Consider the following 83,153-nt stretch of genomic DNA (forward strand, 5'->3'; position numbering starts at 1 on the left):
CCACCGCCGAACAGCGAGCCAGCTTCGAGGTGCACAACATCGGCAACGCGGATGGTCTGACGGGCACCAGTATGGATGGCCTGGGTGCAGACTTCATCGAAGGCCCGAATAACATGGGGCGGGATAATGTCAATGACCGCCACGCCGAGTGCACCGATTGCCATAACCCGCACCGGGTGGTGAAGCGTCGATCCTTCACCCAGACCAATGCCAGCGGCGGAATGGATGTCGAAGGTACGCATGATCACACTCAGCCGCACACCAATATCGCCTCCGGGGTGTTGCGCGGCATCTGGGGTGTGGAGCCGGTATATGCCAGCGAGAGTTTCCACGTCGACCCATCGGGCTTCACCATCAAGCGCGGTGAACCCACCAGCACCAGCACCACGGTCGGTAGCGCCTGGGTGACCCGCGAATACCAGGTGTGCCTCAAGTGTCATTCCAATTTCGCCTTCCCCAATGGCTACGACGGCCCGCCAGCGCTGGGTGGCAGCTCTACCACGCCGTCGGGTACCAACGGCATGACGCGCTACACCAACATCGCGCGGGAATACAATTCGCCGTCTGCGCATGCGGGCGAACCCCGCAGTGTAGGGACTGCTGGCGGCGCCAGCTCCAATGCCAACAACCACCGTTCCTGGCATCCGGTGATGCAGCCCACCCAGCGCACTCCCGCCTCACGCGGTATGGCCAGCGCCAATATCTGGCTGGCGCCGTTCCGCGCCGTCGGTACCCAGACGATGTATTGCAGTGACTGCCATGGCAGCAACACTGCCAACGGTACGGCGGTGCCCAGTGGCTCACAACCCAATGGCCCGGTGTGGGGACCGCATGGCTCAAACAATAACTTCCTCCTCAAGGGGCCGTGGAGCGGTGATCGCACTACCGGTACCGGTGTTGGTCAAACCAGTCACCTGTGTTTCAAGTGCCACGACTTCGCCCAGTATGCCGACCCCAATAACACGGCGCCTCTGGACAGCGGTTTTCAGCTGGGTGCCGATGGTGGCGGTGGTGGCGGTATGGGAGGTATGGGCGGTGGCGACATGTGCATGGGCGGTGGCGGCATGTGCGGCGGCATGGGCGGCATGGATGGCGGCGGTGGGGTGATGAACAACCTGCACATTTTCCACGCCAATCAGGTGACCAATTTCCGCTGCAACCTGTGCCACGTGGCGGTGCCCCATGGCTGGAAGAACAAGAACTTCCTGGTCAACCTCAATGATGTGGGCCCCGAGGGTGGGCTCAGTATTGGCACCCAACGGCGTAACGGCACTACCGCCGGTTATGTGAATCAACCTTACTACAACCGCGCCGCGCTAAAAGTGGCCTCTTTTGCGGCCAGCGGAAACTGGCAGCCCGCGAACTGTGGATCGGTCGGGGCGCCGGGCAACGGGCAAACGGGTGTGGCCTGGATGGCCGGCAGTACTGAGGCCTGCATGAATGTGCCTTAGCCCCCAATAGCACTCAACATGCGTGGTGCGTGATGTGGCCGACGGAGTCCGTTGGCCACAGTTATTTCCGGGGTGCGGTTTTCAGCTCCCTGTATCGGGAAAGGCCAGAGTGTGTTGGGTATGTGAGTAGCAACAAACTATGCAGCAACCATGTGTAGTAACCCATGTACCGAAAAACGATGACGGAGTGGCGGCGATGAGGTCTTTGGACTGTAGGGTCAGGTTGGCCCAGCTGGTAGTAATGACGCTGTTGGTGGTGGCAAGTTTTTCGGTCGCCGCCACGCCCCGTTTTGCCTATAGCGCCAATTATTTTGGCAGCAGCATCTCGATCTTTCAGGTGGATGCGGCGAGCGGCATGTTGCGACATCTGTCGCATGTGCCCACCGTCAAGAGCCCCTCAACCGTGTTGCTGCATCCCTCGGGCAGTTTTTTATACGCCGTCTCCCAGGTGACGGATGAGATTGCTATCTATCGGGTGGATGCCGGTAGCGGCGCCCTGCGCGAGATTGCCGATTCCCCCATCGCCACGGGGGTGCGCTCGTCGTTTCAGCTGGCGGTATCGCCCGACGGGCGCCTGCTGTATGTGCCGGGGCGATTTTCCCAGAACCTCATGGTGTTTCGCATCGATCAGCAGAGCGGCGCCCTGTCGGCCCTGCAAGACAACAATTTCCCCACCCATGGGGATCGGGCGCGGTTTATCAATGCGACGCCCGACGGCCGCAGCGTCTATATCGGCAATACCTTTGCCAACACGATTGCCGCCTATCGGGTGGACAGTGAGCAGGCAGCGCTCACGCCGGTGGAGGGCATGCCCTTCAAGACGGGGGACGCCCCCCAGGCAATCATGGTGCATCCCTCGGGGAGGTATCTGTATGTGGCCAATTGGCGCGATGGCACCGTCTCCGCGATGCAAATCGACCCGGCCAGTGGCGCGCTCCGCCCGGTTCCCGGCAAGCCGGTAGAGGCGGGTATCTGGCCCTTTGCCGGTCAGGTGCATCCCTCCGGCCGCTACCTGTATGTGGCCAATTACGGCAGCTCCGATATCTCCGGGTTTCGGATCGACCCGGATACGGGTGCCCTCTCCGCTTTGCCGGGCATGCCGGCGGCAACCGGCGGCGAAGCGCCATTCACGGTGCAGCTGGATGCCGCCGGCCGGCATGCCTATGCACCTAACTACAACAGTATGGACGTGACGGTATTTGATGTGCAGCAGGCTTCAGGGCAGTTGGTGAATCCGCGCCTGCTCTATGGTCGTCCGGGGGTGCGAAAGATAGAGATCCTTGAGGGGGCGGCACCGGTTGCGCGCTCGGCCCGGTGGTTGCTACTGGCCGATGCCGAGCGGCGCAGCATCAGCAGTTTTTCGATGCACCCCGACAGCGGCGAGCTGCAGCTGCGCCACCAGTTGCCGTTGCAGGCGGCGCCCGGAGAGCTGGCCCTACACCCCAGCGGTGAGTGGGCCTTTGTGGGCAACCCGGAGGCGCGGCGTATCGAGGTGCTGCGCATCGCCGCCGATGGCCGTCTGAGTCAGGAAAAAATCTCCATTGCACTGGAAGGCAGCCTGCGCGATCTGCGCGTGGACGCCCGCGGTCGCCATCTCTACGCCATCACCCAGGCGCCGAATCAGTACCTGGTGTTCCGGCTGGATATGGAAAAGGCTGACATACGCGAGGTGGAGAAGCTGACCCTGCCGGCGGACAGCCGGCCGCAGCGTCTGGCCGCGACGCCCGAAGAACGCCTGAGTTTTGTGCTGGATGGCAGCGCTGACCGCGTGTTTGCCTATCGCTATCTCGACACGGATGGGCCATTGAGCTACGAGCTGACACGCCACGGTTCACCCTTTCCGATGGCGCGGGGGCCGGTCGACCTGGCGGTCGACCCCACCGGCCGTTATGGTCTGGCGGTCAGCGCCGAGGCCGCGAGCGTCACCAGCTATGCCATGCCGGGGCGCTGGGGGCCACTGAAGGCGGTGCAGGGCGGCACGGTCCAGGTTGGTGAGCGCCCGCTGGCGCTGAGCATCAGCCCCAATGGCCGCGATGTGTACGTGCTGGACGCCGGCACCCCCCGGATCCACCTGCTGCAACTGGATGCCCGGGACGGCAGCCTGCGGCCGGGCGCACCGGCAGTGGCCCTGGTGGATCCGCCGGCCGCGCTGCTCGTTGACCCCTCTGGTCGATTTGTGTACATTCGCTACGCCTCTCGCAGCGGATTGACTCGCTTCGAGGTCGATGTCGCCCAAGGACGACTGATCCATCCCACGGAAGTATTGAGCGAAATGGTGCCCTCGGCACTGGCCTTCAGCGCCACCATCCAATAATCGCCCAGTAAATTACTGCGCCATTCCGATGGGCTATCAATGTAAATTGATGGCCTTAAGGTGTTGATTATTCAATTTTTATTGCCCCCGTTTTCGCCCCTTTTTGTTTAAGGTCTGGACGGAACGGACGATAAACCTGGCAGTCGTAATGATATGTTTCCGAGGCGCTATTGCCTCGGGTGTCGCCAGCACGTTTCGGGTCAGTTTCGAGTGACTTTCAAGAAGGCTCTCGGGGAATTTGAGGTAGCAGAATGCAGCAGTACCGGTCAGCCGTATTTGCCAATCTGGTGTTTATTGTTTTCGTGGTCGGATTGGGGAGTGTGTACGCTGCCAGCCTGCCTTCGGGTCGCATCTCCGACGTCCGCAATACCAAACACAACCTGGGCGCCCTCTCCAGCAGCGGGCCCGCCCGTACCGTGCAGAGCGGTAGTGACGAAGACGAGATCTGCGTGTTTTGCCACACCCCGCACGGCGCCAACCTGGCTGCCCCGGGGCCGTTATGGAATCGCTCCCTCTCTACGGCAACCTACAACACCTATAACAGTGGCTCGCTGGATGCGACCCTGGAGGGTGTTGCCCTCGATCAACCCAACGGTATTTCCAAACTGTGTCTGTCCTGCCATGACGGCACCATCGCCATCGGTGCCGTAAACGTGCTGAATGGCAGTCTGGCGGCAGGTCCCATAACCATGAGTGGTGTGCAGGGAGATGGCACCATGCCGGCCGGTGACTCGGGTGTGAACAGCGGTTTTACCCGGCGTCTGGGCACCGATCTCAGCAACGACCATCCTATCTCGTTCACCTATGACACGGCCCTGGCACTCAAGGATGGTGAGCTGCGCGATCCGGCCAGCGAACCCGAGATCGGCAATCGTGCCCCGGGCGTACCGCGGCACATCCCGCTGGATAATGGCCAGGTGCAGTGTAATAGCTGCCACGACCCGCATATCCGTGACGAGGCCGACCCGACCAAAAACATCAAATTCCTGCGTCTGAATCGCTTTCAGAAGGTCTCGCCCATCAGCACGACCTTTAACGAGGCCAACGACATCATCTGCATGGCCTGTCACGACAAGGACGGCTGGGTGGGCTCGGCCCATGCGACGGACACCGTCGCCAACGAAACCTATACCGATGCCGCGGCGGATCTGCGTGAGTTCCCCCGCGGCACCGCGGTGTGGGAGAGTGCCTGCCTGACCTGTCATGACACCCACACCGTGCAGGGTTCACGGCGGCTGTTGCGCGAGGGTGTGGATGGCCCCACCGGCGTCAGCGGCGAAAAGCTGGGTGGCAGCGCGGCGATTGAGGAGACCTGTTTTGCCTGTCATTCGAGTGATGGCGGCACCCTCACCTCGCAGGGGCTGAACACCGAAGTGCCGGATATCAAGACCGACTTTAACCTTACCGGCACCTATGCCACCCACATGCCGTTGACCAATGACGAGCAGGTGGCCGGTGTGGAAAAGCATGACATCGGTACCGTGCACATGGACTCTCAGGAGACCGGACAGCGCGGCAAGGATTTCATCGAGTCCCAGGCCTCGCTGGGCAAGGTCAGTATGGGCGGCTCACTCAACAACCGGCATGCCGAATGCACCGACTGCCACAACCCGCATCGGGTCACCCGCCGGCGGCTGTTCAACGGCGATCACCTGTCCGGTGGGCTGGACTCGGCGGGCACCCATGCCCACGACATCAGCGACCTTAACGCTGAGACTCCGTATTCCACCCACAACAACATCGCCTCCGGCGTGCTGCGCGGTACCTTTGGCGTGGAGCCGGTGTACAGCTCCAACAATTTTAATATTGAGCCGAGCAGCTTCACCATCAAGCGCGGCGATCCCGGCACCCCCGGTTTTGGCGGTGGCACCACCAATGTCACCGAGCCCTATGTGACGCGGGAGTACCAGATCTGCCTCAAGTGTCACTCCAACTATGCCTATGACACCCCGCCCGCCCTGGGCTTGAGTTCGGCCACCACCCCGTCGGGCATCAACAATATGACCCAGTACACCAACCAGGCGCGGGAATATAACTCACCCTCCAGCCACAAGGGGCGGGTGAGCCAGGGTGCCGATGGCGGCGCGGATTCCAGCTGGAACACCAATAACCACCGCAGCTGGCATCCGGTGCGGGACAACACCGGGCGGACGGCGGCCCTGCGTAATGCCGATGCCAACAACTGGCTGACGCCCTTTAACGCGGCGGTGGGCACCCAGACCATGTACTGCTCCGATTGCCACGGCTCCAACACCCCGACGGGCACCGCCGATCCCGATGGCCCGGGTTATGAAAACGGTAATGTCTGGGGTCCGCACGGCTCCACCAACCCCTTCCTGCTGAAGGGGGACTGGAGCGGCAATGTGCCGGGCTCCAACCGCAATGACTACACCAATCGCCCCGGTACCGGGGAAAACACCGATTCGCGAGATCACCTGTGCTTCAAGTGCCACGACTATGACGAATACGCCTCCACCGCCGGCTCCGGGGCCAGCGGTTTCGGCGGTGACGGGATGTGCGGCATGGGCTGCATGGGTGGCATGGGCGGGTCAACCAACCTGCACCGCTTTCATATCAGCCGGATTACCAATTTCCGCTGTAACCTCTGCCATGTGGCGGTGCCCCATGGCTGGAAGAACAAGGCCTTCCTGGTGAACCTGAACGATGTGGGTCCCGAGGGTGGTTTTGGCTCCACGGGTAATCAGTTGCGTAATGGCACGACCAGCGGCTATGTCAACGGGCCGTACTACAATCGCGCCGCGCTCAAGGTGCGCAGCTTTGCGGTGAGTGGGAACTGGCAGCCCACCAACTGCGGCTCTTCCGGTTCCCCCGGTAATGGGGCCTCTGGGGTCACCTGGATGGCCAATAGCAGCGAGGCCTGTGCCAACATGCCATAAGCTGTCCCGGCAGCACCGGCGGGAGGTGGTTTTGTGCGGTATGTCTTTTTCCTGGTCGGGACGTCCATTCATCCGTAAGACAGGCGGGCCGTTGAATCGAGGGCGTCGTGAGGGCGCGTGTCATGTATGAAATATCCGGGCCAGGCGTCGGTCGCCGCCCGAAAGGCGATACGGGAGAAAATGGCATGCAGTGGTTAGGGCGCCTTTTTGCGCCATGGGTTGCGCCACGGGTTGCGCCGCTGGTTGGGGCGTTGCTACTGGGCCTGGGGATGAGCGCCGTTGCCGATGCGGCGGGCTTTGCCTTTGGCGTGAACGCGGAAGACTTTAGCCTCTCCAGCTATCGTGTGGACGGCGAGGGGCGTCTGCGGCATCTCGGCCATCGGCCCATCGACAAGGCCCCTTCCGCGGTGGTGATCGACCCGTCCGGCCGGTTTGTGGTGGCGGTCTCCAGCACCACCGATCGGCTCATGGTATTTCGCCTGGATGCCGACAGCGGCGCCCTGCAGCCGGTGCCGGGCTCGCCCTTTGCCTCCGCTACCCGTTCCCCCTTTAGTCTGCGTTTTCACCCCTCGGGCCGTTTTGCCTACGTGGGTTCACGCTTCAGCGGGGTGGGGGCCTACTCGTTTGATCCTGACAGCGGTGCGCTCAGGCCCCTGCCGGGTTCCCCCTTTCCCGCCCAGCGCCGTACCCGGGAACTGGTCATCCATCCGACGGGTAAATTTTTATATGCGGTCAACGGCTACTCCAACAGCGTCTCGGCCTATCAGATAGATGAACGGACCGGTGGCCTGCGTGAGCTGTCCGGCTCGCCCTATTCGGTGGGCGACTTCGCCGCTATCGACTACCTCGGCAAAGGCATGCTGGACGTGCCACCGGAGGCGGGCGGTCTGCCGCACGCGATCGATATGGATCCGCAGGGGCGCTATATCATCACCCCCAACAAGGCGGCGGGCAGTGTCAGCGTGTTCCGTCTTGATGAGGCCAGCGGCGTGCCCGGCCTGGTCGAGGGCAGTCCCTTTTTTGTGGGGTTCAATCCTTACCGCGCACGCTTCCATCCCTCCGGACGCTTTGTGCTGACCACCCTGTGGGCCGAGGGCGCGGTGGCCGTGCACGCCGTGGACCGTGCCAGCGGGCGTCTGACGCCGGTGCCGGGCTCGCCGTTTTCCACCCAGTTGCAGACCCCGGTGGATCTGGCCTTCAATGCCGACGGCAGCCAGGTCTATGTGTCGAACTACGACAGCAACGAGATCAGCCTGTTTGACCTGGACGCGGACAGTGGCGCGCTCCGTCACCGGGAGGGCCTGCAGACGCGGCTGTCCCCCTGGTCGCTGGTGGTGGCCCCGCCGACCACAACCCAGGCCCCGCCGCCAGCGGCGCTGATTGCCGCAGGGGAAGCGATGACGCTGGCGCGCCTCGAAGGGGCAGAGCTTGCGCCGGGGACGGTCGTCGCCGGCCGTGCGGATGCCCTGGCCGTCGCGCCTGCTGGGCGTTTCGCCTATGCGCTGAACAGCGCCGAGAACAGTCTCATCACCCTGGCGGTGGATGCCCGGAGTGGGGTGATCAGCGCGGTGCCGGATGGCCGGGTGCGGACCGGGTCCGGTGCGACGGATCTGGCCATCGATGTCAACGGCTGGTATCTCTACGTAACTAATTCCAGTGATGCAACGATGTCGGTCTATTTTCTTGACCCGCAAACGGGCATCCCCGAGGCGGTCCAGGGCTCACCGATCCTCACCGGCAGGGGTCCCGTGGCCGTGAGTCTGGACCCGGCCGCGCGCTTCGCCTTTGTGGCGAATGCGCAGGCGGACAGCGTGTCGGTCTATCGCTACCTGAACAATGCGGCGCCGCTGATTTTCGAAGGCAGGAAATACGGCTCCCCCTTCGCCAGTGGCGGCAGGGAACCGCTGGCCCTGGCGGTGGAGCCGACCGGGCATTATGTCTATGTGGCCAATGCCGGCTCGAACGATATCGCGGTGTTCCGCATCCATAGCAAGACCGGCGCCCTGGCGGCCATACCGGGTTCGCCCTTTACAACCGGCCAGCGGCCGATGGCCCTGCTGGTGCATCCTGAAGGGCGCTGGCTGTATGCCGCCCACCAGGGCGATGCGAGTTTGAGCCTACACGGTATCGAGGCCGGGTTTGGTGCCCTGGCGGAAGAGCGACGCACGGTGGCCCTGCCGCTGGTGCCGGTGGCAATCTGGTTTGACGAGGCGGAGGGTTCGCTGCTGGTGCTGGGCAAGGATCGACAGCGGCTGCTGAGCTACGCGGTGGACCCCCAGTCCGGCGGGCTTCACCTGCGCTCTGACCGGCGCCTCGCCCAGCCGGTCAATGATTTTGCCTGGCTGAAGGTTAAGTGATAAGTGCTGACCCGGTAGGGCGCAATAACCGAAGGGCATTGCGCCGAATATCTCGTCGGAGGCCGCTATGAATAACTGTTACGGTGAATTTTCAGAGCTATCAATGCATTCTTGACCTGGGGAAATCTTTCATGCGGCGCAATGCCCTACGGTTATTGCGCCCTACGCAGGTTGCCAGAGGATGTGCACAGGAAAATCGCCTGGGGCAATGTTAAACCGATACTGTCCAGGCAGGATTAGGTAGAGTGCTGAGTAACTGCCACTGACCCGGTAGGGCGCAATAATCGAAGGGCATTGCGCCGAATATCTCGTCGGGGGCCGCTATGAATGATCGTTACGGTGAGTTTTCAGAGCCATCAACGCATTCCTGGCCTGGGGGGATCTTTCATGCGGCGCAATGCCCTTCGGTTATTGCGCCCTACGCACTAAGTGCTGGGGTGTGGTTTTTACTTAGTCCTCAGCACTCAGCACTATCTTTTACTCAGCACCCTGGTCCGGCGCGGCCGGTGCGTGTTGTAGCACATACACGATCGGCTCAAGCTCCTGCACGGGGGCATAGGCCATGTCCATACGCATAATCTTCAGTCCGTTTTCCTCAATCAGCTGTTTGGTCCGTGACAGGTTGTCCAGCGAGCCGGTCAGAAAATAGATCCTGCCCGTGGGGTTCAGGTGTTTGCCCGCAGCCTGAAAAAAACGTTCCTGCAATTTCCAGTTACCCTGGGTCTGTTCATTCCAGGCATAGGGTATGCTTGAGATGATGACATCAAATTTCTCGGCAGCCCGAAGGGCGTCAAACAGATTGCTCCCCCGCACCGATATCTTGTCGGCTACCCCGTGTTTGCGGGCATTTTTCAGGGTGTTATCCAGCGCGATCTCATTGATGTCCATGGCCAGTACGTGACTCGCCTTTTCGGCCGCATAAATGGCCTGTATGCCTGAGCCGGTGCCCATGTCCAGTACCGACTCACCCTCATGTATCTCGGTGTGTTGCAGCAGGTACACACTGAAAGAGGTCGGGCCCAGGACGGTGGGGTGGGAATAAAAAACTCTGTCATGGGCGCGGGTGAGGCGAAACACGATCGGGCCTTCTTGTTGGTGGCCCATCTCAATCAGCTCATAGTCACCGGGGTGGTTCACCTTGATCCAGTTTTTATTCTGGCTGCAGCCACTGATGGCGAGCAGCGCAGCCAGTAGCGCCAGCAGATAGAGTGCGTTTTTGCGCGTGGCAATAGTGTCCATATAAAATCCAGAAGAATGTGGGGCTGAATCTCAGCAGTGCTTCGATGTTACGATGATCCCTGTTTCATCGCCATATTTGGCCCACAAGGCTCGCAGATTTTTCTGTGGCTAAGGGTTTTGTGTTGAACGATTGCCCGGGATTTGGGTCTTTCATTAGCGGTTGCCTCGCTGCGAGTACCGGGTAGGGTATACTTTTTGCGCGCTGTTCAGGCCGGTGGTCTGAATCACCCCGTTGGAGTCTTGTTGTTATCATGCTGTCCGGATTGCGCCTGTTGGCGTCGCTGAAATTCACCCTGCTGGGAATGGTGTTGTTGGGCCTGGGGGCCGCTGCCAGCTATGGCAATCCTGTGGATGTTTCGGTGTGGGTGCTGATTGTGCCTCTGGCCTTGCTGGCGCTGAACCTGAGCGCGGCCATCATTACCAATCCGCGCATCAATCGGCAGCCGGGCCTGCTGATATTTCATGTCTGCCTGCTGGCCACGGTGTTGCTGGCCGGGGTGGGGCGCCTGACCCATCTCGATGCCCATCTCGAACTCGCCCAGAACGACAGCTTTCATAAAGATGCGCTCATGGAGGTGAACAAGGGCCCCTGGCATATCGGTAATCTGGATGCCGTCAGCTTTATTCAGGGGCCTTATACGGTGGATTATGCCGCCGGCCTGCAGCGCGGCCTGACCCACAGCACGGTGTATCTGCCGGGGCCGGATGGGGGCGTGGTGACCCGGGACGTGGGCGACGACCGGCCGCTGGTGCTGGAGCGCTATCGTTTTTACACCACCCACAATAAGGGTTTTGCGCCGATTCTCACCTGGCTGCCGATTCAGGGCGCGCCCATCACTGGCCACATCAATATGCCCTCGTATCCGCTGTTTGAGTACAAGCAGGATAATCAGTGGACGCCGCCCGGCAGTGAGGAAACGATCAAATTCTGGCTGCAGCTGCAGACCGGCATGACCCTGGAACAGCCCTGGGTGCTGGACGGCCGGAACTCGACCGGTACCCTGGTGGTCACAATCGGCGACCGGCGGGAGGAGCTGCAGGTGGGTGAGGAGGTGCAGCTGGAGCAGGGGCGTCTGCGTTACGAGGCGCTGACGACCTGGATGGGTTATCGCGTATTTTATGATCCCACCATACAATGGCTGTTCTGGGTCACGATTATTGGAGTACTTGGCTTGACGCATTTTTTCTGGATCAAACTGAATCTGAAACCCTGGATGGATGAGGTCGATGCCGCGCCGCTTGCCAATGGCGATGAGGGGCGGGCATGAATGGCATGGCGGCCGAACAGCCCTGGCTGTGGGCCGGTCTCGCCGCCTACCTGCTGGCCACCCTGGTGGCGATGTGGGGCGTGTCGCCGCGCTCGGTGAATAGCCCGCTGGTGACCAGCCGGGGGCACGAAAAGCTGGTGCTGGGCTTTATCCTGCTGGGGGTGGTGCTGCTGACGGTGGCCATCATTGCCCGCTGGGATCGCATCGGCCACGGCCCGTGGATCAGCCTGTTTGAATTATTGATGAGCCAGATGTGGAGTCTGGGTCTGATCTTTGCCTTCCTATACTGGCGCCTGCCGGGCCTGCGCCCCAGCGCGGTGATCGTGCTGCCGGTGATGTGGATCCTGGGTAGCTGGGTGCTGACCCTGGAACCGGATGTCAGTCACTTTCCCGCCACCTATTACAATGTCTGGAAGTGGGCCCATGTGGGCGTCGGCAAGGTGTTTCTGGCGCTGCTGCTGGCCGGCGTCGGTCTCGGCGGGGTGATGATCCTGCGCACCACCGAGCGGGGTAGGATCTGGTTCCGCGCCATGCCGGTCGATGCGATCATCGACAAGCTGGCCTGGCGCCTGATGATGCTGGCCCTGGTCTTCGACAGCCTGATGCTGATCGCCGGGGCGGTGTGGGCGCAGGACGCCTGGGGGCGTTACTGGGCCTGGGACTCGCTGGAGACCTCGGCCTTCCTGACCTGGATCTTTCTGGCCATCGGTCTGCATGTGCGCCTCAGTTACCGGATCAAGCCCTGGGTCAGCGGGGCGATCATCATCGGCGTTTTCATCATGGCGTTCAGCACCTATTTCGGTACCCCCTATCTGAGTCCGTCTGCCCACAAGGGGGTGGTGTGATGCCGCAACCAATGTCACAACAGGTAATCCGGCACGACTTTGAGGCGCTGACGGCAATTGTCTCGCTGGCGGCGGTGGTGGCCATCGTCGGCCTGCTGATGACCCTGCCTGCCTGGCAGGGGCAGTCGACCGCGAGCCGGGTGCAGGGCTATTCCAAACCGGCCCATCTGGCCGGGCGGCCGCCGGCCGGCGGCCCTTTGAGCCCTGATTTGAGCCCTGAACAGGCGGCCCGGCAGGCCTTTCGCGGAGCCCTGAATGAGCCCCAGTCCGCCGCCGAACAGCAGGTGATGGAGCGCTTTCAGCAGGCGGTTTCGTTGTTGCATGCCAAGCGCTACGACTATGCCATCACCGCGCTGGATTCCGTGCTCAGCATCGCCCCGGACATGCCGGAGGCCTATGTCAACATGGGCTACGCCTTTTTGGGGCTGGAGGAATTCGGCCCGGCGCGCGGGGCGTTTGAAAAGGCCCTGGAGCTAAAGCTGGATCAGGTGAATGCCTACTACGGCCTGGCGATTGCCTTTGAGGGGCAGGGCGAGTTCGAGGCAGCCCTCGGGGCCATGCGCAGTTATATCCACCTTTCTCCGCCCGATGACCCCCATCTCGCCAAGGCCCGTTCGGCCCTGTGGGAATGGGAGGCGCAGCTGGGCCGTGTCGAGGGCGTGACCGTGGCCGGCGAGGATGAACCGAGGCCGCCGAAGCCATCGTGGTCGCAGCAACACTAACGCCCTGGCGGCGGTGGTTCCCGGCGGTGCGGTGGCTGATCGCGGTCATACTGTTGGCGGCGCTCAGCGCCTGTGAAGAGCCCCTCCCCCCCCTGAAAATCCGTATCGGTGAGAGCGTGCCGCCCCTGTCGGTGCGGGATCTGCGCCAGCAGCCTGCCACCCTCAAACCGAGCCCCGACAGACTGCTGATGATCAACGTCTGGGCCACCTGGTGTGGGCCCTGCCGTCACGAAATGCCCAGTCTGCAACGCCTGGCCCAACGGCTGGGGGAGGAGCGCCTGGAGCTGGTCGGCCTGTCGGTGGATGGGGATGAGCACGTGGTGCGTGAATATCTCATCGAAAACGGCATCACCTTCCCCAGCCTGCTGGACAGCGACCTGAGCGAGGTGTTCGGGGTGCTGGGCGTGCGGGTCTATCCCTCCACCTTTTTTGTGCGACCCGACGGTACCCTGGTGAAGGTGGTCGAGGGCTGGCGGGAGTGGGATGCGCCGGCGCTGGTCGAATCCATTGAGGCCCTGCTGCCACCGCCGTTGTCCGCGCCGACGGTGGTGCAGGGCGCCGGCCAGGACTGATTCTCCACCCCGGAATCCCTGTGGATTCCATGGTCAAAATCGTTGAATTCAGCGGTCTTGTGAGTGGAGCTTGATGTCTCTTAAATGCTACACTGCGCGGCTTTTACGGGCTTGCTGTCCGCTTTCGTCGGCACAACACAACGCATAATGACGAAATACCGTACGGACTTGAGAGGGGTGTATTGGTTCGATGTTGGAAGTCCGCGATCTCGAATGCGTGCGAGGCGATCACTGCCTGTTCACCGGTTTGAATTTCCAGTTGCAGGGCGGGGAACTCCTGCGCCTGCGGGGGTCAAACGGTAGCGGCAAGACCAGTCTGTTGCGCACCCTGTGCGGATTGCTGGAGCCGGCGGCGGGCGAGGTGCTCTGGCAGGGCCACAATATTCGTACCCAACGGGATGAGTTTCATGCCGAGCTGCTGTATCTGGGGCATCACAACGGCATCAAGTCCGAACTGACCGGGTTTGAAAACCTGTCCATCAGCAATGCCCTGCGGGGTGAGAGCCTGTCAGAAGAACAGATTTATGCAGCCCTGGGGCAGATCGGGCTGGCGGGTCGGGAGGATCTGCCGACCCAGGTGCTGTCGCAGGGACAGAAACGCCGCGTGGCCCTGGCCCGGTTGTTGTTGAGTGATGCCGCGCTGTGGGTGCTGGATGAGCCCTTTACCGCGCTGGATGCGGCGGCGGTGACACAGTTGGCCGGCCTGATCGAGGCGCATCTGCAGAAGGGGCGCATGGTGGTGTACACCACGCATCAGGAGGTGGCGATGCGTGCCGGCGCCTGCCGCGAAGTCGATCTTGACCGGGTGAAGACGGCGGTATGAAACAGACCAGCCTGTTTGATGCCTGGCGTGCGATGGTTGCGCGTGACCTGACCCTGGCGATGCGTCGGCGGGCGGATGTCCTCACCACCCTGTTCTTTTTCATTATCGTGGTGAGCCTGTTTCCGCTGGGGGTGAGCCCGGAGCTGGCGGTGTTGCGTGAAATCGCCCCGGGGGTGATCTGGGTGGCGGCGCTGCTGGCCTCGATGCTGTCGCTGGGCCGCCTGTTCGCGGACGATTATCAGGACGGCAGCCTGGAGCAGATGCTGTTACTGCCGCAGCCGCTGTCGGTGCTGGTGCTGGGCAAGGTGTTGGCCCACTGGCTGGTGTCGGGTGTGCCGCTGGTGCTGCTGTCGCCACTGCTGGGTATGCAGCTGGGGCTGGATGGTGATGCCATCGTGTTATTGATGCTGACGCTGTTGCTGGGTACGCCGGTGTTGAGCCTGATCGGCTCCGTCGGCGCCGCACTAACCCTGGGGGTAAGGGGCGGCGGGGTGCTGGTTTCCCTGTTGGTGTTACCGTTGTATATTCCGGTGCTCATCTTTGGCACCGGCGCGGTGGATGCCGCGATTTCGGGGATGGCGTTTGATGGGCAGCTGTCCCTGTTAGGCGCCTTTCTGGTGCTGGCGATACTGTTGACGCCACTGGCCACCTCGGCCGCGCTGCGCATCAGCGCGGAGTAGCGTCGGGCCAATGGGCGGGTAGCAGAAGTGTATGGAGCGGGTGTCGAGCGGACATCATGAATTTTATAATGATAAATGAGCGTAAGTTGAATGGGTGTTAACTATGGCTTTTAACGATGGTTTTTAACAATGCTTTTTAAGAACAGCATCGCGTGGTACTACTTCTCCTCGCCGAAAAATTTCTATCCGCTGGCCGGTCGCCTGATCCCCTGGTTTTGGGCGGTGTCGATTGTCCTGATGGTGGTCGGGCTGTACATGAGCTTCTTCGTCGCGCCCACGGATTACAAGCAGGGCGAGAGCTATCGCATCATCTTTATCCATGTGCCGGCCGCCTGGATGTCGATGCTGATCTATCTGGTGATGGCCGGTTACGCCATCATCGGCATGGCCTGGAAGGTGCGCCTGGCAGAGATGATGGCCAGCGCCCTGGCCCCTACCGGGGCCATGTTTACCTTTATCGCGCTATGGACCGGGGCCTTCTGGGGCAAGCCCACCTGGGGTACCTACTGGGTGTGGGACGCGCGCCTGACCTCGGAGCTGATCCTGTTATTCCTGTACATCGGTTACATCTCGCTGCAGTCGGCGATCGATGACCCGCGCCGCGCATCGCGAGCCAGCGCCCTGTTGGCGATTGTGGGGGTGATCAACCTGCCAGTGATCTATTTCTCGGTGAAGTGGTGGAACACCCTGCACCAGGGCGCCTCGGTCAGTCCTACCATGGCGCCGAAGATGGCGACGATTATGCTCACGGCGATGCTGATCATGACCATCGCCTTCTGGATGTATACCATCGCGGTGGTGTTGATGCGGGTGCGGCGTACCATCCTGGAGCGTGAGCGGCAGACGGTCTGGGTGAAAGAGCTGGTCACTGACCTCGCGGGAGAAAGACAATGAGCGAATTTTTTGCCATGGGTGGACGTGGCTACTATATCTGGATGTCCTACGGCGTCACCGCCCTGTTTATGGTCGTTGAGGTGATCGCGCTGATGCGCAGCAAAAAGGCCACCCTGAAACAGCTGGCGCGTATGGTGCGGGCTGAGGCGCGGGGCAATTCGCAATAGCGATGGTGGTGTTGAGATATTATTGAGTCATCATGCTGCTGACGGTCTTGATTGAAGGGTATCCTTTCCATGCGCCTTGTTAGTAGATACAGATCGCAGGTTGATACACAGTTGATACGCATCCAGTGGTAACGGATGCATGGGAGTAGTGATGAAAACACGGCATAAACGCATGGCATTTATTCTGGTGGGGCTGGCAGGCCTGGCCGTGGCGGCGGGCCTGGTGCTCAACGCCCTGAATAGCAATCTGGCGCTGTATATCAGCCCCACCGATGTACTGGCCGGCAATATACCCAATGAAAAGGCCTTTCGGCTGGGTGGCATGGTGGTCGAAGGTAGTCTGAAACGACAGGACGATGGTCTGACCGTCCATTTTGATGTGACCGACAATGTCAAAACCGTGGCGGTGGCGTTTACCGGCATCCTGCCTGACCTGTTCAAGGAAGGCACCGGTGTGGTGGCCCAGGGCAGGATGGAGGACGGTATGTTCAAGGCCAGTGAAGTGTTGGCCAAGCATGATGAGAATTACATGTCGCCGGAAGTGGCGGCGATGCTGGAGAAGGGTGAAAAGGCCAACCAGGCCACCGGTACGATAACCCCCTAAGCCTCCCAGGGGCATAGGGTGAGTGCTAAATCAGGGACGGTGTTACGCGGTACCCAGTACACGCCCATCAGCTGAAGCTTAAACGAGGATTGAAAATATGATTCCAGAAATCGGACATTTCGCGCTCATCATGGCGCTTTGCGTCGCGCTGGTGCAGGGGGTGGTTTCCATCGCGGGCGCACAAACGGGTATGCGCTCCTGGATGGAGATTGCGCGACCGGCGGCCCAGATACAGTTCATTTTTGTGGTAGTGGCGTTTGGCTGTCTGATGTACGCCTTCATCAATAACGATTTTTCGGTGAAGTATGTCGCCACCGTTTCCAATTCCATGTTGCCGGTGCAGTATCGTATCGCCGCCATCTGGGGCGGGCATGAGGGATCGTTACTGCTGTGGGCCCTGTTGCTGGCAATCTGGACCCTCGCAGTATCGCGCTTTTCGCGTAACCTGCCGCTGGATATGGTGTCACGCGTGATTGGCGTGATGGGGTTGATCTCCGTCGGCTTCATCATGTTCATGCTGTTTACCTCGAATCCCTTTGACCGCCTGTTGCCTGCGGCGCTCGATGGTCGAGACCTCAATCCGCTGTTGCAGGATCCGGGTCTGATTATTCACCCGCCCATGCTGTACACCGGCTATGTGGGTTTCTCGGTGGCCTTCGCCTTCGCCATCGCCGCCTTGTTGGGTGGAAATATGGACGCCACCTGGGCGCGCTGGTCGCGGCCCTGGACCACGGTGGCCTGGATATTCATGACCCTGGGTATCTCGCTGGGCAGCTGGTGGGCCTACTACGAGTTAGGCTGGGGTGGCTGGTGGTTCTGGGATCCGGTCGAAAACGCCTCGTTCATGCCCTGGCTGGTGGGCACGGCGCTGGTGCATTCGCTGGCGGTGACCGAAAAACGCGGCTGCTTCAAAAACTGGACGGTGTTGCTGGCGATCTTTGCCTTTTCGCTGAGCCTGCTGGGAACCTTCCTGGTGCGTTCCGGCGTACTGACCTCGGTGCATGCCTTTGCGACTGATCCCGAGCGCGGCATCTTCATTCTGGCCTTCCTGGTGATTGTGATTGGCGGTTCGCTGACCCTGTTTGCCTGGCGTGCGCCGAAGGTTGGTCTGGGCGGAAAGTTCGGCCTGGTCTCGCGCGAAAGCTTTTTGCTGGCCAATAACGTGATGCTGGTGGTGGCGGCGGGCGCAGTGCTGCTGGGCACCCTGTATCCCCTGTTGCTGGACGCCCTGGACATGGGCAAGATCTCGGTGGGCCCGCCCTATTTTGATACCGTGTTTCTCCCGTTGATGGCGCCGATGATTTTCCTCATGGGACTGGGTCCCATCGCCCGCTGGAAACAGGCCAGTCTCCCCGATATGGCCAGCCGTATGAAATGGGCGGCGGCGGTGAGTCTGGTGATGGCATTGATTACGCCGTTGCTGATGGGTGAATGGTTTGCGCTCACCAGTCTGGGTTTTGCCCTGTCCTTCTGGATTTTCAGCAGCATCGTGGTCAGCGTGAATGAACGCCTTGGAAAAACGGCGGTAAATTCCAGCGCAGGTTTGCTGTCACGCATCGCCGGATTACCAAAATCCTATATCGGCATGAATGTCGCGCATGTCGGTGTCGGCGTCTTCATTATGGGCGTCACCATGGTGAACAGTTATGAAGTCGAGAAAGACATGCGCATGGAGGTGGGTGATACCGTCGTCATGAGTAATTACACCTTCCGTTTTGACGGTGTAACCGAGGTAGAGGGGCCAAACTATACGGCCAATCGCGGCCAGATCCTGGTCACCGTGGACGGTAAAACCGAGACCGTATTGTTCCCGGAAAAGCGGGTCTATCGCGTACAGACCATGCCGATGACGGAGGCAGGTATTGATTCCGGTCTGTTCCGTGATCTGTATGTGTCGCTGGGCGAACCGGTGGGCGGTGGTGCCTGGAGTGTGCGTGTTTATTACAAGCCGTTTGTGAACTGGATCTGGGGCGGCACCGTGTTGATGGGTATCGGCGGAATGTTTGCCGTCAGTGATCGTCGTTATCGGCTCGCTTCACGCAGGCGCAAGGTGCAGGAAAAGACCACCGATCAACAGGTCGCCACTGCCCGGCTGGCGAAAGAGGAACAGTAAAGATGTTGCGTTATATCGTGCCCCTGGTGGTGTTCTTGGTTGTTTCGGTATTTTTGTTAAAGGGGCTGGATCTTAATCCGCGGGAGGTGCCATCCCCTTTTATCAATAAACCGGCACCGACTTTCAGTCTGCAAAAGCTGCACGCGCCGGAAACGCATTTTTCCACCCAGGATATGCTTGGTGAGGTGTGGCTGCTGAATGTGTGGGCCTCATGGTGTGTGGCCTGCCGTTCCGAGCATCCATTGCTGGTGCAGCTGTCGCGCGCCAACATAGTGCCTATTTATGGTTTGAACTATAAGGATCTGCCAAGTGAGGGCAAGCAGTGGCTGCAACAGCTGGGCAATCCTTATGTCGCCAGCATGATTGATTATGAAGGCAAGGTCGGTATTGATTATGGCGTTTATGGTGTGCCGGAAACCTTTGTGATCGACAAGCAGGGCATTATCCGCCACAAGGTCATTGGCCCGGTGACACCCGACGCACTCGATGACTGCGTGTTGCCGCTGGTAAGGAAACTTCAGCAGGCCTCGGCGCAGCAGGTGGTTACCCGTGACACGGTGGAGGGTTGCGTATGAGCCCGTTGAAAAACATTATTAGACTGTCCCTGTTTGTGTCGTTGGTGATGCTTGCACCGCTGAGTGTCGCCAAAGAGGCCGCGCCTATGGCGATGGACCCGGAGATGGAGAAGACCGTCAACGAGATCTCGGCGGAGTTGCGTTGCCTGGTCTGCCAGAATCAAACGATTGCGGACTCACATGCCGAGCTGGCCGTTGACCTGAAAAATCAGGTTCGCGAGATGGTGAAGCGTGGCCAGACACAGGAAGAAATTGTCGATTACATGGTGCAGCGTTACGGCGATTTTGTGCGCTATCGTCCACCCATGAAGCCGAGCACGGTGCTGTTGTGGGCCGGGCCTTTTCTGTTGTTGCTGATCGGTCTGACGGTGTTGGTGATTAATTTGCGCAAGCGCACAACACTGGTGACTGCTGACGGAGACCTGTCTGCGGAAGAAAGCGAACGACTCAAGGCATTGCTGGCATCCGAGCCGGAGCAACAAGCTGCCGCACAAAAAGATAAGGAAGATAAGTCATGATGGTGTTTTGGTTAGTTGCCGCATTGTTGATTGCCGCGGCCTTGTTGTTTTTGTTGCCGCCGCTGATTCAGCGCGGACAGCGTAGTGAAGATACGTTTGATCGCGACGAACTGAATCTCACCATCTTCAAGGACCAGGTGATGGAGCTTGAGCGCGACCTGTCAGTGGGGGTGTTGACGCAAGAGCAGTTTGATATGGCGAAACACGATCTGGAACGCGGTTTCCTGCAGGATAACAATGCAGCACCGGAAGCGCCGCTGACGCCGATGGATCGCGTTATCGGACGCTCTGCCGCAGTGGTGATTACAATAGTGATCCCGATTTTGGCGGTGACGATTTACAATATGCTGGGCTCGGGCGAGGCGGGCCTGCATCCCGAAGATGCGCGCCCACAGGTGCAGGCAGAGGGGCATGAAGGCACTCTGGAGGAGCAGGTGCGCAAGCTGCAGGATCATCTGCAGCAGAACCCGGATGATGCGGAAGGCTGGACCATGCTGGGACGTTCCTACTATTTCCTTAAGCAGTACGGCGCTGCCGCAGAAACCTTTGCGCGGGCCTCTGCCTTGCAGCAGGATTCCAATGCGGAGCTGTTGGCGGATTATGCCGATGCGCTGGCTATGGCCAATGGCCGCAACATGGCGGGCAAGCCGTATGAGCTGGTGAAAAAGGCTCTGGCGATTCAGCCAAAATTCCAGAAGGCATTGTGGTTGGCCGGTACCGCGACCTACCAGTCGGGAAATTTTGAGGCCACCCTGGGATACTGGCAGCGGTTGCTGGAGATCTTCCCCAAGGGCTCGGAAAACTACCAGCAGATGCAGAAAAATATCGGTGAGATTCAGCAGAAGCTGGGCTTGCCGGTGGATGGGGTGGAGCAGGTTGCAAGTGTGGCTGGCCCGAGTATCTCCGGCGTCGTGCATCTGGATGAGTCTTTGATGTTGCAGGCCGCTGTGGGGGATACCCTGTTTGTCTATGCGCGCGCAGCGACCGGTCCACGCATGCCGTTGGCGATTGTGCGTAAAACAGTGAAGGACCTGCCGCTGGAGTTTACCCTGGATGATTCCATGGCAATGAATCCCTCAATGAAACTGTCGAGCTTTCAGCAGGTGGTGGTAGGCGCACGTATCTCCAAGAGCGGTAATGCCATGCCTCAGCCGGGCGACCTGCAGGCGGTGTCGCAGCCCATGGATGTTAATGCCGGGCAAAGAGTTGAACTGGTGATTAACGAGGTCGTTAACTAGTGGTCTATGCGGAAAGTTCGGTAACCGATTGGTCGAGAATGTTATGTTCATGTGGAAGGAGAAAATAATGAATCATTCAATCATTGTTGGTCGTTCACTGGTTTTCATGTTGTTGTTACTGTCTGCCTGCGCGGCGATGGCGGGCGATCCCATAAAGGGTCGTGCCTTGTATGAGGTTCGATGTTCCGGTTGCCATGGCCCTGAAGGAATTCCCCAGGTCGGATCGATTCCCAATTTCAAGATGGGCGAAAAACTGATGCAGCCTGATCAGCAGTTGCTCAGTTTTGTGAAAAAGGGCAAGGGGGTGATGCCTGGCTTTAACGGCATACTTACCGATGTGGAAATTATGGATATCATCGCCCACATCAGGACCTTCTTTTGATGCAAGTAACGGTAATGAAACCTCGTTTGTCGGCTCAGTCGGCGCGGTGGACGAGGCTCGGTGTAACAGCCGGTCTGCTGTTGTTTGTGGCGGCCTGTTCGAATGATGAGCCTGCCACAACGACGCCGGTGCCGGCATCGATGGCGCCGCCGGTAAGCTCTGTCCCGGTGTCGAAAAACACCAGTGGCTACCGGGTGGCTGACACCTTTAATGTGGGGGAGCGCGTCTATGTGCGTTCCATGGAAGTGGATGAAAAGCAAAATACCCTGTGGGTGGGCACCAGTGTGGGGGCGATGGAGGTTGATATCGCCACACGTAACCTGGTGGCTACCTATACGCGCGAGCAAGGCCTGGCAAATGAATACGTGTTTGGCATGCATATCGACAGCAAGGGCGATCGCTGGTTTGGTACCAATGGCGGGGGGATTTCTCGCCTGTCGGTGGCGCGGGAATGGAAAACCTTTTTCCCCATGCATGGTCTGGCGGATTACTGGGTCTATTCATTCACCGAGCAGGCTGATGGCACCTTGTGGATCGGTACCTGGGCGGGTCTGAACCGATTTGACCCAAAAACCGAAACCTTTCACACCTACCTTGATGAGCTGGTGAATGAGTGGGTGTATGGTCTGGATGTGGATTCACAGCAGCGTCTCTGGGTGGGCACCGAAGGCGGCATCAACATGTTTGATGGCACCAGCTGGAAAACCTGGACGCATGACGATGGTCTGGGTGCCGACAATGAACAGAACCTACCCCTCAGTACCAATACGGGTTTGGGTACGCGATCGCGGCATGACCTGAGCATCCTGTCGATGGATCAGCAAACCTATAATCCCAACTATGTCTTTGCCCTGCTGGTCGCCAGCGACGATAGCGTGTGGGCGGGCACCTGGGGCGGCGGTGTGAGCCGTTTCGACGGTAAAAGCTGGACCAATTACACCACCAGGGATGGCCTGGCCGGAAACATTGTTTATAGTGTTGCCCAGGATGAAAAGGGTGGCATGTGGGTGGGCACCAATGCCGGGCTGTCGTATTTCGATGGCAAAGACTGGCATCTGTTCACCACCACCGATGGCCTGCTGGACGATAATATCTATGCGGTGGCGCCCTCGGCCAACGGCCAGGTGTGGGTTGGCAGTCGTTCGGGTGTGACCCTGTTGGTTTCAGAGTAGGGTTTCCGGGTAGGCTTGTCCGATTCTCCTTCGCGACGTTACAGTTCCGGGAATGAGAGCGAGGAAAAGTAGTTTTATTCACCGAGTGCCATTGATGGGTCAGTGTTAATGGTTACCTGTCTTGCGGAATATGACGTGCGAAATATAACGTGCGCAACATGAATTGGAGGTTGTTGTGAATATTAGTTCAAAGGGTTTGGCGGTAGCCGTACTGGCCGTCGGTGGCTTGGTGATTGCGGCCTACAATTTTGGTAACAAGCAGGCAGATACAACAACCACTACAACGACTACGGCCGGTCCGATTACCCAGGGGCAGATGCCGCCGAATCATCCGAGCATGGAGGGTGCGCCCGCGGTCGATCTGCTGCCGGGGCAGCAGGAAAATACCGCCAAATTCGCGCATTTCCGTGTGGGGCAGCGAAATGTCAAGGGTATGCTGGCGGATGGCAACGAAGTCTGGGTGGGCACCTCCGGCGGCGTGATTCGCTATGATCTGCAGACCAATGACTACAAGTTGTATGACGTGAAAAACAGCAGCCTGATTTCAAACGGCGTGTTTCATGTGAGCAAGATTCGCGGAAAGATTATGGTAGGTACCTACGGTGGCGGTTTGTCCGTCTACACGCCGGAAACAGATCAGTGGCAGAATTATAATATTCCGGATGGCCTGGCTGACCAGTTTGTCTATGACATTGCCGAGGCAGAAAACGGCGATTACTGGATCGCAACCTGGTCGGGTGTCAATCGTGTACCGAACGGTAATTTCGCGGATACCGCTAAATGGGAGACCTTTACGGTTGAGAATACCCAGGGTGGTCTGCCGAATGACTGGGTCTATGGTGTAGAAGTAGGTAAGAATGGTGATATCTGGTTTGCCACCGAAGGCGGCCTGGCGCTCTACCGGGATAACAAATGGACTAACTGGAAACATGCGGATGGCCTGGGCGCACCTTATGAAAAGGTGAAAGATGATATCGCCTTTAGTAACGATCCGGCCAAGTCATCCAAACATCATGCGCAGCAAAAGGCGGAGCAGGGTCTGGGTGATATCAAGGTCGGTTACAACCCGAATTATATTGTCTCCATGGTGGTCGATGAGGATGGGGCTGTCTGGTGTGGTACCTGGGGCGCGGGTCTGTCGCGTTTTGATGGTAACAGCTGGAAGACCTACACCGTGAAAGAGGGGTTGCCGGGCAATCATGTATTCATGCTGAGCAAGAAGGCCGGTGGGGATATGTGGATTGGCACTGATAAGGGTCTGGCGCGCCCCACAGCCAACGGTTTTGCGGTGATGACCAAGGCAGATGGCCTGTTTGCGGACAATGTGTTTTCACTGGCCGAGGCCACCGACGGAAGTCTGTGGGTCGGTAGCTTTGGTGGTGTGGCGAGAATTGTTGATTACAATTAAGGGTGGCATGCGGGTCGGGTGAATTCCGATTATCATGGTCTGATTTGTATTTTTGATCGTTGCGTTGTAATCCTTGTTAAGACAATAAGCCCTGCCTGGCGTGAATCCGGCAGGGCTTTTTTGTAAAGGCTGATTGAATTATCTGGGGTGGATGAGATGAAGGGCTTTACTGGCAAAACAATACAGATCGCGACATTTATCGTCAGCGTTGTGTTTCTGATGGCGTGCTCACCATCGGATGAAAATGCACCTGCACAGAACGTCGCAGCAACCCCGGCGCAGATATGGATTGCCGGCTGGAAAGAAACCAGTGCACTGAACGTGGCACGTGCCGGTGCGGCAATGGTGGTGAATAATGATTTCATTTATATGATTGGCGGTGTGGATGGCCGGCAATTCTTGCGTAGCAGTGAATACGCACCGATCCTGCCCGATGGCCGCATTGGCGAATGGCAGACGGGGCCGCGTCTGGTGGAGGAGCGCGGTTTTACCGAAGCGGTGGTGAATAATGGTTATGTCTACGTGGTTGGCGGCGGCAACGGGCCTAATGGTAAAAATCTGTTAACCACCGTCGAGCGCGCCAGGATTAATCCCGACGGCAGTCTTGGCCCGTGGCGGCAGGAAGGCCAGCGAACGGTGTTACCGCGCCGTTGCACCAAGCTGAGTCTGGTGGGTGACTATGTATATTCCTTTGGTGGTTTCGGCGGCACCCTGCTCGACAGTGTAGAGTTCGCCAAAATTGCAGAGGATGGCAGTCTTGGTGCCTGGACGATGGCCAGTGATGCGATGACCCTGCCGCGTTACGTAAACAGTGTGAAATCGACCGATGGCATGACGTTCGTGATCGGTGGCCACGATCAGGACAAGGGTGTTGGAATTGCGGATGTTGAATGGGCCAGGCCTCAGCAAAATGGCGATATCCGTGGCTGGGAGAAAACGCAGCCGCTGAATACGGGCCGCTATGGATTGGCCTCGGCCAAACAGGGGCAGACCATTTATGCCCTGGGTGGATTAACGGGGCTGGAATATCTGCGCAGTATCGAAAAAACACAAGTGTTGCCGGACGGTGGTCTGGCGCCGTGGCAGGAAACGACGCTAATGAGTGTGCCCCGTGCGACCTTTAGCGCGCTGACGCATAAGGGGTATTTTTACGTGCTGGGCGGGACGAATCGCGATGGCTATTTACGCAGCGTGGAATACGCCGCCATCAATGAACAGGGCGATCTGGGTTTTATGGGCACGCAACAGGAGTCCGAGCAGTATCAGGCGCAACTTGAGGCAAAGCAGAAAAATGCGCCGGCACTTCCCAATCAGGGTGTGGTAAAGCAGTTGCTACACACCGAAATGTATAGCTATCTGGAAGTCTTGAGTCAGGGCGAGCGGGTGTGGATTGCCGGCCCAAAGACCGACTTGCCGGTGGGTACAGCCATTCGCTACAGCAAGGGTGTGTACATGACCAACTTTTACAGCAAAGAGCTTCAGCGGCCTTTTCCTGCGGTGACCTTTGTGAGTCGCATCGAACCGGTGCAGTAGCGCCGGCGTTTGGGCCGATGTCATGCCGGAGATTGCGGGTTTTAGCTCGCAGGCGGGTCGCTTGTTGTGCATCAGCGCGGCCTGTCATCAGTCATTCGGCGATGGCCGGGCGGGGATATGCGGGCGAGATTGTAGGCGATAAAAAAGGCCTCGCGGTTGACTACCGGAGGCCTTTTTTATGTTCGCCCTTTGGAGGCAAGAATCGTTCAGTAAGTCTCGTGCCTGTCTACTACTTGGCGTGACAGGTCAGACACAGCGCACTGGGCCCTGCGCTGACGATGCCGCTAGTACCCTCATGGGTTCCCGCGATACCGTTATTCACCCGCAGAAAGCTGGGATTGAAGCGGGTGCCGGCACCATTGGATGGGATGCCGTGCGGGTCATGACAGGAGGCGCATTCAACCTCTGGGCCATCACCGGTGTCGTAGAGCCGCACCTCATTTTTGTCGGCGTGGTTATTACCGTTGCCGTCAAAGAATGACATCCTGCCAGGGATAACCACATTTGGCTCGTTGAAGTCGGTATCCGTTCCGAAACTGACGGGGTACTGCACACCGATCGGATGGTCGTTGCGCAGGTCGGTGCCCAGCATAAAGGCACTGTAATCCGGGGCGCCGAAGGGGTTGCCTGCGGTGTGGCAAAAGGCACAGCCTGAATTGGTGCTGCCGAGTTCGGGGCCAAGGGCGAAGTGATCACCGCTGGGTCCGGTGCCGGCGCCGGATGCCGCCCAGGTGTTCAGGAAGTCCATGTTCGATGTGCCGACCTGGTTGTTAGCGCCGCCACCAATAGGGCTCAGGCCGGAGCCGGGCATGTTGAGCACGGAGTCGATGGCGATAGTCCCGTCATGGCATGACAGGCAGGTCAATGAATTTGGGCCGGGCAGACCGATGGGACGCATCAGGGTCGTCGGCTTGTCGTAGATGGTGTAATTGCCCGGATTTATGGTGCGGTTCCACAGCGGGGCCTGGATCTGTTTGTTGCCACCGTGTGGTGTATGGCAGTAGACGCAGATCGCACCGTAGTTGTTGCGGGCCAGATCCATGACCGAGCCGAGCGTGCTGTATGACACAGTAAGATTGTGGCGCGTATTGGCGATGCTGCCGATAGCGGATGCCTGTGAGGTGGGATCCCAGCCATCCGCCAGTGCCACTGTCCCTATGCTGAAAAGGCTCATGCCAAGGGCGAGTCTTGTAGTTGTTTTCATAGTCAAACCCAGCATCCTTTCAAAATGTGTAAGTAATCACCGTCGATCAATCCAGGCATTATTTTAGTCGTTTATCGGCACTGAAATCGGGTCTGTTCCACACTTTGTGTGATCAGTGTATGTCAGTACCGCATAAGCTGTCTTTATAGCATGAGCCCACCGTGGCATGCAATCAGGGATGTTGCTAGCTCTTGGGCTTACGCAGATGTTCGCCACCCAGATAGCCACCATCCTTTTCAATCCCTGCGGGCCTGAAAACGTCCACCTTGCGATGGAATTGATCCACCATGTAGACACGTCCATCTTCATCCACGTCGATGCCCGCCGGCAACATGTACAGGCCAGGGTAGGGCTGCTGGCCGCGTTGGCCGATGAACATGAGCAATTCGGCCTTGTCATTGAAAATCTGGAAGTTGCCAAAGGCGGAGTCGACGACATAGATATTCCCTTCGGCATCGGTCGCTATACCCTTGGGACGTGCAAAATTCCCCACCTTGCGGCCGACGGTGCCAAAGCTGAATTTGTGGTCACCATCGGGGGTAAAGGCCTGCACACGGAAGTTGCCGCTGTCGGTAACATAAACGGTGCCGTCATCGGCGGTTGTGACCTGTAATGCGAGGTTGAACTCTCCATCTTCACGGCCGCGGGTGCCCACAGTCTTTTCCAGTTCGCCGGTTTTTGCATTGAAAATATAGAGGTGGTGTTCCTGGGTCGTAACGCCGCCCGTATCGATGACATAGGCACGCAGGCCATCCGGGCTTACGGCCACACCGGAGGGACGGCTCAAAATGCTGCGATCGCCAAAGGCGCGCAGGAATTCCCCATCCGCATTGAATACCACAATCCGCTTGGCCGAGTTGTCAGCAACGAAGATCTCGCCTTCTTTACTGACCTCGATGCCGATAGGCTTGGCAAGCGCGCCAGGGCCTTCGGTGCCGAATATCTTGAAATCTTTGCCGGGCACATCAAACATCAGCACGCCACGTTTAACCGTGTCAGTAACATAGATGCGGCCCTTATAAACGGCGACGCCATAAGGTTTGCCGAGACCGGTAGCGGTACCCACTGAGCCGGTGGCGAAAAGCTTCAGTTTGTCTGAGCCGGTTATCTCTTTCACATCGAAGCTGCTGCGGATCGTGCGCTCAAAAATGAAACGGGCGGGCTCGGGCGGTGGTGGGTAGACTAGGATATTTTCCTCGTGTCGGACCTCTTCACCGCCACAACCGACGAGTAGAAGGGTCGTGGCCAGTCCAAGCCAGATGAGTTTGCTAGTTGTTGTTTTTATTTTGCGTGGCAGGTGAAACATAAGACCTCAGCGTTAGCGCGTAGCAGCAGTTCCCGTGAAGGGTCATGCACGTTGTGGCAAGTCATGCATTCTACTTGGCCATTATATAATTTGACACCATTATCAAAGCCGTTCGGATTGTCAACGGGATGGAAGTCGTCATCTTCAAAGCCGAGTCCGGCATAGCGCATCGAGATGGGATGATCATTTTGCAGGTCGGTGCCCAGCATTTTTACGGTGATGTCATGGGCCACATCGCCATTATGACATTTGCCGCAGCTCTCGATATTGTCTTCCGGATTGATGCGCATGTGCATGGCATCATCAGCGGCGGGGTCAAAGGTGGCGGGTTTGAAGACCACCATGTCCACGGCCATGGTGCCATCGTGACAGGAGAGGCACAGCATGCTGATCGGGTTCGGGCCGCTGGTCTTGTTGTCCAGGGTGACGCTGTCGTAGAGATTATAATTGCTTAGTGCAGGCACGTAACGGTTCCAGCCATCGATGCCGCCAAAGTCTGCAGGCTCGGAACCGCCGGCTTCCGGGGGGATGTGACAATAGACGCAGGAATAACCGTAATCGGAAAAGGCAACGCCGGCCATGGCGACCACGCCGGCACGATCATTGAGCCCGGTAAAATCGTGTTTCGATCCCAGAATCGGATCGTCTGCACCGAGTACCGGGTCGCCGACAATGGCCTCCGCCGCAGCATAGGTGGCCCAGGCCAGCCCCAGCAACAGCAGGGTGAGGGCCATATAGTAGGTATGTGATCGACCTTTCGGCGAGGGAGGAGTATTTCGTTGCGACATCATTGCGCCTTTTACCGTCTGTGGCAGTATGTTCAAGCCAATCTTCTGTAACATCTTTTGTAACAATAGCGGACACAAATCCGTTTTTTGAATGCCCAAAAAGAGTTGATAAATCCGGGCATTAACGTCGCTATTAGCTGACTATACGTGAGGTTTAGAGTAGCGCAAAAGCCCTGTTTACGCCACAATCGGCGCGCTTTATCATGGATAGGCATATAATTACTATTTTGTGCCGGGCCGTTATGGCGGGTTGTCGCAGGATTCGGGTCAAATTGATCGGATGTACAGGTTTAAGGATGTTCAAAGTGATGAAAAATCGTGTTGTTTTAGGCCTCGGCGGGCTGTTATTGGCGGGTTTTCTGGGCGGGGCCGGCACCGTGGCGGCGGCAGAGGCCGAAATGGATAAAAAGACCCTGGCGGCGATCTATCTGAAAAACTGCTCCATTTGCCATGGGGACAACGGGGATGCCAACACCCGGGCCCGTTCGGGCATGTTCCCTAAACCGCGTGATTTCACCACGGCCGAGGCAGCGATCGAGTTGACCCGTGAACGCATGATTAAATCGGTGACCGAGGGGCGTCCCGGTACGGCCATGGTGGGGCACAAGGGTCGTCTGTCACCCGAGCAGATCGAGGGTCTGGTGGACTATATCCGCGCCAACTTTATGCAGGTGGCCACGGCCGCAGTGGATCAGCCACCCGCGGCCGTGAGCGTGGGAGAAAAGGTGTACACCCAGAATTGTGCGGTCTGTCATGGCGACAAGGGCAATACCGCCTTCTGGGCCCAAAACGGACTGAACCCGCCGCCCCGGGACTTTACCGCGCCCGAATCACTGAGCGTATTAACGCGCAGTCGCATGCTGGACTCGGTCACGAATGGCCGTCCCGGCACCGGCATGATGCCCTTCAAGTCGCGCCTGACGGGCGATGAAATCAGCGCGGTGGTGGGTTATATCCGCTTCAAGTTTATGGGCGTGGATCCGGGGGAGGATTCCGGTGCCGCACCCTTGGCCCTGGTGAAGTCGGTCGACAAGCCTGTCGCCGAGCCGGTTGAGTCGACGTCGCCTATGGCCGGTATCCCTGGCGTGGATGCCCCGCTGTCATCGGCGCGGCCGGCCACCTCCGATGCCAATGCACAGGCGCCGGTTGGCGGCCTGCCTGGCGCGCCGAGTGGGCATAGCATGGAGGCGGACATGTCCCTGCCGGTACCCAACGGCCTGAAGGGTGATCTGGCCTGGGCGCGCACATTTTATATGAGCAACTGTTTCGTCTGTCACGGGGTCACCGGCCAGGGTGATGGCCCGCGGGCCTATTTTAATATTCCACGACCGCGCAATTTCACCAGCGAGGCCGCCCGACAGGTGCTCAATCGGCCGCGCATTTTTGACAGCATCACCAAGGGGCGTGTCGCTACCGTAATGCCGGCCTGGGGCAAGGTGCTGACGGAACAGCAGATCGCCGGGCTCACCGAGTTTGTGTTTCAGACCTTCATCCGGCCCAGTGAGGCGGCGACGGCCCCCAGCCCAGCGGACAAAAAAAAAGCGCCGTAATCACTGAGCCCTTATCGTCCTCGAATGTCCGGCATGAAAAAGACCGGCACGAAAAAGGACGGGGCATCTACAACTTCCGTTGTTATTTCTGCCACGGTTATTCGGGAGATGCCAAAACCCTGGCGGCGACCTATCTGACCCCCCGTCCGCGGAGCTTTATCGCCACCGGGATTGCTGACCTGAGTCGCGAGGCGATGATAACGGCGGTCACCGAGGGGCGTGCCGGTACGGCCATGCAGGGCTTTGCCAACACGATTACGGCAGAGGATATTGAGCTGGTGGTGGATTTCGTGCGCGAGGAGTTCATGCGCAACAAGGCCGCAAACACCGCCTACCACACCCCCGAAAACGGCTGGCCCAATCATCGGCAATACGCCCCCGCCTTTCCCTTTGCCCTGGGCGAACTGGCCATCGATCAGCCCGCCGCTCAACTCACGCCGGAGCAGCTGCTGGGGCGGCGTATCTTCATGCAGAGTTGTGTGACCTGCCATGATCGTGGTCGCGTCGAAGACGAAGGGGCGATCTGGGATCCGCGCCCGGTATCCTATCCGCGTAATCAATACTCGCATCGCCAGGATGAAACGCCCACGGCAGGTGAGAATGGGGGCCTGAGTCCAGGCCGTGGGGATGATGCGAAAACCGATACTGTCAGCAGTGCCAGCCCCTACGCGCGTCACGAAACACCTCCCGTGCTACAGAATCCAACCGCAGCGGAAACCGAGGGTGAGGCCCTGTTCCAGAAAAATTGCGCCTTTTGCCATGCCCCGGATGGCACCGGCAAAAACTGGATTGGCAGTTTTCTCGAACCCCATCCGCGCAATCTTACCGACCCTGAAAATATGCGTGACATGAGCGCCGAACGGCTGCGCGAGGTGATCCGCAATGGCCTGCCTAACACTACCATGTCGGCCTGGAAATCGGTGCTCAACGAGGCGCAAATCGACAGCCTCGTTGCCTACATCCATAAGGCCTTTCACCCCCTTAAGGGAATCGATGTTCAGAGGCTTGACAGCGGAACGGCCAAGTAAGATAGTCAGTCTGTCGGTTTTTCGACAGTGATGGACATATAACAATATAAGTCGTTCATTATATTCACTTAACTTTTTTTGTTAAGTCGTTTTGACAGTCATTAGGAGGAAGGTAATGTTTAAATTCGCAGCCAAAGGGTCAGCGTTGCTCATCGCGCTTGCACTGACCATGGGCGGTATGCAAGGTGCCGTCGCGGCAGACAAACCGTTTGCCGAAAAGAAAGTCGTGTTACAGATCTCCGATCCCAATCCCTTCAAGCAGACTCTGGTACTGAATGTCGCCAGTAATGTGCTGAAGGAATATGGACCGGATAAGGTCGAGGTCGAGATCGTGGCCTTCGGTCCCGGTGTTCGTCTGTTGTTTGCCGACAATGACAATGCCGGCCGGCTCAAGAGCCTGGTGGAAGGTTCGGGTGTGAGATTACACGCCTGCAGCAATACCATTGCAAACATGACGAAGCAGCTGGGTTACAAACCGGAAATCAATCCCCTGGCCACTTCACCCGGCCCTGGCGTGATCCGCATTGTCGACCTGGTGAGTCAGGGCTACATCCTGGTCAAACCCTGATCTCATAACCGTAATTAGCGATCGATACTAAAAAAAGCATTTTTAGGGAGGAGTACAGATGAAACAGGCACTTAAAAAGGCTGCCCTGGCAGTCGCGTGCGCCGGCGGTATGGCCGCCACCATGCAGGTAGAGGCAGCCAATTGGCTGATGTTACAGGGTACGGAGCCGTCTTCAGCGGCTGGCCGCGCCAAGGTTTGGGGGTTCTTGCAGCCGACTTATACTTCCATGAAGGGTACTGAAGTGGCAGCCGGACCATGGACCGGTAGCGAGGCCCAGTTCAATCAACAGACCCCGCACGTGACGACGAATAAAGGTTTTGATATCCGCCGAGCCCGGGTCGGTGTGCGCGGCCAGGGCTTCCCGCTGGACCCGAAGGTCAACTATTTTTTCCTCGCCGAGTTTGGCAGTAACGGTATTACCTGGCCAGGGGGTGGCGGTGGTTCGGCCATGATCGACCACGCCAGTGTGACCCTGAACCACATCCCCGGTGCGCGTATCCGTGCCGGTCTGTTCAAGGTGCCGATGTCGGAAGAAATGTTGCAGGCCATCCACGTGTTTGACTACATCAACTTCACCACCTTTGGTTTCCAGCAACTGCTGGAGCGTTTTATGGACGCCGATGGCGCCCAGGTTGGAACGACTCCTCCTACTAACTTCGGTGGCCTGAATGCACCAAACGGACCTGTGGGTGCCGTGCGTGACCAGGGTATCCAGGTGTTTGATGCTTTCAAGACCGGCGGCTGGGAGACCAGTTATGCGCTAATGGTCGGCAACGGCAATGGCATCAACCGTGCCGACAATAACGATACGCTGGACAAGTATTTCTACCTGTCGACGGAGAAGGTATATGGCGGTAAAGGCCCAAGGGTAGAGAGCCTGAAACTCTATGCCTGGTCGCTGAGTGGTGAGCGTCAAATTACTCTCAATACCGATGCAACTAAAAATGCGAGTAGTGGTGTGACAGAAACCTTTGACCGTAAACGAAGCGGTATTGGTATGACATTCCGCAAGGGACCCTATCGGGCGGCGGCTGAGATCCTGCGTGCGGACGGCATGATTTTTAATGGTACCGATGGTGGCGCCGTGGCTGGTTCTGTCGCTACAGTGGGGCCTGCGCCTGTTGTTGGCAATATCGCGGGTTTCAATATGCTGCCGGATGACAAGGCCGATGCCTATTATGTGCACCTCGGTTATGCCGTCAACCGCAACCTGGAGCTGGATGTCCGTTATGACACCATGAATCGTGGTACCGAGACGGATGCCGGCGAACGCAAATTCACTACTACCACCCTGGGTGCACAGTGGTTCTTCAACCTGAAAAACCGTCTGACGATCAACTATGAGATCCGCAAGGCCGAGGCACCCAACCTGCCTTCGACTAACAATGCAAACCTGATCCTGGACGAGATGGACAACCGCCTGTCTCTGCAGATCACCAGCATTTTCTAGGCTGTATCTGTCTTAGTGTGTAGGGTGCACCCGCAGGGCATAAAGGCATTGCCCACCAAATGCGAGTAGTGAACGCCAATGGTGGGCGGTGCCCACCCTACAAGGCTTAGTCGGTACGAATAAAATAATAAGGCCAATGGATGGCCACGCAACTGAGCCTCGGCAGTGCCGGGGCTTTTTTTTGCCCGCTTTTTATACCGACAATTGGTGTGTGCTTTTGTGGCGATAGACGCCATCACCCGTGGTATGCCGAGCAGTACATTGCCGATTAACACTATCGCTTTGCGGCGCTAGCCCTTACCATTAACGGCTCAAATTGAAGGGGGTGGTCAGGGTATGGTGAAGGTCGGTATTGTCGGCGGCACGGGGTACACGGGGGTGGAATTGCTGCGCCTGCTGGCGACCCATCCCGAGGTGGAGCTGGCGCTGATTACCTCTCGTTCCGAGGCCGGGATGCCGGTGGCGGAGATGTTTCCCAACCTGCGGGGGCATGTCGATCTCCGCTTTACGGCCCCCGATCCGGCCGCGCTGGCGGCCTGCGATGTGGTGTTTTTTGCCACCCCCAACGGGGTGGCCATGCAGTCGGTGCCCGCGCTGCTGGAGGCCGGGGTAAAGGTGATCGATCTGGCGGCCGACTTCCGGCTCAAGGACGCCGATCAGTGGGCGCAGTGGTATGACCAGCCCCATGCCTGCCCGCAGTTGCTCGACGAAGCGGTGTACGGCCTGCCCGAGGTGAACCGTGCGGCCATTGCCAGGGCACGCCTGATCGCCAATCCGGGCTGTTATCCTACTGCCGTACAGCTCGGCCTGTTGCCGCTGCTGGAAAAGGGGCTGGTGGATACCGGTCGTCTGATCGCCGATTGCAAATCCGGGGTCAGCGGCGCGGGCCGCAAGGCGAGTGTGGGCGCACTGCTGTGCGAGGCCGGTGAAAGCCTCAAGGCCTATGGGGTGCCGGGGCATCGGCACTGGCCGGAGATCCGTCAGGGCCTGAAGGCGGCGATTGAGGGGGAGGTCGGCCTGACCTTTGTGCCGCATCTTACCCCGATGCTGCGCGGCATCCATGCGACCCTGTACGCCACGCTGATCGACAGCGCCAACCCGGCCGCCACCGAGGCCGCTCTGCAAGCCTTATTCGAGGCGCGTTATGCCAGCGAGCCGTTTGTGGATGTGTTGCCCGCCGGTAGTCATCCAGAGACCCGTAGCGTGAGGGGCGCCAATACCTGTCGTATTGCGGTGCATCGTCCGCAGGGGGGGGATACCGTGGTGGTGTTGTCGGTGATCGATAACCTGGTGAAAGGCGCCGCCGGGCAGGCCGTGCAGAATATGAATATCATCTGCGGTCTGGCGGAGACGACCGGACTCACCGGTATCGCACTGATACCGTAAATGGAAGGCTGGCGTGGCGGTCTCACTTTTCTCAAAGACCGGGCGGGACCCGAGTGGAATCCAGATGAAACCCAGACGGGCCGCCGTATTCGCCGAGAGTTTGTTTGTAAAGCATTGAGTAGTGACCTATGTCGTCGAAACTGATCATCAAATCACACCACCCGCGGCGTTACCGTGCCAAACTCGGTGCGCTGTTGCTGCTGCTGGCCGTGATTGCCTGGGCCGTTTTCGAGTACGGTTTTTCGCGGGCCGGCTATGATAATAGCTATCTGCTGGAGGAGCGGGCGCGTCTGACCGAGCTGCTGGAGCAGGAACAAAAGCGGACTCAGGAACTGCGCGCCCAGCTTGCGGTGCTGGAGCGGGCCGCACAGGTCGACAGGCAGGCCTATGGCTCGGTTGAGGTGTCGCAGAAACAGGTCCAGGATGAGATGCTGGAGCTGAAAGAAGAGGTCGCCTTTTATCGGGGTATCGTAGCGCCGACCGAAACGGCCAGTGGGCTGGATATCCCCAGTTTCCGGGTGACAGAAATCGGCGAGCCGGGGGTGTATCGATTTAAGGTGGTGTTTACCCAGATGAAGTCGAACCAGCGTCTGGTGAGCGGTTACGCGAAGGTGGTGTTTGAGGGCGTGAAGGATGGCGCACAGATGCAGCTAAGCCTGAAGGAGGCATCCGGAGGCGCCCTGGACAGACTCAAATTGCGCTTTAAATATTTTCAGAACAACGAAGGCGAGATTGTGCTACCCAAGGGTTTTTTGCCCTCCCGGGTGCTGGTGGAGCTGGTGCCCGGCGACAAGGGTGAGGCCGCAGTCAAGAAAACCTTCGACTGGTCGGATATCATAAAGTGAAGTGTTTACTGACACCGAGGAGTTGATACACATGTTTTTTGGGAAAAACAAGAACCGCCGCAATGCCCAGATTGATACCCTGATCGGCAGCAGTACGGAATTGAAGGGCGATGTGTACTTCAAGGATGGCCTGCATATTGATGGGGTGGTGAAGGGGAATGTGGTGGCCAAGGGGGAGCACTCCATGCTGACCATGAGCGAGCAGGGTCGCATCGAGGGCGAGGTGCGGGTAAAGAATATTGTGCTCAATGGTGAGGTGGTGGGTGACGTGTACGCCTCTGAATACATTGAACTTGCGCCGGCGGCACGCGTCACAGGCAATGTGTATTACAACCTGATCGAGATGGCGATGGGGGCCGAGGTGAACGGTAACCTGGTGCACCGGGTGGACGTGCCGACAGAAGAGCCGGAGCCCCGCGTGCCGGCGAGTGATAACGGGCTGGCGGCAGACGGCGGCTAATACTTGATTAAATTGGTCGGAAATGATCTACTGTCGAACAAGTTTAGCGATGGCTTATATTAGGCCCTTACAGTATTAAGGCCTACGGGCCTAACAAGACAGAATGGTGGAATTGGAAATGAGTGCAGAAAATGACGAACTGTTGGTCGTGACCCAAAACGCGGCTGAAAAGGTGAAGACCCTGATTGCCGAGGAAGGTAACGATGCGCTGAAGTTGCGCGTGTATGTGACCGGCGGCGGCTGTTCCGGCTTCCAGTATGGTTTCTCGTTTGATGAAAATATTAATGATGGCGACACCGCGATCGAAAAAGACGGCGTCACCTTTCTGGTGGATCCGATGAGTTATCAATATCTGATGGGCGCCGAGCTGGATTATCAGGAAGGCCTGCAGGGTGCGCAGTTCCTGATCAAGAACCCCAATGCCAGCGCGACCTGCGGCTGTGGGTCATCATTCTCGATTTAGCTAACACATAAAGTCAGGCCGGTATCGGCTGATCGAATCGAAAAGGGAGGCATACGCCTCCCTTTTTTGTTTGCTATGCTATGGCCCACTATCAATAGCGCACACTATTTGCGGAGACACTATATGAGCGAATACCTGCCCGGCCTTGCCGGTGTACCGGCTACCAAATCGAATATTTCTGATATCGACGGCGAGGCAGGCGTGTTGTTTTATCGTGGCTACCCTATCGAACAACTTGCCGAATACAGCAGCTTTGAAGAAACCACCTTGCTGTTGCTGGATGGCGAGCTACCCACCGCGGCCGAACTGGCGGAGTTTGATCAGGACCTGCGCGATAATCGTCGCCTCAAATATCACATCGGCGAACTGATGAAGTCCTTGCCGGCGACGGGACACCCCATGGATATGTTGCAGACGGCGGTGGCCAGCCTGTCGATGTTTTATCCGGGCAACGAGTGTCTTACCGGTGCGGATGTCTGCGAAGACCTGAATTACATTCACAATATGACCGTGAAACTGATCTCGCGCATGAGCACCATCGTTGCCATGTGGGAGCACCTGCGCAATGGTTATGAGCCACCGGCACCTCGGCAAGACCTCACCTATGCCGAAAATTTCCTGTACATGCTGAATGGCAAGGAGGTGGATCCGCTGTTGTCGCGGATCATGGATGTCTGCCTTATTTTGCATGCGGAGCACACCATCAATGCCTCCACCTTCTCTACCCTGGTGACGGGGTCGACCCTGGCCAGCCCCTACAGCGTGGTGGCCGCCGCGATCGGTACGCTGTCCGGCCCGCTGCACGGCGGCGCCAATCAGCGCGTGCTGGAGATGCTCACCGAGATTGGTTCACCCTCCCGCGCCGCGGCCTATGTCGATCAAAAACTGAAGAACAAGGAGGTGATCTGGGGGATGGGGCATCGCGAATACAAAACCAAGGACCCCCGCGCCACTATCCTGCAAGGCCTGGTCGCAAAACTGAAGGACTCCAGGGGGGGAGAGATGAATCCGTTAATGGAGATCGCACTGGAAGTGGAGCGGGTGGTGGAGGATCGTCTGGCCCACAAGGGTGTATACCCGAATGTGGATTTCTATTCGGGGATTTTATATCAGGAGATGGGGATTCCCGCCGATCAGTTCACGGCGATATTTGCGATCTCGCGCTCTGCGGGTTGGCTGGCGCACTGGCGTGAGCAGTTGGCGGATAATCGAATCTTTCGTCCTACCCAGGTCTACACCGGCCATCCACGGCGCGATTATCGGCCGATCACACAGCGCTAGTCGCGCCTCCTGCCTTCGTCGAGTGTCAGTCGCACTGGTCGCGGACTAATTCGCCGGGTAAATGCCGCCCAGCACCACCGGTCGTCGGGCACCCGTAACGGCCGGTAGATTGCCGGGGCGGTGGGCGATAGTTTCGCGTGCCAGCCAGGCGAAGGCGACCGCCTCCACCCACTCCGCGGGCAGACCGTACGCGTCGCTGCTACTGACCGTCGCGGCCTGAAATTGCCGTGCAAGGCGTCGCATCAGGTCGCTGTTGCGCGCGCCACCACCACACACCACAACCTCCTGCGGCGCATACCCAGATACCGCCGCCTGAATGCTATGGGCGGTGAGTTCACTCAGGGTGGCCTGCACATCGGCGGGATCGACGACCTGCCCGAAATGCTCCAGTTGCTGCTCAAGCCACGCCAGATTGAAGTGTTCGCGGCCGGTGGAGCGGGGCCCCTGGCGGGAAAAAAAATCATCCTGTAAGAAACTGTCCAGCAGTTGCGGATGCACGCTGCCGGCGGCGGCCCACTGGCCGTCGTTGTCGTAGGCCTGTTGCCGATGGCGCTGAATCCAGGCGTCCAGCAACACATTACCCGGCCCCGTGTCGAAGCCGGTGACCGGGCTTTCGGTCGGCTGCGGTGCGGGTGTCTGGGCCGGTAACAGGGTGACATTGGCCATGCCGCCGATGTTGATGATCAGGCGTGACTGCGAAGCGGAGCTGAACATCGCCGCATGGAAGGCCGGCGCCAGTGGCGCTCCCTGTCCGCCGGCGGCCATGTCACGGCGACGAAAATCGGCCACCGTGGTGATGCCGGTGAGTTCGGCCAGGGTGTTGGGGTCACCAATTTGTAACGTGAAGTGGTTATCCGGGCGGTGGCGGATGGTCTGGCCATGGCTGCCGATGGCGTGAACCTGGGCAGGGCTGATGGCGGACTTTTCCAGCAACTGTTTGACGGCAGCCGCGAAGCTTGTGGCCAGTTGAATATCGAGGCGGCCGAGCTGTTCTATTTCGTTGTCGCCCGGTGTGCACAGGGTCTGAATGGCCCCCCGTAGCGCGGCGGACAGGGGGTAGTTTATTGCGCAAACCAGGTGGGGTGTGGGGGTGCTGAAATCGACCAGTGCCGCATCAAGGGCGTCGAGACTGGTGCCGGACATGAGCCCGATATAGTACTCAGCCATGCCGGTGGTTACGGATTTTCTGCCTGATCATTCAATGCCACGGTGGTGCGTTGCAGCACGTCCAGCAATGCAACCAGGCCGCGCGACTTGTTGAGAAAGTCGGATTTATATTTGGCGGTGATGGGCGCGGCATCCGGCAGCTGCACGGTCAGCGGATTGCGGTGCACGCCGTTGACGCGGAATTCGTAGTGCAGATGCGGGCCGGTGGAGCGGCCGGTGCTACCGACATAACCGATGACCTCTCCCTGACGTACCTGTTTGCCGCGGCGGCTGCCGGGTTTAATCCGCGACATATGGGCGTACAGGGTGCTGTATTTCCCGCCATGCTGGATGATCACCGTTTTACCGTAACCGCCCTTGCGTCCAACGAATAGCAGCTTGCCGTCACCGGCCGCCTTGATCGGCGTGCCGCTGGGGGCGGCGTAGTCCACGCCGTGATGGTTTTTGGTGGTGTTCAGGGTGGGGTGGTGACGCTTGCCAAAGCGCGAGCTGATACGGGTGAAGTCCACTGGTGTGCGCAGGAAGGCCTTGCGCATGCTGCGGCCATCGGGCGAGTAATAATCGGCGCGATTCGCCGCATCCACATAACGCAATGCGCGATAGCTTTTGCCGCGATTCACAAACTCCGCCGCGAGAATATTGCCATCGGCCTGTTTTTTTCCATCCAGGTACAGCTCTTCGTAGACCAGGGTGAAATGGTCGCCGCTGCGAATGTCTAACGCGAAATCGACGTCCCAGCCGAATATCCCCGCCAGCTCCATGATGAGGTTGTCCGACATGCCCGCTGCCTGGCCGGCCAGAAATAGAGAGGAATCTATGACCGCGGTGGTGTTGGTGACACGGACTTCCATCTCCCGCGCGTCAGTGGCAACAATAAACTCATCGTGTTCGTTGCGGGTGACGTTTAGGGTATTGAGCGGGTCGCTGATATAAACCAGTTGTTGCAGCTCGCCATCCTCGATCCTGAATTTGAATTGCTGGCCCGGCATCAGGCGCTTGAGTGAGGCGGTCGCCTTGTCGGCACGCATCACGCGGTCCAGTTGCTGCGGGCTCAGTCCCTGGCGCGCAAAGATCAGCGCCAGACTGTCGCCACTCTTGACGGTGGCGTGGTGCCAGTTGTGAGCGGATTCTGTGTCGGTATCCGTGCCGTGGTCGAGCAGCGGGCTGCCTGTTTCGGTGCCGGTTGCGGTAAAAGCACCCTCAGGCAGGGCCAGCGGCAGGCTGATGCGGGCCAGGGGAATATTGACGGGCGTGTCAGCGGCGTTTGTCGTTACGGGGGCCGCTGACGGGTCGCTTATGGCTGGGCCGGCATCGAGGGCCAGGGTTTCGTTGCGCGTCGCCTTGGCATTGTCGGTGCTGAAAAAGAAGATGCCGCCCAGAATCGCCACGCTGGCGGCCAGCCCCAGCCAGTGAGCCTTTCCCACCACCCGCCCTGATGAGGCGTCGGTCCGCGAAACCTTATTCATCAGCGTGGACTTATAGTCCCGGCCCATGACGGACGTGCGTTGTGGGTTGTGAGAAGAATTGTTCATAAATCAAACAGGTGTTGTGTGCCGTTGTGATCGGTAGGGTGGCCAGGATTGTTGCATATGTGCGTTAACCTATTGGTGCCAACCCTGAATGTTTCGATGAGTGCGGTAAAAGCGCACCCAAAAAACCGATGGGCCGATTGATCGGATGGTTTTGTTATATATCGGTCGCCGATGACAGTCAATGAACATAAAAATGTGAAATGCTCGCGGTTTAACCGATTCTTTTCACTAATTTTATACATTGTAGCAATAAGCGCTTCAATCATAAGCCAGAAAGGCTGTGGCTGGCTAGGAGCCTGTCGGGCCCGGGTGGTCAGCCCCCATCCTTGTCGACATCGGGATGGTAGCGGGTGGTGCAGTTACGGCCGTTTTCCTTGGATTTGTAGAGCCCGAGATCGGCCTCGGCGATGAGTTGTGGATAGGCCGCCGTGGTGTCGCGCAATTCGGTGACGCCGAGGCTGATGGTGATGGACAACATCTCACCTTCCGCCTCAATGGGCGCGCTGGCGATGGCCTTGCGCAGGCGTTCGGCGACCACTACGGCCCCCTCGATATCGGTTTCCGGTAAGGCGATGATGAATTCCTCGCCGCCATAACGTCCCAGGACATCGGTGTCACGCAGGGCCTCGCTAAGACGCCCGGAGACGACCCGCAGCACCGCATCACCGGCGAGGTGGCCGTAGGTGTCGTTGACCTTCTTGAAGAAGTCGATGTCGGTGAGAATTACGGAAAATGGGTTGCCATAGCGGCGCGCACGATCATATTCATGGGAGATGGTTTCTTCGATATAGCGCCGATTGAAGAGTTTGGTCAGGCCATCCTTGTTGCTGAGTTCGCGCAGTTTTTCCGTGGTTTCCTGTAGTTTCGATTGATAGATGCTGGTGTCAGTGACATCGAGTAGTGTGAAGCAGATAAACTGCACTTCGCCTGCATCGTCCTTGACCGGCATCAGGGTGCAGTCCTGACGCATGCAGTCGACGCCGCCGGTCACGGGACGGTTGTGGGCAAACCTGAACAGATAGGGGCGTTGTTCCCAGGAGCTGAAGGAAAAGTTCTTGAGGATGAAGACATTCTCGATCTTTCGATCCAGCCATTTCTGCGGTAATTCGGGGAAGGCCTCAAACAGATTGCGGCCGATCACCGTGTCTGCCTTGTGCTCGCTGTTGATCTCCATGAACTGATTCCACAGCACGATCTCGCGTTCACGGTTGATGACAAAAATGCCGACGTTGGCACGCTCGACAATAAAATTCAGCAGCGTGGATAGGTTATCGGGGATGTTGTCTGCAGGCTCTGACATGAAAGGATGATGGCTGGCGTAACGCCTAAATGGCATCCATGAAATCGTCGAGAATACTCCGCAGGGTGTCGATGGCCTCTTCGGTCATAAACATCAATATGTGGCACTTGAAGTCGCGACCCTCGACGGTGAAGTTGACCTCCATCAGCAGGGCGTGCGACCAGGAGAGTTGTTCGGGTATCAGCACCTGATCCAGCGGTTTGCGTTCCGCCATCAGCGAGGGAGCCGAGAAGCTGAGATCGGTCTCCAGGGTTTCGGCGATGCCGGTAATGATTGCGCCGACCAGGAGATTGCTGACCTCCAGCAATAGTTCCTGTTCAGCGGACTGATCCAGGTCGGTGTCGTAGCCCATGAGGTCGGCCAGATCGTCCGCCCCGGACTGGGCAAACACCACAATCGCCTCGCCCCGCAGAGAATTGGAAAAGGCCTGCCGCACCGCCGAGATTTCGGCATTGGTATCCACCATCTCGGTAACGGTGCTGATCACATCCTTCACCGTCACCAGGCGGATGCGAGGCACCGATAGCTCCACAAAGTTGCCGAGGATGCGGGCCAGCGAGTCGCCGGCCTGACCCATGGCGATATTCACCACCTCTTGCAGGGCGTCGTTCTGGTCTTCCGTATAGGCTTGCATGGTCATGGTGGTGTCAGATGATTCCGTATTCGCGCAGTACATTTTCGATGTCCGTGGTTTTTACCGGCTTTTTGATGAAGGCCATCGCGCCGAGTTTTTTCACCCGTTGCTGGGCCTCGGGCTGAATGTCGGCGGAAATGACAATCACGAAGGTGTTGAGTTGTTCTTTTTGCAGGTGCTCCAGGGTCTCGTAGCCGTCCATCACCGGCATGGTGAGGTCGAGGAACATGATCTCTGCCTTGCCCTCACGATAGGCGGCCAGGGCCTCCACCCCGTTTTCCGCCTGGGTAATGTCCACCTTCCAGCTGGGCGGCAGGGCGCGAATGACCATCTTGCGGGAAATTTTCGAGTCATCGACGACGGTAATGGGGACAGCCATAGTGTGTTCAGATCTCTTTGTTGGTTTTCTTTGTTATTGGGTGCCGTCAACAGGCCGTTCAAGCGCATTTATTGCATGACCTTGACTATCGGCAGGCAGTGGGGAGGCTTTAGCAGGATTTTGGCTGCCCCGCCGGTCGATGAGGATTTGCGCGGTATCGCAGGGAACGCCCGGCAAAAATCGCCCGGGTGCGGTGAATATTCGCTATAATCCGCAGCCGCTTTCCCCCTGAAAACCATTCGAGAGACGATTATGTCAGCAGTCAACCAGGCCCTGGAGCAGATCAAACGCGGCGCGGAAGAGTTACTCCTTGAGGCAGAGCTGAAGACCAAGCTGGAGCGGGGCAAACCGCTGCGCATCAAGGCCGGCTTTGATCCGACCGCGCCGGATCTGCATCTGGGGCATACCGTGCTCATCAACAAGCTGCGCCAGTTCCAGGATCTGGGCCATGAGGTACTGTTCCTGATCGGCGACTTTACCGGCATGATCGGTGACCCTACTGGCAAGAATGCCACCCGCCCGCCGCTGACCCGCGATGAGGTGATCGAGAATGCGCGCACCTACGAGCAGCAGATCTTCAAGATCCTCGATCCGGAAAAGACCCTGGTGATGTTCAATTCCAGCTGGATGAATGCGATGAACACCGCCGAGCTGATCCAGCTGGCGGCCAAGCATACCGTGGCGCGCATGCTGGAGCGCGATGATTTCAGCAAGCGTTATAAAACCGGCCAGCCCATCGCGATCCACGAATTCCTGTATCCGCTGATCCAGGGATACGACTCGGTGGCGATGAAGGCGGATGTGGAGCTGGGCGGTACTGACCAGAAATTCAACCTGCTGGTGGGGCGTGAGTTGCAGAAGGCCTTTGGCCAGGAGCCACAGGTGGTGCTCACCATGCCCTTGCTGGAGGGGCTGGACGGGGTGCAGAAGATGTCCAAGTCACTGGGCAACTACATCGGTATCGATGAGCCGGCTGACGAGATGTTTGGCAAGCTGATGTCGATCTCTGACCCGCTGATGTGGCGCTATTTTGAACTGCTGAGTTTCCGGCCGATGAGCGAGATCGAGGGATTCAAACAGCAGGTGGCGGAAGGCACCAATCCCCGCGACATAAAGTTCCTGTTATGTGAAGAGATTATTACGCGGTTTCACGATCAGGCGGCGGCCGATAGCGCCAGGGAAGCCTTTATCGCCCGCTTTCAGAAGGGTGCCATGCCGGACGAAATGCCGGAGATCGAATTGCAGTCCAGCGAGGGCCATCTGGTGATTGGCAACCTGTTGAAGCAGGCCGATCTGGTGGGCAGCACCTCGGACGCCATGCGCATGATCAAGCAGGGTGCGGTGCGTATCGACGGTGAGCGCGTCGACGATGAGCGGCTTAGCATCGCCGCCGGCAGCCAGCATGTCTATCAGGTCGGTAAACGCCGTTTTGCGCGGGTGACCGTGAAATAGCCTTCCGGTCGGCGGGCGTATTACACCCCGCCAATGCTTCAGTGCTCAGCAGGTCAGACCGCGTTCAGCTGATATCCATCTCGTCCATTAGCGCGGCCAGCCGTTCCAGTCGTTGTAACGGATCATCTAACTGTAAGAAGTATTGTTTCTGTTCGAGTCGGATCGGCAACAGTTCAGCCAGCCGGCTGCTGACCCAGCTGGCGTCGTCGTATCTTTTTTCCATTTTGATGAAGGGATAATCCAGCTGCTCCAGCAGTTTGCGCAGGGTGTCTGCGATGCGCACGTACGGCTTGGGCAGGGGGCCGGAATTTTCATTTTCCAGCAGGATCACCTCGGCCGTGGTCAGCTGGTTGGCCTGCACCTGTTGCGAAATGATCTTGAAACGCTGCCGACCCTGGGCGGTGATGCCGAGCAGGCCATCGGACTGCTGGTTGAAATAACTGATCTCGCTGAGGGTGCCGACCTCGTAGGTGTCGGCGGCCTTGCCCACCTCGGATCCCTCGCGGATCAGACACACACCAAAACCTTTCTGGTTTTTCATGCAGTCGCTCACCATGTCGAGATAGCGCGGTTCGAAGATGCGCAATGGCAGCGTGCCGCCGGGGAACAGCACGGCGTGCAGGGGAAACAGGGGGATGATGAGTTTGCTCATGGTTTTTCGGGTAACGGTCTGGCCTATTCCGTTTCTGCCCCCCAGCGCGGTATCAGCTCATGCTCCAGCCTGAGGTGGTCCATGATGCGGGCGACGACAAAGTCTATCAGGTCTGCAATGCCGGTGGGGTGGTGATAAAAGCCGGGACTGGCCGGCATGATCGTCACCCCCAGCTGCGCGAGCTTGAGCATGTTTTCCAGGTGTATGGCGGACACCGGCATTTCGCGGTGCAGCAGTATCAGCTGGCGGCGCTCCTTGAGCATCACATCAGCGGCGCGCTCGATCAGGTCCTTGCTGGCCCCCACGGCGATGGCGGACAGGGTCGCGGAGCTGCAGGGGCAAACCACCATGGCCCGGGCGGTGTTGGAGCCGCTGGCCAGCGAGGCGGTCCACTGTTCCCGGGAGAAGACCGTCAGCTGTCCCTGCGCCGCGCCGTAACGGGCGGCCAGAAAGGCCTGCTGTTCGGCGGCCCGGCCGGGCAGGGCGAGATCGGTTTCGGTGGCGATCACCACCTGCGCGGCGGCCGAGATCAGCAGCTTGACCCGCACCCCGGCGGCGAGCAGGCAGTCCAGCAACCGCAGCCCGTATTGCACGCCCGAGGCGCCGGTAATGGCGAGGGTGATGGTGTCGGCGGTGGTGGTTGGGGTGACGGCGGCTGGCGACATTAGGCTGGCTTACACACGGTTGGTTTTCAAATAGCCTAGCAGTTTCTCATGCAGTCCACCAAAGGCGCCGTTGCTCATGATCAGGATGTGGTCGCCGCGGCGGGCGCTGGCGGCAAGCTGGCGGGCGAGGGCGTCGACATCGGCAAAGGTTTGGGCCCGCGCGCCCAGATGCCGAGTGACGGCGGAGGCATCCCAGTCCATGTCCGCCGGGGTGTACAGCAGCACTTCGTCGGCCGCCTCCAGCGAAGGGCCCAGCGTGTCCTTGTGCACCCCCAGGCGCATGGTGTTGGAACGGGGTTCCAGTACCGCGATGATGCGGCCGGCGGACCCGACCCTGGCGCGCAGGCCGCCGAGGGTGGTCTTGATGGCCGTGGGATGGTGGGCGAAATCGTCGTACACGGTGATGCCGTCGATCACGCCGCGGATCTCCATGCGCCGTTTCGGGCTCTGAAAACTGCACAGCGCCTCGATGGCGTGGTGGGTCGGCACCCCGGCGTGACGGGCGGCGGCAATGGCGGCGATGGCATTGTTGACGTTGTGCTGGCCCAGTGAGTCCCAGCGCACGGTGCCCTGGGACCGAGCGCCGAAAAAGACCTCGAACTCGCTGCCATCGGCCTGCCGGAGTCGGGCGTACCAGCCCTCCCCCGGTTGATCGCTGATCGCCTCGACGGGCGTCCAGCAGCCCATCGCCAGTACCCGCTGGATGTGCGGTTCGGACTGCGGGGCGATGATCAGGCCGTTGCCGGGCACGGTGCGCACCAGGTGGTGGAACTGGCGTTCGATGGCCTCGATGTCGGGGAAAATGTCGGCGTGGTCGTATTCCAGGTTGTTCAGCACCACCGTGCGGGGTCGGTAGTGCACGAATTTGGAACGCTTGTCGAAAAAGGCGGTGTCGTATTCGTCGGCCTCCACCACAAAAAACGGCGCCCGCCCGGCACGGGCGGAGAGCCCGAAGTTGCGCGGCACACCGCCGATCAAAAATCCCGGTGCCAGCCCGGCATCCTCCAGGATCCAGGCCAGCATGGAGGCCGTGGTGGTCTTGCCGTGGGTGCCGGCGACCGCCAGAACCCAGCGGTCTTTGAGCAGGTAGTCGGCCAGAAAGGCCGGCCCGGAGGTATAGGGCAGGCCGCGCGCCAGCACGCATTCCACCGCGGGATTGCCACGGGAGAGGGCGTTGCCGATGACCACCAGGTCCGGTGCGGGATCCAGCTGGGAGGGATCGAAGCCCTCAGTGAGGGTGATGCCGGCGTCGGCCAGCTGGGTGCTCATGGGCGGATAGACATTCTGGTCCGCACCGCTGACCTCGAAGCCCAGCTCACGCGCCAGCAGCGCGATGCCGCCCATGAAGGTGCCACAGATGCCCAGAATATGGATGTGCATCGTCCGTCTCCTAGCCAACGGCCGTGCCGGCGATCTGCAGCGCCACCATGACGCGGATCGAGGTGTAGATATAGAGCAGGGCGATGCCGGAACCGATCCACATGGGCACCTCGACCGCGTGGCGCAGGATGTGGCCCAGCACCACGATGTTCCAGATGATCAGCACCAGCAGCAACAGGGAAAGGCTGCTGGGGTCGTCGGCATTGACCTGTTGCAGGTAGGCCACCAGTGGCCAGCCGATGAGTTCAAACACGGTGCCGGTGGCGGCAAAGGCGGTCACGGTCTGTGTGCCGCGGCCCTGATAACCACGAATCCACAGCGGCAGGTAGGCGAGTCCGATCAACAGCACGGTGTCGACCCCGGCCGACAGCAGGGCCAGCCCCGCGCTTTGGTCCAGCATGGCAATCACCAGACCCATCAGCAGGTAGCTGCCGATGGAAAGCAGCATCAGAAATCGTGAGCAGGGCAGATCCTGCGGTGCGGCGCGCAGACGCATGAGGTTAAGGATCAGTAGAAATAGTGCGTTCATGCTGCTGGTTGACCCTTTCTGCCGGTGTCGATTTTTCAAGGTCGTACCATGTTGATTCAGACCATGGAATAATGAGCGACATCATAGCGCGACAAGTGCGTTATCCGATAGTGAGCAATTACGGTCAACGCGTCGCCAACCAAAGAGAGTAATAGAGAATATGCCCGAACTTCCCGATCAACCCCTGTTTATTGATACCGAGCGCGGCCTGGCCGAACTGTGTGACAAACTGCGCGGCCAGCCGGTGCTGGCGCTGGACACCGAATTCCTGCGCGAAAAGACCTACTACGCCCAGTTATGTCTGTTACAGGTGGCCGCCGAGGGGGTGATCGCCTGTGTCGACCCGCTGGCGCTGGATCTCGATCCCCTGCTGGACATTATCTATGACCCGTCGGTGGTGAAGGTGATGCACAGTGCGCGGCAGGACATGGAGATCTTTTATGATCTGCGCGGCGATGTGCCGCGTCCCCTGTTTGACTCGCAGATCGCCGCCACCCTGATGGGCTTTGGAGAACAGGTGGGTTATGCCAATCTGGTGCAGCAGATGCTGGGCGTGAACCTGGATAAAATGGCCACCCGCACCGACTGGAGCCAGCGCCCGCTGGATGCCGAGCAGGTCAGCTATGCCGCCGATGATGTGCGCTATCTGTTCGCCGTCTATCACCAGCAGGTGGAGGAACTGGGCAGCAAGGGCCGGCTGCAGTGGCTGCAGAAAGACTTTGACGAGATGAGTGATCTGGCCACCTATGCGCCGGCGGCGGAAAACCTGTGGAAGCGGGTGCGCGGCGCACAAAAGCTGTCTTCGGCACAGCTGGCCGTGTTACGCGGCCTGGCGATCTGGCGCGAGGCGCGGGCGCAGGCCAGCAACCGGCCGCGACGCTGGATCTTCAAGGATGAGGTGATGGTGGATCTGGCGCGTCGTTCGCCGCAGCAGATCGAGGATATGGCGAAGATTCGCGGCATCGAGGAGCGGGATCTGAAGCGCCACGGCGAGGCCCTGCTGAAGGTCATCGCCGAGGCGCGGGCCACCGATCCCGCGAGCTGGCCAACGCGCCCCAAGAGTCAGCGTCTGGCGCCGGAGCAGGATGCCGTGGTGGATCTGCTGCTGGCGGTGCTGCGGCTGCGCGGAAACGAGCACGATGTCAGCCCGGCCCTGCTGGCCAGCCGCAAGCAGCTGGAGGCGCTGGTGGTGGGCGATGAGGAAAGCCTGCTGCTGCACGGTTGGCGCGCCGTCCTGGTCGGCAATGAGCTGCAGGCGGTGCTGTCGGGGGAAAAGGCGGTGCGGGTGGCGGATGGTCAGCTGCTGGTGAGCTGAACGCCCGGAGGTGATCGGTGTGGTGTTGCCGGTTGACGAAAGCCTGGCGATTGTCCGTTACATAAAGTACTGATGTTGTCCCAGCCCGCTATCGTGGGCCTGGCTGATGATGTCGTCAAAATCCACACTGCTCAGGCCGAGGTATTCCAGAATGGGTTTGCCCGCCTGGTTCCATTCGAGATTATTGGGTTGCCCGCCGATGCAGCGGTACAGGCCACTGACATGTTCGGCCATTTTGAGAATGGCCAGCAGTGTCTTGTCTTCGCTGTCCGGGATGCCGGGGTCCTGAAAGATTTCCACATTGTGATGCTGGGAGATGAGGTTGCACAGATGGGTGGGTAGCCTCCAGGCGCGGGCCACAAAAAAGCCCACCACGGCGTGATTGGTATCCATCAGCCGGTTTTCGGTATCGACGATGCGCGGTGACGGCTTCTCGTAGGATTCGCGCATCACCTCCGCATAATTGTCGTATTTCAGCATCAGCAGGGGGATGCCCACGTTGTGGAACAGGCCCAGGGCATAGGCATGGTCGGGGCGTGAAAAGCTCAGCCGCTGCGCGATCAACACGCTGCTGTGGGCCACGTCGCTGGCGGAATCCCAGAAGCCATTCATGGCGGCAAACAGCCGGTCCGGGATATCCTCCATGTTCATCATTTCATTGCGCAGGCTGAGGGTGTTGATGATGCGCATCAGGGTGTTCATGCCCAGCATCATCACGGCCTTGGAGATGGAGGTGATCTCGCCGCCGCCCCCGTAAATCCCGGCATTGATGGTCTTCAATACTCCGCCCGCCAGACCGGCATCGCCGGAGATTAGTGTCGCCATCGCGTTGAGATCAGGGTCCGGCATGGCCATTTCCATCTGCAGATCAACAATGACCTGCGGGGGCGAAGGAATGGTGGCGCCGCGCAGGATGGCGTCGACCTGTTCCTGGCTCATGGACGCTGGATCGAGGAGTGGCGGATTGTTCATGGTGTTTGTGTGCTATTGATTATGGGACGTCAGGGATAAATACGGATCACGGGGAAAATGACGGCCAGCGGGGTAAAATCTTGAATGCTTTCTGGAAGCGGCCTGCGCCGGCAGGCTCCCGGGCATTATCCATTTCATTGCCGGTGATACCCGTTACACTGCGCATATGAATATTGCACGGCACAAAAGATTATGGCGCTGCTTATGCTAATGAAGGCAGGCTATGACTTCCCCTGGCATGAGGGCAACGAATTTGGGTTGTTGGTCGATGGCAATGAGATTTTTGACGCCATGCTCGCCTGTATCGATGCGGCGCAGGCGCAGATCCTGCTGGAAATGTATCTGGTGGAATCCGGCGCGCTGATGGACCGCTTTATCAGCGCCTGGGCCGAGGCCGTAAAGCGTGGTGTGGATGTCTATTTATTGTTTGATGATTTCGGCGCGCACGATCTGACCGTCCTGGACCGGCAGCGTATCCAGCAGGCCGGCATCGGGCTGGTGATGTACAACCCGTTACGCTATGGCGAGCTGCGCCGAAACCTGTTGCGTGATCATCGCAAGCTGATGGTGGTGGATGGTGCCACGGCGTTTATCGGCGGCATGGGGCTGGCGGATGCGTTTGACGTGACCAGCAATCCCGCGACCTATTGGCACGATACGGCGGTGCAGGTGCGGGGCCCGGTGGTGGCGGATTGGCATACGGTGTTCCAGGATAACTGGCGCTACTGGATGCGGCAGTCGCTGCCTGAGCCCGGTGCGAAATATGCCCGCAGCGATGCCGTGCAGGGGAATGGCGGCTTTGATCAGGCCGGCCATCTCTGTGGTGGGCGCCGTTTTGGGGCGGCGGTCATTCAGCGGTCCTTTCTTAAGCGGGTGCGCACGGCCGAGCGCCATGTGTGGATGATGACGGCCTATTTCGCCCCCTCTCGCAGCCTGTTACGGGCCCTGAAGAAGGCGGCGCGGCGCGGCGTGGATGTGCGTCTGGTATGTCCGGGCCCGATCTCTGACCACCCGGCAGTACGCTATGCCGGACACCGTTATTACTATTACCTGCTGCGAGCGGGGGTGCGTATCTTCGAATACCAGCCGCGGTTTTTACATGCCAAGGTGCTGCTGTGTGATGACTGGACCTCGCTGGGTTCCAGTAATGTGGACAGCTGGAACCTGCGCTGGAACCTGGAGGCGAACCAGGAGATTGAAAACAGTCGATTTGCCGCGCGCATCCGTGAGCTGTTTGCAACCGATATTGCCGCCAGTGAGGAGTGTCGGCTGGAGGCCTGGCTGATACGTCCCCGTTATCGTCGCCTGCTGGAGTGGTTCTGGAGCAGAATGGCGCGCTGGCTTGACGCGGTTACGATCCGCCTGCGGCGCCATAACCGTAAATAGAAGCCTGCCCAGGTGCCGGTCGGATTTAGTGCAGGGTGTGCGGCAAGGCCAGGGTAAAGGCGGGGATATCGGCGTCAAAGGCCAGGCCGTCGTCAGTGACCATCTGGTAGCTGCCCTGCATGCTGCCCACCGGGGTCTCAAGCACCGTGCCGCTGGTGTATTCGAAACTTTCGCCGGGGCGCAGGTAGGGTTTCTCGCCCACCACACCCTCACCGTGCACCTCCTGCACATTGCCATTGGCGTCGGTGATGATCCAGTGGCGCGTCATCAGCTTTGCGGCGACATTGCCCGCATTATAGAGCGTCACATTGTAGGAAAAGACGAAACGCTCCTGCTCCGGCGCGGATTGCTCTGCGAGATAATGGGTTTTGACATTGACCTCGATAAGGTTGTCATCGACGGTTTTTATACGCTTCATAGGTGTTGTCTCGTTGGTTCCGGCATGGCCCCGACGTCAGGGCCGGCGGGAAGCGTCTGTGGAATAGATCTGCCCGAATTGGGCCGTAAAAAAATTGTTAACAACAGCGAAAAACGGTATGGCTCCATGACTCAAGTATAGTCATTGCGCCACATCCCTCAGGGCGTTTCCGGCTGGCTGACGACGGCCGGTGTGTCACCGCTCACGGCCGGAGCCGGCTGGGGCGCGTGCGGGTCCTGCTGCGGCGCATCGCGCACGGCGAGTATCACCCCGCTGGGCTGACGGCTGAGGGTGATGGTGGCATCGGTCAGCTCGCGGAAATTTTTTGCCAGCTGGGTATTGTCCGGATCGTTGTGGTTGAAGATGAGATGGGTGATGCCCTTGATCATCGCCAGCTGCTCGCTCGCGGAGTCGGCCGCGGGCGGCAGCGGCAGCACGTCGGCCCGCACCGCCAGCATGGTGCGGGCCGGCCACTGGCTGGCGGCCAGAAAGTGCCGTTCGGGATCGGCGGCCTCGGGGACCAGTTCCTGGATCAGTTCATCGGTGGGGGGCAGCAGACCGCTCTCCAGGCGCACGCCGTGGGCCTTGTCGGTCTGCATGAAGAGGGTGGCCAGCACCAGCAGCCCGGCCATCACCAGACCCCGCTGGCCGATAAAGCCGGCGTGTATGCCCAGCGCCAGATTGGCCCGGATCAGTAGTGGCGTGCCGCAATACAGGATCACCACCAGCGCCAGCAGGGCCCAGTTGGTGTCGGCGACGAACAACCCGATCAGCAGGGCCAGCAGCAGGCTGGTGCCGAACAGGTCGTCCAGCAGGGCGCGGCCCTGTTTGGCCAGCACGGTGATCAGCAGCAGGGCGGCAAGGATGCCGGGCACCAGGCTGACCTCTTCAATCAGCCCGGCGGTATTGCCGAGCAGGGCCAGGCTTAGCGAGTAAAACGGGTTTTCCAGCCAGTTGAGGGCGATCCAGCCGGTCTGCATGGCAAGGATGATGCCGGAGGCGATGGCGAGCCCGGTCCAGACCTGTTTTTTCTGCTGCTGCGAGTTAGGGCCGGACTTGGGGTTTCTGTGCCAGTGCCAGGCCAGGGCCAGCGGATAGGCCAGCCCCATGGGATGCAGGGTGATGCTGATCGCCACCAGCAGAGTCTGCACAAAATACAGGCTGGAAATGCTGTGTTCGGAGGCGCGGTAACGGGCATCGAGGATCCAGCCGAGGCCGAAGGCGCCGATGAGGTACGGCCCCACGCCCATGCTGTCGGCCTGCTGCAATAGCATCGGCGAGATCAGCAACAGGCCGGTGGCGATCAGGGCGGCCTCGTCGGCATAGGATTCGGCGCGGCTTTTTGCCCAGTGGTACAACAACATGGTGGCGCCAAAACAGACCATCAGGGTGAAGACCTTGGCGGCGACCATGCTGCCCGACCAGTACAGCCCCAGTGGGATGAACAGCAGGGCGCGGAAATCCGGGCCACCATAGGTGGTGACCGGGTTGACGACCTGGTCGACTACCGACCAGTTGAGCAGCAGCGCCATGGCGGCGCCCTCATCCAGTCCGTAGGGGGCGAAACTCACCAGGCCAAACCACAGAATCGCGCCGCCCCAGGCACACATAATGGCAATGGCCCATAGTCGCGGGGAAATCTTGTCAAGCATCAGAAGGTCTCTTTGAAGGCATTGGGTATCGTTAATCAGACATCGGGCGCGGCCCGCAAGCCGATCATTCTACAATAACTGGCGGGTGCGGGGTATGCGAATCCGTGTGCCTGTGCCTGTGCCTGTGCGTGGGATGCGGCCATGCGCAGGCTGTCGACATCCGGGGTAAGCCCTGGCGCAGAGGGTGAACAGAACTACTTCAGCTCCAGATGCAGCATCTTGCCGCCGGTTTCATCGGCCAGTTTCTGGTAATGCCAGGTGGTGTCGGGATTGTCGCGGCCGATGGGCAGGGTGTAGACCGGGCTGGGGATATGGAAATAGTGGATGCGGTCGGCAGGGGGCTCGTCGCCGATGAGCAGATAGGCGCCGGGTATAGGGGCGTGTTCGGCGGCGTAGGTGAAACCGTGGCCGATGGTCTCATTGGCGCCGATGAAGGGTGCGCCCTCCATCAGCCGGTCAAACATGGCGCCCATGGTGCCGCGGTAGGTGTCGGCCTTGCCGTCGGAGAACCAGGTGAGCGCATCGAGCTTCTTGCCGGAGCGGATGACGATGATGCGCAATATGGGAATGAGAAATTCGCTAACCCCGTGCATGGAGCCGGTGGCGTCGACCAGCAGGTGCAGGCTGTCGCCGGGCAGATCGCGCAGGCCCTTGACGAAGACGTCGAAATCCTTGCGATTTTTACCCTTGTCGAGGCCGCTGGCGGCCAGCGCCTTCTCCATCTGGCCGTCGGGCGACAGGCTGGCGAGGGCATCCATGTTGGCCATCAGCCGTGTGCGATCGGCCTTGGCCTGGTCGAGCTCGGCCTGCAGGTTGGCGATGGCATCCTTGAGTCGGGGCGCCTGATACTGCTCGGCCATGCGCGCGGTGATGAGAATGGTGACCAACAGAAAAATGAACGTCGCCAGCATCAGCAGGGCGATGTCGGAAAACATCTCGTAGATATTGGGCGGGGATGAGCGGCGTTTCTTGCGCATGGTGGTGAGTGGGTTTGCGGGTGCGGTGGGCTATTTGCGTCGGTTGCCAAACAGATAGCCGAGCAGGCCACGTTCGGCCTGCTTGAGTTTGATCTCCAGTGCCAGGGTCTTTACGTAGGCCTCGCGTAGCCTGACCATCTCGCGCAGGTGATCGATGTCCATGTCCTGGCCGGGTTGTTTGATCTCGGTGGCGAATTCGCTCATCGCCTGGCGGGTGTTGGTGAGCAGTTTATGCAGGCCTTCGATGTTGCGGCTCATGTCGCTGATGTCGGCATTGATCAGGCGCAGGTCGCGTTCCAGCGAGGGTTTGAGGTCGGCGGAACAATACACCAGACAAACGCGGGTCAGCGTGTCTTCCAGGCTTTCGACGCCATTTTCGTCAATATGGGCGAAGATGCGCAGCAGCACACCGCCCAGCACCGCACCCAGCAAGGTGGTGTAGAAGGCGGTGCCCATGCCGGCCATGGCGCCACGCAGGCCGGATAACAGCTGGTCCTGATCCTGGCCCAGTGAATCCAGCGAGTTGGTGAGACCGGTGAGGGTCAGGGTGAGGCCCACCACGGTGCCGATCAGACCCAGGGTGATTAACAGGTTGCCGATGATCTCCAGGGCATGGGCGGTGCGCTGGTAAATGGAGAACTCCACATCCACCAGGGCCTCGATGTTGAGTTCGCCATTATTGTTGACGATGGCGCGCAGTGAGCGAAAGAATTCCGCCACACAACCCCTTTTATCGACCTGCGCGATGCCCAGCCAGCCATCACGTTTGGCCACCTCTTCCAGCCCATCGATCCTGACCGACTCCAGGGTAAGCAGGACGGTCAGCACAAAGCTGGTGGCAACCCCCATGCCGAACAGGCCGATAATGGCCCAGGTGATACGGCTGGGGTCGCGTTGGATGAAATCCCATACCTCGGTATCCAGGTAAAGCCCCAGGTAGATGATGACGGCGGCGGCCGCCCAGATGACCCATAACACCAGGGTCCGGTATCCTCGTTGCACCATGGCAGGATTAGCTCAATATGTCTGTGTTGAAGTAGGGGGCCAGGTCTTCTTGTGGCACCTGAATCGAATCTGCATTCTGTCCTGAGTATGTTGTGGGCTTGCGGCAAGGTCAAACACCGGAGGTGTTGGCCGCTGATCGGTAAATGCGCCCTATAACCTAATAAAATACTCAGTTAAATCAATCTCGTTTGAGTCTGGTAAGTTGGCGGAAACGTGATATATACTGAGCGCCGTTTGCTTGTCCGGTCATTGGTAATCGTGATATACATGGCCGCTAATTTTATAGGCACTGATCTGGGAGGGGTTTGGAAATGGGTATTGACGCTACAATAGGGCTTATTTATCTGGTCGTGACCATCGTGTCATTTTTTGTTGCATCCTTGCTGTTGAAAAAGGGTTCTTCCTGAGAACCTGTTTGTTGTTTGGCGTATGAGTTTTTGCTGTAGCTCCTGGGGTGTTGGCAAATAACGTAATACGCTGGGCAGGTCTGCTGAGAAGGTCCAAATATAAAGAGGCAGATTTGTTCGCGGTTGGTGGGTCACAGTTGATCAAATAAATAAAGGCGTGAGCCGGGCAAATAATAATCGAATTGCCTAATACGAATTAACAATTGGTTGGGAGGGAGTGTTCCTATGCATTTCATAATAAAAGCATCAGCGGTTGCGACACTGTTTGCTGCATCTGCAGCGTTTGCCTCTGGTGCAAGCCAGGGCAATATCGAAAACGGTAAAAATATCTACATGAATGGTAAAGGTGATGTGCCTGCCTGTAACAGTTGCCATGGCCAGGACGCCATGGGTGACGACGCCATGGGTACGCCGCGTCTGGCAGGTCAGGGCCATGTCTTCCTGGTGAAGCAGCTCGAAGATTTCGCCACCGACAAGCGTACAGATACCACCATGTTTATCATGAACAGCAATGCCAAGGGCCTCAGCGCCCAGGATCGTGTTGATGTAGCCGCCTACGCCAACAGCCTGAGTAAAGAGCTGGCGTCCTCCGACATGGCCCAGGTTAAAGAGTTGGGTAACCCGGTAGGTGTGCGCCATCTGGGTAAATCCCTGGTGATGTATGGCGCCACAGAACGGGGTATTACCTCCTGTTACAGCTGTCACGGATTCAACGGACGCGGTGCCGCGCCGGTTTATCCGATGATCGGCGGTCAGAAATATGTCTACCTGGTCAATCAGCTGAAGAAATGGCGTGACGGTAGTCGTGCCAATGACCCCATGGGCCAGATGCGCGCCGTTGCCAAGCACATGACGGATGAGGATATTCATAACGCCGCGACCTACCTGACGTCTGCTCCCCGCACCACTGAGGGTAATGCACGCGTACCTGCTGATTATCCTGAGCATTAATTTTCAGTATTTTTGGTGTGAAAAAGGGCGGATATATTCCGCCCTTTTTTTGTTTGCCTTTTTATTCTCATTAGTGCTGTGCATCCTTAGTATCTCGCCCCACCGGTAGTTTTCTTATTGGGCCTTTTTTCTGGTAGAATTTCCGCGCTGAAGTGTTTCTGACTTTGTGGTCGTCGCATCACTTTAGCGTATATTTTTTTTGCCTGCAGCCGGGCTCCATCGGATAGCGGTAACCATCAAATTATGTCAAAACAAAATCAGTCGTTGAAAAGCGGTGAAAAGATCCTGTTCGGGATTGTCGCGGTATTTATGGGTTTGGCCGTTATCGGTTACGCCGCCCTGGAGACGTATCGCCTGTCACGGGATGAGCCCTTGTATGTAAACAAGACCCATTATAATTTCACGGAAGAGGGGCATCAGGGGTCGGCTTTATTTCGCAAATCTCGCTGTACCGCCTGCCACCGCGCCCTGCGTAATGGCACCAATATGGGGCTGTCACTGGACGGCGTGGGTTCATTGCGTAGCCTGGACTGGCTGGTCGCCTTTCTGGCGGATCCGGAGGCGACCTATGGCGCACGGACCTTTGATCATGGGCCGGCCCCCAAGGAGGCCGCTTACGTGGCATTGATGCCGGAAAAGGAGCGGTATGCCATTGCCGTATTTATCTCCCAGCTGAAGTCGGAGCAAGGGTCGTCATCGGCCCCCATGCCGCCTGAGGGGCGATCTGATTTCATTGATAATATGATTGGGGCGTGGGCCCCGGCAGACTGGAAAGAGCGCTTCCAGGACATTCGCACCAAGCCGCCAGCAGCAGAGCCGTCAGACAAAAGCCAGGAGCCGCAATCAGTGGCGCCTGCTTCTCAGCCATTGAATCAGTCTCGGGAGTCGAACAGTGAACAGTAGTCATCAGGAGCCGTGGGTCCAGGACACGGAATACACGCGTTATACCCTATGGTTTATTTATGCCTGCATTATCTACAGCATCATCGGATTTTCCTGGGGGGCGTTAATGGGTGGCATCTCCGAATTCCGCTACTTTGTCGACCATCGGCTGCACGGCAACCTGATCGTGCGCGCTCATACCCATATCAATTTGCTGGGCTGGGTGGAGATGGCAATCTTTGGCGCGGTCTATTACATTATCCCGCGCCTGGTGAAGCGCCCCATCTACAGTCTGCGATTAGTGCGGCTGCATTTCTGGACGCATAACTTTGGGCTTATCGGCATGGTGGTGTTTTTTACCGCGGCCGGTGTGCTGGGTGGTTTGACCAGCGAAACGGGCACGCCGGAGCAGGTTGAGGCGGTGGTGAAACCACTGCTGGCAACCATGGGCATTTTTGGCTCCCTGGTACTGCTGGCGAATTTTATCTGGGCATACAACCTGTTTCGTACCTGTGCCGGCTGGGAAAGGCGGAGTGAATCATGAAAAAACTGCGATGGTTTGGTCTGTGCCTGCTGGTTTTGCTGACCGGCTGCATTTTTGATGATGGCACCTACAAGGTAGGGATGACGGTACCGAGCCTGCGCACCAAAACGCTCGAAGATGTGGGCGGTGATTTAACGCGCATTACCACCTATCGCTATCCCGATAAGCGCATGTATCAGCATTCACTGGATGAGGCGCTGCTCAAGGAGCAGGTGATCGTGTTGGTTTTTGCAACACCTGGGCATTGCACGCAATGTGACAAGCACCTGCAGATGCTGAAGGCTGCGCTGGATAAATTTGAGGATGATGTGCTGTTTCTACATATGGATCAGTATCAAAATCCAGAGGCCTTTAATGCGTTTAAGGTGATCGGCGATCCGTGGACGTTTATCATTGATACCAAACAAACGGTGCGCGTGAAACGTGCGGGGCGCATGTTGCTGCGTGAGGTGGATGTGATGGTTGCCAGCTTGCTGAAGGAAGGCGCTGCGCAGGAAACCGTTTCGCAACAAGGCGATATACAGAAAAGCGATTCACAGAAAAATACGGCAGGTTAATTCGTGGCGAAGTCGGAAGTGTTTAATCTGGGGCAGGATCGTAAGGGCGTGACCTGGGATGCCTTGATGTATGTGCCAACCGTTGCCGGGTTGGGTACCGGCGCGCTGATGTTCTGGTATGACCAGAATCAGAACCTGTCGTACCTGCTGTTTTTTCTCGCCTGTTTCTTTTTCTACCAGGGGCTGCATCGCATCCTGGGTCGGTTGATGCTGTTGCCCCGCTCGCCCGTATCGCTGGATGTATCCAGGCAAGGTGTGTCGATGACCCTGCGCAATGGCGAAACGGTGGATCTGGTGAAGAATCTCCGCTATTACTCCGATCATGCCGGCAAATCGTTTGGTCTGACAGGGATGGATATGACCGGTGCCAAGCGCCAATATGTCTTTCATCGGGGTCAGTTTGTTGATGGGGCGGCCTATGGAAGGATTGGCGATGCCTTGAAGGTGTTTGCCTAAGACGGATTTTCCGAGGTGGTCTGTCAATATTATGGCGGTTTGCAGCGGTAGAGCTGCTGAGTCGAGGGTGCTGTCGTATATCGCTGGGAGGCGGGCACTGTCCAGTGCTCCCACGTACCCCTACCTGGATCGCTCAGTGTGACCTGCGCTGTCGCACAATATCCCATCCCATGAATGCCACGATAATCGCGCCCACGATACAGGCCGCAGTGATGATCCATTGCTCGGTCTCTGGCGAAACGAGACCGCCGATCAGCATGTGCAGTGAATAACCCAGAATAAAAATTGAGCTCACTGCCACCAGTGCAAGGAGGATGATTTCTTTCATGAATAATGGGTGCTATTGGGCTTTAGGTAGCGGCCATTTTAGCAGAAAGGAATGCAATCGCCGAGCAGTCATTATCCGCAGCAATTGACTCGGGTATTTGCTTGATTCGTAACAAATTTGTTAAGTGCAAATGAGTAATAAGATTGGTCCCGTTTTCCCCCTGCTAAGGCTTGACCCCTGCAATAACATGTGACACGATTCCGTGCCATGATTCCCCGGCTACCATTGCGGGTGATTATTGTAGGGAGGGGGGCTTCCTGTTTAATTTTGGTCTAAAGACACGAGCAGTCGGGTACAGCAGTCAAGTACAACGTGCATCGTGTTTTACGCTCTCCATGTAATAATCCCAAATAAAATAAAATGTTGGTTATCAGGAGGTGAGGGATGAAAAATCCACTAATGCTTTCTCTCGTTGGGGGAATGTTGACGGGCATGGGTAATGGTAGTGTGTTTGGTGCCGCTCTTATGTGCTTTCTTGGTCGGGGTCAGTTCGAAGACTGGGGCGGCTGGGGTAGCATGGCTTATGATCCGGCCACGTTCACGGGCTTTATTGATTGGTCGATGATTGTGTTTGGCATCGCCTTCTTTTTGATCCTTAGAGTTGCTGTAGGTCGTCATTTGGAAATCGAATCCAAGGCGTGATTCATTTTTTGTGTTTGAAAAAGTGTTCGATTTAATTTTGGGGAGGATTTGAAATGGCTACCTTTGCTGGAATGATGGGGATTTTGTTAGCGCTCAGTTTTATGTGGTTCAGCTGGTTTTTGCTGATGCCACGCAGTAAGAAGTAATTTTGGTTGATTCAGAAAAAATAACCTGGGAGGGTAAAGATGTTTAAATACCTGTTTGCGAAAGCGGAAGATATCCCGGCTGGATCAGCCGCGGTCTATTTCGGATTTTCGTCTATTATTTGGTTTGTAATTGGAACCGGTTTAGGTTCTTTCAATGCGGCGAAGCTCGCGTTTCCTGATTTTGTGACTGGCAGTGAAATCCTGTCGTTTGGCCACATGCGTCAGGTTCACGTGTTGGCCGTTATTCTTGGCTGGATTTCCATGGCCTTTGCGATGGCGATGATGTACATCACGCCGGCGTTGGGTAACACCAAGCTTTGGTCTGAAAAGCTGGGTGTATGGAACTGCTTCCTTTGGAATATTGGTCTGTCTCTTGGTCTGTTCCTGTTGTGGATGGGCGTGAGTTCCGGTCGTGAATATTCCGATATGCCTTTCGTTATCGACGTGGTTGTGATTCTGGGCCTGCTGACACCGCTGTGTGTCAATGTGTTCATGACGATCAAGACGCGTCGTACACAGGGCATCTACACTACCAACTGGTTCTTCGGTGCCGCCACATTCATGGTGATCATCGTGTTCACCGTTGGTAATTCACCCGAGTTCTTCCAGCTGACAGGTCTGACTGAGGCGTACCTGACCTGGTGGTTTGCCCATAATGTGCTGGGTCTGTGGATTACACCAGTTGCTGCTGCTATCTCTTACTACGTGGTGCCAAAGGTAACCGGTAACCCGCTGTACTCGCATCGCATTGGTCATTTGCACTTCTGGTCTGTTGTGGTGTTCTATTCCACGCCGGCTGCGCATCACCTGATGTCTGCACCTCTGCCTGAATGGCTGAAGTCTTTCGCGTCAGTGGAAGGTGTGCTGATCCTGGTGCCGGCTATCGCCTTTGTGTCTAACTTGCTGCTCACCATGACCGGTAAATGGCGCATGTTTGTGGAAAATATCGAAATCAAATTCACCATCACGGGTGTGTTGATGGCGATTCCGCTGAATATGCAAGGTGGTTTCCAGCAGACACGTGCCATCAACTGGTATATTCACGGTACTGGCTGGATCGTGGCCCACGCCCATTTGGCGTTGTTGGGTTTTTCCACCTTCCTGGAGGCGGCTGCCGTCTACTACGGCTTGCAGACTCTGCTGCGTCGCAAACTGTATTCGTTAGGTTTGGCCAACTTCCATTTCTGGATGTTGCTGATTGGCTTTACCACCTACTGGATCTCAATAACCATCGCTGGTCTGATTCAAGGTGCAGGCAAAATCTACGAAGTACCGTATATCGATGTCGTCATCGCCGAACATCCTTACATGATTGCGCGTTGGGTTGGCGGCACCATGGTGTTCCTTGGTAACTGCGTATGGCTTTACAACATGTACAAGACTGCCCGTGCCGGTACTGCGATACCTGCAGGTCGTTTGCCGCATGAGCTAGCCTACGAACGTTAATAGAATAATTAAGGGGAGGAATTAACCGTGGCTTTTAGAGAATATAAAATCGGAACCCGAATGTTCGGTTTAGCGTTCGGTACATCCATGTTTATTACGTTGTACATGCCAGCAGTGGATATTCAGAATGTATCCGCGACATCCATTGCGATGGATCGTCAGTTGTCATTTGGTCGAGTGGGTGGTTTCAGCTACGAAGATCCGTTTCTTCAGGGTGATGCCAAGCCAATTACGGTACAGATAAGCCAGGATCCCAAGACGGGGGCTGCCATTGAATCGACGCGCGCTTTTGTTTATGAAGCCAACGTGCCGTTTCCTAATGGTATCCGCCATCCGCGGATTCTGGGTAAAGCACCGTCCGCAGCAAGCGCTTCCAAAGGCCGTATTGCGGAGGCATCTGAAGCGCAGGGAGCCGTTTTCCTTGTACGGGAAACCATAGAGGGTGGTGTAGCGGTGCCGTACATTGAAAATGCAACGGCAACCCGTGGCTGGACACCTGCTGCGACGTTGTCGAAAGCCAGTGATTCACAGCGCCTGCTGGTTGGTAAGGGTAAAATCATGTTTGTCCGTGAAGGCTGCTGGTGGTGTCACACCTTGTTGCCGGAACAGACGCAGGATTGGCAGTACTTCGGTGCACCGCCTATGCTGGGAGACTTTAACGGTGAGTCACCAACCGCATTTGGTTCTGACCGCAAGGCGCCTGATTTGACGCACGTGGGTTCGCGTAACTCCTCACGTGAATGGATGATGATGCACTTCTTCAATCCTCGTCTGGTTCAGTCGCATTCCATCATGCCTCGCTATGATTACCTGTGGGGTGAGAAGGATGCTAGCGGAAATACCATTGACTATGATGGCTGGCGTACTGCCTATACGGCATATGCTGCTGGCGAGTCGATCTATCCGCCAGAGGTTCCGGTGCCGGCTGCTGACAGTGAAGCCCGTGCGTTAATCGACTTTGTTCTGAACATGAAATAAGGGGAGTAGACATGGCTTGGAAATTTGATAACCCACTGCACACCCTGTGTACGGACGATCAGAATGAAAAGGCGAAGGCCGTTTGGGAAGGTGAAAGCCTGGGCGGGATTACGGAAGACAATAATCGTCTGCCCCCACCCATCATCGGCATCTTGTTGCTGACGATCGTCACGGCATTCCTGATTACCTTTCCGCTTTGGGGCCAACGCCCGAATGCGGCTATCTACGAAGAATACATTGCATTGATGGATTCTCCGGCGATTCAGGGTAAGAGCGATGCGGAAGCGATGGAATACATGGTAAATAAGGTCAAGGCAGATGGTTCCAAGTGGGCTCATTTGCAGGAGCGTCATCCCTTAGAAATGGATGATCTTCGCCTGATCAAGGACGCGATCATCGAGCTTAAGCAGCAAAAGGCCGATCTGCGTGAGTTCAATATATTGGGCGATGCTGTGGTTATGGCCAATTTTGAAGGTAACTGGATCACTGATCCTAATACCGGCGAGATTCGTCGTGAACGCGTGCAGCCCTGGTGGGATAAGGGATATACCATTGACATTTTCTTCATCGTCTTTTTCTGCCTGGGTGTGATGATTGCCGTAAAGCGCCTGCCTGATTATGGCTGGGAGCCGAAACACTTTGGTCACTAAATTCTAGGAATTCGAGAGGAGAAGCAATCATGATAGATCTTGATAATGGCCCATTGGCAATGTTGATTTGGATACTGCTGGTTTACACCGCACCTTTTATCTATAGTTTTTATGTTGATAAAACGGATCAGGGCAAGCCGGGTATCGGTGATTACGGTTGATTTAGACGTTCTAAATTGATTGGTTGGAGGCCAGGGCCATGTCGGGAAACCGACATGGCCCTGGCCGTTTAGCTGTTGATATTTTTTACGGTCAATGGACTTAACATGGTAAAATGATTGTCCAAGTGAGTTCAACGGTGTCTCCCGCATCGGCTATTTTCCTTGAGTGTGTGCTGTAGAAATATGATTCCTGAAGTAATAAAAACGGTGGTTGACACAGTATTTTCTCGGTTGCCAGTAAGCGAGTTGATAGGAGTTGCTCTTTCGGTAAAAGAGGGTTCAGGGCCGTTTGGTGTTGATACCAGCATCGAGGGTATGAAATCTCAGGAGTTTAGCGTCGGAATATTTTATTTTCTGATTGCCTCCATCATTGTTTTTACGATTTTTGTATTCATGTTTATGTTAAAAGGGAAATCGTCCAGTTTGAAGCGGGGCGAAATGATAATGTTTGTCTGGATTCTGCTGGGTATCGTTGTGGCGGTGGGATTTGGGGCGGCACAAATGCTTCACGGATATTTGTTTTAGGAGGTGTAAGGTGGCTGAGTTTTTTAATTCGTTTGAAGATGGTTGGACAATTTACCTTTGGTTGGTTGCGGGCGCGGCGATTGTGTTGACGGCAATCTATTGGGTGCGTTGGGCTGCGCAGAATGATCAGTTTGATGAGGATATCAAATACGTTGTATTCGATGAAAATGACCGAGACAAGATGGCGCCAGAAGAGTTTGAAAAAGCGATGAAGGTAAATCGTGATCAGGAAGCCTTGCGTAAGGTGTATCTGGAAAAAGAGGCTGCGAGAAAACAGAAATCCTGATGATGAAAAAAGGTGAAAAAGGTATTCTTCTCGGGATTGTCGTCTTTGCGGTGATTGCAATGGCTGTTAAGGGCTGGATGGCGGGTCAGCAGACAGAAAAGGATCCGGGGATCCCTTTCTACAGTACCGCGTCGGAACAGCTGGCCTCTGAGGCATCTGTCCTTTACCGGAAATACAATTGTCGTGATTGTCATGCCTTGTGGGGGCTGCGTAATATTATGCAGGCGGTTCCTGCGCCATCGTTAGACGGCATGGGTTCGATGCGTGATGAACAGTGGTTATACGATTATTTTTCGGCAAAAGATCCTCAGTCAATCATTCCCTCCAGACTTAAAGAAAGATTCCGTATGCCATCTTATGCTGATATCCCGGAGGCCGATCGGCGAGTGCTTGCCCAGTATATTGCCAGTTTGAAAGTGGAAGACTGGTATCTGGAAGAAACTAAAAAGACTGCCTATGAGAAACTCACTGGCAAGGAATATCAGCAATGATATTCCGCGTGCACTGGTATTCATTCTGGATCGCCCTGCTGGTTGGTTGCCTGGTGAATGTGTTTGGTGACTGGCTGTTTGGTGTCCGAATCGAATTGTTTTGGGGGCTGCAGACGTTTAATTTTCTGTGGTTCCTGCAGCTTTTTGTATGGCCAGTGGTTGTGGGTATTTCAGTATCGTATGTCTATGGTCTGGGTGGAAAGTGGATTGCAATATTTCCACCCCTTATCGTGCGATTTGCTGCCTATTACCAGACCGTCGAATATATCGGTGTGCCCGAGGGTGCCGCCTTGATGCCGTTAGGCTGGTGGGGCTTTTTCGTCATCCTGGCGATGGAGGCCGCTATGATTGGTGGCGTGCTGGGTGAGATTATGAATAAACGGGTATATGGCTGGAAGAAGGCGCGACATGTATCGGATGGCGAGACCGATACGGTCGCCACCGGGGAGCCGGAAACACGAACGACGTTGACTGGCGGCCGGCTGAGTGCCGATAAAAATGCCGATTCTGGAGTCTAGAGTGGCAATGCAGCACAAGGAAAAAACTTATCAAATCAAGCTGACGTCGCAAGAACAGCAGAAACGTGAGCGCTATCTTGCGGCCACCATAATTACCTGCATTGCTGCAGCAATGGTCTTTGGGGCCCTACATGTGGTGAAACTGGGTGCAAACCGTATGGCCGATATGAAAGATCGCGCCACCTATGATTTGGCCGATATGAAAGATCACATCCGCGCCGCTGGTGAGGACATCGAGCGTCACCGCCACCATGAATCGCAGAAGCAGGCGACCAGGACCTATGCCTGGAATGAGGTCGAGGCGTTACTGACGCCCGAGCAGTGGGCAGACATAAGTACTGAAGTGTCGATTCCGGCAGGGCCGTTTTTGATGGGTACCGATTCGGAGCGGGCGGATAAATTTAATCGTCCCCAACACGAGGTTGTATTGCCTGAGTACCAGATTGACAAATATCCGGTGACCTATGCGGAGTATGCGCGCTTTGTAGTTATGACGAAGCATCGCCCACCCCTCGACTGGACCGAGGGGACAATCCCGGACGGAAAGACGTTGTACCCGGTAACCATGGTGGCATGGAATGACGCGGTTGATTACTGTGCCTGGGCAGGAAAACGCTTGCCCACGGAGGCCGAATGGGAGAAGGCGGCTCGGGGTACAGATGGGCGTCGCTGGCCCTGGGGTAACACGATGGATGCCAGCAGGTTGAATACCTATTATCACGTCGGTTCGAGCACGCAAGTCATGAAATATAAAGCCGGTGTAAGCCCGTATGGCGTTTACGATTTGGCCGGTAATGTGAGCGAATGGACGGCCAGTGATTTCACCCCATATCAGGGTTCGACTGAAGACAGTGATGTGTTTCAGCCTAAAAAAATGCAGGCCACCAGTGCGGCAGATCGTGGTATGAAAGTGGCGGACCTGGTGGCCGTGGATGGTGTTTACAAGGTTCGGCGCGGTGGCTCCTGGAAGAGCGATCCATTTTCGACATCCGCGTATCACCGGAACTTCTCGCTTCCCTATTATGCCTCAGACTTTTTCGGGTTTCGTTGCGCCAGAAATGCGCCAGCAACAGCTGACCCTCAAATGATAACCAAGTGAGTGCCTCCAGTGCGTAAATTGTTCATCCAGATTCCGTTGTTCATGTTGTTGTTTACGCTGATGTCGTCTGCCTACGCGGTGGACAGTTATCGCTATGCCCATGTGACGATTGAGACACCCTGGGCAATATTTATATTTCTGTTGTTAATCATACTTTTGCCTTTTGTGTTGATGGCCGTGCTGTACTGGTATTTCGCCACCAAAAAGTCAGATGGGGAAAGTGCTGAGCATGAGTAACATGGTTGTGCGCCTGATCTGGCTGGTTGTGTTGCTGGGTAGTTTTCCGGCATTGAGTGTGGCCGATGAAAACACGGAATCGTCTCCAGTGGTATCGGAAGCCCAATCGCAACAAAAAGATTTATCGCGGCTGGAAGATAGTGAACAGCAGAGTGCAAGCGTAATTCAGTCTTTCGACTCTGATCGGTCGGCAAAAAGCGCGCTGGTAGCGATTGAAGATCAAACCAAGCGTCTGGTGATGTTTTTTATGGGTGTGCCGCTGCTGATTTTCTTGATTGCAACGGCCGCCCTGGGTGTGGCCATGGGGGTTTATGGTAAGCCTGTATTCGTTGCCCATATGGTATGTGCCGGTCTGAGTCTCACCTTGGCCCTCGGGCATGCCGTTGTTGGGATTGTCTGGTTTTATCCCTTTTAAGGTCGTGCACAGCATGATTACTGTTTGCGTGGGCTTTTAAAGACATCAATAGATTATTAACATTATTCGCGCATTTATTTTCCTACGTTTCTGCTAACTGACGGCCGGCTTCTCATGCAACAGGTTCTTGTTACACGTCGGCTCGGCCTTATCCTGATTTCGCTTTACCTGGTCTCTGGTGCGGCGGGTCTCTGTTATGAAATCCTCTGGACACGCATGTTGTCGTTGCAGTTTGGCGTCAGCATTTTTGGCGTGGTGGCTACCGTTACCGCCTACATGGCAGGCCTGGGGGCGGGCAGTCTGATAGGTGCATACTGGAGCCGTAGGACAGCGCGACCTTTACGTCTGTTCGCATGGCTGGAGCTGTCGATCGCCATCGCGGCACTGCTGATACCCATGATGTTTCAGTTTCTGGACGGACAATTTTCCCTGCTGGCCGGCAGCATGGGCTATTCGGGCTGGCTGGGCTTGCAGATTATTGTGGTGACCCTGGTATTGATGGTGCCCGCCCTGGCCATGGGGGCCGGTTTTCCATTGGTGCTCTCTGCGGTGCAGAATACGAAAATCACCCTGGGCGGACTGTATGGTATTAACGCACTAGGCGGGGCCATCGGCGCATTGTTGCCGCTGTGGTTGTTACCCAACCTGGGCTGGTTGTCCTCACTGCGAGCGGTTGCGGTGCTGGGTTGTATGGTGGCTGTGATCGCACTGTTTTTGTCCTGGCGACATGAGGCCAGCGAGCGTGTGTCGGATGAGCCTGTCATACAACGGCCAGCCATAAAATGGTTGCTGATTTATGCCGGGGTTGGCGGCGGCGCGTTGATGCTGGAAATTGGCTGGACGCGTCTGTTCGGGATGGTGATGTTGCGTACGGAATATGTGCTAGCCATTATCCTCGCCGTCTTTTTGCTGGGTATTGGCTTTGGTAGTCTGCTGGCCCGCTACCTCACCCAACGTATCTGGTTCACGCTGTTGCCCATTATCGCCTGCGGTTTTGCAATTCTGAGTCTGTGGTGGTTGCCGGTGCTGTCGGCCTGGCTCGAAGAGGGGCGATTCTCTTCGCTGTCAGCGGCGCTGTGGCTACAGGGGTCCGCGGTGGTCAGCCTGACTCTGCCGGTAACGCTGGTGCTGGGTGCATGGTTGCCCCTGCTGGCCATGCGCCTGGGTGATCGCTTTCAGAGTGGCGTCTGGCTTTATGGTGCCAATTCCTTGGGCGCCGCAGGCGGGGCTTTGCTGGCAGGTTTCGTGTTGATCCCGAGCATCGGCAGTAGTGCCACGGTCGCCACCGGCGCCATTTTGCTGCTAGTTCTGGGTCTCAGTATGGCGCAGGCCTGGACGTCCCGGCCGGTCTGGGGCGCAGTGCTGGTGCTGGGCCTTGCGGTGTTGCCGGTGCTGGAAATGCCCAGTATTTCTGAATTGTTGCCGCAGGCCTATGGTGATGCGCGGCTGCTGAAGCTGAATGAAGATGCCATTTCCATCACCCATGTGGTGGAACGTCCGGATGGACAGCGTCTGTTACTGGCGGATATGCGTCGTATGGATGCCTCTTCCGACCCCACGGCAGTGGTGGTGCAAATGAACCAGGTGCGCCTGCCGTTGCTGCTACACCCCGAACCGCATAACGTACTGTTCCTGGGCCTGGGTACCGGGATATCCGCAGCGGCCTCCCTCGCCTATCCCCAGCTGCAACGTACAGCCGTAGAATTATCGTTAGGCGCAATCAGCGCGGCACGCAACGAATTCGCCTTGGTTAACCGGGGCGTGACCGAGTCAATGCGTATTGTGCGTGATGACGCGCGGCATTTTTTACAAAGTAATCCCGAACGGTTTGACGTGATTGTGGGCGACCTTTTTCATCCTGACCTGGTAGGGCGCAGTGCATTGCTGTCACGACAGCAATTTGAACGTGCCCGCAATCATCTGGCACCGGGTGGGGTGTTCGTACAATGGTTGGCGCTCAATCAATTCGATGTGAATAACCTGCAAGTGGTGTTACAGACTTTTAGGCAGGCCTTTCCAGATGCGGTTATTTTTGTCGATGCCTTTCGCCTGGCGATGGTGGGCGTGCGTGATGGCGAGATCAACAGCGAACAGCTATTGGCAAATATGCAGCGCCTGTCTTCGGTGCAACAGGATGAGGCGACCGGAGGTGAGGGCACCTGGACCTGGCTGGGCCGTTACTGGGGTCATATCCCGCCACTCAAAACTGCCATCCAGGATGAGTGGGCGCCGGTGATCGAATATCAGTTACCGGGGGCGCGTTATAGCGGTGGCCTGGACCTGTCACAGGTGCTGTCCTGGCTGGTGTCCGTGCGCCCGGGGATTGATGCTGCAGCCCGGCAGTTGCAGGTTAAGGGCGACCATTTTCCCTATTTTGAACGGGCCTACGCGGCGACTGAGCTGGCCCACCGAAGCTGGTTGGCCCTGTTGCGCGAGCAGTCCGCAGAGGGCCGACGTTTGTTACCCCTGGCCTACCAGGCAAACCCAAGGGATCGGTGGGTCGGTTTTGCATTGGCCGATGCCGTGCTGCTGGATCGCACGGCTGCGCAGGCGCGAGGAGTGAGTGAGCGGCAGTTGCTGGAGTCGGTATTGAAGATCCGCCCGGATCATGTCGAGGCCCTGAGAGGGTTGTGGCGGCTGGCAGAAGCCGCGGGTAACACAGCGCAGGCAGGCCATTATCGACAACGGTTTGCCGCACTGAGTCCGCTGTCCATCGAACTTCACGAGTCCCCTTAAAGGCGGTCACTGCGCCCGTAAAGCCCTATTAAAATAGTCGTCATTGTCGCCGACGGAATATTTTTTCTGCTGTGCGTGACTGAAAAATTACACCTAAAATGGTAGTATCTTTTGCATGAGCCGTAACGATTCTCTTAGTCAGATTCCCATTATCGTCGAACCCGCCAATAGCGGCATGCGGTTTCATTGGCGACGTCGATTGACGCAGTTTTTGTTTATCGCAATTGCGATTATTATTCCGGTCAGCGGCCTGTTGCGCATTGATCTGGTGACGGGCGCCTTTGTGGTATTGGATCGCCAGATCTGGTGGGCCGACTTCTTTTTAATCTTTGGTTTGTGGATGCTGCTGGCCAGCGGCATGGTGATGTTGTATTCCACCGTTGGAACCGCTTTTTGTGGTTGGGCCTGCCCGCAAAATACCCTGTCTGAAATCGCCAACGAATGGACCTACCGCCTGTTGGGCAAGCGTGCCGACGTGAGTGTTTCCGGCGATAGAATGAAAGTGGCCGCGAGCAAAAACCGCTTTATCAATTGGTTGCTGTTGGGACTGATCCTGCTGGCAATGTCGATGTTGCTGGCCTTCATTCCCCTGTTTTATTTTTATCCGCCGGATGTAATCTGGTCGTTCGTGACCTTTCGGGATGATGAGCGGCTCGCCGACTCGCTGCATTATATCTATTTTATCTGTATGCTTGTGGTGCTGGTTGATGTCAGTTTTATCCGACATTTCTGGTGCCGGTTCATGTGCGTTTATCGCGTCTGGCAACACGGCTTTAAAACGCATCAGACGCTCAAGCTGGCCTATGATGAATCGCGCGCTGCGCAGTGTGAAAAATGTAACTATTGTAGCACCGTGTGTTTTATTGGACTCGATCCCCGCAATACAGATATGTATGACAGTTGCATTAACTGCGGTGAATGTGTTGATGCCTGTAATACCCTGCAGGCAAAAAAGGGCGAGTCGGGTCTGTTGAGTTTCACCAAGGGCGCCACCGAGACGCACAAATCAAAGCGTAATCTTGCCTCCATGTCGCTGCGCATGCGCTGGACCTTGCCGTTTAGTGCCCTGGGCCTGGGAATGTTTATCTGGGGGCTGGTGAGTTATGACTATTACCACCTGGCGGTTTATCGTGCCGATCAGCAATTTGCTACCTCAATCCGTGATTATCGCATCGCTGTATCCAACAAGCTCTATCGCAATGCCGAATTAAAGGTCAGTATTGAAGGCATTGCGGCAGACAAATATAGTCTGTCGGATAATGTGGCGCGGTTCGATAGCGCGGGACGAATTGATCTGATGCTGCACATGAAGCCTAATGTTCCGCCGGGGCTACACTCATTTTTGGTGCATGTGAATGCGATGGATGGCTGGCACACGGCTTATCGCGTCCAGCATTTTGTCGAAAAGACGCCATTGTAAAAGGCAGGTAAGTAATTTATGAATACAGAAAAAAATGATGCGGTGGATAAATCGTCAGCAGAAAATACGCAGCCTGTGAAGGCGGTTACCGATGCCAAGTGGGGCGAAATTCCAGAGGATAATTTTGGTTATGCCTCGGATGAGGAGCGCCGTGCCAAACGTGGACTTGAGGATTGGGAGCTGATTGATGCGATTCCTGATTCACAGAAACCGGTGCCGCGCTGGTTTTTTGGTATCATTATCGCGGTGCTGTTGGTGGCGGTGGGGCTGAGTTTTCCCTTTTGGGGCGATCGTCCCGGTTACGAGCGTGAATGGATTGACTGGGGTTTTGGTGCGGCCCTGCTGTATCTCGCCGTGTTCGGCACGTTTGTCTATTTCATGGTTAATTTTTATGGCTCCAAAGTGGCAGGCCGCCTGGACCATGACAAGTTGAGCGGCAAGCAGGCTCCACAAAAAGACAAGGCGGCGGTGCGTGACGAGAATGCAAAAAATGACGCATCTAAAAAGTAGTTTTATAGGTATAACATCGCTGGCTGTGACGGCCTGTACGGGCGAAGCGCCTCAGGTGACCGTGGAGTACCCCGAGGCGGGTTCAGCAGTGACGCAGTTGTATCTTGCCAAGTGTGATGATTGTCACCGCGCACCACAGCCGACCGCTCACTCCGCAACGACATGGCCTGGCGTGTTACAGCGCATGCAGATGCGCATGCAAGCCAAGGCACGAAGGCCGCTGGATAAGGAAGAGTTGGGCCTTATCCTGGATTATCTGCAGCGCAATGCAGGGGACGGGCGTCAGCCATGATTTTTCGCCACGCGCAATTTTTCTGGCCGTCCTGGCTTGGAAACGGGGCACGCTTTCTTGCCGCCATCGCTGTGTTCACATTGTTGTCGGGTTGTGCCGATGGGCAGGCTGTGATTATGGGGCCGCAGCAGTGGCAGGATCTGGAATTCAGGGTGGAGGTGCGCCCCAGCCCGCCGGTGGTGGGAATGAATGAATTTATTGTTATCGCCAGTCGCGAGGTCTATAAACCCGGTGTTGGTCTGGTGATCAATATTCGTGTGGGTGAACAGGCCGAATGGCGGCAGGCCATTCAGGACGGCTTTACGGGGGTCTATCGTCGTGCGGTGCGGGTCGATGATCCGCTGACGCAATCGTTGTCGGTGCAGGTGATACGGGCGGAAACGAAAGAAGAAACGATGCTTAGCTTCCCCTTGAGTCAAAAAGCCTTGCCGAAGGCAGACTCCTAACCCATCTTCTGCGCCAGCCGTGTGCTGGGGCGCCAGCGACGCAGCAATAAAATGCGCTCACCTCCGCGTGCCTCGCTGCACTTCGGGCAGGTGAGATAGCTCAGGTACATCTCCCGGGGCATACGCCCTCCATCGAGTAGTAGCTCCTGTTGGCGGCGGATGCTTTTGCGTACCGTGCCGATACCGCCCTCATGTAAAAAGCCGTGCAGGGTAAAGTCCGCGGGCAGGCGTTGAAAATGACGTGAGGGTGATTCGCAGTCTTCCAGCAGGCGTATCATCTTGCCGCGCAACCAGCCGGTGCGGGTCAGCGCAAATCCCGCCCAGCGCTCGCTGAGTTCCAGTTGCTCGATCTCACTTTGCTGGCGTTGCCGGTATAGCTCAAATGACAGGGGCATGTGCAGAAAGGAGGCAATGGGTAAAACATGCGCGGCGTGATGTGCAAGGTCGATGGTTTGATTGTGCCAGTCCGGATATTCACCCGGACAGCCGCATTCCAGCATCATGATGTGCGGCGGATCTTCCGGATGGTGAGAAATATATTGGCAAAATACACCCAGAAACCGATGCCCATGATTGTGGAGACGGTAGCAATGGTCGGGCCGTAGAAGCGATGGATGCCGGCCACCAGACTGGGGTCCTCCAGCAGGGCGCGCCCTTCCATGATGCCGAAGCTCATCAGCGTGCTATAAAATCCCGCGATGCCAAGGCTCGTCCACCAAAAGGTGTGTTCCACCAGTCGTTGTGAGTAGAGGCTGACACCACTCATCCTGGGCAGCAGATAATAGGTTGCGCCCATCAGGAAGACCACCACGCCGCCCACCACATTGATGTGGGCATGGGCCAGGGGATCAATGAGGTGGCCCGGGCCGCCGTAGGGACTACCGATGCTGTCGAGCCAGGCGCGGATCGGGCGGATAACCTGCAGTACACCGTGGACGGTGCCGACGAACAGGCAAAAAGAGGATACGCCGATGAATTTTATCAGGCGGCGATATTCACCGGATGCCGTGGGTACGGGTGCTGAGCCTGCGTCTGAATGTGCGTCGGGTGGAGTTTGCATGGATACAACGGTAAGTAGGGGAGGCCGAATCTGTTGGGCCAGCACCGGTTTAGCGGCTTGAATAACTATCCGCAGAATGGCAGAACAAGAATGATAAAAGAGACAAAAGCCCGGATATATCCGGGCTTTTGCGTGAGCCTCTGGTTAATCTTTGGATTTACCAGAGGCCCTTTTCAGGTCTTATTTTTTACGGGCTGCAGCTGCTTGATCACAGCCAATACCGCCAAGGATGGTGGTAGACACGATGATAAACAGGAATACAGTAATCGGTACAATAATAGCCATGTTAATGCTCCTCGGATTTCTCCCCCGTTGGGGACAATTCAAAATCAGCCACGAGTCTACCCAATCGGTGGGGGCCGTGCAAGCGCCAGCAGTGCGAATTTTCAGGCATCAGAAACCCCGCACGATACTCAGGAAATGGTTAGGGATCAGCGCCTTGGCGGCCCCGTCTCGCGGAATTTATGTCCAGGAGTCTGCTCGCTGCGGACTCGGAAATTCAGGCCTGTAGCGTTGGGTACAGCTCAGGCGCTTTTCGCCATGAGGTGTTCATATTTGGCGCGCAGCTCGTCCTGGCTTTCCCGGTGATTCGGGTCGAACGGAATGCAGTCCACCGGGCAGACGTCAACGCACTGTGACGTCTCGTAGTGGCCGACGCACTCGGTACACAGGTCCGGATCGATTTCGTAGATCTCTTCACCCTGGGTGATGGCCCCGTTGGGGCATTCGGGTTCACAGACATCACAGTTGATGCATTCATCAGTAATGATTAAGGCCATGTTCAGAAACTCATTCAGCGTGTGCCACGTTAGACGTGGAAAAAGATATTTGGTGCATTTTAACGCAATTTTTTGGCCAGTTCAGCCACGATTTCTTTGTGGACGAAGGGGGAGACATCCCCTCCTAGTGCTGCAATTTCCTTGACCAGGGAGGAAGAGATATTGGCATATTGCTCGGCCGGGGTCAGGAACAGGGTTTCGATATCGGGCGCGAGCTTGCGGTTCATGCCCGCCAGCTGAAATTCATAGTCAAAATCGGACACCGCACGCAGCCCGCGGAGGATGGCCCGGGCCCCCTTCTGGCGGGCAAATTCCACCAGCAGTCCCTCGAAACTACAGACCTCCACCCCCTTTTGCCCCGCCAGCGCAATGGCAACCAGGCTCAGTCGCTCGTCGAGTGTGAAGACTGTATTTTTTGCGGGTCTGGCCACCACGGCGACGATGACCTGGTCGAACAGATGGCTGGCCCGCTCGATCAGATCGGTGTGTCCGTGCGTGATCGGGTCAAAGGTTCCGGGATAGATGGCGATGTTAGGCATGGGTAGATTGTCGCATGGATTGGGCAATGGCGGTGGCAGTTAAGCGGTGCGGATCAGGCAGTAGCGCACCTGGCCGGCGGTCTGTTCGCGAATCAGCTGCCAGCTTGCGGGCAGTTCGGGGACGGGCGATGTCGCCTCCATCTCCAGGTAGACGTGGGCCTGCGGGCTCAGCCACTGGAGCTTGTCTAGTAGCAGGATACTGCCCTGGATGAACCCCCTGCCAAAGGGCGGGTCGAGAAACACCAGGTCGTAGGTGACGCCGCCCGGTCCGCGCTCCAGGAAGGTCGCCACCGGCAGTGGGGAAACCACCCCCGTGGTGCAGCCGAGGGTGCGTAGATTCGCCTCTAGCTGGTGGATGGCCGCGGGGTGGTTTTCCACCAGTACCGCACGGGCCGCCCCGCGAGACAGTGCCTCAAGCCCCAGGGCGCCACTGCCGGCGAACAGGTCCAGACAGCGGGCATCGGCGACATACCCCTGTAGCCAGTTGAACAGGGTTTCGCGCACCCGATCGGGGGTGGGACGCAGCCCTTCGGCATCCGGAAAATCCAGTTTGCGGCCACGCCATTGACCGCCGATGATGCGCAGGCGGTTTTGTCTGCCGGGTGATTTTTGGGGCCGCCGAGTCAGTCGTTTTTCTCTACTGCAGGAAGTCCGACCAGTCACGGGGATGCAGGTAGTCGTCATAGAGCACCGCCTCGGGGCTGCCGGCGTCGGGCCGCCAGTTGTAACGCCATTTCACCAGCGGCGGCAGTGACATCAAAATGGACTCGGTGCGTCCGCCGGTCTGCAGACCGAACAGCGTGCCACGATCATAAACCAGGTTGTATTCCACATAGCGGCCACGACGGTATAACTGGAAATCGCGCTCTCGCTCGCCGTATTCGGTATGCTTGCGCCGGGCGACGATGGGGCGATAGGCCTCAAGGTAATGATCCCCGACGCTACGCATGAAGGCGAAGCTTTTGTCGAATCCCCACTCGTTGAGGTCATCGAAAAACAGGCCGCCAACGCCGCGGGTTTCACCCCGGTGTTTGAGGAAGAAATAGTCATCGCACCATTTTTTATAGCGCGGGTAGACCTCGGGGCCAAAGGGATCACAGGCATTTTTCGACATCTGGTGCCAGTGAATCACATCCTCCTCAAAGGGGTAGTAGGGGGTGAGGTCGAAGCCGCCACCAAACCACCAGATGGGATCCTCTCCCGCTTTTTCGGCGATAAAAAACCGCACGTTGGCATGGGAGGTCGGCGCATAGGGGTTTTTGGGATGGATCACCAGCGACACGCCGAGGGCCTCGAAGGTCCGCCCGGCCAGTTCCGGGCGGTGGGCGGTGGCAGAGGCAGGCAGGTTGCCGCCGGACACGTGTGAGAAATTGATGCCGGCCTGTTCAAACACGGCACCATCGGTGAGCACACGGGTGCGTCCGCCGCCCCCGCCGGTCTCACGCTCCCAGTTGTCCTCAAGAAAACCGGCGCTGCCGTCTTCTGCGGCGATACCCGCGCAGATCCGGTCCTGTAAATCGAGTAGGTAGTCTTTTATTGCCTGGATGTCAGGTTGGCTCATAGTGTGTCCCGGTATGAAAAGTATACGACCCATGACCACTGGCGGTGCAGTGCGCAGGGTAAAAAATCAGGGGCAGAGGTTACACCACGGAGGCGGTTTTTGCGACCGGGCGGGGTGCCTGGCAGGGTGTTGGTACTGTGTTGAAAGTGCCGTTTCTCGCCGCTATCCTGCCATTAGAGCCGACGTGACTGCGGCGATAGCTGGGTGAAGCAGACAGAAAACGGTAGGTGCCATCCCTGGCCTGGAGGTAACCGTTAAAGCGGATTATGCCGCGTGTTTGGCCTTGGCCTCTTTGGCGGCCCTGGCCTGTTCCTCATCGTAGGCCTTGCCCGACCACAGCATTTCGTAGGCGATCTCTTCGTTGCCGTTTTCACAGATATCGATCACCTTCTGAAACAGTGGCTGGAAGGTGTCGCTGCGGTGTGAGGCCTCGTGTTCCTCGAAGGAATTCCAGAAGGTGATGATCAGGGCCTCTCTGCCCTTCATATCGCTCTCCACGGCCTTGCCGACGGTGGAGCCTTCGTTGGAGATATTGCCGGTGTTGAGGGCGACGAGCCCGCCAACAAAACCGGTGTCCGAGTGATAGGTTTTGACGTTTTCACACAGCAGGGCGACGCGCTCCTGCAGGTCGTCGACACTGTAGCCATCTTTGAGAATGACGCGGTTGACGGTGACCACGCCGTCGTGAGCAAAGTTCGGGATGAATCCAGACATATGAGCCTCCTCGGCAATTTGCAGGTGGATAAATAAGTAATATTTAATATAACTGATTGCTAATGTAGTAAAGCCTAGCATCTTAGTCAAGTATTCCTTTTGGGGGGATATCAGCGTTATTTATGACTTGCCGGGGCGTATAAGTTTTTTTGAGGTCAGATCCCGAATGGGGGTGGGGCTGGCCTGTCGGTCGACCGCACCGCTCAGAATGGCGTCGAGCTGGGTGGGGAAATATTTGCGCACCCGCAGAGGCTCGCGGGCGGGTGGCAGGCCAGCGGGATTGGCGCTGGTGGATACCAGGGCGTGACCGGCGGCCTCACACAGGGCCGCAGCAAAAGGGTGAGCGGTCACTCGCGCGGCGATGCTTGCGTGTTCCCCCCGAAGCCAGCGGGGGGTGTCGGCCCGCGCCGGCAGCAGCCAGGTGATCGGGCCGGGCCAGCTCTCCCGTAATAGTGTCAGGGCGGCCTCATCCAGTGGTGCAATGAAGGGCTGAAGCTGCTCAAGGCGGGAGGCAATGAGGATCAGCCCCTTATGCATCGGCCGCTGTTTGATCGCCAGCAGGCGCTGTACGGCCTCGGCATTGAGCGGGTCGCAGCCCAGCCCGAACACCGCCTCGGTGGGATAGGCGATGATGCCCCCGGCATGGAGGGTGCGTGCGGCCTGGCTAAGTTGCCAGCGGGTCATGGCGGGTGATCGTCGGCGGCGCGGGGGGTCGGTGGGGCCTTACTTCGCCGCCAGTTTCTGTTGTAGCTGGGCATCCTTGGCGATCACGCTGCGGGCGTTTGCCGCCCGTTCGGCCTTCACCCGCTCGGCCAGTCCGCTGTCGCCGAGGGCGAGTATCTGGGCGGCCAGATAGGCGGCATTTTTGGCGCCGGCCTTGCCGATGGCCACGGTGGCGACGGGGATACCGCCGGGCATCATCACCGTGGACAGCAGGGCATCCTGACCGTTGAGCGGGCCACCATCCATGGGTACGCCGATCACCGGCTTGATGGTCAGGGAGGCCACCACGCCCGCCAGATGGGCCGCCAGCCCGGCCGCCGCGATGAACACCGCACAGCCACGTTTATCGGCGCTGGAGACGTAATGGTGCGTGGCATCGGGGGTGCGGTGGGCGGAGGTGATTTTCACCTCATAAGGCACCTGCAGCTGGTCCAGGGTGTCGAGCGTGCTCTGCATGACGGGCAGATCGGAATCGGAACCCATGAGAATGGCGACGAAGGGTGTGGTCATTGTTTTTTTTCCTTATCGGAACGGATCAATATTGATGGGGAAATCGTTGAGTGGGACAGCTTTTTAGGCCGAGTGTTCGCGTTGGACGGCGCGATAGCCGATGTCCCTACGGTAAAAGGCGCCGTCCCAATGCAGTTTGTCGGCCTGCGCATAGGCCTTTTGTTGGGCCTCAAACACACTGTCGCCCAGTGCCGTGGCACACAATACCCGGCCGCCGGCGGTGACGGTATTGCCGTCCCGCAGCGCGGTGCCGGCATGGAAGACCTTGCAGTCATCGCCGTCGGCAGCGTCCAGCCCGGAGATCAGCTGGCCGCTGGCATAGGGGCCGGGATAACCGCCCGCCGCCAGCACCACGCCCACCGCGGCGCGCGGATCCCACTGGGCGGTGACCCGGTCCAGTCGACCGTCCAGTGCCGCCTCACACAGTTCAACCAGGTCCGACTGGAGGCGCATCATGATGGGCTGGGTTTCGGGGTCGCCGAAGCGGCAATTGTATTCGATGACCCGGGGCGCACCATGGTGGTCGATCATCAGCCCGGCATACAGGAACCCGGTGTAGGGATTGCCCTCGGCGGCCATGCCGGCAACCGTGGGCTCGATCACCTCGGCCATAATGCGGGCGTGAATCGCGGGCGTGACCACGGGGGCGGGGGAGTAGGCACCCATGCCGCCGGTGTTGGGGCCGGTGTCGCCTTCGCCCACGCGTTTGTGATCCTGTGAGGTGGCCAGCGGGAGGATGTGTTTGCCGTCCACCATGCAGATGAAACTGGCCTCTTCGCCCTCCAGAAACTCTTCGATGACCACACGGTGCCCGGCCTCGCCGAAGGCATTGCCGGCCAGCATATCGCGCACGGCGGCCTCGGCCTCGGCCACGGTCATCGCCACAATCACGCCTTTGCCTGCGGCCAGGCCATCGGCCTTGACGACGATGGGCGCGCCCTGTGCCCGCACATAGGCCAGGGCCTCATCCATGTCGGTGAAATTTCCGTAGCGGCCGGTGGGGATGTTGTGACGGGCCAGAAAATTCTTGGTGAAGGCCTTGCTGCCTTCCAGTTGCGCCGCCGCCCGGGTCGGACCAAAGCAGCGCAGGCCGGCCTGAGTGAAGGCATCCACCAGTCCGATTACCAGCGGCGCCTCGGGGCCGACGATGGTCAGGCCGATATCGGACTCCCTGGCGAAGCGTAGCAGGGCGTCGATGTCTTGCACGCCGATGGCGACATTTTCCAGCCCCGGCTCGCGCGCGGTGCCCGCATTGCCGGGGGCGACGAAGACCTTTTCTACCTGTGGGGATTGGGCGGCTTTCCAGGCGAGGGCGTGTTCACGCCCGCCGTTGCCGATGACCAGTACATTCATGTGTCGTGTTGCTCCCCGCCGGTTGGGCCGTGTGGAAAAGGAAAGTGGGCGATTATAGCAGACCCCAATCCGGGGCTTAACCACGGATTTAGGCCAACGGATTCAGGCCAGATGGTCGTCATCCGCCGCGCCTTCGGCCTGCGCCGGCTCCCCCGTGCCGGGCAGGCATTTTTTACATGCCAGGCTTTGGCCGAGGTGCTGGGCGCGCCCCGCCGCGGTGATCACCCAGGGGCGTTCCTGCCAGGGTGGCCGATGGCGTACATGCTGGGTGTGGCCGCATGCCAGATCCGCCACCCAGTCATCGTGTTCATCCTGATGAAAACCGACGATTGCCCGCTCAATGCCCGCCATGCCGCGTCCCGTGTCGAAATGGGTACAATAGCAGATGGTGGCGTCAATCAGTGCCGATGATCCGCATCGGAAAGCAGAGGCAGTCTATTAGCGATCAGCAGCAGTCCGGATACCGCGTGGCGACAGCAGGGGCATGGCCGTTTTATCTGAGCCTGTTCCTGTTCCTGGTTGTCTGCGCCGGTTATTTTGCCATCCCCCTGTGGGACAGCGACTTCTGGTGGCACATCGCCAGCGGCCGCGAGATCGTGCAGCACGGGATTCCGGCGGTCGATCCCTTCGGGGTGTTTCCGGCCACTGATGTGGTGCGGAACGACACGGTGCTCAAGGGCCAGTGGCTGGGGCAGGTGGTGTTGTACGGATTGTTCGATGCCGGCGGCGTGAACGCGGTGCTCGGCCTGCGGGTGCTGATCCTGCTGGCCTGCCTCGGGTGGATCGTATGGCGCTCGCGGCTGCTGGGCGTGGGGCCGCTGGTGCTGTGGCCGGTGCTGGCGCTGGTGGCCGTGTTGCTGACCAAATTCAGCGGCGAACGGCCGCAGCTGCTGTCGTTCCTGTGGGCGGCCCTGTTTTTTGCGGTGCTGGACCGTGCCGGGCAACCATGGCCGGCAGTGCGCGATAGCCGCTGGTTGCTGCTGTTGCCGGTGATTACCGTGTTGTGGGCCAACAGTCACGGCGGCGTGTTGCTGGGGGTGGCCCTGCTGGTGCTATGGAGCGGCCTGAAGCTGTTCGACCGGGGTTGTTCTCAGCGGGAAAGGCTTCACTGGTGGCTGGCGACGCTGGCGGTGGTGCTGGCCTCGCTGGCGACGCCGAATGGCCTGCAGACCTATCTGTATCTGTTCAATCTCGAAGGCAGTGTGTTGCAGTCGCGCACCTCCGAATACATCAGCGCCTTTCAGCTGTATACCCTGGGCCATCACTGGGCGCAGTTCTGGGTGGCCATCTATTACCTGTTAGCGGTGGTGGCGGCGCTGATGCTGGCGCGCCAGCGGCGTTGGATACCGTTGGCGATATTGCTGTTTTTGGCCGCGATCAGTCTGTGGTCGTTCCGTTATCTGATCTTTTTGTTGATTATTGCCAGCCCCTATCTGGCCAGCGGCCTACAGGGGCTGCTGACCAATGGGTCACTGAATCGGCCGCTGATCGCTGCGCGCCTCAGCAGGCTGCCAGGTTACGGCCTGCTGATGCTGATACTGGTGGCCGTGTTGCTGACCGGTCTGGTGCAGGGCAGACTGTTTCGCGGCGGCGTACTGGAGCAGGGTTACCCGGTGGCTATCGCCGAGTTTGTGGATGCCAATGGATTGCAGGGTCGCAGCTTTAATAACATGGAGTGGGGTGGCTACCTGCTGTGGCGATTGGCGCCGACGGTGCAGCCGTATATTGATGGTCGTATGCTGGACCAGACCCGTGTCGTGCCCTACACGCATATACTATGGGCCACCCAGCAGGGCATACGACAGTTTGAGCGGGAACATTTCCAGCTGGTGATCATGCCGTATCACGGGCGCTTTGATCCGCAGCGCTACCGGCTTATCGACTATCTGCACACGCGGCCGGAGTGGCGCCTGGTGTATCGTGATGCTACCGGCGTGGTGTTTGCCCGCACCGGGCCGCAATAGTGCACAGGGCTGCAATAGCGCGCAGGACCTAATGAATAAGAAGGGCGCAAAATAATCCATGGACAGCAGTCTCTATCAGCAGATGCGTGCACTGGAAGACCGTCACTGGTGGTTCCGGGGGCGGCGCGCGATCGTGGCGTCCCTGCTGCGGTCCAGCGCATGGCCGGCGGGGACCAGGATTCTCGACCTGGGTTGCGGCACCGGCGGCAACCTGGCGATGCTGTCTCAGTTCGGCGAGGTGCTGGGTGCCGAGCGGGATGCGCAGGCGGCACAGCTGGCCAAGGCGCGTGGGGTGGCCCCGGTGGTGCGCGCCAGCCTGCCGGATGCACTGCCTCTGGCCGCCGGTGAATTTCAGTGCGTCACCCTGCTCGACGTGCTCGAACACATCGACGATGATCGCGCCACCCTGGCGGCGGTGCATCGCCTGTTGGCCGCCAATGGACAGCTGCTGCTGACGGTGCCGGCCTTCCCCTTTTTGTGGGGGCCGCATGACCTTGCCCACCATCATAAGCGGCGTTACCGCGCGCGCCAGTTACGGCAATTATTGCAGGATACGGGGTTCGAGATCATCACCCTGAGCTATTACAACACCTGGCTGTTTCCGCTCGTGGTGGTGGCGCGCCTGCTGCGCAAGTGCCTGCCAGGGGGCGATGCCGGCGTCGAACTGGCATTGCCGCCGGCCCCCGTGAATACCCTGTTAGGGATGCTGTTTGCCAGTGAGCGCCATCTGTTGCGCCGCATCCGGTTACCGTTTGGCGTTTCGCTGGTGGCCCAGGCCCGAAAGGTCTCGCCGTGCTGACCACCGTGCTGCGCTTTGCGATCAGTGGTGGGCTGGCCACGGCGGTGCACGCCGGCCTGTTTGTGGGCCTGATCGAAGGCTTTTCGGTGCGCCCGGTGGGCGCCGCCGGCCTTGCCTTCGTGGCCGCGCTGCTGGTGTCTTACGGGATGAACTATCACTGGACGTTTTCGGTGTCCGCGCCTCACCGGCTGATGCTGCCGCGGTTTATCGTGGTCGCCCTGCTGGGCCTGCTGCTGAATCTGGGCATCACCTATGCAGTGGTTGACCTGCTGGGCCACTGGTATGGTTATGCCCTGATGGGGGTGGTGATGGTGGTGCCGTTGATGACCTTTGCGCTCAGCAAGTGGTGGGTGTTTCGGGTGGCGCAAAGGCATCAAGCGTCTTAGTGAATAAATCATCGTACTAACTAGGCGCATGAAAAGGATACCCTTCAATCAAGACCGTCAGCAGCACGACTGCATGGATGCAGGAGGTAGAGTAACGCAGGAGCAGTTACCGAGGGATGCTGCTGT

At 57.9% G+C, this 83,153-nt stretch carries 88 protein-coding genes (1 of these 88 running past the window's edge); 58 read left to right on the forward strand and 30 right to left on the reverse strand.

Annotated elements, in window-relative coordinates:
* The 4 genes from RRB22_06045 to RRB22_06060 all read left to right on the forward strand — a co-directional run.
* Positions 1-1,451, forward strand: the 3' portion of a protein-coding gene (locus RRB22_06045) for a cytochrome c3 family protein (GenBank protein ID MDT8383957.1). It extends 1,207 nt beyond the left edge of the window; the window shows 1,451 of its 2,658 coding nt (coding positions 1,208-2,658); its start codon lies beyond the left edge, outside the window; its stop codon occupies positions 1,449-1,451.
* A 241-nt stretch (positions 1,452-1,692) separates the two neighbouring features.
* Complete coding sequence (locus tag RRB22_06050; protein ID MDT8383958.1) at positions 1,693-3,765, forward strand: beta-propeller fold lactonase family protein; 2,073 nt, start codon at positions 1,693-1,695, stop codon at positions 3,763-3,765.
* 251 nt (positions 3,766-4,016) lie between these two features.
* Complete coding sequence (locus RRB22_06055) at positions 4,017-6,662, forward strand: cytochrome c3 family protein (protein ID MDT8383959.1); 2,646 nt, start codon at positions 4,017-4,019, stop codon at positions 6,660-6,662.
* A gap of 185 nt (positions 6,663-6,847) precedes the next feature.
* Complete coding sequence (locus tag RRB22_06060; protein MDT8383960.1) at positions 6,848-9,019, forward strand: beta-propeller fold lactonase family protein; 2,172 nt, start codon at positions 6,848-6,850, stop codon at positions 9,017-9,019.
* A 477-nt stretch (positions 9,020-9,496) separates the two neighbouring features.
* On the opposite strand, the gene RRB22_06065 is transcribed toward RRB22_06060, so the two are convergent.
* Positions 9,497-10,258, reverse strand: a complete 762-nt coding sequence (locus RRB22_06065; protein ID MDT8383961.1) for a methyltransferase — start codon at positions 10,256-10,258, stop codon at positions 9,497-9,499.
* Positions 10,259-10,509: 251 nt separating this feature from the next.
* Between RRB22_06065 and RRB22_06070 the strand changes: the two genes are divergently transcribed.
* From RRB22_06070 to RRB22_06150, 17 genes are all read left to right on the forward strand, one after another.
* A complete protein-coding gene (locus RRB22_06070) occupies positions 10,510-11,526 on the forward strand; it encodes a hypothetical protein (GenBank protein ID MDT8383962.1) in 1,017 nt (338 codons plus the stop codon).
* Entirely contained in the window at positions 11,523-12,371 is an 849-nt protein-coding gene (gene ccsA, locus RRB22_06075) for a cytochrome c biogenesis protein CcsA (GenBank protein ID MDT8383963.1), read from the forward strand. Before RRB22_06070 ends, ccsA begins: the two co-directional genes overlap by 4 nt.
* An 11-nt stretch (positions 12,372-12,382) precedes the next feature.
* Positions 12,383-13,093, forward strand: a complete 711-nt coding sequence (locus RRB22_06080; protein ID MDT8383964.1) for a tetratricopeptide repeat protein — start codon at positions 12,383-12,385, stop codon at positions 13,091-13,093.
* Positions 13,075-13,665 carry a TlpA disulfide reductase family protein gene (locus RRB22_06085; protein MDT8383965.1) on the forward strand — a complete coding sequence of 197 codons (591 nt, stop codon included), beginning with the start codon at positions 13,075-13,077 and terminating at the stop codon, positions 13,663-13,665. Before RRB22_06080 ends, RRB22_06085 begins: the two co-directional genes overlap by 19 nt.
* Before the next feature lie 190 nt (positions 13,666-13,855).
* A complete protein-coding gene (gene ccmA, locus RRB22_06090) occupies positions 13,856-14,488 on the forward strand; it encodes a cytochrome c biogenesis heme-transporting ATPase CcmA (GenBank protein MDT8383966.1) in 633 nt (210 codons plus the stop codon).
* Positions 14,485-15,168: a heme exporter protein CcmB gene (gene ccmB, locus RRB22_06095; protein ID MDT8383967.1), complete on the forward strand. Its 684-nt coding sequence runs from the start codon at positions 14,485-14,487 to the stop codon at positions 15,166-15,168. Before ccmA ends, ccmB begins: the two co-directional genes overlap by 4 nt.
* 129 nt (positions 15,169-15,297) lie before the next feature.
* Complete coding sequence (locus RRB22_06100; protein MDT8383968.1) at positions 15,298-16,062, forward strand: heme ABC transporter permease; 765 nt, start codon at positions 15,298-15,300, stop codon at positions 16,060-16,062.
* The gene (gene ccmD / locus RRB22_06105) at positions 16,059-16,229 is read left to right on the forward strand and encodes a heme exporter protein CcmD (protein ID MDT8383969.1); all 171 of its coding nucleotides are present in this window, start codon (positions 16,059-16,061) and stop codon (positions 16,227-16,229) included. Before RRB22_06100 ends, ccmD begins: the two co-directional genes overlap by 4 nt.
* 151 nt (positions 16,230-16,380) lie before the next feature.
* A complete protein-coding gene (gene ccmE / locus RRB22_06110) occupies positions 16,381-16,833 on the forward strand; it encodes a cytochrome c maturation protein CcmE (protein MDT8383970.1) in 453 nt (150 codons plus the stop codon).
* Between the two features lie 97 nt (positions 16,834-16,930).
* Positions 16,931-18,946: a heme lyase CcmF/NrfE family subunit gene (locus tag RRB22_06115; GenBank protein ID MDT8383971.1), complete on the forward strand. Its 2,016-nt coding sequence runs from the start codon at positions 16,931-16,933 to the stop codon at positions 18,944-18,946.
* Positions 18,947-18,948: 2 nt separating this feature from the next.
* A complete protein-coding gene (locus RRB22_06120; GenBank protein ID MDT8383972.1) occupies positions 18,949-19,521 on the forward strand; it encodes a DsbE family thiol:disulfide interchange protein in 573 nt (190 codons plus the stop codon).
* Positions 19,518-20,039 carry a cytochrome c-type biogenesis protein gene (locus RRB22_06125; protein MDT8383973.1) on the forward strand — a complete coding sequence of 174 codons (522 nt, stop codon included), beginning with the start codon at positions 19,518-19,520 and terminating at the stop codon, positions 20,037-20,039. Before RRB22_06120 ends, RRB22_06125 begins: the two co-directional genes overlap by 4 nt.
* Positions 20,036-21,277, forward strand: a complete 1,242-nt coding sequence (gene ccmI, locus RRB22_06130) for a c-type cytochrome biogenesis protein CcmI (protein MDT8383974.1) — start codon at positions 20,036-20,038, stop codon at positions 21,275-21,277. The genes RRB22_06125 and ccmI overlap by 4 nt, the downstream gene beginning before the upstream one ends.
* 67 nt (positions 21,278-21,344) lie before the next feature.
* Entirely contained in the window at positions 21,345-21,659 is a 315-nt protein-coding gene (locus RRB22_06135; GenBank protein ID MDT8383975.1) for a cytochrome c, read from the forward strand.
* 14 nt (positions 21,660-21,673) lie between these two features.
* Positions 21,674-22,831 carry a two-component regulator propeller domain-containing protein gene (locus tag RRB22_06140; protein ID MDT8383976.1) on the forward strand — a complete coding sequence of 386 codons (1,158 nt, stop codon included), beginning with the start codon at positions 21,674-21,676 and terminating at the stop codon, positions 22,829-22,831.
* 175 nt (positions 22,832-23,006) lie between these two features.
* On the forward strand, positions 23,007-24,239 hold the full coding sequence (locus tag RRB22_06145) for a two-component regulator propeller domain-containing protein (protein ID MDT8383977.1): 1,233 nt from the start codon (positions 23,007-23,009) through the stop codon (positions 24,237-24,239).
* Between the two features lie 156 nt (positions 24,240-24,395).
* Complete coding sequence (locus tag RRB22_06150; protein MDT8383978.1) at positions 24,396-25,772, forward strand: hypothetical protein; 1,377 nt, start codon at positions 24,396-24,398, stop codon at positions 25,770-25,772.
* 229 nt (positions 25,773-26,001) lie between these two features.
* On the opposite strand, the gene RRB22_06155 is transcribed toward RRB22_06150, so the two are convergent.
* The 3 genes from RRB22_06155 to RRB22_06165 all read right to left on the reverse strand — a co-directional run bounded on the left by RRB22_06155 (position 26,002) and on the right by RRB22_06165 (position 29,106).
* On the reverse strand, positions 26,002-26,976 hold the full coding sequence (locus RRB22_06155; GenBank protein MDT8383979.1) for a cytochrome c3 family protein: 975 nt from the start codon (positions 26,974-26,976) through the stop codon (positions 26,002-26,004).
* Positions 26,977-27,160: 184 nt separating this feature from the next.
* Complete coding sequence (locus tag RRB22_06160) at positions 27,161-28,282, reverse strand: 6-bladed beta-propeller (protein ID MDT8383980.1); 1,122 nt, start codon at positions 28,280-28,282, stop codon at positions 27,161-27,163.
* Positions 28,258-29,106, reverse strand: a complete 849-nt coding sequence (locus tag RRB22_06165; protein ID MDT8383981.1) for a cytochrome c3 family protein — start codon at positions 29,104-29,106, stop codon at positions 28,258-28,260. Before RRB22_06165 ends, RRB22_06160 begins: the two co-directional genes overlap by 25 nt.
* A gap of 272 nt (positions 29,107-29,378) precedes the next feature.
* Between RRB22_06165 and RRB22_06170 the strand changes: the two genes are divergently transcribed.
* The 9 genes from RRB22_06170 to RRB22_06210 all read left to right on the forward strand — a co-directional run bounded on the left by RRB22_06170 (position 29,379) and on the right by RRB22_06210 (position 38,101).
* Positions 29,379-30,620: a c-type cytochrome gene (locus RRB22_06170; protein MDT8383982.1), complete on the forward strand. Its 1,242-nt coding sequence runs from the start codon at positions 29,379-29,381 to the stop codon at positions 30,618-30,620.
* Positions 30,620-31,648 (forward strand): c-type cytochrome, encoded by a 1,029-nt coding sequence (locus tag RRB22_06175; protein MDT8383983.1) that lies wholly within the window; start codon positions 30,620-30,622, stop codon positions 31,646-31,648. Before RRB22_06170 ends, RRB22_06175 begins: the two co-directional genes overlap by 1 nt.
* Positions 31,649-31,763: 115 nt before the next feature.
* Positions 31,764-32,216 (forward strand): hypothetical protein, encoded by a 453-nt coding sequence (locus RRB22_06180; GenBank protein ID MDT8383984.1) that lies wholly within the window; start codon positions 31,764-31,766, stop codon positions 32,214-32,216.
* Positions 32,217-32,274: 58 nt separating this feature from the next.
* On the forward strand, positions 32,275-33,666 hold the full coding sequence (locus RRB22_06185) for a porin (protein ID MDT8383985.1): 1,392 nt from the start codon (positions 32,275-32,277) through the stop codon (positions 33,664-33,666).
* A gap of 336 nt (positions 33,667-34,002) precedes the next feature.
* Positions 34,003-35,052 carry an N-acetyl-gamma-glutamyl-phosphate reductase gene (gene argC, locus RRB22_06190; GenBank protein MDT8383986.1) on the forward strand — a complete coding sequence of 350 codons (1,050 nt, stop codon included), beginning with the start codon at positions 34,003-34,005 and terminating at the stop codon, positions 35,050-35,052.
* Between the two features lie 128 nt (positions 35,053-35,180).
* Complete coding sequence (locus RRB22_06195) at positions 35,181-35,897, forward strand: hypothetical protein (GenBank protein ID MDT8383987.1); 717 nt, start codon at positions 35,181-35,183, stop codon at positions 35,895-35,897.
* Positions 35,898-35,928: 31 nt separating this feature from the next.
* Positions 35,929-36,357: a polymer-forming cytoskeletal protein gene (locus RRB22_06200; GenBank protein MDT8383988.1), complete on the forward strand. Its 429-nt coding sequence runs from the start codon at positions 35,929-35,931 to the stop codon at positions 36,355-36,357.
* A 118-nt stretch (positions 36,358-36,475) separates the two neighbouring features.
* Complete coding sequence (gene erpA, locus RRB22_06205) at positions 36,476-36,820, forward strand: iron-sulfur cluster insertion protein ErpA (protein ID MDT8383989.1); 345 nt, start codon at positions 36,476-36,478, stop codon at positions 36,818-36,820.
* 123 nt (positions 36,821-36,943) lie between these two features.
* Complete coding sequence (locus tag RRB22_06210) at positions 36,944-38,101, forward strand: citrate synthase (GenBank protein MDT8383990.1); 1,158 nt, start codon at positions 36,944-36,946, stop codon at positions 38,099-38,101.
* 45 nt (positions 38,102-38,146) lie between these two features.
* On the opposite strand, the gene RRB22_06215 is transcribed toward RRB22_06210, so the two are convergent.
* The 5 genes from RRB22_06215 to RRB22_06235 all read right to left on the reverse strand — a co-directional run bounded on the left by RRB22_06215 (position 38,147) and on the right by RRB22_06235 (position 43,113).
* Positions 38,147-39,268, reverse strand: coding sequence for an anhydro-N-acetylmuramic acid kinase (locus RRB22_06215; GenBank protein ID MDT8383991.1), 1,122 nt, complete (start codon positions 39,266-39,268; stop codon positions 38,147-38,149).
* 8 nt (positions 39,269-39,276) lie between these two features.
* Positions 39,277-40,800, reverse strand: coding sequence for a peptidoglycan DD-metalloendopeptidase family protein (locus RRB22_06220; protein MDT8383992.1), 1,524 nt, complete (start codon positions 40,798-40,800; stop codon positions 39,277-39,279).
* A 313-nt stretch (positions 40,801-41,113) separates the two neighbouring features.
* The gene (locus RRB22_06225) at positions 41,114-42,100 is read right to left on the reverse strand and encodes a diguanylate cyclase (GenBank protein MDT8383993.1); all 987 of its coding nucleotides are present in this window, start codon (positions 42,098-42,100) and stop codon (positions 41,114-41,116) included.
* A 25-nt stretch (positions 42,101-42,125) separates the two neighbouring features.
* Entirely contained in the window at positions 42,126-42,740 is a 615-nt protein-coding gene (locus RRB22_06230; GenBank protein MDT8383994.1) for a chemotaxis protein CheC, read from the reverse strand.
* A 7-nt stretch (positions 42,741-42,747) separates the two neighbouring features.
* Entirely contained in the window at positions 42,748-43,113 is a 366-nt protein-coding gene (locus RRB22_06235; GenBank protein MDT8383995.1) for a response regulator, read from the reverse strand.
* Positions 43,114-43,365: 252 nt separating this feature from the next.
* On the opposite strand from RRB22_06235, the gene tyrS reads away from it, so the two are divergent.
* Positions 43,366-44,565 carry a tyrosine--tRNA ligase gene (tyrS, locus tag RRB22_06240; GenBank protein ID MDT8383996.1) on the forward strand — a complete coding sequence of 400 codons (1,200 nt, stop codon included), beginning with the start codon at positions 43,366-43,368 and terminating at the stop codon, positions 44,563-44,565.
* 64 nt (positions 44,566-44,629) lie between these two features.
* Here the strand turns inward: tyrS and RRB22_06245 are convergent, their stop codons facing one another.
* The 4 genes from RRB22_06245 to RRB22_06260 are packed head-to-tail and all read right to left on the reverse strand — an operon-like array spanning position 44,630 to position 47,791.
* Positions 44,630-45,217 carry an LON peptidase substrate-binding domain-containing protein gene (locus tag RRB22_06245; protein MDT8383997.1) on the reverse strand — a complete coding sequence of 196 codons (588 nt, stop codon included), beginning with the start codon at positions 45,215-45,217 and terminating at the stop codon, positions 44,630-44,632.
* 23 nt (positions 45,218-45,240) lie between these two features.
* A complete protein-coding gene (locus RRB22_06250; protein MDT8383998.1) occupies positions 45,241-45,882 on the reverse strand; it encodes a flavin prenyltransferase UbiX in 642 nt (213 codons plus the stop codon).
* A 9-nt stretch (positions 45,883-45,891) separates the two neighbouring features.
* Complete coding sequence (gene mpl / locus RRB22_06255; protein ID MDT8383999.1) at positions 45,892-47,262, reverse strand: UDP-N-acetylmuramate:L-alanyl-gamma-D-glutamyl-meso-diaminopimelate ligase; 1,371 nt, start codon at positions 47,260-47,262, stop codon at positions 45,892-45,894.
* 10 nt (positions 47,263-47,272) lie between these two features.
* A complete protein-coding gene (locus RRB22_06260; protein ID MDT8384000.1) occupies positions 47,273-47,791 on the reverse strand; it encodes a hypothetical protein in 519 nt (172 codons plus the stop codon).
* Positions 47,792-47,951: 160 nt separating this feature from the next.
* Between RRB22_06260 and rnd the strand changes: the two genes are divergently transcribed.
* Complete coding sequence (rnd, locus tag RRB22_06265) at positions 47,952-49,106, forward strand: ribonuclease D (GenBank protein ID MDT8384001.1); 1,155 nt, start codon at positions 47,952-47,954, stop codon at positions 49,104-49,106.
* Positions 49,107-49,163: 57 nt separating this feature from the next.
* On the opposite strand, the gene RRB22_06270 is transcribed toward rnd, so the two are convergent.
* Positions 49,164-50,078, reverse strand: coding sequence for an HDOD domain-containing protein (locus tag RRB22_06270; protein ID MDT8384002.1), 915 nt, complete (start codon positions 50,076-50,078; stop codon positions 49,164-49,166).
* Between the two features lie 204 nt (positions 50,079-50,282).
* Here RRB22_06270 and RRB22_06275 point away from each other — a divergent pair, with 204 nt between their 5' ends.
* Positions 50,283-51,464: a phospholipase D-like domain-containing protein gene (locus RRB22_06275; protein MDT8384003.1), complete on the forward strand. Its 1,182-nt coding sequence runs from the start codon at positions 50,283-50,285 to the stop codon at positions 51,462-51,464.
* A 25-nt stretch (positions 51,465-51,489) separates the two neighbouring features.
* Here RRB22_06275 and apaG read toward each other — a convergent pair whose 3' ends face one another.
* The 4 genes from apaG to RRB22_06295 all read right to left on the reverse strand — a co-directional run bounded on the left by apaG (position 51,490) and on the right by RRB22_06295 (position 55,516).
* Positions 51,490-51,882, reverse strand: coding sequence for a Co2+/Mg2+ efflux protein ApaG (apaG, locus tag RRB22_06280; protein MDT8384004.1), 393 nt, complete (start codon positions 51,880-51,882; stop codon positions 51,490-51,492).
* Positions 51,883-52,040: 158 nt separating this feature from the next.
* A complete protein-coding gene (locus tag RRB22_06285) occupies positions 52,041-53,534 on the reverse strand; it encodes a hypothetical protein (protein MDT8384005.1) in 1,494 nt (497 codons plus the stop codon).
* A 194-nt stretch (positions 53,535-53,728) separates the two neighbouring features.
* Entirely contained in the window at positions 53,729-54,511 is a 783-nt protein-coding gene (locus RRB22_06290; GenBank protein ID MDT8384006.1) for a hypothetical protein, read from the reverse strand.
* 30 nt (positions 54,512-54,541) lie between these two features.
* Positions 54,542-55,516: a MotA/TolQ/ExbB proton channel family protein gene (locus tag RRB22_06295; protein ID MDT8384007.1), complete on the reverse strand. Its 975-nt coding sequence runs from the start codon at positions 55,514-55,516 to the stop codon at positions 54,542-54,544.
* Positions 55,517-56,148: 632 nt separating this feature from the next.
* Between RRB22_06295 and RRB22_06300 the strand changes: the two genes are divergently transcribed.
* From RRB22_06300 to RRB22_06320, 5 genes are all read left to right on the forward strand, one after another.
* Positions 56,149-56,874: a c-type cytochrome gene (locus RRB22_06300; protein MDT8384008.1), complete on the forward strand. Its 726-nt coding sequence runs from the start codon at positions 56,149-56,151 to the stop codon at positions 56,872-56,874.
* A 243-nt stretch (positions 56,875-57,117) separates the two neighbouring features.
* The gene (locus RRB22_06305) at positions 57,118-57,777 is read left to right on the forward strand and encodes a cytochrome c (GenBank protein ID MDT8384009.1); all 660 of its coding nucleotides are present in this window, start codon (positions 57,118-57,120) and stop codon (positions 57,775-57,777) included.
* Entirely contained in the window at positions 57,767-58,300 is a 534-nt protein-coding gene (locus RRB22_06310; GenBank protein MDT8384010.1) for a cbb3-type cytochrome c oxidase subunit I, read from the forward strand. Before RRB22_06305 ends, RRB22_06310 begins: the two co-directional genes overlap by 11 nt.
* Entirely contained in the window at positions 58,297-58,857 is a 561-nt protein-coding gene (locus tag RRB22_06315) for a thioredoxin domain-containing protein (GenBank protein ID MDT8384011.1), read from the forward strand. Before RRB22_06310 ends, RRB22_06315 begins: the two co-directional genes overlap by 4 nt.
* A 3-nt stretch (positions 58,858-58,860) precedes the next feature.
* The gene (locus tag RRB22_06320) at positions 58,861-59,313 is read left to right on the forward strand and encodes a hypothetical protein (protein MDT8384012.1); all 453 of its coding nucleotides are present in this window, start codon (positions 58,861-58,863) and stop codon (positions 59,311-59,313) included.
* A 133-nt stretch (positions 59,314-59,446) separates the two neighbouring features.
* Here the strand turns inward: RRB22_06320 and RRB22_06325 are convergent, their stop codons facing one another.
* Positions 59,447-59,641 carry a hypothetical protein gene (locus RRB22_06325; GenBank protein ID MDT8384013.1) on the reverse strand — a complete coding sequence of 65 codons (195 nt, stop codon included), beginning with the start codon at positions 59,639-59,641 and terminating at the stop codon, positions 59,447-59,449.
* 384 nt (positions 59,642-60,025) lie between these two features.
* Between RRB22_06325 and RRB22_06330 the strand changes: the two genes are divergently transcribed.
* From RRB22_06330 to RRB22_06410, 17 genes are all read left to right on the forward strand, one after another.
* Positions 60,026-60,283 carry a hypothetical protein gene (locus RRB22_06330; GenBank protein MDT8384014.1) on the forward strand — a complete coding sequence of 86 codons (258 nt, stop codon included), beginning with the start codon at positions 60,026-60,028 and terminating at the stop codon, positions 60,281-60,283.
* Positions 60,284-60,468: 185 nt separating this feature from the next.
* Positions 60,469-61,875 (forward strand): cbb3-type cytochrome c oxidase subunit I, encoded by a 1,407-nt coding sequence (locus tag RRB22_06335; protein ID MDT8384015.1) that lies wholly within the window; start codon positions 60,469-60,471, stop codon positions 61,873-61,875.
* A 27-nt stretch (positions 61,876-61,902) separates the two neighbouring features.
* Entirely contained in the window at positions 61,903-62,853 is a 951-nt protein-coding gene (locus RRB22_06340) for a cbb3-type cytochrome c oxidase subunit II (protein ID MDT8384016.1), read from the forward strand.
* Between the two features lie 11 nt (positions 62,854-62,864).
* On the forward strand, positions 62,865-63,503 hold the full coding sequence (locus tag RRB22_06345) for a hypothetical protein (protein ID MDT8384017.1): 639 nt from the start codon (positions 62,865-62,867) through the stop codon (positions 63,501-63,503).
* A 29-nt stretch (positions 63,504-63,532) separates the two neighbouring features.
* Positions 63,533-63,664 carry a hypothetical protein gene (locus tag RRB22_06350; GenBank protein MDT8384018.1) on the forward strand — a complete coding sequence of 44 codons (132 nt, stop codon included), beginning with the start codon at positions 63,533-63,535 and terminating at the stop codon, positions 63,662-63,664.
* Between the two features lie 183 nt (positions 63,665-63,847).
* Positions 63,848-64,189 carry a hypothetical protein gene (locus tag RRB22_06355; GenBank protein MDT8384019.1) on the forward strand — a complete coding sequence of 114 codons (342 nt, stop codon included), beginning with the start codon at positions 63,848-63,850 and terminating at the stop codon, positions 64,187-64,189.
* A gap of 10 nt (positions 64,190-64,199) precedes the next feature.
* Positions 64,200-64,475 (forward strand): hypothetical protein, encoded by a 276-nt coding sequence (locus tag RRB22_06360; protein ID MDT8384020.1) that lies wholly within the window; start codon positions 64,200-64,202, stop codon positions 64,473-64,475.
* The gene (locus RRB22_06365) at positions 64,475-64,966 is read left to right on the forward strand and encodes a cytochrome c (protein ID MDT8384021.1); all 492 of its coding nucleotides are present in this window, start codon (positions 64,475-64,477) and stop codon (positions 64,964-64,966) included. The genes RRB22_06360 and RRB22_06365 overlap by 1 nt, the downstream gene beginning before the upstream one ends.
* Complete coding sequence (locus RRB22_06370; protein MDT8384022.1) at positions 64,963-65,484, forward strand: hypothetical protein; 522 nt, start codon at positions 64,963-64,965, stop codon at positions 65,482-65,484. Before RRB22_06365 ends, RRB22_06370 begins: the two co-directional genes overlap by 4 nt.
* Before the next feature lie 7 nt (positions 65,485-65,491).
* Positions 65,492-66,583: an SUMF1/EgtB/PvdO family nonheme iron enzyme gene (locus tag RRB22_06375; GenBank protein ID MDT8384023.1), complete on the forward strand. Its 1,092-nt coding sequence runs from the start codon at positions 65,492-65,494 to the stop codon at positions 66,581-66,583.
* 9 nt (positions 66,584-66,592) lie between these two features.
* Complete coding sequence (locus RRB22_06380) at positions 66,593-66,820, forward strand: hypothetical protein (protein MDT8384024.1); 228 nt, start codon at positions 66,593-66,595, stop codon at positions 66,818-66,820.
* On the forward strand, positions 66,813-67,235 hold the full coding sequence (locus RRB22_06385; GenBank protein ID MDT8384025.1) for a hypothetical protein: 423 nt from the start codon (positions 66,813-66,815) through the stop codon (positions 67,233-67,235). The genes RRB22_06380 and RRB22_06385 overlap by 8 nt, the downstream gene beginning before the upstream one ends.
* 114 nt (positions 67,236-67,349) lie before the next feature.
* Positions 67,350-69,971, forward strand: a complete 2,622-nt coding sequence (locus tag RRB22_06390) for a fused MFS/spermidine synthase (protein MDT8384026.1) — start codon at positions 67,350-67,352, stop codon at positions 69,969-69,971.
* A gap of 115 nt (positions 69,972-70,086) precedes the next feature.
* On the forward strand, positions 70,087-71,391 hold the full coding sequence (locus tag RRB22_06395) for a 4Fe-4S dicluster domain-containing protein (protein ID MDT8384027.1): 1,305 nt from the start codon (positions 70,087-70,089) through the stop codon (positions 71,389-71,391).
* An 18-nt stretch (positions 71,392-71,409) separates the two neighbouring features.
* Positions 71,410-71,901: a hypothetical protein gene (locus tag RRB22_06400; GenBank protein MDT8384028.1), complete on the forward strand. Its 492-nt coding sequence runs from the start codon at positions 71,410-71,412 to the stop codon at positions 71,899-71,901.
* 55 nt (positions 71,902-71,956) lie between these two features.
* On the forward strand, positions 71,957-72,193 hold the full coding sequence (locus RRB22_06405; GenBank protein MDT8384029.1) for a hypothetical protein: 237 nt from the start codon (positions 71,957-71,959) through the stop codon (positions 72,191-72,193).
* Positions 72,190-72,639: a hypothetical protein gene (locus RRB22_06410; GenBank protein MDT8384030.1), complete on the forward strand. Its 450-nt coding sequence runs from the start codon at positions 72,190-72,192 to the stop codon at positions 72,637-72,639. Before RRB22_06405 ends, RRB22_06410 begins: the two co-directional genes overlap by 4 nt.
* Here RRB22_06410 and RRB22_06415 read toward each other — a convergent pair.
* From RRB22_06415 to RRB22_06465, 11 genes are all read right to left on the reverse strand, one after another.
* A complete protein-coding gene (locus RRB22_06415) occupies positions 72,636-73,142 on the reverse strand; it encodes a hypothetical protein (GenBank protein ID MDT8384031.1) in 507 nt (168 codons plus the stop codon). The genes RRB22_06410 and RRB22_06415 overlap by 4 nt on opposite strands.
* Positions 73,139-73,699: a cbb3-type cytochrome c oxidase subunit I gene (locus RRB22_06420; GenBank protein MDT8384032.1), complete on the reverse strand. Its 561-nt coding sequence runs from the start codon at positions 73,697-73,699 to the stop codon at positions 73,139-73,141. Before RRB22_06420 ends, RRB22_06415 begins: the two co-directional genes overlap by 4 nt.
* Positions 73,700-74,223: 524 nt before the next feature.
* Entirely contained in the window at positions 74,224-74,478 is a 255-nt protein-coding gene (locus RRB22_06425) for a YfhL family 4Fe-4S dicluster ferredoxin (GenBank protein MDT8384033.1), read from the reverse strand.
* Positions 74,479-74,537: 59 nt separating this feature from the next.
* Entirely contained in the window at positions 74,538-75,017 is a 480-nt protein-coding gene (gene coaD, locus RRB22_06430) for a pantetheine-phosphate adenylyltransferase (GenBank protein MDT8384034.1), read from the reverse strand.
* Positions 75,018-75,056: 39 nt separating this feature from the next.
* Positions 75,057-75,701: a 16S rRNA (guanine(966)-N(2))-methyltransferase RsmD gene (gene rsmD, locus RRB22_06435; GenBank protein ID MDT8384035.1), complete on the reverse strand. Its 645-nt coding sequence runs from the start codon at positions 75,699-75,701 to the stop codon at positions 75,057-75,059.
* Positions 75,655-76,578 carry an oxygen-dependent coproporphyrinogen oxidase gene (gene hemF, locus RRB22_06440; GenBank protein MDT8384036.1) on the reverse strand — a complete coding sequence of 308 codons (924 nt, stop codon included), beginning with the start codon at positions 76,576-76,578 and terminating at the stop codon, positions 75,655-75,657. Before hemF ends, rsmD begins: the two co-directional genes overlap by 47 nt.
* Positions 76,579-76,842: 264 nt before the next feature.
* A complete protein-coding gene (locus RRB22_06445; protein ID MDT8384037.1) occupies positions 76,843-77,292 on the reverse strand; it encodes a ligand-binding protein SH3 in 450 nt (149 codons plus the stop codon).
* 120 nt (positions 77,293-77,412) lie between these two features.
* Complete coding sequence (locus tag RRB22_06450) at positions 77,413-77,976, reverse strand: L-threonylcarbamoyladenylate synthase (GenBank protein ID MDT8384038.1); 564 nt, start codon at positions 77,974-77,976, stop codon at positions 77,413-77,415.
* 39 nt (positions 77,977-78,015) lie between these two features.
* Positions 78,016-78,525: a 5-(carboxyamino)imidazole ribonucleotide mutase gene (purE, locus tag RRB22_06455; GenBank protein ID MDT8384039.1), complete on the reverse strand. Its 510-nt coding sequence runs from the start codon at positions 78,523-78,525 to the stop codon at positions 78,016-78,018.
* 63 nt (positions 78,526-78,588) lie between these two features.
* Entirely contained in the window at positions 78,589-79,878 is a 1,290-nt protein-coding gene (gene purD / locus RRB22_06460; protein MDT8384040.1) for a phosphoribosylamine--glycine ligase, read from the reverse strand.
* A 102-nt stretch (positions 79,879-79,980) separates the two neighbouring features.
* Positions 79,981-80,220 carry a DUF3565 domain-containing protein gene (locus RRB22_06465; protein ID MDT8384041.1) on the reverse strand — a complete coding sequence of 80 codons (240 nt, stop codon included), beginning with the start codon at positions 80,218-80,220 and terminating at the stop codon, positions 79,981-79,983.
* Positions 80,221-80,345: 125 nt separating this feature from the next.
* On the opposite strand from RRB22_06465, the gene RRB22_06470 reads away from it, so the two are divergent.
* Genes RRB22_06470 through RRB22_06480 form a run of 3 tightly spaced genes read left to right on the forward strand, consistent with a single transcriptional unit; the run spans position 80,346 to position 83,027 of the window.
* Positions 80,346-81,842, forward strand: coding sequence for a hypothetical protein (locus RRB22_06470; protein MDT8384042.1), 1,497 nt, complete (start codon positions 80,346-80,348; stop codon positions 81,840-81,842).
* Positions 81,843-81,900: 58 nt separating this feature from the next.
* A complete protein-coding gene (locus RRB22_06475) occupies positions 81,901-82,641 on the forward strand; it encodes a class I SAM-dependent methyltransferase (GenBank protein ID MDT8384043.1) in 741 nt (246 codons plus the stop codon).
* Positions 82,635-83,027, forward strand: a complete 393-nt coding sequence (locus RRB22_06480) for a GtrA family protein (protein ID MDT8384044.1) — start codon at positions 82,635-82,637, stop codon at positions 83,025-83,027. Before RRB22_06475 ends, RRB22_06480 begins: the two co-directional genes overlap by 7 nt.
* Positions 83,028-83,153 lie beyond the last annotated feature (126 nt).

The sequence above is a fragment of the Gammaproteobacteria bacterium genome (genome assembly GCA_032250735.1).
Lineage (GTDB): Bacteria > Pseudomonadota > Gammaproteobacteria > SZUA-152 > SZUA-152 > SZUA-152.

Excerpts from the sequence above, each read along its gene's own strand:
- hemF (MDT8384036.1), bottom strand. The coding sequence starts at position 76,578 with ATGAGCCAACCTGACATCCAGGCAATAAAAGACTACCTACTCGATTTA.
- RRB22_06375 (MDT8384023.1), top strand. The coding sequence starts at position 65,492 with ATGCAGCACAAGGAAAAAACTTATCAAATCAAGCTGACGTCGCAAGAA.
- RRB22_06065 (MDT8383961.1), bottom strand. The coding sequence starts at position 10,258 with ATGGACACTATTGCCACGCGCAAAAACGCACTCTATCTGCTGGCGCTA.
- RRB22_06385 (MDT8384025.1), top strand. The coding sequence starts at position 66,813 with ATGAGTAACATGGTTGTGCGCCTGATCTGGCTGGTTGTGTTGCTGGGT.
- RRB22_06235 (MDT8383995.1), bottom strand. The coding sequence starts at position 43,113 with ATGGCTGTCCCCATTACCGTCGTCGATGACTCGAAAATTTCCCGCAAG.
- rsmD (MDT8384035.1), bottom strand. The coding sequence starts at position 75,701 with ATGACGACTACCTGCATCCCCGTGACTGGTCGGACTTCCTGCAGTAGA.
- RRB22_06125 (MDT8383973.1), top strand. The coding sequence starts at position 19,518 with ATGAGCCCGTTGAAAAACATTATTAGACTGTCCCTGTTTGTGTCGTTG.
- RRB22_06260 (MDT8384000.1), bottom strand. The coding sequence starts at position 47,791 with ATGAACGCACTATTTCTACTGATCCTTAACCTCATGCGTCTGCGCGCC.
- ccmD (MDT8383969.1), top strand. The coding sequence starts at position 16,059 with ATGAGCGAATTTTTTGCCATGGGTGGACGTGGCTACTATATCTGGATG.
- RRB22_06415 (MDT8384031.1), bottom strand. The coding sequence starts at position 73,142 with ATGATGCTGGAATGCGGCTGTCCGGGTGAATATCCGGACTGGCACAAT.
- RRB22_06170 (MDT8383982.1), top strand. The coding sequence starts at position 29,379 with ATGAAAAATCGTGTTGTTTTAGGCCTCGGCGGGCTGTTATTGGCGGGT.
- apaG (MDT8384004.1), bottom strand. The coding sequence starts at position 51,882 with ATGAAGCGTATAAAAACCGTCGATGACAACCTTATCGAGGTCAATGTC.
- RRB22_06300 (MDT8384008.1), top strand. The coding sequence starts at position 56,149 with ATGCATTTCATAATAAAAGCATCAGCGGTTGCGACACTGTTTGCTGCA.
- ccmB (MDT8383967.1), top strand. The coding sequence starts at position 14,485 with ATGAAACAGACCAGCCTGTTTGATGCCTGGCGTGCGATGGTTGCGCGT.
- RRB22_06135 (MDT8383975.1), top strand. The coding sequence starts at position 21,345 with ATGAATCATTCAATCATTGTTGGTCGTTCACTGGTTTTCATGTTGTTG.
- RRB22_06275 (MDT8384003.1), top strand. The coding sequence starts at position 50,283 with ATGCTAATGAAGGCAGGCTATGACTTCCCCTGGCATGAGGGCAACGAA.
- RRB22_06200 (MDT8383988.1), top strand. The coding sequence starts at position 35,929 with ATGTTTTTTGGGAAAAACAAGAACCGCCGCAATGCCCAGATTGATACC.
- coaD (MDT8384034.1), bottom strand. The coding sequence starts at position 75,017 with ATGCCTAACATCGCCATCTATCCCGGAACCTTTGACCCGATCACGCAC.
- RRB22_06420 (MDT8384032.1), bottom strand. The coding sequence starts at position 73,699 with ATGCAAACTCCACCCGACGCACATTCAGACGCAGGCTCAGCACCCGTA.
- RRB22_06230 (MDT8383994.1), bottom strand. The coding sequence starts at position 42,740 with ATGACCATGCAAGCCTATACGGAAGACCAGAACGACGCCCTGCAAGAG.
- RRB22_06285 (MDT8384005.1), bottom strand. The coding sequence starts at position 53,534 with ATGCTTGACAAGATTTCCCCGCGACTATGGGCCATTGCCATTATGTGT.
- RRB22_06180 (MDT8383984.1), top strand. The coding sequence starts at position 31,764 with ATGTTTAAATTCGCAGCCAAAGGGTCAGCGTTGCTCATCGCGCTTGCA.
- RRB22_06225 (MDT8383993.1), bottom strand. The coding sequence starts at position 42,100 with ATGTCAGAGCCTGCAGACAACATCCCCGATAACCTATCCACGCTGCTG.
- RRB22_06060 (MDT8383960.1), top strand. The coding sequence starts at position 6,848 with ATGCAGTGGTTAGGGCGCCTTTTTGCGCCATGGGTTGCGCCACGGGTT.
- RRB22_06245 (MDT8383997.1), bottom strand. The coding sequence starts at position 45,217 with ATGAGCAAACTCATCATCCCCCTGTTTCCCCTGCACGCCGTGCTGTTC.
- RRB22_06250 (MDT8383998.1), bottom strand. The coding sequence starts at position 45,882 with ATGTCGCCAGCCGCCGTCACCCCAACCACCACCGCCGACACCATCACC.
- RRB22_06315 (MDT8384011.1), top strand. The coding sequence starts at position 58,297 with ATGAAAAAACTGCGATGGTTTGGTCTGTGCCTGCTGGTTTTGCTGACC.
- RRB22_06390 (MDT8384026.1), top strand. The coding sequence starts at position 67,350 with ATGCAACAGGTTCTTGTTACACGTCGGCTCGGCCTTATCCTGATTTCG.
- RRB22_06070 (MDT8383962.1), top strand. The coding sequence starts at position 10,510 with ATGCTGTCCGGATTGCGCCTGTTGGCGTCGCTGAAATTCACCCTGCTG.
- RRB22_06210 (MDT8383990.1), top strand. The coding sequence starts at position 36,944 with ATGAGCGAATACCTGCCCGGCCTTGCCGGTGTACCGGCTACCAAATCG.
- RRB22_06370 (MDT8384022.1), top strand. The coding sequence starts at position 64,963 with ATGATATTCCGCGTGCACTGGTATTCATTCTGGATCGCCCTGCTGGTT.
- RRB22_06185 (MDT8383985.1), top strand. The coding sequence starts at position 32,275 with ATGAAACAGGCACTTAAAAAGGCTGCCCTGGCAGTCGCGTGCGCCGGC.
- RRB22_06450 (MDT8384038.1), bottom strand. The coding sequence starts at position 77,976 with ATGACCCGCTGGCAACTTAGCCAGGCCGCACGCACCCTCCATGCCGGG.
- RRB22_06335 (MDT8384015.1), top strand. The coding sequence starts at position 60,469 with ATGTTTAAATACCTGTTTGCGAAAGCGGAAGATATCCCGGCTGGATCA.
- purE (MDT8384039.1), bottom strand. The coding sequence starts at position 78,525 with ATGACCACACCCTTCGTCGCCATTCTCATGGGTTCCGATTCCGATCTG.
- RRB22_06365 (MDT8384021.1), top strand. The coding sequence starts at position 64,475 with ATGATGAAAAAAGGTGAAAAAGGTATTCTTCTCGGGATTGTCGTCTTT.
- ccmI (MDT8383974.1), top strand. The coding sequence starts at position 20,036 with ATGATGGTGTTTTGGTTAGTTGCCGCATTGTTGATTGCCGCGGCCTTG.
- RRB22_06295 (MDT8384007.1), bottom strand. The coding sequence starts at position 55,516 with ATGGTGCAACGAGGATACCGGACCCTGGTGTTATGGGTCATCTGGGCG.
- RRB22_06050 (MDT8383958.1), top strand. The coding sequence starts at position 1,693 with ATGACGCTGTTGGTGGTGGCAAGTTTTTCGGTCGCCGCCACGCCCCGT.
- RRB22_06195 (MDT8383987.1), top strand. The coding sequence starts at position 35,181 with ATGTCGTCGAAACTGATCATCAAATCACACCACCCGCGGCGTTACCGT.
- RRB22_06410 (MDT8384030.1), top strand. The coding sequence starts at position 72,190 with ATGATTTTTCGCCACGCGCAATTTTTCTGGCCGTCCTGGCTTGGAAAC.
- RRB22_06055 (MDT8383959.1), top strand. The coding sequence starts at position 4,017 with ATGCAGCAGTACCGGTCAGCCGTATTTGCCAATCTGGTGTTTATTGTT.
- RRB22_06115 (MDT8383971.1), top strand. The coding sequence starts at position 16,931 with ATGATTCCAGAAATCGGACATTTCGCGCTCATCATGGCGCTTTGCGTC.
- RRB22_06305 (MDT8384009.1), top strand. The coding sequence starts at position 57,118 with ATGTCAAAACAAAATCAGTCGTTGAAAAGCGGTGAAAAGATCCTGTTC.
- RRB22_06100 (MDT8383968.1), top strand. The coding sequence starts at position 15,298 with ATGCTTTTTAAGAACAGCATCGCGTGGTACTACTTCTCCTCGCCGAAA.
- RRB22_06355 (MDT8384019.1), top strand. The coding sequence starts at position 63,848 with ATGATTCCTGAAGTAATAAAAACGGTGGTTGACACAGTATTTTCTCGG.
- RRB22_06395 (MDT8384027.1), top strand. The coding sequence starts at position 70,087 with ATGAGCCGTAACGATTCTCTTAGTCAGATTCCCATTATCGTCGAACCC.
- rnd (MDT8384001.1), top strand. The coding sequence starts at position 47,952 with ATGCCCGAACTTCCCGATCAACCCCTGTTTATTGATACCGAGCGCGGC.
- RRB22_06150 (MDT8383978.1), top strand. The coding sequence starts at position 24,396 with ATGAAGGGCTTTACTGGCAAAACAATACAGATCGCGACATTTATCGTC.
- RRB22_06400 (MDT8384028.1), top strand. The coding sequence starts at position 71,410 with ATGAATACAGAAAAAAATGATGCGGTGGATAAATCGTCAGCAGAAAAT.
- RRB22_06325 (MDT8384013.1), bottom strand. The coding sequence starts at position 59,641 with ATGAAAGAAATCATCCTCCTTGCACTGGTGGCAGTGAGCTCAATTTTT.
- RRB22_06215 (MDT8383991.1), bottom strand. The coding sequence starts at position 39,268 with ATGGCTGAGTACTATATCGGGCTCATGTCCGGCACCAGTCTCGACGCC.
- RRB22_06290 (MDT8384006.1), bottom strand. The coding sequence starts at position 54,511 with ATGCGCAAGAAACGCCGCTCATCCCCGCCCAATATCTACGAGATGTTT.
- RRB22_06350 (MDT8384018.1), top strand. The coding sequence starts at position 63,533 with ATGATAGATCTTGATAATGGCCCATTGGCAATGTTGATTTGGATACTG.
- ccmE (MDT8383970.1), top strand. The coding sequence starts at position 16,381 with ATGAAAACACGGCATAAACGCATGGCATTTATTCTGGTGGGGCTGGCA.
- RRB22_06425 (MDT8384033.1), bottom strand. The coding sequence starts at position 74,478 with ATGGCCTTAATCATTACTGATGAATGCATCAACTGTGATGTCTGTGAA.
- RRB22_06140 (MDT8383976.1), top strand. The coding sequence starts at position 21,674 with ATGAAACCTCGTTTGTCGGCTCAGTCGGCGCGGTGGACGAGGCTCGGT.
- RRB22_06080 (MDT8383964.1), top strand. The coding sequence starts at position 12,383 with ATGTCACAACAGGTAATCCGGCACGACTTTGAGGCGCTGACGGCAATT.
- RRB22_06220 (MDT8383992.1), bottom strand. The coding sequence starts at position 40,800 with ATGAACAATTCTTCTCACAACCCACAACGCACGTCCGTCATGGGCCGG.
- mpl (MDT8383999.1), bottom strand. The coding sequence starts at position 47,262 with ATGCACATCCATATTCTGGGCATCTGTGGCACCTTCATGGGCGGCATC.
- ccmA (MDT8383966.1), top strand. The coding sequence starts at position 13,856 with ATGTTGGAAGTCCGCGATCTCGAATGCGTGCGAGGCGATCACTGCCTG.
- RRB22_06160 (MDT8383980.1), bottom strand. The coding sequence starts at position 28,282 with ATGTTTCACCTGCCACGCAAAATAAAAACAACAACTAGCAAACTCATC.
- purD (MDT8384040.1), bottom strand. The coding sequence starts at position 79,878 with ATGAATGTACTGGTCATCGGCAACGGCGGGCGTGAACACGCCCTCGCC.
- RRB22_06120 (MDT8383972.1), top strand. The coding sequence starts at position 18,949 with ATGTTGCGTTATATCGTGCCCCTGGTGGTGTTCTTGGTTGTTTCGGTA.
- tyrS (MDT8383996.1), top strand. The coding sequence starts at position 43,366 with ATGTCAGCAGTCAACCAGGCCCTGGAGCAGATCAAACGCGGCGCGGAA.
- RRB22_06475 (MDT8384043.1), top strand. The coding sequence starts at position 81,901 with ATGGACAGCAGTCTCTATCAGCAGATGCGTGCACTGGAAGACCGTCAC.
- RRB22_06330 (MDT8384014.1), top strand. The coding sequence starts at position 60,026 with ATGAAAAATCCACTAATGCTTTCTCTCGTTGGGGGAATGTTGACGGGC.
- RRB22_06270 (MDT8384002.1), bottom strand. The coding sequence starts at position 50,078 with ATGAACAATCCGCCACTCCTCGATCCAGCGTCCATGAGCCAGGAACAG.
- argC (MDT8383986.1), top strand. The coding sequence starts at position 34,003 with ATGGTGAAGGTCGGTATTGTCGGCGGCACGGGGTACACGGGGGTGGAA.
- ccsA (MDT8383963.1), top strand. The coding sequence starts at position 11,523 with ATGAATGGCATGGCGGCCGAACAGCCCTGGCTGTGGGCCGGTCTCGCC.
- RRB22_06345 (MDT8384017.1), top strand. The coding sequence starts at position 62,865 with ATGGCTTGGAAATTTGATAACCCACTGCACACCCTGTGTACGGACGAT.
- erpA (MDT8383989.1), top strand. The coding sequence starts at position 36,476 with ATGAGTGCAGAAAATGACGAACTGTTGGTCGTGACCCAAAACGCGGCT.
- RRB22_06445 (MDT8384037.1), bottom strand. The coding sequence starts at position 77,292 with ATGTCTGGATTCATCCCGAACTTTGCTCACGACGGCGTGGTCACCGTC.
- RRB22_06155 (MDT8383979.1), bottom strand. The coding sequence starts at position 26,976 with ATGAAAACAACTACAAGACTCGCCCTTGGCATGAGCCTTTTCAGCATA.